This window comes from Solwaraspora sp. WMMB335 (assembly GCF_049179075.1).
Lineage (GTDB): Bacteria > Actinomycetota > Actinomycetes > Mycobacteriales > Micromonosporaceae > Micromonospora_E.
Genome location: NZ_JBMHMF010000001.1, coordinates 4,138,762 through 4,253,428 on the forward strand (window position 1 = coordinate 4,138,762; position 114,667 = coordinate 4,253,428).

106 protein-coding genes, 1 tRNA gene and 1 pseudogene (2 of these 108 running past the window's edge) are annotated in these 114,667 nt (G+C 70.2%); 55 read left to right on the forward strand and 53 right to left on the reverse strand.

Annotation, left to right across the window (positions count from 1 at the left end):
- The 3 genes and pseudogenes from ACN27F_RS17750 to ACN27F_RS17760 all read right to left on the reverse strand — a co-directional run.
- Positions 1-8,351: pseudogene (locus ACN27F_RS17750) on the reverse strand (toxin glutamine deamidase domain-containing protein); its annotated part reaches 58 nt to the left of the window's first position; the annotation flags it as partial.
- A gap of 140 nt (positions 8,352-8,491) precedes the next feature.
- Entirely contained in the window at positions 8,492-8,833 is a 342-nt protein-coding gene (locus ACN27F_RS17755; protein ID WP_421434740.1) for a hypothetical protein, read from the reverse strand.
- Entirely contained in the window at positions 8,830-9,222 is a 393-nt protein-coding gene (locus ACN27F_RS17760) for a YbaB/EbfC family nucleoid-associated protein (protein ID WP_421434741.1), read from the reverse strand. Before ACN27F_RS17760 ends, ACN27F_RS17755 begins: the two co-directional genes overlap by 4 nt.
- A gap of 135 nt (positions 9,223-9,357) precedes the next feature.
- Between ACN27F_RS17760 and mycP the strand changes: the two genes are divergently transcribed.
- Entirely contained in the window at positions 9,358-10,704 is a 1,347-nt protein-coding gene (mycP, locus tag ACN27F_RS17765) for a type VII secretion-associated serine protease mycosin (protein WP_421434743.1), read from the forward strand.
- 33 nt (positions 10,705-10,737) lie between these two features.
- Here the strand turns inward: mycP and ACN27F_RS17770 are convergent, their stop codons facing one another.
- The 3 genes from ACN27F_RS17770 to eccB all read right to left on the reverse strand — a co-directional run bounded on the left by ACN27F_RS17770 (position 10,738) and on the right by eccB (position 12,992).
- Entirely contained in the window at positions 10,738-11,022 is a 285-nt protein-coding gene (locus ACN27F_RS17770; RefSeq protein ID WP_421434745.1) for a WXG100 family type VII secretion target, read from the reverse strand.
- A gap of 15 nt (positions 11,023-11,037) precedes the next feature.
- Complete coding sequence (locus ACN27F_RS17775; protein WP_421440276.1) at positions 11,038-11,361, reverse strand: WXG100 family type VII secretion target; 324 nt, start codon at positions 11,359-11,361, stop codon at positions 11,038-11,040.
- Between the two features lie 215 nt (positions 11,362-11,576).
- Entirely contained in the window at positions 11,577-12,992 is a 1,416-nt protein-coding gene (gene eccB / locus ACN27F_RS17780; protein WP_421434746.1) for a type VII secretion protein EccB, read from the reverse strand.
- 130 nt (positions 12,993-13,122) lie between these two features.
- On the opposite strand from eccB, the gene ACN27F_RS17785 reads away from it, so the two are divergent.
- Positions 13,123-13,857 (forward strand): SUKH-3 domain-containing protein, encoded by a 735-nt coding sequence (locus ACN27F_RS17785; protein WP_421434748.1) that lies wholly within the window; start codon positions 13,123-13,125, stop codon positions 13,855-13,857.
- A 63-nt stretch (positions 13,858-13,920) separates the two neighbouring features.
- Here the strand turns inward: ACN27F_RS17785 and eccD are convergent, their stop codons facing one another.
- Positions 13,921-15,309 carry a type VII secretion integral membrane protein EccD gene (eccD, locus tag ACN27F_RS17790; protein ID WP_421434750.1) on the reverse strand — a complete coding sequence of 463 codons (1,389 nt, stop codon included), beginning with the start codon at positions 15,307-15,309 and terminating at the stop codon, positions 13,921-13,923.
- A gap of 163 nt (positions 15,310-15,472) precedes the next feature.
- Here eccD and eccCa point away from each other — a divergent pair, with 163 nt between their 5' ends.
- The 5 genes from eccCa (at position 15,473) to ACN27F_RS17815 (ending at position 23,807) form a co-directional block, all read left to right on the forward strand.
- The gene (eccCa, locus tag ACN27F_RS17795) at positions 15,473-19,426 is read left to right on the forward strand and encodes a type VII secretion protein EccCa (RefSeq protein WP_421440278.1); all 3,954 of its coding nucleotides are present in this window, start codon (positions 15,473-15,475) and stop codon (positions 19,424-19,426) included.
- Positions 19,427-19,535: 109 nt separating this feature from the next.
- Positions 19,536-20,120, forward strand: coding sequence for a hypothetical protein (locus tag ACN27F_RS17800; protein WP_421434752.1), 585 nt, complete (start codon positions 19,536-19,538; stop codon positions 20,118-20,120).
- Between the two features lie 32 nt (positions 20,121-20,152).
- Entirely contained in the window at positions 20,153-21,892 is a 1,740-nt protein-coding gene (locus ACN27F_RS17805; protein ID WP_421434754.1) for a hypothetical protein, read from the forward strand.
- A gap of 132 nt (positions 21,893-22,024) precedes the next feature.
- A complete protein-coding gene (locus ACN27F_RS17810) occupies positions 22,025-23,317 on the forward strand; it encodes a S8 family serine peptidase (RefSeq protein ID WP_421434756.1) in 1,293 nt (430 codons plus the stop codon).
- A gap of 31 nt (positions 23,318-23,348) precedes the next feature.
- On the forward strand, positions 23,349-23,807 hold the full coding sequence (locus ACN27F_RS17815; RefSeq protein ID WP_421434758.1) for a hypothetical protein: 459 nt from the start codon (positions 23,349-23,351) through the stop codon (positions 23,805-23,807).
- A gap of 4 nt (positions 23,808-23,811) precedes the next feature.
- Here ACN27F_RS17815 and ACN27F_RS17820 read toward each other — a convergent pair whose 3' ends face one another.
- From ACN27F_RS17820 to ACN27F_RS17830, 3 genes are read right to left on the reverse strand one after another with little or no spacing between them, the layout of a single operon-like run.
- Complete coding sequence (locus ACN27F_RS17820; RefSeq protein ID WP_421434759.1) at positions 23,812-25,131, reverse strand: SseB family protein; 1,320 nt, start codon at positions 25,129-25,131, stop codon at positions 23,812-23,814.
- A complete protein-coding gene (locus tag ACN27F_RS17825; RefSeq protein ID WP_421434760.1) occupies positions 25,128-25,637 on the reverse strand; it encodes an SUKH-3 domain-containing protein in 510 nt (169 codons plus the stop codon). Before ACN27F_RS17825 ends, ACN27F_RS17820 begins: the two co-directional genes overlap by 4 nt.
- Positions 25,634-26,038 (reverse strand): YwqJ-related putative deaminase, encoded by a 405-nt coding sequence (locus ACN27F_RS17830; RefSeq protein WP_421434762.1) that lies wholly within the window; start codon positions 26,036-26,038, stop codon positions 25,634-25,636. The genes ACN27F_RS17825 and ACN27F_RS17830 overlap by 4 nt, the downstream gene beginning before the upstream one ends.
- A 111-nt stretch (positions 26,039-26,149) precedes the next feature.
- On the opposite strand from ACN27F_RS17830, the gene ACN27F_RS17835 reads away from it, so the two are divergent.
- The 3 genes from ACN27F_RS17835 to ACN27F_RS17845 are packed head-to-tail and all read left to right on the forward strand — an operon-like array spanning position 26,150 to position 30,079.
- Positions 26,150-27,832, forward strand: coding sequence for a right-handed parallel beta-helix repeat-containing protein (locus tag ACN27F_RS17835; RefSeq protein WP_421434764.1), 1,683 nt, complete (start codon positions 26,150-26,152; stop codon positions 27,830-27,832).
- The gene (eccE, locus tag ACN27F_RS17840; protein WP_421434766.1) at positions 27,829-29,370 is read left to right on the forward strand and encodes a type VII secretion protein EccE; all 1,542 of its coding nucleotides are present in this window, start codon (positions 27,829-27,831) and stop codon (positions 29,368-29,370) included. The genes ACN27F_RS17835 and eccE overlap by 4 nt, the downstream gene beginning before the upstream one ends.
- Positions 29,371-29,389: 19 nt before the next feature.
- Positions 29,390-30,079, forward strand: coding sequence for a hypothetical protein (locus ACN27F_RS17845; RefSeq protein WP_421434768.1), 690 nt, complete (start codon positions 29,390-29,392; stop codon positions 30,077-30,079).
- A gap of 29 nt (positions 30,080-30,108) precedes the next feature.
- On the opposite strand, the gene ACN27F_RS17850 is transcribed toward ACN27F_RS17845, so the two are convergent.
- Positions 30,109-31,395, reverse strand: a complete 1,287-nt coding sequence (locus tag ACN27F_RS17850) for an erythromycin esterase family protein (RefSeq protein ID WP_421434770.1) — start codon at positions 31,393-31,395, stop codon at positions 30,109-30,111.
- A 105-nt stretch (positions 31,396-31,500) separates the two neighbouring features.
- Between ACN27F_RS17850 and ACN27F_RS17855 the strand changes: the two genes are divergently transcribed.
- Positions 31,501-32,703, forward strand: a complete 1,203-nt coding sequence (locus ACN27F_RS17855) for a hypothetical protein (RefSeq protein ID WP_421434772.1) — start codon at positions 31,501-31,503, stop codon at positions 32,701-32,703.
- A 7-nt stretch (positions 32,704-32,710) separates the two neighbouring features.
- Here the strand turns inward: ACN27F_RS17855 and ACN27F_RS17860 are convergent, their stop codons facing one another.
- Positions 32,711-33,532: a CPBP family intramembrane glutamic endopeptidase gene (locus ACN27F_RS17860; RefSeq protein WP_421440280.1), complete on the reverse strand. Its 822-nt coding sequence runs from the start codon at positions 33,530-33,532 to the stop codon at positions 32,711-32,713.
- 187 nt (positions 33,533-33,719) lie between these two features.
- Here ACN27F_RS17860 and ACN27F_RS17865 point away from each other — a divergent pair, with 187 nt between their 5' ends.
- Positions 33,720-34,835: a globin domain-containing protein gene (locus ACN27F_RS17865; RefSeq protein WP_421434774.1), complete on the forward strand. Its 1,116-nt coding sequence runs from the start codon at positions 33,720-33,722 to the stop codon at positions 34,833-34,835.
- Here ACN27F_RS17865 and ACN27F_RS17870 read toward each other — a convergent pair.
- A complete protein-coding gene (locus tag ACN27F_RS17870) occupies positions 34,811-36,406 on the reverse strand; it encodes a peptide deformylase (RefSeq protein ID WP_421434776.1) in 1,596 nt (531 codons plus the stop codon). The genes ACN27F_RS17865 and ACN27F_RS17870 overlap by 25 nt on opposite strands.
- Before the next feature lie 357 nt (positions 36,407-36,763).
- Here ACN27F_RS17870 and ACN27F_RS17875 point away from each other — a divergent pair, with 357 nt between their 5' ends.
- Positions 36,764-37,582 (forward strand): hypothetical protein, encoded by an 819-nt coding sequence (locus tag ACN27F_RS17875; protein WP_421440282.1) that lies wholly within the window; start codon positions 36,764-36,766, stop codon positions 37,580-37,582.
- A gap of 98 nt (positions 37,583-37,680) precedes the next feature.
- On the opposite strand, the gene ACN27F_RS17880 is transcribed toward ACN27F_RS17875, so the two are convergent.
- From ACN27F_RS17880 to ACN27F_RS17890, 3 genes are all read right to left on the reverse strand, one after another.
- The gene (locus ACN27F_RS17880) at positions 37,681-38,223 is read right to left on the reverse strand and encodes a YbhB/YbcL family Raf kinase inhibitor-like protein (RefSeq protein ID WP_421434778.1); all 543 of its coding nucleotides are present in this window, start codon (positions 38,221-38,223) and stop codon (positions 37,681-37,683) included.
- Between the two features lie 86 nt (positions 38,224-38,309).
- Positions 38,310-40,535 (reverse strand): MMPL family transporter, encoded by a 2,226-nt coding sequence (locus ACN27F_RS17885; RefSeq protein WP_421434780.1) that lies wholly within the window; start codon positions 40,533-40,535, stop codon positions 38,310-38,312.
- Between the two features lie 53 nt (positions 40,536-40,588).
- Positions 40,589-41,182, reverse strand: a complete 594-nt coding sequence (locus ACN27F_RS17890) for a TetR/AcrR family transcriptional regulator (protein ID WP_421434782.1) — start codon at positions 41,180-41,182, stop codon at positions 40,589-40,591.
- A gap of 339 nt (positions 41,183-41,521) precedes the next feature.
- Between ACN27F_RS17890 and ACN27F_RS17895 the strand changes: the two genes are divergently transcribed.
- Positions 41,522-41,863 (forward strand): hypothetical protein, encoded by a 342-nt coding sequence (locus ACN27F_RS17895; RefSeq protein ID WP_421434784.1) that lies wholly within the window; start codon positions 41,522-41,524, stop codon positions 41,861-41,863.
- Positions 41,864-41,881: 18 nt separating this feature from the next.
- Here ACN27F_RS17895 and ACN27F_RS17900 read toward each other — a convergent pair whose 3' ends face one another.
- From ACN27F_RS17900 to ACN27F_RS17920, 5 genes are all read right to left on the reverse strand, one after another.
- On the reverse strand, positions 41,882-42,718 hold the full coding sequence (locus tag ACN27F_RS17900) for a G5 domain-containing protein (protein ID WP_421434785.1): 837 nt from the start codon (positions 42,716-42,718) through the stop codon (positions 41,882-41,884).
- A 293-nt stretch (positions 42,719-43,011) separates the two neighbouring features.
- Positions 43,012-43,239, reverse strand: coding sequence for a hypothetical protein (locus ACN27F_RS17905; protein WP_421434787.1), 228 nt, complete (start codon positions 43,237-43,239; stop codon positions 43,012-43,014).
- 13 nt (positions 43,240-43,252) lie between these two features.
- Positions 43,253-43,390, reverse strand: coding sequence for a hypothetical protein (locus ACN27F_RS17910; RefSeq protein ID WP_421434789.1), 138 nt, complete (start codon positions 43,388-43,390; stop codon positions 43,253-43,255).
- Positions 43,391-43,438: 48 nt separating this feature from the next.
- The gene (locus ACN27F_RS17915; protein WP_421434791.1) at positions 43,439-43,666 is read right to left on the reverse strand and encodes a hypothetical protein; all 228 of its coding nucleotides are present in this window, start codon (positions 43,664-43,666) and stop codon (positions 43,439-43,441) included.
- Positions 43,663-43,893, reverse strand: coding sequence for a hypothetical protein (locus tag ACN27F_RS17920; RefSeq protein WP_421434794.1), 231 nt, complete (start codon positions 43,891-43,893; stop codon positions 43,663-43,665). Before ACN27F_RS17920 ends, ACN27F_RS17915 begins: the two co-directional genes overlap by 4 nt.
- Positions 43,894-44,299: 406 nt before the next feature.
- On the opposite strand from ACN27F_RS17920, the gene cutA reads away from it, so the two are divergent.
- A complete protein-coding gene (gene cutA, locus ACN27F_RS17925; protein WP_421434796.1) occupies positions 44,300-44,635 on the forward strand; it encodes a divalent-cation tolerance protein CutA in 336 nt (111 codons plus the stop codon).
- A gap of 28 nt (positions 44,636-44,663) precedes the next feature.
- Here the strand turns inward: cutA and ACN27F_RS17930 are convergent, their stop codons facing one another.
- The 3 genes from ACN27F_RS17930 to ACN27F_RS17940 form a co-directional block, all read right to left on the reverse strand.
- Positions 44,664-45,866 (reverse strand): helix-turn-helix domain-containing protein, encoded by a 1,203-nt coding sequence (locus ACN27F_RS17930; RefSeq protein ID WP_421434798.1) that lies wholly within the window; start codon positions 45,864-45,866, stop codon positions 44,664-44,666.
- 272 nt (positions 45,867-46,138) lie between these two features.
- Entirely contained in the window at positions 46,139-47,053 is a 915-nt protein-coding gene (locus ACN27F_RS17935; protein WP_421434800.1) for a hypothetical protein, read from the reverse strand.
- A 22-nt stretch (positions 47,054-47,075) separates the two neighbouring features.
- Complete coding sequence (locus ACN27F_RS17940) at positions 47,076-47,237, reverse strand: hypothetical protein (RefSeq protein WP_421434803.1); 162 nt, start codon at positions 47,235-47,237, stop codon at positions 47,076-47,078.
- An 831-nt stretch (positions 47,238-48,068) separates the two neighbouring features.
- Here ACN27F_RS17940 and ACN27F_RS17945 point away from each other — a divergent pair.
- The 5 genes from ACN27F_RS17945 to ACN27F_RS17965 are packed head-to-tail and all read left to right on the forward strand — an operon-like array spanning position 48,069 to position 53,758.
- Complete coding sequence (locus tag ACN27F_RS17945; RefSeq protein ID WP_421434804.1) at positions 48,069-49,940, forward strand: hypothetical protein; 1,872 nt, start codon at positions 48,069-48,071, stop codon at positions 49,938-49,940.
- Between the two features lie 9 nt (positions 49,941-49,949).
- A complete protein-coding gene (locus ACN27F_RS17950) occupies positions 49,950-50,582 on the forward strand; it encodes a hypothetical protein (protein WP_421434806.1) in 633 nt (210 codons plus the stop codon).
- 54 nt (positions 50,583-50,636) lie between these two features.
- The gene (locus tag ACN27F_RS17955) at positions 50,637-51,332 is read left to right on the forward strand and encodes a vWA domain-containing protein (protein ID WP_421434808.1); all 696 of its coding nucleotides are present in this window, start codon (positions 50,637-50,639) and stop codon (positions 51,330-51,332) included.
- A gap of 24 nt (positions 51,333-51,356) precedes the next feature.
- A complete protein-coding gene (locus tag ACN27F_RS17960; RefSeq protein ID WP_421434810.1) occupies positions 51,357-52,475 on the forward strand; it encodes a protein phosphatase 2C domain-containing protein in 1,119 nt (372 codons plus the stop codon).
- Positions 52,469-53,758 carry a protein kinase domain-containing protein gene (locus tag ACN27F_RS17965; RefSeq protein ID WP_421434813.1) on the forward strand — a complete coding sequence of 430 codons (1,290 nt, stop codon included), beginning with the start codon at positions 52,469-52,471 and terminating at the stop codon, positions 53,756-53,758. Before ACN27F_RS17960 ends, ACN27F_RS17965 begins: the two co-directional genes overlap by 7 nt.
- Positions 53,759-53,776: 18 nt before the next feature.
- On the opposite strand, the gene ACN27F_RS17970 is transcribed toward ACN27F_RS17965, so the two are convergent.
- Complete coding sequence (locus ACN27F_RS17970; protein ID WP_421434816.1) at positions 53,777-54,130, reverse strand: hypothetical protein; 354 nt, start codon at positions 54,128-54,130, stop codon at positions 53,777-53,779.
- Between the two features lie 177 nt (positions 54,131-54,307).
- Here ACN27F_RS17970 and ACN27F_RS17975 point away from each other — a divergent pair, with 177 nt between their 5' ends.
- Complete coding sequence (locus tag ACN27F_RS17975) at positions 54,308-55,432, forward strand: methyltransferase domain-containing protein (RefSeq protein WP_421434818.1); 1,125 nt, start codon at positions 54,308-54,310, stop codon at positions 55,430-55,432.
- A gap of 357 nt (positions 55,433-55,789) precedes the next feature.
- Positions 55,790-56,536 (forward strand): VOC family protein, encoded by a 747-nt coding sequence (locus ACN27F_RS17980; protein WP_421434821.1) that lies wholly within the window; start codon positions 55,790-55,792, stop codon positions 56,534-56,536.
- 93 nt (positions 56,537-56,629) lie between these two features.
- Here ACN27F_RS17980 and ACN27F_RS17985 read toward each other — a convergent pair whose 3' ends face one another.
- Complete coding sequence (locus ACN27F_RS17985) at positions 56,630-57,508, reverse strand: SDR family oxidoreductase (RefSeq protein WP_421434823.1); 879 nt, start codon at positions 57,506-57,508, stop codon at positions 56,630-56,632.
- A 109-nt stretch (positions 57,509-57,617) separates the two neighbouring features.
- On the opposite strand from ACN27F_RS17985, the gene ACN27F_RS17990 reads away from it, so the two are divergent.
- On the forward strand, positions 57,618-58,190 hold the full coding sequence (locus ACN27F_RS17990; RefSeq protein WP_421434824.1) for a TetR/AcrR family transcriptional regulator: 573 nt from the start codon (positions 57,618-57,620) through the stop codon (positions 58,188-58,190).
- 72 nt (positions 58,191-58,262) lie between these two features.
- Here the strand turns inward: ACN27F_RS17990 and ACN27F_RS17995 are convergent.
- Positions 58,263-58,349 (reverse strand) — tRNA-Ser (locus ACN27F_RS17995).
- 180 nt (positions 58,350-58,529) lie between these two features.
- On the opposite strand from ACN27F_RS17995, the gene ACN27F_RS18000 reads away from it, so the two are divergent.
- Positions 58,530-59,513, forward strand: coding sequence for an NAD(P)H-quinone oxidoreductase (locus ACN27F_RS18000; protein WP_421434826.1), 984 nt, complete (start codon positions 58,530-58,532; stop codon positions 59,511-59,513).
- A gap of 21 nt (positions 59,514-59,534) precedes the next feature.
- Here ACN27F_RS18000 and soxR read toward each other — a convergent pair whose 3' ends face one another.
- Positions 59,535-59,981, reverse strand: coding sequence for a redox-sensitive transcriptional activator SoxR (soxR, locus tag ACN27F_RS18005; protein ID WP_421434827.1), 447 nt, complete (start codon positions 59,979-59,981; stop codon positions 59,535-59,537).
- Between the two features lie 47 nt (positions 59,982-60,028).
- Between soxR and ACN27F_RS18010 the strand changes: the two genes are divergently transcribed.
- Both ACN27F_RS18010 and ACN27F_RS18015 read left to right on the forward strand, forming a co-directional pair.
- Positions 60,029-60,835 carry a transketolase gene (locus ACN27F_RS18010; RefSeq protein ID WP_421434830.1) on the forward strand — a complete coding sequence of 269 codons (807 nt, stop codon included), beginning with the start codon at positions 60,029-60,031 and terminating at the stop codon, positions 60,833-60,835.
- Entirely contained in the window at positions 60,828-61,745 is a 918-nt protein-coding gene (locus ACN27F_RS18015) for a transketolase family protein (protein WP_421434832.1), read from the forward strand. The genes ACN27F_RS18010 and ACN27F_RS18015 overlap by 8 nt, the downstream gene beginning before the upstream one ends.
- An 85-nt stretch (positions 61,746-61,830) precedes the next feature.
- Here ACN27F_RS18015 and ACN27F_RS18020 read toward each other — a convergent pair whose 3' ends face one another.
- Positions 61,831-62,517, reverse strand: a complete 687-nt coding sequence (locus ACN27F_RS18020; RefSeq protein WP_421434833.1) for a glycosyltransferase family 2 protein — start codon at positions 62,515-62,517, stop codon at positions 61,831-61,833.
- A gap of 135 nt (positions 62,518-62,652) precedes the next feature.
- Here ACN27F_RS18020 and ACN27F_RS18025 point away from each other — a divergent pair, with 135 nt between their 5' ends.
- Entirely contained in the window at positions 62,653-64,683 is a 2,031-nt protein-coding gene (locus ACN27F_RS18025) for a hypothetical protein (RefSeq protein WP_421434835.1), read from the forward strand.
- Between the two features lie 217 nt (positions 64,684-64,900).
- Here ACN27F_RS18025 and ACN27F_RS18030 read toward each other — a convergent pair whose 3' ends face one another.
- The 4 genes from ACN27F_RS18030 to ACN27F_RS18045 form a co-directional block, all read right to left on the reverse strand.
- Positions 64,901-65,305, reverse strand: a complete 405-nt coding sequence (locus ACN27F_RS18030; RefSeq protein ID WP_421434837.1) for a hypothetical protein — start codon at positions 65,303-65,305, stop codon at positions 64,901-64,903.
- Positions 65,306-65,408: 103 nt separating this feature from the next.
- A complete protein-coding gene (locus tag ACN27F_RS18035; RefSeq protein WP_421434839.1) occupies positions 65,409-66,614 on the reverse strand; it encodes a thiolase family protein in 1,206 nt (401 codons plus the stop codon).
- 189 nt (positions 66,615-66,803) lie between these two features.
- Positions 66,804-67,742 carry a rhomboid family intramembrane serine protease gene (locus tag ACN27F_RS18040; RefSeq protein ID WP_421434841.1) on the reverse strand — a complete coding sequence of 313 codons (939 nt, stop codon included), beginning with the start codon at positions 67,740-67,742 and terminating at the stop codon, positions 66,804-66,806.
- 177 nt (positions 67,743-67,919) lie between these two features.
- Positions 67,920-68,450 carry a peptidylprolyl isomerase gene (locus ACN27F_RS18045; RefSeq protein WP_421434843.1) on the reverse strand — a complete coding sequence of 177 codons (531 nt, stop codon included), beginning with the start codon at positions 68,448-68,450 and terminating at the stop codon, positions 67,920-67,922.
- Between the two features lie 195 nt (positions 68,451-68,645).
- Here ACN27F_RS18045 and ACN27F_RS18050 point away from each other — a divergent pair, with 195 nt between their 5' ends.
- On the forward strand, positions 68,646-69,182 hold the full coding sequence (locus ACN27F_RS18050; protein ID WP_421434845.1) for a hypothetical protein: 537 nt from the start codon (positions 68,646-68,648) through the stop codon (positions 69,180-69,182).
- Between the two features lie 63 nt (positions 69,183-69,245).
- Here ACN27F_RS18050 and ACN27F_RS18055 read toward each other — a convergent pair whose 3' ends face one another.
- Complete coding sequence (locus ACN27F_RS18055; RefSeq protein ID WP_421434847.1) at positions 69,246-70,397, reverse strand: magnesium and cobalt transport protein CorA; 1,152 nt, start codon at positions 70,395-70,397, stop codon at positions 69,246-69,248.
- Positions 70,398-70,546: 149 nt separating this feature from the next.
- Positions 70,547-71,644 carry a PLP-dependent aminotransferase family protein gene (locus ACN27F_RS18060; protein ID WP_421434849.1) on the reverse strand — a complete coding sequence of 366 codons (1,098 nt, stop codon included), beginning with the start codon at positions 71,642-71,644 and terminating at the stop codon, positions 70,547-70,549.
- A 171-nt stretch (positions 71,645-71,815) separates the two neighbouring features.
- On the opposite strand from ACN27F_RS18060, the gene ACN27F_RS18065 reads away from it, so the two are divergent.
- The 5 genes from ACN27F_RS18065 (at position 71,816) to ACN27F_RS18085 (ending at position 75,613) form a co-directional block, all read left to right on the forward strand.
- Complete coding sequence (locus ACN27F_RS18065) at positions 71,816-72,274, forward strand: NUDIX domain-containing protein (protein WP_421434851.1); 459 nt, start codon at positions 71,816-71,818, stop codon at positions 72,272-72,274.
- Positions 72,271-73,044 carry a hypothetical protein gene (locus ACN27F_RS18070; RefSeq protein ID WP_421434852.1) on the forward strand — a complete coding sequence of 258 codons (774 nt, stop codon included), beginning with the start codon at positions 72,271-72,273 and terminating at the stop codon, positions 73,042-73,044. Before ACN27F_RS18065 ends, ACN27F_RS18070 begins: the two co-directional genes overlap by 4 nt.
- A gap of 76 nt (positions 73,045-73,120) precedes the next feature.
- Positions 73,121-73,852, forward strand: coding sequence for a sugar phosphate nucleotidyltransferase (locus ACN27F_RS18075; RefSeq protein WP_421434854.1), 732 nt, complete (start codon positions 73,121-73,123; stop codon positions 73,850-73,852).
- The gene (locus tag ACN27F_RS18080; protein WP_421434856.1) at positions 73,840-74,907 is read left to right on the forward strand and encodes an iron-containing alcohol dehydrogenase family protein; all 1,068 of its coding nucleotides are present in this window, start codon (positions 73,840-73,842) and stop codon (positions 74,905-74,907) included. Before ACN27F_RS18075 ends, ACN27F_RS18080 begins: the two co-directional genes overlap by 13 nt.
- The gene (locus tag ACN27F_RS18085; protein WP_421434859.1) at positions 74,882-75,613 is read left to right on the forward strand and encodes a CDP-alcohol phosphatidyltransferase family protein; all 732 of its coding nucleotides are present in this window, start codon (positions 74,882-74,884) and stop codon (positions 75,611-75,613) included. Before ACN27F_RS18080 ends, ACN27F_RS18085 begins: the two co-directional genes overlap by 26 nt.
- A 121-nt stretch (positions 75,614-75,734) precedes the next feature.
- On the opposite strand, the gene ACN27F_RS18090 is transcribed toward ACN27F_RS18085, so the two are convergent.
- A complete protein-coding gene (locus tag ACN27F_RS18090) occupies positions 75,735-76,943 on the reverse strand; it encodes a glycosyltransferase family 4 protein (protein WP_421434862.1) in 1,209 nt (402 codons plus the stop codon).
- A 48-nt stretch (positions 76,944-76,991) separates the two neighbouring features.
- Here ACN27F_RS18090 and ACN27F_RS18095 point away from each other — a divergent pair, with 48 nt between their 5' ends.
- The 4 genes from ACN27F_RS18095 (at position 76,992) to ACN27F_RS18110 (ending at position 81,925) form a co-directional block, all read left to right on the forward strand.
- A complete protein-coding gene (locus ACN27F_RS18095; protein WP_421434863.1) occupies positions 76,992-77,882 on the forward strand; it encodes an Fpg/Nei family DNA glycosylase in 891 nt (296 codons plus the stop codon).
- Positions 77,883-78,204: 322 nt separating this feature from the next.
- The gene (locus ACN27F_RS18100) at positions 78,205-79,719 is read left to right on the forward strand and encodes a sugar transferase (protein ID WP_421434865.1); all 1,515 of its coding nucleotides are present in this window, start codon (positions 78,205-78,207) and stop codon (positions 79,717-79,719) included.
- Between the two features lie 152 nt (positions 79,720-79,871).
- Positions 79,872-81,173 (forward strand): sensor histidine kinase, encoded by a 1,302-nt coding sequence (locus ACN27F_RS18105; RefSeq protein ID WP_421434867.1) that lies wholly within the window; start codon positions 79,872-79,874, stop codon positions 81,171-81,173.
- On the forward strand, positions 81,170-81,925 hold the full coding sequence (locus ACN27F_RS18110; protein ID WP_421434869.1) for a LytR/AlgR family response regulator transcription factor: 756 nt from the start codon (positions 81,170-81,172) through the stop codon (positions 81,923-81,925). The genes ACN27F_RS18105 and ACN27F_RS18110 overlap by 4 nt, the downstream gene beginning before the upstream one ends.
- Positions 81,926-81,977: 52 nt before the next feature.
- Here the strand turns inward: ACN27F_RS18110 and ACN27F_RS18115 are convergent, their stop codons facing one another.
- Complete coding sequence (locus tag ACN27F_RS18115; protein WP_421434871.1) at positions 81,978-82,379, reverse strand: hypothetical protein; 402 nt, start codon at positions 82,377-82,379, stop codon at positions 81,978-81,980.
- 143 nt (positions 82,380-82,522) lie between these two features.
- Between ACN27F_RS18115 and ACN27F_RS18120 the strand changes: the two genes are divergently transcribed.
- The 3 genes from ACN27F_RS18120 (at position 82,523) to ACN27F_RS18130 (ending at position 84,969) form a co-directional block, all read left to right on the forward strand.
- Positions 82,523-83,875: an ABC transporter substrate-binding protein gene (locus tag ACN27F_RS18120; protein ID WP_421440284.1), complete on the forward strand. Its 1,353-nt coding sequence runs from the start codon at positions 82,523-82,525 to the stop codon at positions 83,873-83,875.
- Positions 83,876-84,024: 149 nt separating this feature from the next.
- On the forward strand, positions 84,025-84,618 hold the full coding sequence (locus ACN27F_RS18125) for a hypothetical protein (protein ID WP_421434874.1): 594 nt from the start codon (positions 84,025-84,027) through the stop codon (positions 84,616-84,618).
- A 102-nt stretch (positions 84,619-84,720) separates the two neighbouring features.
- Complete coding sequence (locus ACN27F_RS18130) at positions 84,721-84,969, forward strand: hypothetical protein (protein ID WP_421434877.1); 249 nt, start codon at positions 84,721-84,723, stop codon at positions 84,967-84,969.
- A gap of 133 nt (positions 84,970-85,102) precedes the next feature.
- Here the strand turns inward: ACN27F_RS18130 and ACN27F_RS18135 are convergent, their stop codons facing one another.
- Together ACN27F_RS18135 and ACN27F_RS18140 are read right to left on the reverse strand one after the other, a co-directional pair.
- Complete coding sequence (locus ACN27F_RS18135) at positions 85,103-85,312, reverse strand: BldC family transcriptional regulator (protein WP_007073996.1); 210 nt, start codon at positions 85,310-85,312, stop codon at positions 85,103-85,105.
- Positions 85,313-85,601: 289 nt separating this feature from the next.
- Positions 85,602-86,441, reverse strand: a complete 840-nt coding sequence (locus ACN27F_RS18140) for a hypothetical protein (protein ID WP_421434879.1) — start codon at positions 86,439-86,441, stop codon at positions 85,602-85,604.
- 180 nt (positions 86,442-86,621) lie between these two features.
- On the opposite strand from ACN27F_RS18140, the gene ACN27F_RS18145 reads away from it, so the two are divergent.
- Positions 86,622-87,737: a Leu/Phe/Val dehydrogenase gene (locus ACN27F_RS18145; RefSeq protein ID WP_421434881.1), complete on the forward strand. Its 1,116-nt coding sequence runs from the start codon at positions 86,622-86,624 to the stop codon at positions 87,735-87,737.
- A gap of 220 nt (positions 87,738-87,957) precedes the next feature.
- Positions 87,958-88,179 carry a DUF3073 domain-containing protein gene (locus ACN27F_RS18150; protein WP_421434883.1) on the forward strand — a complete coding sequence of 74 codons (222 nt, stop codon included), beginning with the start codon at positions 87,958-87,960 and terminating at the stop codon, positions 88,177-88,179.
- A gap of 183 nt (positions 88,180-88,362) precedes the next feature.
- Here ACN27F_RS18150 and amcA read toward each other — a convergent pair whose 3' ends face one another.
- The 5 genes from amcA to ACN27F_RS18175 all read right to left on the reverse strand — a co-directional run bounded on the left by amcA (position 88,363) and on the right by ACN27F_RS18175 (position 93,329).
- Positions 88,363-88,638, reverse strand: a complete 276-nt coding sequence (amcA, locus tag ACN27F_RS18155) for a multiple cyclophane-containing RiPP AmcA (protein ID WP_421434886.1) — start codon at positions 88,636-88,638, stop codon at positions 88,363-88,365.
- On the reverse strand, positions 88,607-89,710 hold the full coding sequence (gene amcB, locus ACN27F_RS18160) for a cyclophane-forming radical SAM peptide maturase AmcB (protein WP_421440286.1): 1,104 nt from the start codon (positions 89,708-89,710) through the stop codon (positions 88,607-88,609). Before amcB ends, amcA begins: the two co-directional genes overlap by 32 nt.
- Positions 89,711-89,913: 203 nt before the next feature.
- Positions 89,914-91,083 (reverse strand): phosphoribosylformylglycinamidine cyclo-ligase, encoded by a 1,170-nt coding sequence (purM, locus tag ACN27F_RS18165; protein WP_421434888.1) that lies wholly within the window; start codon positions 91,081-91,083, stop codon positions 89,914-89,916.
- Positions 91,084-91,189: 106 nt separating this feature from the next.
- Positions 91,190-92,779 (reverse strand): amidophosphoribosyltransferase, encoded by a 1,590-nt coding sequence (purF, locus tag ACN27F_RS18170; protein ID WP_421434890.1) that lies wholly within the window; start codon positions 92,777-92,779, stop codon positions 91,190-91,192.
- Positions 92,780-92,966: 187 nt separating this feature from the next.
- The gene (locus ACN27F_RS18175) at positions 92,967-93,329 is read right to left on the reverse strand and encodes a sterol carrier family protein (protein ID WP_421434892.1); all 363 of its coding nucleotides are present in this window, start codon (positions 93,327-93,329) and stop codon (positions 92,967-92,969) included.
- A 281-nt stretch (positions 93,330-93,610) separates the two neighbouring features.
- On the opposite strand from ACN27F_RS18175, the gene ACN27F_RS18180 reads away from it, so the two are divergent.
- Positions 93,611-95,851, forward strand: a complete 2,241-nt coding sequence (locus tag ACN27F_RS18180) for a carboxypeptidase regulatory-like domain-containing protein (protein ID WP_421434895.1) — start codon at positions 93,611-93,613, stop codon at positions 95,849-95,851.
- Positions 95,852-95,934: 83 nt separating this feature from the next.
- Here the strand turns inward: ACN27F_RS18180 and purL are convergent, their stop codons facing one another.
- The 3 genes from purL to purS form a co-directional block, all read right to left on the reverse strand.
- Positions 95,935-98,595, reverse strand: a complete 2,661-nt coding sequence (gene purL / locus ACN27F_RS18185; RefSeq protein WP_421440288.1) for a phosphoribosylformylglycinamidine synthase subunit PurL — start codon at positions 98,593-98,595, stop codon at positions 95,935-95,937.
- Positions 98,596-98,675: 80 nt separating this feature from the next.
- Positions 98,676-99,359 carry a phosphoribosylformylglycinamidine synthase subunit PurQ gene (purQ, locus tag ACN27F_RS18190; RefSeq protein ID WP_421434897.1) on the reverse strand — a complete coding sequence of 228 codons (684 nt, stop codon included), beginning with the start codon at positions 99,357-99,359 and terminating at the stop codon, positions 98,676-98,678.
- The gene (purS, locus tag ACN27F_RS18195; RefSeq protein WP_421434899.1) at positions 99,356-99,619 is read right to left on the reverse strand and encodes a phosphoribosylformylglycinamidine synthase subunit PurS; all 264 of its coding nucleotides are present in this window, start codon (positions 99,617-99,619) and stop codon (positions 99,356-99,358) included. The genes purQ and purS overlap by 4 nt, the downstream gene beginning before the upstream one ends.
- Before the next feature lie 406 nt (positions 99,620-100,025).
- Here purS and ACN27F_RS18200 point away from each other — a divergent pair, with 406 nt between their 5' ends.
- Together ACN27F_RS18200 and ACN27F_RS18205 are read left to right on the forward strand one after the other, a co-directional pair.
- The gene (locus ACN27F_RS18200) at positions 100,026-100,700 is read left to right on the forward strand and encodes a S1 family peptidase (RefSeq protein ID WP_421434902.1); all 675 of its coding nucleotides are present in this window, start codon (positions 100,026-100,028) and stop codon (positions 100,698-100,700) included.
- 119 nt (positions 100,701-100,819) lie between these two features.
- Positions 100,820-101,239, forward strand: coding sequence for a YbjQ family protein (locus ACN27F_RS18205; protein ID WP_421434903.1), 420 nt, complete (start codon positions 100,820-100,822; stop codon positions 101,237-101,239).
- Between the two features lie 121 nt (positions 101,240-101,360).
- Here the strand turns inward: ACN27F_RS18205 and purB are convergent, their stop codons facing one another.
- Entirely contained in the window at positions 101,361-102,794 is a 1,434-nt protein-coding gene (gene purB / locus ACN27F_RS18210; RefSeq protein WP_421434905.1) for an adenylosuccinate lyase, read from the reverse strand.
- A gap of 270 nt (positions 102,795-103,064) precedes the next feature.
- On the opposite strand from purB, the gene ACN27F_RS18215 reads away from it, so the two are divergent.
- Positions 103,065-103,733 (forward strand): IPT/TIG domain-containing protein, encoded by a 669-nt coding sequence (locus ACN27F_RS18215; protein ID WP_421434907.1) that lies wholly within the window; start codon positions 103,065-103,067, stop codon positions 103,731-103,733.
- On the opposite strand, the gene ACN27F_RS18220 is transcribed toward ACN27F_RS18215, so the two are convergent.
- The gene (locus tag ACN27F_RS18220) at positions 103,717-105,009 is read right to left on the reverse strand and encodes an acetyl-CoA C-acetyltransferase (RefSeq protein WP_421434909.1); all 1,293 of its coding nucleotides are present in this window, start codon (positions 105,007-105,009) and stop codon (positions 103,717-103,719) included. The two genes, ACN27F_RS18215 and ACN27F_RS18220, sit on opposite strands and share 17 nt — an antisense overlap.
- 50 nt (positions 105,010-105,059) lie before the next feature.
- Between ACN27F_RS18220 and ACN27F_RS18225 the strand changes: the two genes are divergently transcribed.
- The 4 genes from ACN27F_RS18225 (at position 105,060) to ACN27F_RS18240 (ending at position 109,796) form a co-directional block, all read left to right on the forward strand.
- Positions 105,060-106,469: a 3-oxoacyl-ACP reductase gene (locus tag ACN27F_RS18225; RefSeq protein WP_421434911.1), complete on the forward strand. Its 1,410-nt coding sequence runs from the start codon at positions 105,060-105,062 to the stop codon at positions 106,467-106,469.
- Between the two features lie 53 nt (positions 106,470-106,522).
- On the forward strand, positions 106,523-107,476 hold the full coding sequence (locus ACN27F_RS18230) for a MaoC family dehydratase (RefSeq protein WP_421434912.1): 954 nt from the start codon (positions 106,523-106,525) through the stop codon (positions 107,474-107,476).
- Positions 107,477-107,628: 152 nt separating this feature from the next.
- Positions 107,629-108,081, forward strand: a complete 453-nt coding sequence (locus ACN27F_RS18235; RefSeq protein WP_421434914.1) for an SCP2 sterol-binding domain-containing protein — start codon at positions 107,629-107,631, stop codon at positions 108,079-108,081.
- A gap of 140 nt (positions 108,082-108,221) precedes the next feature.
- Entirely contained in the window at positions 108,222-109,796 is a 1,575-nt protein-coding gene (locus ACN27F_RS18240) for an AMP-binding protein (RefSeq protein WP_421434916.1), read from the forward strand.
- A gap of 34 nt (positions 109,797-109,830) precedes the next feature.
- On the opposite strand, the gene ACN27F_RS18245 is transcribed toward ACN27F_RS18240, so the two are convergent.
- Together ACN27F_RS18245 and purD are read right to left on the reverse strand one after the other, a co-directional pair.
- The gene (locus ACN27F_RS18245) at positions 109,831-110,103 is read right to left on the reverse strand and encodes a DUF2795 domain-containing protein (protein WP_421434919.1); all 273 of its coding nucleotides are present in this window, start codon (positions 110,101-110,103) and stop codon (positions 109,831-109,833) included.
- A gap of 125 nt (positions 110,104-110,228) precedes the next feature.
- Positions 110,229-111,473 carry a phosphoribosylamine--glycine ligase gene (gene purD / locus ACN27F_RS18250; protein WP_421434921.1) on the reverse strand — a complete coding sequence of 415 codons (1,245 nt, stop codon included), beginning with the start codon at positions 111,471-111,473 and terminating at the stop codon, positions 110,229-110,231.
- Positions 111,474-111,702: 229 nt separating this feature from the next.
- On the opposite strand from purD, the gene ACN27F_RS18255 reads away from it, so the two are divergent.
- The 5 genes from ACN27F_RS18255 to ACN27F_RS18275 are packed head-to-tail and all read left to right on the forward strand — an operon-like array spanning position 111,703 to position 113,480.
- The gene (locus ACN27F_RS18255; RefSeq protein WP_421434923.1) at positions 111,703-112,023 is read left to right on the forward strand and encodes a hypothetical protein; all 321 of its coding nucleotides are present in this window, start codon (positions 111,703-111,705) and stop codon (positions 112,021-112,023) included.
- On the forward strand, positions 111,996-112,322 hold the full coding sequence (locus ACN27F_RS18260; protein ID WP_421434925.1) for a hypothetical protein: 327 nt from the start codon (positions 111,996-111,998) through the stop codon (positions 112,320-112,322). Before ACN27F_RS18255 ends, ACN27F_RS18260 begins: the two co-directional genes overlap by 28 nt.
- A gap of 25 nt (positions 112,323-112,347) precedes the next feature.
- Complete coding sequence (locus ACN27F_RS18265) at positions 112,348-112,800, forward strand: NUDIX domain-containing protein (protein ID WP_421434926.1); 453 nt, start codon at positions 112,348-112,350, stop codon at positions 112,798-112,800.
- Position 112,801: 1 nt separating this feature from the next.
- Positions 112,802-113,071: a DUF433 domain-containing protein gene (locus ACN27F_RS18270; protein ID WP_421434928.1), complete on the forward strand. Its 270-nt coding sequence runs from the start codon at positions 112,802-112,804 to the stop codon at positions 113,069-113,071.
- Between the two features lie 43 nt (positions 113,072-113,114).
- The gene (locus tag ACN27F_RS18275) at positions 113,115-113,480 is read left to right on the forward strand and encodes a hypothetical protein (protein WP_421434931.1); all 366 of its coding nucleotides are present in this window, start codon (positions 113,115-113,117) and stop codon (positions 113,478-113,480) included.
- Positions 113,481-113,490: 10 nt separating this feature from the next.
- Here the strand turns inward: ACN27F_RS18275 and ACN27F_RS18280 are convergent, their stop codons facing one another.
- Both ACN27F_RS18280 and ACN27F_RS18285 read right to left on the reverse strand, forming a co-directional pair.
- Positions 113,491-114,297 carry a DNA-processing protein DprA gene (locus tag ACN27F_RS18280; protein WP_421434932.1) on the reverse strand — a complete coding sequence of 269 codons (807 nt, stop codon included), beginning with the start codon at positions 114,295-114,297 and terminating at the stop codon, positions 113,491-113,493.
- Between the two features lie 18 nt (positions 114,298-114,315).
- On the reverse strand, positions 114,316-114,667 hold the 3' portion of the coding sequence (locus tag ACN27F_RS18285) for a DUF433 domain-containing protein (RefSeq protein ID WP_421434934.1). 302 nt of this gene lie beyond the right edge of the window; only the last 352 of its 654 coding nucleotides appear in the window; its start codon lies beyond the right edge, outside the window; the stop codon is at positions 114,316-114,318.

Here is a 114,667-nt window from a genome sequence, read left to right on the forward strand (position 1 = left end):
CCGTCCGCGACCGCGTTGCCGTCGGCGTCCACCTGCACCTGGCCGGACGGCGTGCCGATGCCCCCGGGAGTCGACTCGGTGGCGGCCAGCCAGTCGGCGACGACCAGCGCCGCGCTGCCCGGACCCGCCGCCGCCACCCGCGCCTGCAGATCCGCGTACTGCCGGGCCACCGCCACCGCCCGCCGCGCCGGATCACCCGGCGTCCCCTCCGCCGGCCCCGACCACTGACCACCCAGCCACGCCTCGGCCCGGTCGACGCCGTGCTGCTCGCCCGTCTGCCGGTCGATCGTGCCGTCGGGCAGGGCGTCCGGCCAACGCGGCAACGACACCATCGGCCGACCAAGAAAACTCGACAACCCCGCCAACGAACAATCCATACAATTATTACCCCGACCAACAACACCCGGCCCACCATCATTCACCAACCCACCAAACGGATGCGACGACGGATCCGCACCCACCACAAAACCATCACCCGACCACAACACCAACTCAAGATCAGCCTGAAAACCCACATCCTCCAACAGCCCCAAATTCAACGGACCCACCGGACGCGGACCCGACAACACCCCATCCCCGGCTACTCCACCACCGGCCACACCCGCCGACCCGACACCCGACCCTGCCGACGCGCCGCCACGTACTCCTGGATGATCACCGACGGTGGCATGCTCCGGTGCGCCGTCACCACCCCGTCCCGCTCGATCACCCAGCTCCCCTGCCCCAGTCCCATCCCCTGGATGCGCTCCGCCTCCGACAGGATCTCCCTCGCCACCCAGCCGTACTCGAACTCGTGCAGCGCTATCCGGTTCGGCGTGCCGACCAGCCGCTGGATCAACTCCTGCGCTTCGTCCCGAGTCACCGCTGGTCCCTCCCGGTGCTGCCGCCGGTGCGTCCATCGACCACAACGCGTGCGTGGCCGCCACGTAATCGGCCGGCGGGTACGGCGACGTCGTGCCGTACTGCGGGTCCCACCACACCGGCCCGTCCGCACCGTACGGGTAAACGATCAAGAAGGCGTGCGAACCCGCCGCCTGCACCTCGCCGTTGGCGTCGAGATTGAGTCGGGTGCCGGTCTGGTCGAGGCTCAGCCAGTCGGCGACGACCAGCGCCGCGCTGCCCGGACCCGCCGCCGCCACCCGCGCCTGCAGATCCGCGTACTGCCGGGCCACCGCCACCGCCCGCCGCGCCGGATCACCCGGCGTCCCCTCCGCCGGCCCCGACCACTGACCACCCAACCACGCCTCGGCCCGCGCGACCCCGTCGAGCTCACCGGTCAGCAGGTCGACGGCGCCATCGGCGGTCCGGTCCGGCCAACGCGGCAACGACACCATCGGCCGACCAAGAAAACTCGACAACCCCGCCAACGAACAATCCATACAATTATTACCCCGACCAACAACACCCGGCCCACCATCATTCACCAACCCACCAAACGGATGCGACGACGGATCCGCACCCACCACAAAACCATCACCCGACCACAACACCAACTCAAGATCAGCCTGAAAACCCACATCCTCCAACAGCCCCAAATTCAACGGACCCACCGGACGCGGACCCGACAACACCCCATCCCCGGCTACTCCACCACCGGCCACACCCGCCGACCCGACACCCGACCCTGCCGACGCGCCGCCACGTACTCCTCGACTATCACCGGTGCCGGCAGGCTCGGCTGGGCCGTCACCACGCCCGTCAGGTCCACGATGAAGCTCCCCTGACCAAGCTGCATCCCGTCGTGCCGTTCCTGGGCCGACAGGTCCTCCTGGGCCAGCCAGCCGAACTCGAACCGGTACATCTCGATCGGGTTGCTCGTGCCCAGTAGCCGGCTGATCAGCGCCCGGGCCTCGTCCTCGGTCATTGCCTGGCCCCTTCTGGTCGACGCCGCTCGGCGTTGCCCGGTCCGGCAGGGTCATCGACCACATACCGCGGCTGCCCTGCACGTAGCTGGCCGGCGGCCGCTGCCAGGTCCTGCCTACCTGAGGATCCCACCACACCGGTCCGTCCGCGCCGGGCGGATACACGACGACGAAGGCGTGGGCACCGGCGGCGATGGTACGTCCGTCGGCGTCGGTCACCGGTTCCCCGGTGACCGGATTCGATTTCATCCACTCGGCAACGACCAGCGCCGCCGCACCAGGCCCGGCGCGGCTGATCCGCTCATGCAGATCCGTGTACGCGGCAGCGACCAGCGGGGCGCGCTGGTCCGGCGGTCCTGGCAGGTCCGGCGGTGTCCCAGTCCAGTCGCCACCGATCCAGGCGGCTGCCCTCGCCGCCCCGCCGGCCTCACCCGACTCCCGGTCGATCCGCCCGTCCGGCAACTGATCCGGCCACCGTGGCAGCGACACCTCGGGCTCGCCGAGAAAGCTGGACAACGCCGCCAGCGAGCAGTCCAGGCAGTTGTTGCCGCGACCTGGCCGCCCAGGCCCGCCGTCGTTGACCAACCCACCGTACGGGTGGGTTGCCGGATCGGCACCGACGACGACGCCGTCCCCCGAACGCAGATTCGACTCCACCGCCGTCCGATAGGCCTGGTCCTCCAGCGGAGCCAGCTTGGTCGGTCCCACTTCGCGGGTCTGCCGCAGTGGCGGCCGCCCGCCGATCAGGCGTGATTCGCCTGCTGGCAGATCCGCGTCAGGTCCGCCTCGCTCGGCAGCGGCACCGTCGTGAAGTGGTGGGTCGCCGCCTCCGCCGTGGCCCGATCGACCAACCGGGTCTGCCGCAGGTCCGGTGTCGAGTACAGGAACGTGGCCGCCACGTCCGGCCGGTAGGTCCACCGCCGGGTCGGCCGGTCCCAGATCACCGCCCGCACCGGGCCACGCTCTCGCGCCAGGGCTATCACGTTGGCCGGTGGGCCGCTCAGCTCGCCGGGCGGATACATCAGGTAGTAGGTGAATGTCATATGCGGCCGGGACCTCTCCTCGTGCTACCCGCTCGGCAAGCCCTGGCAGGTCCGACTGGTCGAGCCCTCGTCGAGCGGCGACGTCCGCGAAGGTGATTCGTTGCTCACCAAGCCATGCGGCGTAGCCTAGCGCGATGTCGCGACGATCCGGGTCAGCGATCCACTCGGCGAATCCACTGGTGTCAGGATCGCCGAAGCGTGCCGCGATCCGTTCGATCCCGTTGGGCAGCCGCGACGCCATGCCGTTCGCTTTGTTGACCGCCAGGACATCCAGCAAGGCATGGACGCGTTCCTCGGTCGAGAAGGCCGGGTCGCGCATCACCTCGTACGCGTGATGGGTCTGCTTTCCGACCGCCCAGCTCCGCCCGGTCGGAAACTGCAGTTCGAACGTCCGGCCCTGCGGCGCGACAAGAGTGCAGTTCAAGCCGTAGAACCTGTTTCCGGGACGCCACGACTGTTTGACCGCTTGGACGTCGTACCCGCGAGCCGCCAATCCGTCCAGGGTCTCCAGCACCACCTGGCCGTACGCGGACTCCGGCGACCGCAGCGAGAACCGGACCAGGTCGTTGACCCCGGCGAGCGTCGCCGCCATGTCGCGGCCCACCGGCTCGAACTGGACCTTGAACTTGCGGGCCAGCGACTCCGCGGACTTGATCCGATCGGCGAGTCCGACCGTGGTCGGGGCGTCCAGGTCGCCCGGTCCCAGTCGGGTGGTCACCTCGGCGCTGACCGAGGCGAGGTCGGCGTGGATGCCATCGGCGTCGGAGACCGCCACGGTAAGCGCATCCTGCACGAGCCGGGCGTCGCGCTCGGACAAGCTGTCCAGATATGGAGCCGACCCGGGCCCGGTCAGTGTTCCTGGTTCGCCTGCTGGCAGATCCGTGCCAGGTCCGCCTCGCTCGGCAGCGGCACCGTCGTGAAGTGGGGGGTCGCCGACTCCGCCGTCGCCCGATCGGTCCGGTCGACGGTGTGCCGTTCCGGGTTCGCGTACAGGATCGACGCCGCCACGTCCGGGCGGAAGTCCCACCGATCCGTCCGGCGGTCCCAGATCACCGCCTCGGTCGGGCCGCTGCTGCGGGCGAGCGCGATCACGTTCACCGGCGGTCGAGTCCGGTCTTGCGTCCGGTACAGGAAATAGTAGTCGAACGTCAGGGTCGGCATCTGCGTTTCCTATCGAATCCAGGTCGAAGCCGGGTAGGTCGGACGGGTCCAATCCTCGCGCGGTCAGCTCCTGTCGGAAGCTACGGCTCGCGTCGGCGGCCAGCCAGGTGGCGTAGTCACGCCGCAGACCCGACTGGTCGGACCTGCCGATCCAGGTGGCGAAGCTGGTGTCCTTCGGCGGACCGTACCGCTCGGTCAGCACGTCCATGCCGCCCGGCATCCGACCGGCGATGCCGTTGGCCTTGTTCACCGCGAGAATGTCGAGGAAGGCGTGCATCCGCTCGGCCGGGGTCCGCGCCGGGTCGCGCATCACCTCGTACGGGCCGTGCGTCTGCTTGCCGATCGTCCAGCTGGTCTCGGTCGGGAACTGCAGCTCGTACGTCCGCCCGTCCGGCGACACCAGTGTGCAGTTCAACCCGAAGAACCGGTTGCCGGGGTGCCAGAAGCTCTTGACGTCGACCACCTGATGGCCGCTCGCGGCCAACGCGTCGAGCATGCCGGTGGCCGCTCGGCCGTACGCGTCGGTCTCCGGCCCACGGACCGAGAACCGCACGATGTCGTTGATCTCGCCCAGCGCCTCCGGCAGGGTGTAGCCCTTCGGCTCGAACTCGGTGCTGAACTTGCGGGCCAACGACTCGTCGCCCTTGACACGGTCCTCGGTGCCCAGCGGGGTCATCGTGTCGGTGCCGACCAGGCCGAGCTCGGCGGTGAGCCGGTCGCCGATGTCGCCGAGCTCGGCCAGGATCGCGTCGGCGTCGACCCGGGCCGCCGCCAGTTCGGCCTGCAGCGTGGCGCGCTCCTGGTCGGACAGTGCATCCAGGTACGCCGGATCGGTGGAATCCGGTTGACCGGTGGAATCCGGTTGACCGATGGGATCCGGCTGGCCGGTCGCGTCCGCCGGACCGGTCACGTCGGTGGTGTCGGTCGCCCCGGGGCCAGGGTCGGCGGCCGGCACCGGGTTGCCGTCGGCGTCGAGGACGATCGACCAGACCCCGTCGACATCGCTGCCGTAGATCGGTCCGGTGTCGGAGACGGTGCGGCTCTGCGCGTCGATCCAGATGACCTGGCCCTCGTGGTTGACCGCGTTCCAGGTGTGCGCCCCACCGCCGGCCTGCGCCGTCCAACTGGTGATGATCAGGGCGGCGGAGCCGGGGCCGGCTCGACGCAGCTGTTCGGCGACCGCCTCCAGACCGGCCGGGCCGCGCCCCTGCGGCGTGAAGCCCGCGCCCAGCCACTGCTCCTGCCGGCGGGTGCTGGCCGGCTCGGCCGCCAGCGACGGGTCCGTCGCAGCGGCGACCTGCGGGTCGCCGTACCAGGTGGCGAGCACGGACAATCCGACGTCGGCACAGTTCGTGGCGCGGCCGGGATTGGCCGGACCACCGTCGTTGACCAGTTCCGGCCATCGGCCGCCGCGCGGATCGGGGTGCACCGCCGGGCGGCCGTCCGGCCCTTGAGGTACGGCGTCGGACAGTGCCTGCTGGTCGGCGGCGTCCGGCGGCACCAGCCCCTGCCCGTCGCCGGTCGGCCGGGTGGCCGGCAGCGGACGCCCGTCGCCGAGCGCACCGGAATCCGGGGGCGCCACCGGGCCGGGCAGCCGCTCGGTGTCGACGACCGCAGTGACACCCAGCTTGTCGAGCATCGGAGCGCAGGATCGGCACGGTGGGCGGTAGTCGCCGCGTTCGTACATCACGTCCTGATCGAGGGCACGCCGGAACTGATGAGTGACGATCTTCGCACCCTGCAGTCCGGCTCGGGCGTACGCCTCGAAGTCACCCGGCCGGCCCGCCTCGTGCCACCGCTGTTCGAGCTGGTGGACCACATCGGACAGCAGGGCCACCTCCGCGCACCGGCCGTGCCCGCTGCCCGTGTGCTTGACCTCCTGCTTGACCTCGTTCAGCACCGATTCCACGAGCGGATGCGGTCGGGGCTCGGCGGCCGGGTCGGTGCTCTGGTCCGCGGTCATGCTGGTGTGGGTGGTGAGCTGCCCGTCGCTGGTCATCAGGGCGCCGACCACACCGGGCCGCTTGCCCATCGAGATCCGCTCACCCGCAGCGGACTGCTGGTGCCGGGTCACCCCGGCCTGTACGGCGTCCGCCAGCGTCCGCGACGCCTCGATGAGCGCCTGCTCGGCCTGCGGGCCGGCGGGGTCGCCGTCGAACTGGGCCGGCGCCAGTTGCCAACTGTGCGTCCCGGCGGCGGTGGGTCCGGCCGACCGCTGCAGGGTGTCCGGGTCCACCTGCGGAGGGCCGACCGGTGCCGGTTGGCTGGGAGCCTGCGCACGCGGGGCGGTCGGCTCGCCGGTGCTCGCCGACGGCGGTACGACAACGGGCGGACCGCTGACGGCGTCAGCGGGAGCACGCTGCACGGGTGGGGCGGCAGCGCCGGCTGGTTGCGCCTGCACCGGTCGCGTCGCCGTCGTACTCGGCGGGGCTGCGGTCGACGGCGGGGCTGCGGTCGGCTGCTGGGCGACAGCCGGGCCGAAGGACACCGAGCCGGCGGACGGCCCGGTCGGTGCGGCTCGCGGCCCGGCCGGAGCTGACGGAACGGACGATCCGGCCGGAGCTGACGGAGCTGACGGAGCTGACGGAGCGCCGACGCTGGGGGTCGTCGCTGTGGGTAACGGCGAGGCAGTCGGCGCATGCGGTCGCGTACCAGTCTGTTGCCCGACCTGCCCGACCTGCTGGCCCGAGGCGGCTGCCGGCTGCGTCGAGCCGGTAGCGGCCGGTGCGCTCTGGCCGGTCGGCGCGCTCGCGCCGGCGGCGGGCATGCCCGCGTTGCCGGCTGTCGGTGCGGTGGTAGGCGGGCCGGCTGTCGGTGCGGTGGTAGGTGCGCCGGGGGTGGCGCCCCCGTGGGCGATGGCGACATCAGGCGACTGCGCCGGACCAGGCATGGCGTCCGGGCGTACCGGTGCCGCCCCGGCAGCGTCGCCGGCGGTATTCACGTCGGCAGCAGGTGGTGGTGGTGGTCCGACGGTGCCGGGCCTGCCATCATCCGCTACGGCCGGTGGCGGATCGGACGCGGCCAGGCCGGCATCGGCCGACACCGTCGGGCGGTCCGCATCGGGTGTCGGGCCACCGGCGAGAGCATGGTCAGGGCCACCGGATGGATTGCCGGCTGTGGCCGGCGCGGATCCGGATTCCGACGGCGGTGCCAGCGGTATCGAACCTGCGCCGGTGCCGGTGCCGGTGCCCATGCCGGCCCCCGTACCGAGGGTATCGAGGCCGACGCTGCCCAGATCGACATCCGTCAGCGGTGGCGTACCGCCCAGACTCGGCGTGCCCAAACCGGCCGATCCGGCTCCGGCCCAGCCCATCACCCGGTCGGTGACGTTCGCCATGCCGTGACCGGCGGAGCCGGCAGCCACGGTCGCACCGCCACGGCCGGCACCACTGGTGAACCCGCCGAGGACGCCCTGCAGGCCGGGGTTCGACCACTGTCCGTTCACCGCCAGGTTGGCCGTCACGCTCGCCGCCGGTGAGATGACGGCGTTCTGCATGCCGGCGGCGATCGACTGTCCACCCCAGCGGACCACGCCAGCGCCACGGAAGTTCAGCGCCGGTGGGCGGAACGCCGCCGGAACCCGGGGCGTGATGCTGTTGCGGACGAACCGGTTGCCGGCCACGCCGAGCATTCCGCCGAACGCACCGCCGGCCCCGGCGGTGAGGGTGCGCCGGCCGTCCCACTCGGAGCGGGTGCCGCGGTCCATCTGGTACGCCTGCGCCCCGACGTCGATGATCAGCTCCTCGCCGATCTCCTGGGCCAGCTCGATCCCGACCCTGGTGCCGATCTGCCGCAGGTTGAGTCGGGCAGCATGGCTGCCGGCGATCCGGGCCGCGTTGGCCAGTGCCGCCCGCATCCCCGCCCTGGTCAGGATCTGCCGGCCGAGCTGGGCCAGCAGGCGGCGGAAGGCGACGGTCACCGCCTGGCGCCCGGCGGTGAGGATTCCCGGGATGGCTCCGGTGGAGACTCCGCCGAGCCAGGCCATCAGCAGCGCGACGAAGACCGCGATGACGGTGATGACGACCGCGATCAGGACGGTCAGTTTGGCGTACTCGATCTCCATCGCGGCGCTGTCACAGCCGGCCGCGAAGGCGTCCGCCGCCTGCTGGAGAACCGGCAGGCCGGTGTTGGGGCCGACGCCGACCTGCTGCCAGAACGCGGCGAACTGCTCACCTGCGGCCCCGCCCCAGCTCTCGATGACCCGCAGCGCGGCCGGGTCCGCCTCGGCGAGCGCGGTCCGGACGACCTCGGCGAGTTCCCGCCACGAACCGGCGAGCTCCCGCATCTGGTCCTCGTCGCCGCTCGGCCACGCCTCACCGGCGCTGACCCAGCAGATCGCGTCCCAGACCCAGGCGTACTCGCCGAACGACTCCCTCGGGTTGGGTATTCCCACGCCGCAGGCCTTCTGTCACTGCCGGAGAGGCACTATTCGCCGCCGGTGAAGGTGTCGGCGACGGCGGCGTCGTCGGCCACCGTGGCGTCGACGGCGTCGACGATCCGTGCGCCGACGTCAGCGAAGGCGGCCACCACGTCGTCGCCCGCGTCCAGGGTGACCTGGGCCGGGGCTTCTTCGCCGCCGTCGAGATAGTGCTCGTTGAAGGTCCGGCCGGCCTCGTCGTCGCCCCACGGGGTCGCGGCGTTCAGGCCACGGATCGTGTCGGCGACCCTGGCCCACTCGCCGACGAGGCGCTCGGCGGCGGCGCCGAGTGTCGTGCCGGCGGGCCGCGCCATGTCGGGGTCGAGAAAGGTGTCCTTCGGGTCGGTCACCTGTGATCACCTCCGGGCAGATCGGCGTCCAGTTGGCGGAAGACCCCTTCGAGATCGAAGTCCATGTGGGCCTGGAACTGCTCATCCGGCACCAGTGGCCGGCACAGCTCCGCTACCTGCGCCAGGGCCTTGGCGGTTGCGGCACGGATCGTCTCGGTGATCGTCTCGGAGAGTTCCTTGGCGTTCGGCCTACGGTAGATCCGGGGATCGAGCTCCACCCTGGTCACCTGGCCCCGTGGACCGACGGTCACGGTGACCAGGCCGTCGGCGGAGGTGACGGTGGCCGAGACGGCCCGCAGCTGCTGCTGCAACTCGCCGACACCGGAGCGCATCCGGTCGAACTGCGCCATCAGCTCGTCGGCCCGGGCACGTAGCGCCTGCACGTCCACGATGTCCTCCCCGCCGCCGGCCGTCCGGAGCCTCTTCTGACGATACTGAATGTGTGCCAGCAGGACGAGGCCAAGTTCACCTGCTGGCTCGCTACCATTGCGAGCCGATCGTGCGGAGTGGGCAGGAGGCCAGCGGTGCGCGCATCGACCCGGCGGAAGGGCTCAGCAAGTCGTCGCCGTTTCCTGCTGCCGGCCCTCGCCGTGGCGATCTCGCTACCTGCCGCGCCGGCGGCACCGGCCGGTGCCGCGCCCGGCAGCTGCCGCAGCCCGGCTGCCTCCGGCTCGGTCGTCACCGAGATGTCCTGGCATCAGCGGTGGCTCTCGCCCGCCCGGATCTGGCCGTTGAGCACCGGCGCCGGCGTCCGGGTGGCGGTGATCGACTCCGGTGTCGACAGCGACCATCCGCAGCTGTCCGGCCGGGTGGCACCCGGCGTTGACATCCTGGGGATCGAGGCGGACGGGACCGTCGACTGCGTGTCGCACGGGACCGCGGTGGCGAGCATCATCGCTGCCGGCCGGCGCCAGGGGGTCGGCTTCCACGGCATCGCTCCCGGCGTGACCATCGTGCCGATCCGGGTCACCGAACGGGTGGCGACCGACGCCGACGAGGCCGGTGTCGTCGGAACCCGCCTGGCCGAAGCCATCCGGCTGGCGGTGGACGACGGAGCCGCCGTGATCAACTTTTCGGTCGTCCACCATCGCGCGGACGAGGAGGTACGGAAAGCGGTCCAGTACGCCAGCGACGCCGACGTGGTGCTGGTCGCGTCGGTCGGCAACGATCACCGTGGCGGTGACGGCCCCGACCCGACGCCGTACCCGGCGGCTTTCGAGGGGGTCATCGGTGTCGGTGCGATCGACGCGAACGGTCAGCGCTGGTCCGGCTCGCAGATCGGCGGGTACGTCGACCTGGTGGCTCCCGGAGGCGCCGTTGTCGCCGCCACCCGGGTCGCCGGGCACACGCACTGGGACGGCACGAGCTTCGCGGCACCGATGGTGAGCGCCGCGGCGGCGTTGCTGCGGGCCGCCGAACCGGAGCTGTCCGCGCCCGAGGTCGCTCGCCGGTTGATCGCCACCGCCGACCCGGCAGCCGGCAGCCGGGCCAGCGGATACGGCCATGGCGTGGTGAACCCCTACCGGGCGGTGACCGAACGGCTCACCAGTGCCGGTCCGCTGGCCGTACCGGCGTTGCCGGAGATAGCCGAGGACCCGGCGGCGCTGGCCCGTGCCGCCCGCTGGCGGGCGTCGAGCCGGGCCGCGATCGGGATCGCCGGCGGCACGGCGGTCCTGATCGGAGTCGTCGTCGCCCTGGTGGTGATGGTGCCGAGGGGACGCCGACGACGGTGGCGGCCGATGCGGCGGGCCACCGGCGCGGCGACCACGGCCCCGCACGGCGCGGCCACCGGCGGCACGTCCACAGGCGCCGGTCCGGCGGACGATCCGGCGGACCGGTTCTTCCTGGTGCCGCCGTCGGCACCGCGGTGACCGCGGCCGGTCGGCCGGCCGCGGTCACCGCGGTCACTCGAACTTCGCCTGGTTGGCGGCTTCGCGGGCCTGCATCCGGGCAGCCGACTCGCGTAGCGCGGTCTCGATCCGGGTCAGCAGATCCTTCAGGTCGTTCGCGGCCGACTCCCACTCGGCCTGCCTGGTCAGGTAGGCGCTCTGGGCGTCGCCCTCCCAGGTGGCCACCAGCGGCTGGATCCCGGTCTTCAGGCCATCGAGTTCGGCCATCATGTTCTTCGCGGCCGTACCACAGTTGTCGGCGGCACCGTTGAGCGCGGCAAAATTGTAGCGAATGTCCATCGGAGATCCCTTCGGTCAGAGCTTGAGCGCAGCGGTGATCTGGCCGGCACTCGCTCCCGCCGAATCCATTTCCGATTTGATCTCCTCGTCGCTCACCTCGTAGTCCTTACCGGCCGAGCCGACCGCCTCGGCGATCGATCGCAGGGCCACGTTCAGCCGAGCCATGTCCTCGTCGAACTGCTGGCGTACCTGCTGGAACGAACCGGCGCCGGCGCCCTTCCACTGATCGTAAAGGGGGGCGAGCTGATCCATCAGGCTGTTCAGGTTGCCGGTCAACCGATCCGCGACGCCATCGACGTCCTTCTCGGTCTGTACCATCAGCCCGGTATTGGTATTCATCCCGGTCATGGCGTTGATTCACCCCGTCCTCTGTCGCGACGTCCCGCCGCTCGGCGGGTGGTGGCATGGTGCGCCGACGCACCACCTGTCCATGAAACGGTAGTAGGCCCCGTCCAGTGGCGCCAGGTCGAAGCCGGCCAGTCGACTGATGGTGAGCGATCTGCCCCCGAGACGTCCATCGTGGGCAGCCGCTGATCAGCTCTCACGTCGCTCGATCAGGCCGGCTGTTTGGCCGCTGCCGGGTCCAGCGCCGGGCCGCTCGGCAGCCGTACCACCAGACCGGCCGGCATCCGGACCGGCTCGACCTGTGGGTAGCCCAGCATGCCGGCGACGGCGCGATCCGCGATCGGGTACCGGATCCCCAGGTCGGTGACCAGATTGAGGGTGCCGGCCGGGGCGTCCGGGCTCGACATCGCCTCGACCAGTACGCCGGAGCCAGGCTCGATCACCACCTGGTCGGCAAGCGGTACGCCGTCGACGGTGCGGGCGGCCGTGCCGATCGCGGCGCCATCCGCCTGCACCTGAGCGTCGAGCAGCAGTCGCGGCTGGTACTCGCCGGGGGTGTAGCTGGCACAGACCGCCGCCTGTCCGCCGGAGAGCGACAGGATGTCCGGCCGCTGCCGGGGTGCCGAGAGCTGTCCCGCTGACGGCTGCTCCGCCCGTGGCGCACCGACCACGGTCGCCGCGTCCACCGGCACGGGCTCGGCCGGCCCGCCGTCGTACGCCGCCGCGCTGCGCGGATCGGCGAGCAGGACCTCGACCTGCAGCTCCGTCATCGGCACCAGTCGGTCGCGTTCGGCCAGATAGTACTGCCGGCTACCGCTGCGGTCCTGCACCAGGTAGACGCGGCCGACGACACCGTCCGGCAGCGCCGCCGACGGCTCACCCCGGCCGTCCACCGGACGGCTGCCGATCGTTTCGCCGGCCGGTAACGCGTTGAGCCAGGCCCCGCCGACCGGCACCACCGGCTCCGAACGCATCGTCAGACCCTCCAGGACGATCGACTCGTCGCTGATCTCGTAACGCCGGTCGTGCCAGACCAGGTGCAGTGTCCCGGTCGCCGAATCGCGGACCAGCAGGGCGCCGTCGCCCGGTGTCCGGCCGCCGGCCGGCGACTGCCCGACGGTCAGCACCGTCGACGTCGTCGGCTCACCCGCCGGATCGCGCAGCGTCCGCGAGCAGAGGGTCCAGACGCCGGCGCGCATCCGCTTCGCCTCCGGCAGTGAATCCGGGGCCGCCGGGATGCCGATCCGGGTGCCGCGTGCGGTGCCCAGCAGCGAGTTGCGCGACACGCTCACCGTCGGCGCGAACGACTCCAACGCCAGCAGCGCCGAGGAGTAGTTGGTGACCGGGTGCAGGTGGCCCTCGCGGTACAGGTACCGCGTGCCGGTCTCCTTCTCCAGGATGACCGATGCCCCGTCGCGCCAGCCGGTAGCGCCGCCCGGCACGATGAAGCCGAAGATCCCGACGGCGCCGAGGCAGAGAATGGCGACCATGAAGCCGCCGACGCCCGCGCCGCCAAGGCGACGGAACGGGGCCGCCGGCGGATCGGCGTCCCGGACCACCAACGCCGAGGTCATCCGCTGCATGAAGAACTGGTACGACTGGACCTGGTCGCGCCGCGACGGCATGCCCGGCATCCTACCGGCCGGCCAGGCCCACACGCCGGATCACGCGGTCTCCTGCATACCATGGGCTCCGGACGTCACGACGCGTCACGATGCGTCGCGCGGCGTCGCTCGGTCTGCGGAAGGATCGTCGATGATCGATCGGGACGAGGCGCTGGCGATGGCCCGGGGCTGGGCCGGTGAGCACGGCACCGCCCCGGATGTCGGTCTGCACGAGTTCGACCAGGGTTACGTGGCCTGGCCGATCGGGTCGACACCCGGTACGGCGGCAACGGCGGGCGCGCCGGGCAGCAGCGGTCCGCCGCGCATCGTGATCGACCGGCAGACCGGTGAGATGACGCAGTGGCCACCGCTTCCCGTGGCGGTGATCGCGCAGCGGTACGCGACCGAGCGCGCCGCCGACCGCCGGTTCCCGCCGGACGTACGGCACGTGCTGGAGACAGCCGGGTGGTTCCCGGGCCGCGATGTCACCCCGATGATCGACCGGTGGCGGGCCGACTGGGCCGCCGAGCTCGACGGCCTGGTCATGACACCGGCGGCGCGGACCGCCCTCACCGAGTTCGGCGGGCTGACGTTCCCACAGTTCGGGGCCGACGGCGAAGCGGACGCCGGCTTCCCGACCTTCGTCCATCCGGTACGCGGCGGACTGGTCACCGAGGAAGCACGGGTCTTCATCGACGAATACGACCACCAGGTCTTCCCGCTGGGCGGCAACTCGGACGGGCCGTCCGAGTTGGTCATCGACGCCGACCAGCGGGTGTTCATGCTGCACTGGGCGGGCTACCTGTTCGTGGCCGCCGGGATCGACGCCGCGCTGACCGCACTGATCCGGGGTGGGCCGTTCCCGCCGGCCCGTCCTGGCGGCTGATGGCGACCGACCGGCTGATGTCCGGCCGACCGACGGCGGAAAAGGCGTCGGCCCGCCGCCGGGTCAGCCGTTGATCGCCCGCATGAAGCCGAAGAGGCCGAGCACCGCACAGGACACCGGCACCACGGCCAACTGGACCGCCACGTCCAGGCCGTCGCCGAAGCGGGCCAGCCGCGGCGACGGCGGTCGCCTGCTGTATGCCAGCCCGGCCGCGACGGCCAGCGCGGCGGCCAGCGCCAACGCCGGCAGCAGGACCGCCAGCCACGCTCCGGCACCGGACCGCGCGGCCGCGACCAGCACCAGCGAACCGACGCCGGCGAGTCCGGCCAGCAGCAGCGGAACCCGGTGCCGGACGGTCAGCACCAGCCGGGCACGCAGCAGGAACCCGGTAGACACCACGCCGGCCAGCAGCACCGCGCCGACGGTGCCGGACAGACACAACGCCGCCACCGCCGCGACGGTGACCGCGGCGGCGCCGAGGATCAGCCCGGTCAGCATCTCGTCCGCCCGGGCGGTCGCCCGGTAGATCTCCGCCCGGTCGGGCTGTGGCTCGTCCCGGACAAGGTCCTCGGCGGTGCGCGGCAACGCCGGCATGGGCAGCTTGCCCGACCGGACCGCGAGCAGCGGCATCGCCGGCAGCAGCAGGGTGACCAGGGCGGCCACCACCGCAGCTGCCCGCGGGGCGTCCACCGGCCCGATCGCGAGCAGCGCGCCCAGCGCTCCGGCGGCCCCGGCGAAGATGGCCGCGACGAACACCCGGCTGGCGTCGCCGACGGCGAGCATGCCGAGCACCCCGGCCAGCGCCAGTGCCGCCGAGCCGACCAGCAGGTGCGGGGCGCCCATCGAGGTGACGCCCGCGCCGCCGGCCAGCAGCAGCGCGCCGCCGGTGAACGCGTACGGCAGCGCCACCGCGGCGAGCACGGCGCCGGCCAACGAGTCCGCCAGCGCCCGGGAGAAGACCATCCCGGCGACGACGAGTACCGCTGCGGTGGCCAGTACGACGACCCCGGCCGGCGGCATGCCGCCGGCCGCGGCGGTGACCGCGACCAGTCCGAGCATCAGCAGCGCGACAGCGGTCAGTAGGCCGGTCAGCCGGGTGGCACCGGGCGTCCAGCTCAGACCACGCCGGGCGGCGCCGGCCGCGACCGCCTCCATCAGGTCGTCGTAGGCCAGTTCGGGCCACTGTGTCCGGCGCGGCACCAGGTGCAGGATCTCGCCGTCGCGGATGTGCTGGGCGGCCAGGGTACGGGCCAGGTCGAGGGTCGAGCCGTCGGTTCGCCGCAGCGCCCAGCCGCCGTCGGCCGTACCGTCGGACGGGTCCTCCTCGGCGTGACGCAGCACCGCCGGCAGCAGCCCGACCAGCGGCAGATGCTCCGGCAAGGCCAGGTCGATCCGCCGGGTGGGCGCCACGACGGCGATCCGGGCGAGTCCGGTTCCGGCCTGAGTGACCACTGCTGGCTCCTCATCGACGTCACGGGGCGACCAGCGCAGGCGGTGACGCCGCGGGCTGTCCTGACTCGAGAAGGCTACCTACCATGTGCCCGTGCTGTCGGCGCCACCGCCACTGGCACAGATGGCGGTGGCCACGGCGGGTGACGGCGGGGAGGATCGTTTCGTGGGCACGGTGGTGGTACGACGGCCGGCACGGCAACCTGAACCGGAATACCCGTCCGGCGAGGTCCTGCTCGATGCCCCGCCCGAGGTGCCGCCCCCGGGCGGCCGGTCCTGGGGCCAGCTGATGATGCTGCTGCCGATGCTGGCCGGCTCGGTGGCCATGGCGCTGATGTTCGCCGGCCGGGGCGGCACCACGCTGAGCTACGTCACCGGTGGGTTGTTCGGGCTCTCCGCGATCGGCATGCTCGCCTCGCAACTGTCCAACCAGGCCGGCGGGCCGAGCAAGCAGGAGATGGCGCAGCGCCGGCGCGAGTACATGGGCCATCTGTCCCGCCAGCGCCGCCGGGTGCTCAAGACCGTACGCCGCCAGCGCGAAGCCGCGTTCTACCGGCACCCGGACCCACCGGCGCTCTGGTCGGTCCCGGTCGGTCCCCGGCTGTGGGAGCGTCGACGCGGCGACCCGGACTTCGCCACCGTACGGGTGGGTCTGGGGCCGCAGGAGCTGGCGACGCCGCTGGTGCCGCCGCCAGCGACCGACCTGGAAAAGCTCGAACCGATGTGCGCCCTGGCGCTGCGTCGCTTCCTGACCACGTACGCCCGGGTGCCGGACCTGCCGGTCGACATGGCGCTCACGGGTTTCGCCCGGGTGCATCTGCGCGGCGAGCCGGAGGCCATTCGCGCGCTGGCCCGGGCGGTGGTCGCGCAGGCGACCGCGTTCCACGCGCCCGATGACCTGCTGGTCGCGGTCTGCGCGGCGCCGCCACGCCGGGCGCACTGGGACTGGACGAAGTGGCTCCCGCACGCGCTGCATCCGGCCAAGACCGACGCGATGGGCGCGATGCGCCTGGTGGCACCGACGGTCACCGGGTTGGAGGCGATGCTGGACGACGTGCTGACCAACCGGCCGCGGTTCAACCTGTCCGGCACCGGTTCGCCGGTGCCGGGCCCGCATCTGCTGGTGGTGCTCGACGGCGGCGATCCGGCCGGTTCCGACCACCTGATGACCGAGGGCGGCGTCGAGGGGGTCACCATCCTGGACCTGTCCGAGCCGCCGCCACGGGTGCTGGACCGGGCCCGCCTGGTGCTGGAGATCGGTGCGGACCGGTCGATGACCAGTGTGACCCTGGACGGCCGGGCCGAGATCGGCACGGCCGACGGCAGCACGGTCGCCGAGGTCGAGGCACTGGCCATGCAGATGGCGCCGTTGCGGCTGTCGGCGGCCTCGCGCGGCGAGCAGCCGTTGAGTGTCGAGCAGGACCTGGCCGACCTGCTCAACCTCGGGGACCCGTACGAGTTCGACGCGGACCGGGCCTGGTCACCGCGACCGAACCGGGACCGGCTGCGGGTGCCGCTCGGGCTGACCCCGGACGGTACGCCGGTCGAACTGGACCTCAAGGAGTCGGCGCAGGACGGGATGGGCCCGCACGGCCTGCTGATCGGCGCCACCGGCTCGGGCAAGTCGGAACTGCTGCGAACCCTGGTGCTGGCGCTGGCGGCCACCCACTCGTCGGAGACGTTGAACTTCGTACTGATCGACTTCAAGGGCGGTGCGACCTTCACCAAGCTCGACAAGCTGCCGCACACCAGTGCGGTGATCACCAACCTCTCCGACGAGCTGCCGTTGGTCGACCGGATGACCGACGCGATCAACGGCGAGCTGGTCCGCCGGCAGGAGTTGCTGCGCTCCGCCGGCAACTACGCGTCGCAACGCGACTACGAGAAGGCCCGGGCGGCCGGGGCGCCGCTGGAGCCGCTGCCCAGCCTGCTGATCATCTGTGACGAGTTCTCCGAGCTGTTGACCGCCAAACCCGACTTCATCGACATGTTCGTGCAGATCGGACGGGTGGGACGATCGCTCAGCGTCCACCTGCTGCTCGCCTCGCAGCGACTGGAGGAGGGCCGGCTGCGCGGACTCGACACCCACCTGTCGTACCGGATCGGGCTTCGAACCTTCTCGGCGATGGAGAGCCGGGTGGTGCTCGGCGCCACCGACGCGTACGAGCTGCCCCGCTCACCCGGGCACGGATACCTGCGCTTCGGCACCGAGCCGCTGGTGCGGTTCCGGGCCGCGTACGTGTCCGGGACCTACCGCAGCAAGACCGCCGAGGCCGTCGCGGCCGGTGACGGCGACGAACGGGTCCAGGAATACACCACCCAGTACGTGGCACCTCGGCTGGCCACCCAGGCGCGGCCGGTCGCCCCGGAGCCGACCGACGCGGTCGGCGAGAGCCTGCTGGACATTCTCGTCAGCCGGCTGACCGGGCGCGGCAAGCCGGCGCATCAGGTATGGCTGCCGCCGCTGGGTGACCCGATGACACTGGACCAGTTGCTCTCCCCGCTGGCCGCCGACCCGCAACGCGGGCTGACCGCCGCCAACCCGGCGTTGCATGGCGAGTTGCGCGCCGCGGTCGGCGTCATCGACAAGCCGTTCGAGCAGCGCCGCGACGTGCTCTGGCTGGAGTTGGCCGGTTCCGCCGGACACGCGGTGGTGGTGGGTGGCCCGCAGAGCGGCAAGAGCACGCTGCTGCGCACCGTCGTCTGCGCCCTGGCCCTGACCCACACCCCACGGGAGGTGCAGATCTACTGCCTCGACCTGGGCAGCGGGGCGCTCACCACGCTGCGCGACCTGCCGCACGTGGGCGGGGTGGCCACCCGGCTGGATTCCGGCCAGGTCCGCCGTACCATCGCCGAACTGCAACTGCTGATGACCCAGCGGGAACGTCGGTTCGCCGAACGCGGCATCGACTCGATGGGCACCTACCGGCGGGAACGCCGCCACGGTGGGCACACCGACGATCCGTTCGGGGACGTGTTCCTGGTCGTCGACGGCTGGTCGACCATCCGCGCCGAGTTCGAGGACCTGGAACCGGCGATCAACGACATGGCCAACCGGGGCCTGTCCTTCGGGGTGCACCTGGTGGTCACCGCCGCCCGCTGGATGGATCTGCGCCCGGCCGTGCGGGACGTCTTCGGCACCCGGCTGGAGCTGCGGCTGGCCGACGCCAGCGACTCCAACCTGAACCGCCGGGCGGCGATGAACGTGCCGGAGAAGGTGCCCGGCCGGGGCATCACCCCGGACGGTATGCAGTTCCTGGCGGCGCTGCCCCGGGCCGACAGCGAGGCCGACGCCGGGACCCTCGCCGACGGTGGCCGGCGGTTCGTGACCGACGTCGCGGCGGCCTGGCCGGGCCCGGGAGCGCCACCGGTCCGGCTGCTACCCGCTGTGGTGCCGTACGAGAGCATCCCGGACACCGGCCGGCCCGGCCTGCCGATCGGCATCGCCGAGGTCGACCTGCAGCCGGTGCATCTCGACTTCGCCGCCGACCCGCACTTCCTCCTGTTCGGCGACGGCGAGTCGGGCAAGAGCTCCTTCCTGCGCGCGTTGGCGCGCGGCGTCGTGGATCGGCACGATCTGACCCAGGCCCGGCTGATCATCGTCGATTACCGGCGCAGCCTGCTCGGCGACGTCACCTCCGAGCACCTGATCGGTTACGGCTCCTCGGCGCAGGTCACCCAGGGCATCCTCACCGAGGTGGTGAACGTGATGCGCGACCGGCTGCCGCCCGCGGACGTCACCCCGGAGCAGTTGCGCGCCCGCAGCTGGTGGAAAGGTCCCGACCTGTACGTCCTGGTCGACGACTACGATCTGGTCGCCGGTGGCAGCAGCAACCCGCTGCTGCCGCTGCTGGAGTTCCTGCCGCAGGCCCGCGACATCGGGCTGCACCTGGTGGTCGTCCGGCGCAGCGGCGGCGCCAGCCGGGCGCTGTACGAGCCGTTGCTGATGCGGCTGCGCGAGCTGGGTACGCCCGGCCTGGTGATGTCCGGCAACCGGGACGAGGGCGTGCTGCTCGGCAACGTACGGCCGGGTCCGTTGCCACCTGGCCGGGGTTGGTTGGTGACCCGCCGGGAAGGCACCAGGTTGGTCCAGTTGCTGCATCTTCCGTCGCAGGCGTGACTCTCGGTTCACAATGGTTGCGGGAACGCGATAGTTTTACAGATGCTGATGGGTGCGTGGACGGTCCGTGCGCCACCCTCCGGCGCCGGGACAGGATCGGGGTGACGGCATGGCGGACGAGTGGCTGGCCAACGAAACCATCGACGTCGACATCCAGCAACTCGACGACTTCGCGACCTGCGTGATGGACGAGCTCCGGCTCAACTTCCAGCCGAGCCTGGAGAACGGCATCATGCACATGCTGCGCATCCCGGTGCCGTTCGGCGGCTCCGGCCTGTCCGAGGGCAAGTTCTTCCAGGGCCGGCACGACGAGAACCGCAAGGCGGCCGCCCAGCTGATCGCCGAGGTGTCCCAGGGCCTGAGCGCGCTGGCGGTGGCCGCGCAGTCGATCTCCGCGGAGTATCTCAGCGGCGACGCGCTGGCCCAGGCCGACAACATGGACATCTTCCACGCCTTCACCGCGGTCGACGGTCAGGAGACCCTGCAGGACATGTGGCAGGACCCGGAGAACCAGGTCGAGGATCCCGGCGCGGCGCTCGCGCCGGAGTCGGCGTACGCACCGGAGTCCACGTCGGTCGAGACATCGCTGTACGAGGCGGAGACCGTCGGCGAAGGCGACGGCGCCTACCGGATCGGTGGTGACGACGAGGACATGCACGACACGGAGTTGGACGGGCCGCCGATCGAGCATTGAGTCGCGGTCGGGACAGCTAGCGAGGAGCGGGGATGTCGGACAACTACTACGGCTGGCAGCCGATCTCGATCCCGGTCTCGATCCCGGGCAACGACTACGTCACCTACGACCCGTCCGATCCGAACCAGCAGTACACCCCGACAGACTGGGTATATCCGCAGACCAACATCGAGAAGATGTGGGGTTGGATCCAGAACGAGAGCGACGAACGGGTGCTCGCCGTCGCCGAGATGTGGCGGCGGATCGGCGTACTGCTGGAGACCACCCGCACCAACCTGCAGCGGTACGCTGACGGGCTGGCGGCCAAGTGGCAGTCGCCCGCCGGTGAGTACTTCCTGCGGCGGGTGGGTGCCACGCTCTACTCGCTCGACGAGTGGCGGGACGCGGCCGACAGCAACTACCGCGGGCTGGAGCAGTTGGCCGGCAAGATCGAGAGCACCCAGGAAAGCTTCCGGACGTTGCGGGAGCGCTATCTCGCCGAGGTGGAGAACCCGGGCAGCAGGGATCCGGACGGACTGCAAGCGGTGGACGTCATCGATTGGGTTCCGGGCATCACCGGCAACAACGGCACCAAGACCCGCGACGACATCATGCGCGAGTTCCACCAGGAGGCGGTGGACACGCTCAAGCCGCTGGCCGACATGTACATCGACGTCTACATCAGCCACATCACCCGGGGCAGCACCTTCAAGGGCCCGACCGACGCGGTGCCGTCCAACACGGATGGCGTCGTACCCATCGGCGCGGGCGCACCGCCGGCACCGCCACCACCCGGCGCACCGCCGGGAGCTCCGCCGGGGCTTCCGCCCCGACCCGGCGTACCCGGTCTGGACGGCCCGCCCACGCCCGCGCCACCGGCGAGGCCGGACGGCGCCGGTCAGCCCGCACCGCCACCACCGGTGCCAGACGGGCTCAGCCTCGCCGGCGGGACAGCCACCGCGCCACCGCCCGCTGCGCCACCGGCTACCAGTACGCCGTCCGGTGGCGCCGGGCCGGCACCCGCCCCGCCCCCGTCAGTCGTCGCGCCGGGCAGGTCGCCCGCCGGACCGCGACCCGGCAGTCCGGGCGTCAACCGCCCGGGTTCGCCGTTCGCTCCCGGCACCAACCGGCCGAACCCGGCCACCCGCCCGGCCGGGCCGCCGCGCCCGGCACTGCCCGGAGCGGGCGCCCCGCCGCCGGCCAACACGCCGGCCAAGCGGAGTCCCGCGCCCAAGCGTCCGACGCTGCCGGGCAGCGTCGGTCCAGGCGGATCGGGCCCGCGTCCGCCGGCCGGTGGTGCCCGGCCGACTCCGCGAGGCACTCCGCCGGCCGCGCCACAGCTTCCCGGCAGCACCGGCAGCCGGGCGGGCCGGCCGGCGGGCACCGGTCCGCAGCGGCCGGCCGGGCCACCGCCCCGTCTCGGTGGCCCGGCGGGTGCCACCGGCCGGCGCCCCGCCACCGGCACGCCCCGCCCGACCGGTCCGACCGCGCCCGGAAATTCCGGCAAGGTGGCACCAACCGGGCCGCAGCTTCCGGGCCGGAGCGCACCGGCGCAGCGCGGCGCGGCACCTGCCACCGGCCCTGGGCCCACCATCGGCGGCCGGCGTGGTCCCGGTCCCGCGCCAGCCGCCCCACGCCCCGCCCGCAAGGCCGAGGATCAAGCCGACAACTGGGAGTATGGCAACGGCGACGACGAGTTGTGGGAGGTCGGTCCGGCCCCGGCCGGCACCATCGAGGCACCGCCCGAGCAACGTCCACAGGAGCACGGCAGGACGCTGGGCAACCAACAGTGACCGCGAACAGGTCGGCGAACCGGGACCAGGACCGTACGGTCGGTTACCCGGCTCGCCGGTCGACTCGGCGTATCATCCGGTCACAGCACGGAGACTCCTGGTAACCGCTCGGACGAAAGGTGTGCCCGGACCATGCGCGCCAGCCGGCAGATGACGGCCGTCTCAGCGGTCATCGCGGCCGGTTTCTGCTGGTCGCTCGTGCTGTCTGCCGGCCCGGCCCAGGCCGATGAGGTACGAGACCGATCCTGGCATGTGCCGGCACTGCGCCTCGACGAGGTCCATCGGATCGGCCAGGGCGACGGCATCACCGTCGCGGTGGTCGACACCGGCGTCGATGCCAGCCACCCGGACCTGCGCGGCAACGTACTACCCGGAGCCGACCTGTTCGACAGCGACAGTAACGGTCACATCGACCGCCGCGCGCACGGCACCGGGATGGCATCGTTGATCGCCGGCCACGGTCACGGTGAAGGGAACCGTGCCGGTGTGCTCGGTGTAGCGCCGAAGGCCAAGATCCTGCCGGTCTCCGTGGCCAGTCCGCGCTCCGAGATCATCCGGCCGGAGACCATCGCCCTGGCGATCGACTGGGCCGTCGACAACGGCGCGGACATCGTCAACGTCTCGCTGACCGGATCGTCGCACTACACCCTTGAGGACGCTGTCAAGCGCGCCTACCAGCGAGGCGTCGTCGTCGTTGCCAGCGTAGGCAACCGGAGCGAGATACTGATCGGCCAGCCGGCGCGCAGTGAGTGGACGATAGCGGTCACCGGCAGCGACCGCGACAACGGCGTGAGTCCACAGGCGTTACAGGCCGAGGAGACCCACCTGGCGGCGCCCGGAGTCGAACTCGTCCAAGCCGCGCCGGGCGCTGGGTACCAGATGGCGACCGGGGCGAGTGGCGCGACCGCGTTGGTGTCCGGCGCGATGGCACTGATCATGGAGCGCTATCCCGACGCCGACCAGAGTGAACTGTTTCAACGGCTGGTCGGGACCTCGGTGGACGCCGGCGAGCCCGGCAAGGACCTCGACTACGGCTGGGGCGTCCTCGACGTCCACGCCGCGCTGACCGAACAGCCGGACGACCGGGCCAGCCCTCGGCCGACCGCGTCGCAGCCGGCGGACGGATTCGCCCAGCCGCCGCTGGGACCGGGCCGGGAGGACGATTTCGGCACCGACGAGCTTGTCGGGATGGTCCTGTTCTTCGCGATTCTCGGCGCCCTTGTCACCGGCGTGGTGCTGCTGATCCGTACGCTACGGCGAAGATCGAGCCGGAGCAGACCGGTGACGGTCGGCCGGTTCGGCAGCGCGGACGGACCGGTCGGGCCTGGTCGGCCGGGCGGGCTCAGCCGGTCGGCAACGCCGCCGGTCCCGCCGGCGGCGGCCGGTGGCGCAGACGACTCGATCTGGCGCCCGCCTGATCGCTGAGACAAGCCCGGCCGGCGAGAGGAACGACGCCATGGCACGGTCGACGGCCGATCCCGCAGCTGCCGGATCTCCGACGCGCCGCCGCCCGGTCGCGGTGGTCACGGCAGTCCTGCTGATGCTGCCGGCGGCGCTGCTCTGGCTGGTCGGCGGCATCGCCTTCGTGTCCGCGATCGCCCGGCTGCAGGGCGACGCCATGTTCCTGTTCTGGCTGCTGGCCGTCGCGGTGGCCGGACTCTGTCTGCTGGTCACCCTGATGACCGCTGCCGGGATGTGGATCGCGTGGCAGGGCGGCCCGGGTGTGCTGCGCGTTCCGGCCGGCCTCACCTTCGGGCTGCTGCTGGCCGCGCTGGCCGTCCTGGTCCTGCTGGACAAGGTGGCGTACGAGCCGACGATGCTCACGCCGATGGTGGTCGGCGGGCTCGCCGGGACGGCGCTGCTGCTGCTCGCCACGCCGCCCGCCCGCCGCTGGCTCGACCACCGCCCACGGTGATCCGTCAGCCCGGGTTCGGGTCACCACCATCCGGCGGCGGCAGCCAGCGGCGGCTTTCCGCGTCGAAACACGCCAGCAGCTCGTCGCCGCCGTCGGCGTGCAGCACCCGTAACTCGGCGCGGTCGGGCACCGCCAACGAGCGCTGTCGGGCGGGGGCGACCAGCCACTCCGCCGGGGTGTCCGGGCTGGGACTCCAGCGCACCACCGGCACCCATTCGTCGCCCTCGGAGTACGGCGACGCCGGCCCGAGCAGGCCCAGCCGATCGTACAGTCGGTCTGGGGTGTCCCGGCCGGGTCCGTACCAGCGGTGCACCACACCGGCCACCCGGTCGTAACCGTCCGTCACGTAGGCCTGCAGGTACCGGTGCGGGACGAGGACCTGCATCCGCACCGGGACGTCAGGGTCAGGTCCGTCATCGTCGCGCCGAGGCTCCCCGCCGGGGTCCAAGGGCATCGCGGTGGTGGCCATGCCCGTACCGGCCACGTCTGCGGCCGTATCCACGTCTGCGGCCGTATTCACGGCGAGTGCCTGATCCTCGGCGAGTGCCTGGCGCAGGCCGGCCAGCCACTGTCCAACCTCGCGTACCGAGGAGCCGGGCAGGCTCACCGCCTGGGTCGTGCCCGGATCGACGGCGAGTTGCCAGTCCGGATCCGGCCAGTTGGCGACAAGTCGCGGACTGCGCACGGCCGCGAGATACGGGTGGTGGCCGAGGACCTCACGCAGCAGCGCGGGCGAGGTGAAGACCGGCACGGCCGGTCGCCCGTGCTCGTCCGGTACGCACCACCACCGGAAATCCGGGTCGGACAGATCGGTGGCGGGTCCGCCGTCCGGATGCAGCGGTACGGTGAACTCCACCCGTAGCAGCGCCGACATCAACGCGTCCGGATCCGAGCCGGCGATGGCCGACCGCAACTGTTCGGCTGTCTCGGCACCGACGGGTGGCGGCAGCGCCCGTTTCAAGTCGGCGATGGTGAACCGGGCCGCGATGGGCAGTCCTGGGTTCACCGCCAGCCACCAGGTGTCCTCCGGGACCCCTGATACCACCTCGGACACGTCGGCGGTCACGTACGCGACGGGCTGGTCCGGCAGCGCTGCGGCGATGGCCTGCGGTGAGGTGAACGCAAGGACGTGCGTCTGCCCGTCGGAATCGGCGGTGGGCCAGGCGAACGGCTCGCGGCCGGCGGCGGTCCCGGCGCCCACCGGCAGCAGCAGCGGTCCGCTGCGCAGCGCCGCCAGATAGCTCGCCGGGTCGGTGGCGGCGACCAGGCCAGCCTCGGCGGGCGTCACCGGCTGCCAGCCGTCGCCGGGCGTCTCGTCGGTCACCAGGTGCCGTCCAGGTCGACCCGCGCCGGCCGCAGCCCGAGCACCAGCGCGGTGATCGCCTCCGGGGCGGCTGGGCCGAGATACCAGTCGCCGCCGTGATCGAGGACGAACACCCTGCCCAGCGCGTCGATGGCGAGGATGCCGGGGCCGTCGGTCGTCACGCCCAGCGGGCTCAGCGGCTGCCGCAGCGCCGCGCCGAGTCCGCCGAGGGTGGCGACGGTGTGCACGGCGCGCATCGGGTCGAGGTGGAACGTGCTCGGCGCGATCTGCTCACCGCTGCCCGGCGGCTCCACCCGCAGCCCGCCGTACTCGGCGTAGGCGTCGAACGCGGGCCCGACGACATGGTGTTGCCGGCCGTCGGGTGCGACGTGCCCGGCGACACGCAGCGCCCAGTCCCGGGCCCGCCCGTCGTCGCGGCGCCCGGCATGCCAACCGGCGCGCGACAGTACGGCGGCGACAGCCGGCGGGAACCGCTCGACGTCACCCGTCCGACCGCCGCTGATCATCCGATCACCTCGATACCGAACCAGTCGAGCAGGTGCCGGCACGACCGGCAGGGTGAGGCCGCGGTGCCGTGCGCCGGATCGTCCGGCTCCCGGACGAGCGTGAGCCGCAGCTTCGCCCCCCACAGCGCGGCCCGGGCGGCGGTCGTCGAGAGGGGACGGCCGGCCTGTTCCTCCGCCGCGTACAGCCGGTCGGAGAGCAACACTGGTTCGGCGCACCAGCCGAGGAAGCGTTCCCGGTGCTCGACCGGCAGCTCGTGCAGGAGCCGTCGGATCACCGGGTGCAGGTCGGGAGCCAGGTCACCGCGGATCGACGTATGCGCGTGGACGGAACCCTCGACGAGCAGCGCGGCTGCCACCAGCGGCAGGGTCCGCACCTGCAGCGTCTCGTCCGGGCCTGCCATGTGACGATTGTCCACGCTCTCCGGCCGGTGCAACCGTCGGGGGATCCACCGCCTGGTGGCGCTGAGATATCGTCGGATTGCCCTGTCCGTCGCCCGTTCGAAGCCGGAGCCATGACGCGCACCCTTCCGGTCTCCCCGGACCAGCCTGGCGCCTATTCGTCGATCGGTGACGCGCTCGCGGCGGCCCCGGACGGTGCTGTCGTCGCGGTCGGTCCGGGCACCTACTACGAGGCGTTGTTCGTCAACGACCGGCGGGTCACCGTGGTTGCCGCGCAGGGGCCGGACACGGTCACCGTGGACGCCTCGGGCGGTAGCTATCCGACGGTCGCCGCCAACGGCGGTGCGGTCGACCTGCGCGATCTGGTGCTGCGTTCAGGTGACGCGCCGACGATCGCGGTGGACCGGGCTACGTTGACCATGACCGGTTGCCGGCTGCACGCCGGCTTCGGGGCCGGCATCAGCGTCGGTAGCCGGTCGACCTTCTCGCTGACCCGCTGCACCGTACGGGGCGCACGGCACGGACTGGTGGTGGAGGACGCCGACGGGACTGTGGACGGCTGCGAGTTCGTCGACCTCGCCGAGGACGGCATCATCGTCCGGATGGGCGCGACGCCGATCATCCGCGCGAGCACCATCACCGGCTGCGGCGGCCGAGGCGTCTACATCTACCAGTACGGCAAGCCGATATTGGAGACCTGCGAGATATCCCAGACCGCCGGCGCCGGTGTCGCGGTCGTGCACCAGAGCGCACCGGTGCTGCGTCGCTGCCGGATCCGCGACACCCGTGGTCCGGCGGTGTCGTTCGGCCGTGGGTGTGGCGGATCCGTCGAGGAGTGCACCACCGAGAACACCGCCGTGCCGGCGATCGACGTCGCGCCGGGCGCGGACCCGACGATCAGCACGGCCCCGGCCGGCAACCGGGCCGTCTACGGAGCGGCCGCCGCCCAGTCCGCCCGTGGCGGGCAGGATCAGGCCCGCGCCGACGAGTTGCTGGCCGACCTAAACGCGATGGTCGGCCTCGAAAGCGTCAAGGACGAGGTCCGCGCGCTGATCGACGAGATTCAGGTCAACGAGTGGCGACGCGGGGCCGGGCTGCCGGTGAGCGCGGTCAGCCACCATCTGATCTTCGCCGGGGCACCGGGGACCGGTAAGACGACGGTGGCCCGGATCTACGGCGAGTTGCTGGCCGCGCTGGGTGCCCTGCCCGGTGGGCCGTTCCGTGAGGTGTCCCGCCGGGACCTGGTCGGCCAGTACCTCGGGCACACCGCGGAGAAGACCGCAGCGGTGTTCGAGCAGGCCACCGGCGGGGTGCTGTTCATCGACGAGGCGTACACCCTGTCCCGGTCGTTCGGCAGCGGTGGCGACTTCGGCCAGGAAGCGATCGACACTCTGGTGAAGCTGATGGAGGACCACCGGGACGAGATTGCCGTCATCGCCGCCGGCTACACCGGGGAGATGGCGCAGTTCCTGGCCGCCAACCCGGGGCTGGCGTCCCGGTTCGCCAAGACGATCGAGTTCGGCAACTACTCGCCGCAGCAACTGGTGGTGATCATCGAACGGATGGCGGCAGCCGACGAATACCTGCTGGCCCACGGCGTGCCGGACGTACTGCTGCAGCACTTCTCGGTCCTGCCCCGGGACGAGAACTTCGGCAACGCGCGCGAGGCCCGCAAGCTCTTCGAGGGCGTACGCAAGGCGCAGGCGCAGCGGCTACGCCAGTCCGGACAGCGTCCCAGCCTCGACGAGCTGAGAACGGTCACCGAGGCTGACGTACGTACCGCCACGAGTCGATGACCATGGCCTCCGACCAGCAGCCCGCCGCCGACCCCCGCCGGCCCGTGGACTCCCACCCGGCTACCGCACCACCCGGGCAGCAGTCGGCGCAACCGCAGTGGCAGCCGGCGACGCAGCACCCGCTGCCGGCGCAGCGGCCGGCGCCGACGACGGCGCCCCCGCCGGTGCTCGGCGGCGCCGGACCCGCACCTGTCGCCGCAGCTGCAGCCGGTGCCCCGGCTGCAGCTGCGGCGGCGGATCGAGCGGCGGTCGCCGCCGGTCCGGATGCGGTCGGCCAGGCCGGTGCGGCGAGTGGTCGGGCCACCCTGACAAAAGCAGCCGCCGGTGCGGAGGTGGCCGCAGCCGCCGGTGCCCGCCGGATCCGCCCCCGCCGAATCCGGCCGAGCACCGGGCCGTTCACACTCGGTCAGCTCATCTACTGGCAGTTGGCGGCCGCCGCGGTGCTCGCCGCGTACCAGCACGGTCCGCTGGCCGCCCTGGTGACCGCGGCCGTGCTGGTCCCGTTGGTGGCGCCGACCGTGATCCGACTACGCGGACGCTGGCTCCACCAATGGTTGTCGGTATGGCTGCGCTACCGGTCACGCAGCCGCCGGCTGCCAGCAGGCGGCGGCAACCGGGCCGCGGAGCTGCTGCGGTTCGTCGAGCCGAGCGTGACGGTCGGCACGATCGAGATCGGTGGACGCACCGTCGCGGCGGTCAGCCACCGCGGTGGGCTGTGCGCGGTGTTGGAACTCGACCCCGCCGACGGTTCGTTGTTCGTCGGTCCCGCGTCACGCCTTCCGTCACCGGTGAGCCTGCTGCCGTCGCCGGATCCCGGCGCACCGCCGGTCGCCGTCCAACTGCTGGTCCAGGTAGCCGCCGCGCCGCGGGCGAGCACCAACCGCGGGGTGGTGGAGCGGTCGTACCGCGAGCTCACCGGTGGCGACGTGCCGGCGCACCGCCGTGGCTGGCTGGTGATCCAGGTGTTGCGCACCGTGGACGGATACGCCGACACGACGCTACGGCCGGTGCTGGCCTCGGCGGTACGGCGTACCCGGCGTCAGCTGAAGCAGGATCGCGTCGCGGCCCGCACGCTCGGACCGGACGACCTGTTCACCGCCATCGGCTACCTCGCGCAACTGCCGGGTCAGCTCGACACTGGAAACCTGTACGGCACCGCCGCCAATCGGACGGTGGCGCACGAGACCTGGCAGGCGTGGTGGAGCGGCGCGACCCCGCAGATCTGCCGTCGGCTGCTGCGTTGGCCGCAACTGCCCTGGCAGCTCGACGACGTGCTGAGCAGGTTGCCGATGGTCAGCACCGTGGTGTCCATAGCGGTGGCCCGGGAGCCGGGCCATCCGGCGGCGCCGGCGGGCAGCGGTGCGGTGACGGTGTCCGCGGCGGTCCGGCTCACCGCCGGTGACCTGGCTACCGTGACCAACGGAGATCAGGTGCTGACCAACGCGGTACGCGAAAGCGGCGGGCTGACCGAGCGGATCGACGGTGAGCACGTCCACGGCCTGGCCGTCACCCTGCCGCTCGGCGGCCTTCTGCCGTGACCCACCGGAGGATGCCGCGATGACCGGGCCGCTGTCGATGCCGCCGGTCGCCGGCCTGCACACCGCCGAGCCCGACGCGCTGGACGACGTACGGCTGCGAGCGGGCGGCGACGGGCTGGTCGTCGGGCGCAACCGCCAAGGTGGACCGGTCACGGTGCGGATGTTCCGTCCCGAACCGACCCGGATGCTGCTGGTCGGCGGATTGCGCTGCGCCCAGTTGCTGGCGTTGCGAGCGATGGCGCTCGGCGCACGCCTGTTCGTCCAGACCGCCCGCGAGCCGGACTGGCACGGGTTCCTGCACCAGTGCGGGCTGAGTCGGGAAGTCGCCTCGTTCCTTTCACCGGGCGACGAACCGGCGGTAGCGCCGGCACCGGCACAGCCGCAACTGGTGGTGGTCGACACCGGGCCGTCGATGACGCCGGCCGCGGAGGGCGGCGTGCCGTGGCGGACCACCCTGGTGGTACGCAACGATCTGGGCAGTTGGGACCTTGACCCGCTGGTCCGCAGCGATTTGGTGGTGCTGCAGCGGCTGACCACCGCCGAGGCGGCGCTGGCCGCGTCCGCGCTGGGATTCACCGAAGCGCAGAGCTGGCTGTCGCGAATCCATCCGGAAATGGTCGGGTTGGTCAGCCAGGGCCGGCTGCAGTGGGTGCTGCTGCATCCGACGTCGATGGAGACGGCCGTGCTCGGGCCGGTCGGCCGCACCTGAGATCCCGCACGGGTCAGATCCCGGACAGGTCAGATCCCGGACGGAAAGGTCTCCGGTTCCCGCAACTCGACATGCGGGGTACGCAGCGGGCGTACGCCACGGCTGCGGTCGAACCAGCAGAAGGCGTCGTACCGTTCGCCGAGAACTGTCGGCACGTAGTTGCCCCGTCGTTCCCACTGGGGCTGATAGACCACACCGATCGCCCGGTGATCCAGCTCGTCGGTGAGCAGGTGGGAGCGCCTGTCAGGTGGGAAGACGAACAGCGCTTCGGCGGGAGCGGCGGCGGCGAGCACGGATTCCAGGGCACCGGGCCGTGCCGGGGGTACGGACATCAACTGCATCGGTGCGCCCCACGCGGCCCCGGCGACCACGGTGCCCTGGTTGGTCCCGAAGCCGACGAGAAGGACCTGTTCGCGCCCGTACCGCTCGCGGGCGAGCTGCCCGATGTTGATCTCGCCGAGGTCGGTCATGTCGGTCGCCCGTGCGTCACCGACATGGGTGTTGTGCGCCCAGACCACCGCCTTCGCCTCGGCACCGTAGTGGTTGAGGAGCCGATCCAGCGTGTCGTGCATGTGCCGATCGCGCACGTTCCAGGACAGTCGGCCGCCACTGACCAGCGCCCGGTAGTAGCGCTCGGCGCCGGCCACCACCTCGGCGTTCTGCCAGGCGCCGAAGCTGCCCGCGCCGTCTGCGACAGCCTGCTGGCGCAGCCGGATCAGCAGCTCGACCACCTCCGCCTCACACCCCGCCGGCACCAGCCGCAGGGCGGTGGCGTAATCCTGCGGGTCCTCGCCGTACGGTTCGAAGCACTGGTACGCGGCCAGCGCTGACGGCACCTGGTCTGGACGATGTTCGTGCAGGTAGACCAGGATCTCTCGGAGGGATTCCCAGAGCGAGTAGACGTCCAGGCCGTGGAAGCCGACGCGGGCCGCCTCGGTGACCGAGTCGTTGTGCCGGCGCAGCCACCGGCAGAAGTCGACCACCTCGTCGTTCGCCCACATCCAGGTCGGCCATCGCTCGAAGGTGCTCAGCGCGTCGCGCGGGTCCAGCGGCGCGTCGAGACGGCCTCGTACGCTGCGGTCGACCCGGTCGCAGTCGGGCCAGTCGCCTTCGACGGCGACGAAGGAGAACCCGTGTTCGGTGATGAGGCGACGGGTGATGGTCGCTCGCCAGCCGTAGAACTCGTGCGTGCCGTGACTCGCCTCGCCCAGCATCACCACTCGCGCGGTGGCGGCCCGCTCGATCAGCGGGTCGAGATCGTCCGCACCGACCAGGGGATTGGCGAGGGCTGCGACGTCAGCGGCATAGCGGGCCACCTGCCCGGCGTACCCGCTGGTCGTTGCCGCAAACGCCGGACGGGTACGCCTGGTGGCGGTTGTCGGGCGGGTGTCGCTGGCGGGTTCGGGATAGGCTGCCTGAGCATGGGAGAGCAGTCGCCTGCCGCAGAGCCCGGACGTCGGCGTGCCCCACGGGCGCGGTCGCCGAAGGCCGACTTCACCCCGGCAGCCGAGTCGGCGACGGACGAACCGGCGTCGGACAAGCCGGCCACCGCCGGCCGGTCGCCGAGCCGGCGAAACCCGACGCACATCGCCCCGGTGCTGTTCCAGCCGCCGGCCACGATGCCCGTGCCACCGGCACCCGAGGTGCCGAAGCCAAAGACACCAACGCCGGTGACATCGACACCCGGAACATCGACACCCGAGACGGGCGCGTCTGAGCCAGGCGCGCCCGCCGCCAGGGTGACGGCGGCGAAGAAGGCCGCGAAGAAGGCGGCGAAGAAAACGGCACCCGCCAAGAAGACGGCACCGGCCAAGGCGAAGAAGACGGCGGCGAAGAAGACGCCTCCGGAATCAGCCGCACGGGCTGAACCGGTGGCAGCGCTGGAACCGGTGGCAGCGCCGGAACCGCCAGCAGCGCCGGAACCGGTGGCAGCGGTGTCGGCCCAGCCCGACCGGTCCATGACGCCCCGACGCGTGCTGCCGGCGCTGCTGGCGCGGCCGGAGTACGCCCCGGAACTGCTCGCGCTGACCGCCGTCGACCACCTGGGCCCGGCCGCCCAGGACTGGGCGGCCCGGATGCGGGTCGGCTATCCGGCCGCCAGCGACGACGCCCTGGCCCGGCTGGCGGCCCGCCGGTTCGTCCGGCTCGCCGGTGCCGGTGCAGCGGCGTCCACGGCGGCCGGCCTGCTCGGCCCGGTGTTCGAAGTCGCCACTGTCGGCTGGACGCAGGCAGCTCTCGTCCTGCACGTGGCCGCCGCGTACCGCGTCGATCCGACCGACCAGCGGCGGGCGGCGGAACTGCTGGCGCTGACCCTCGTGCATCCAGATATCGAGGTAGCGCAGGCAGCGCTCGGCGCGGCCCGCCAGCCCGCCGGTGCCGGCAGCGACGTACCGCACGGATCCGATCAGCGGGATCCCCTGCTCCGCGCCGCTGACGTGGCCCAGCGCATGGTGCAACTGTTCGCCGGGGCGGCGGGCTCGACCGGAGGTTGGGGGCTGCTGCGTTTGCCGGCCAGACTGTTGCCCGGAGCCCGCGCACTGGTCGCCACGGCCGGTGACACGCTGCTGCTGGAGCGACTGGCTGCCCGCGCGACCACCCACTACCGCACCGTGGCAGCGGGTTGACGCCACCTCACAGCCAGCCGAACCAGTCTCTCGGCAGCAGCGCGTAGCCGACGAAGGCCACGATGTCGAGCAGCGCATGCGCGACGATCAGCGGCATCACCCGTCGGGTCCGCAGGAAGAACAGCGACAGCACCACACCCATGATCACGTTGCCGACGAACGCCCCGAATCCTTGATACAGGTGGTAGGTGCCGCGCAGCAGGCAGCTCGCGGCGACCACCGCGCCGATCCGCCAGCCCAGCTGGCGCAACCGGGTCATCAGGTAGCCGACCACGATCACCTCTTCGAGGATCGCGTTCTGCGCCGCCGCCAGGATCAGCACCGGCACGGTCCACCACAGATCCGGTAACGCGGCGGGGACCACGCTCGCGTTGAGACCGAGCAGCGCGGCAGCCCAGAACAACCCGAGCCCCGGCAGGCCGATCGCGGCGGCCAGCGCCGCACCCCAGCCCAGGTCCCGCAGCGGGGAGCGGGCATCGAGCCCGAGCCGGGCCCGGGCGTTCATGGCATCGCCGCTGAACCCGCCACCACCGTCGGCGTCCGCCTCGTCACGGTTCAACCGCTCGTCACGGTTCAACAGATGGACGGCGAGCAGCACCGGAACCACCGCGAAGAAGATGCCGAGCAGTTGGTACGTAAGGTCGAGCCAGGGCCGGGCCGACTGGGACGGGTTGAGTGTCGCCGTCTGCTGGGACAGCGGACGGTCGGCGGTCAGCCGCGCCACGATCGTGACCAGCGCGTACACGGCCGACTGGCCGAGTGACAGACCGAGAACCAGCAGCACCTCGGCACGCAACAACCGCGGCGCCGGCGATGCCGGTCGGGCCACCGGCGGTGTCGGCGGCGATGGCGGCGATGGCGGTCCAGCGAGATCAACCGTCACCGGACCACTGTGCCGCAGCGGCTGCGCTCGGGCAATGTCGCACAATCTGTGCGGCGATCCGCTACGAAGAGTGCTCACTCTGGGACTCACCGATACGACAGCAGCGACGGCACGGTGACGGAGACGAGTCCAGATGAGCAACCTCGCGCAGTTGTTGAAAGAAAGCTGGGTCCTGGTCGAGGAGGAACACGACCAGGTGGCCGGCTATCTCTACGCCCGGATGTTCCTCTCCGAGCCGAGCCTGCGCCAGCTCTTTCCGGTGCACATGGACGGCCAGCGCCACCGTCTGATCGAGGCCGTCGTCGCCGCCGTCGGGTCGATCGACGATCCGGAGCAGTTCGCCGGCTACCTGCAGTCGCTGGGGCGGGCACATCGCAAGTTCCAGGTGCAGCCCGCGTACTACTCGATCTTCGCCACTTCCTTCGTCGCCGCCCTGCGGACGGTCGCCGGCGACCGCTGGACCATCGAGTACGACCAGGCCTGGGCCGACGCCCTCGACCTGCTCACCACCAACATGATCACCGGTGCGCGCAGCGATCCCGAGCCGGCGTTCTGGCACGCCGAGGTGCTCAGCCACGAACGCCGGGGCCCGGACGTCGCCGTACTGACCTGCCGGCCGCTGCAGTATCCGCTGGAGTACCAGGCTGGGCAGTACGTGAGTGTGGAAGCACCGCGATACGCGCCCCGGTCGTGGCGCACCTATTCGATCGCCAACGCGCCCCGGCCGGACAACGTGCTGGAGTTCCACGTCCGGGCGGCCGTCGGCGGCTGGGTGTCGAGCGCCCTGGTACGCCGGGTACGCCCCGGCGACCTGCTGCGCGTCGCCGCGCCGATGGGCACCATGGTGCTGGACCGCGACTCGCCCCGGGACATCGTCTGCCTGGCCGGCGGGATCGGCTTCGCTCCGGTCAAGGCGCTGATCGACGAACTGACCCGGTTCAACCGCAGCCGCTGGGTGCACGTCTATCTCGGCGGTCGTAGCCGCGACGACCTCTACGACCTGTCGCAGCTCAAGCAGCTCGCCACCGGCTACCCCTGGCTGAACGTGGTGCCGTGCTGCACCGACGACCCGACATGGAGCGGTGAGCACGGCACCGTGCCGGAGGTCCTGGCCCGTTACGGACCCTGGAACGAACACGACTTCTTCGTCTCCGGCTCCGCCGGCATGGTGCGCTCCAGCCTGCGCGCGTTGGCCGGACTCGACGTGCCGGCGGAGCGGATCCGCTACGACAGCTTCGGTGAGGTGTGACCCGACACGGGATTCAGGCCCAGGTAGATCCAGGGGTGGCCGCTCCCGCCGTACTCCTCGACCGGCACCAACGCCGCGCCGGGCGGCATACGGTCCACGTAGAGCCGACCCTCCAGGTGGTCGATCTCATGCGCGACCAGCCGGGCCATCGCCCGGTCGAACGAGGTGATCATCCGCCCGCCGGCCAGCCCGGTGTGCTCCACGTCGATGCGTAGCGGGCGGGGGACGCTACCGCGGACGTCGAAGAACGACAGACATCCTTCGTACTGCTGATCGGTCTCCCGGGCGGCGGCGACGACGCGTGGATTGAGCAGTACGACCGGACCGAGTCCCGGATCGGGCGGCCGGACCACCGCCGCGGCCCACGGGAGTCCGATCTGCGGCGCGGCGAGCCCCAACCCCTTGCTGAACGGATGCAGCTGATCCAACCGGGCCAGGACCGTCCGCAGCCGCGCGATCGTGTCCAACGCGATCGCCTCGTCGGAGGGCAGGTCGAACGGCCGCGCCGGCTGGCGCAGGATCGCGGCCCCGCGCTGCACGATCCCGAGCGCCCGCAACCGCCCGCTGTCGGCTACCGGACCGGTGGCAACGGCCGCGCCGCCGCAACCGGGCGTGCCGGTGTCCTCGGGGTCGCGCGGGCCACGTCGGAAGCGCCACTCCAGCCGGTAGCGGGCGTTGAGCGGTGGCACCTCGGTGGACCACTCCAGCGCGGTACGACCGTCGACGTCCTGGCGGCGCAGCGGGGTACGCAGCGGGGCGTCCTCCGCTGACAGGGAGGTCTCCACCCCCCACACCTGCGGATCGAGGGTGGTGGGAAAATCCAGCCGTACGGTGAGCCGTCGGGTGGGAAGCCGAACGGCACGCTGGAACCACTGCCCCCATTTCTCCTGTCCCACCCGATATGTGTACTCAATCGTGGTCCGCTGCCCGGGATAGAGCGGGAAGCGGCCCTGCGAATTCTCGAACAGCAGCCAGACTTCCTTGGCGGCGTCCCGGTCGTGCTTGGCTCGCCAGAGCATCGGTTCGAGGTGTCCGGTACCGCCGCAGGCGGCGTCCAGGTCCAACTCGGCGAAGGTCAGCGGGTGGTCGTGATGGTGCCGGTTGGAGCGCTGCGGATCGTCGGGGTAGCGGTCCACCGCGATCCGGACCGGATAACGGGTCACCGGCTCGGTGCCGGCGTTGTAGAGCGCACGCCGGATCGCGCAGTGGTAGAAGCCGTCCCGGTAGCTCAGGACGGCCGTCTCCTGCTCGACGATGAGCCCGGTGCCGGGTACCTGCCACTGTTCGGCGACCGCCGCGTCCCGTGCCGGCGTCACGGTCCGGCTGGCGCGCAGGTCGTCGTACTCCTGGAAACGTTGCCAGATCGCACCCCCGGCGCCGAGCACGGCTTCGGCCCGGCGGGCGAAGTCCTCGGTCGGGCGGTGCCTGCGCCCTTCGACGTGGCTGATGTACGACGGGTCGAAGCCCATCCTGGCAGCCAACTGCTTCTTGGTCATCGCCCGGTCCACGCGCCACTGGGCGAGTTCGGCCGCGAAGGTGTCCGCGGCACGGTCGATGGGCGAGCTGGTCATCGCGATTCGTCCCCTCAGGCGGAACTTCAGTCTGCTTTCTGACCGCAACGGCGGACCAGCAATGGCGCGTTGCCGACACATGCCTTGACAAGGCTTGACCGCTTCAGCTCTTCGCACCACACCGGTCACCGAAAGTCACGGTCTGGCTTCCATCGGGCGAGGTTTGTCAGAACCCTGGTTAGGCTAGCCTTAGTGGTCTAGGGTGTTGATTCGTCAGGCACCCCCGGAAGGATCGTCCAGCACAGTGGGAGAGACCGAGGTGACAGCGTTGTGCCAGGAGCAGCACCGGCCGCAGATCCGCCGGTACGCCGCCTCCTACGCAATCGCGACGACTCAGACGAACGGTCACGCATCGTGATCACGGCGATCGGTCACCGCTCATCCGCCGCCACGCCGCTGGCTCCGATCACCGCGACGTTGCGGGCCACCTTCGGCACCGATGAGCTGCCGGGTCTGCACGCCGGCCTGGTGGTGCGCGACGAGGCCGGCTGGCTGCCGGCCACCGCGCTGATCGATGGCGGTGCACTGGCCGGCCTGCTCGCCTCGGCCGCGGGTCGTTGGCAGGCCAAGCGCCACGCCGCCGCCGCGCTGGCCTGGAAGGCGTACAGCTACTGGGTCGCGTTACCGGTCGCGCTCGGCTGGGCATCGGCCCGGCGGGTGCCGCTGCTGCGGGCGAGCGACGTGCTGGTGCGGCTGGACGAGGCCGGCCCGTTGGTCGACATCGGCCTGCGCCGGGGTACGACGGTGGCCGTCCTGCCCAGCGATCCGCTGGCCACGGCCGGGCTGTCGGAGGTGCTGGTCGCACCGGACGAGGCGACGCTGCTCGACCTCATCCGGGTATCGCTGCTCGACCAGCATTTCACCCCGCTCCTGGACACGATTCACCGCCAGGTCAGGCTGAGCCCCCGCACGCTGCTCGGTTCGCTGTCCTCCGGCATCGCGTACGCCGTCCTGCAGGCCGCCGACGCGCTGCCCGGCTCCGCGACCGAGACCATCGGCGAGCTTCTGGCCGCCCTGGGCATCGCCGACCTGATCGAGTTGGTGCCCGACGCGGCGGGTGCGCTGTCCGTCCAGCGCAAGACCTGCTGCCTGGCCTTCACCCTGCCGGAGCCGAAGATCTGCACCGGCTGCTGCATCCGCCCCACCGCCACCACGCCCACCACCGTCCAGCCCTAGCCCAGCCCTAGCCCTCCGGCGATCTTGGACTTGTCGCGGAGTCTTGTCGCTCTTGTTCGTCGATATGCCCAAGATCGTCGGGGGTCTGGGCTGTCGGCTCAGCCGGGGTTCTGGAAGATGCCGGTCAGGGTCGCCCGGGCGAGCGTGTGGAAGGTCAGGTTGAACCCGACGTACGCCGCGCTCGCTTGTGGGCCGACGTCCAGCTTGTCCACGTCAAGGGCGTGCACCGCGAAGATGTACCGGTGCGGCCGGTCCCCCGACGGCGGCGCGGAGCCGTCGTAGCGGGCGTTGCCGAAGTCGTTGCGGACGCTGAACGCGCCCGGCGCCACCTTCTCCGGATCGGCACCGGCGCCCCGCGCCAGCTCGGTGACGGACGCGGGCAGGTTGAGCAGCAGCCAATGCCAGAAGCCGCAGCCGGTGGGCGCATCCGGGTCGTAGCAGGTGACCACGAAGCCCCGGGTCTCGGCCGGGAAGCCCGACCAGGACAGCTGCGGCGACAGGTTCTCGCCGCCGGCGCCCGTGAAGATGTGCGCCGTGGCCAGCGGTTCGCCCTCGGCGACATCGGTGCTGGTGAGGGTGAACGAGCCGACCGGCGGGAGCAGGTCGTACGGGTCGGGTGCGATAGGTCGGTCCAAACTCATGCCTGGCATCCTGCCGCACCCGGCGACACCGTGCAGCGCCCCGCGCCGGCTCACCTTGCGGCGTACCGACGCGGGGCGCTGTCGCATCAGGAACGGTCGGCCCCGGCGCCGACCAGTTCCGCCTCCCGCCGTGCGGCCAGCCGTGCCCGCAGCTGCTCGCCCTCGATGTCCACGTTGGGCATGATCCGACTCAGGAAGCGCGGCAGCCACCAGGCAGCCTTGCCGAGCAACGACATCACCGCCGGCACGATCGTCATCCGCACCACAAAGGCGTCGATCAGCACGCCGATCGCCAGTGCAAAGCCCATCGATTTGATGATCGGATCCTCGATCAGGACGAATCCACCGAAGACCGAGATCATGATCAACGCGGCGGCGATCACCACCCGGGCACCGTGTCCCATCCCGTTGATGGTCGCCTGCACCGCGGTGTCACCGTGGACGAAGTCCTCCCGCATCCGGGAGACCAGGAACACCTCGTAGTCCATCGCCAACCCGAACAGGATGCCGATCAGCAGAATCGGCAGGAAGCTGATCAGCGGTCGTGGAGTGTCCAAACCGACCAGGTCGGCGAACCAGCCCCACTGGAACACCGCGACGGTGATGCCGAACGCGGCCCCGACGGTGAGCAGGAAACCGGCGGCGGCCTTGACCGGCACCAGGATCGAGCGGAACACCAGCATCAGCAGCAGGATCGACAGGCCGACCACCAGCAGCAGGTAGACCGGCAGCGCGTCGGCGAGCTTGTCGGAGACGTCGATCCCGACCGCGGTGATTCCGGTCAGCGAGACCTCGGCGGAAGCGTCGTCGGTGTCAGGCGCCAACCCGAGTACGCCGATCTCGCCCCGGATCCGCTCGACGAGCTCCTCGGTTCCGGGCTCGGTGGGGCCGGTCGCCGGGATGACCGCCAGGATCGCGGTCCGGCCGTCCTGGCTGGGCTGGGGCGGAGCAACCATCAGCACCCCGTCCAGGCCCTGTACGGCACCCGTGACCTGGCCCGCGGCGGCGGTCGTGGCCTCCGCGGAGTCGCCCGCCACCACCATGATCAGCCGACCGTTGAATCCTGGCCCGAAGCCTTCGGTGATCAGGTCGGCGGCGGTCCGCTCGCTGCTGCCGATCGGTGCGGCGCTGGCGTCCTGCAGCGCGATCCGCATATCCGCGGCGGGGATCGCCAGCACACCGAGCCCGGCCACGCCCAGCACGATCACCGGAATCCGCAGCTTCACCATCAGCCGGGCCCAGCGGAAGCCGAAAGTCTCCTGGTTCTCGTGCGTGGTCGGCGCTTCGGCCGGCTCGGTGGCCCGCCGGCGACGGTGCAGCACCCGGCGGCCGGCGTACCCGAGCAGCGCCGGCTGCAGGGTGATGGCGACCAGGACGGCGACGCTCACCGTACCGGCGGCGGCCAGACCCATCACGGTGAGGAACGGGATCCCGACGACGGACAGCCCGGCGAGGGCGATGACGACCGTGGCTCCGGCGAACACCACGGCGGAGCCGGCGGTGGCGACGGCTCGGGCGGCGGCCTCCTCGGGTGCCAGCCCTTCGAGCATGTGCTGGCGGTGCCGGGAGGTGATGAACAGCGAATAGTCGATACCGACGGCCAGGCCGAGCATCAGGGCGAGCACCGGGGCGGTGGAGGTGAGGTTGATGGTGCTGCTCAGCGCGAACAGGCCGGCCATGCCGGCTCCGACGCCGATCAGCGCGTTCAGCATGGTCATGCCGGCGGCGACCAGCGAGCCGAAGGTGATGATCAGCACGACCAGGGCGATCGCGACACCGATACCCTCCTGGGAACCGATGTGCGGCTCGGTGGTCATCACCTCGCCGCCGTGGGCCACTTGGAAGCCCGCGTCGCGGGCCGGGTCACCGACCGCTTCGTACGCTTCCCGCGCCTCGTCGCTGACCTCGTCGTTCGGGTCCGCGAACTGGACGTTGATCAGGGCGTACCGCCCGTCGGGCGACACGCTGCCGGTCTGGAACGGGTCGAGCGCGCCGACCACGTCGGGGATCTCGTTCGCTTCGGCGACCACCTGGAGTACGGCGGCCTGGCCGGCCTCGGTGGTCAGTTGTTCGCCCTCGGGCGCCGCGATCACGATCGTCCCACCGGCACCGCTGGCCTGTGGGAACTGCTCCTGCAGCAGATCCATCGCCTGCTGCGACTCGGTGCCGGGGATACTGAAGTTGCTGGCGGTCGGCCCGCGGAAGGCGAGCGCGGCGACGCCGAGCGCGACCAGGGCAATCAGCCAGATCGATACGACCAGGTGTCGCTTGCGGAAAGCGGTCCGGCCGAGCCGGTAGAGCAAGGTGGCCATGCGGCATCCTCTGCGGTGTCGGGCGTGGCTTTTTCGGTCAGTTGTCGACCCGGTCAGTCGGCGACCGGGTCGGTTGTCGACCCGGTCGGCTGATCGTCGAGAGTCCGGTCGATGATCCGGGCGAGTATCGGACGCAGTTGCGCGTCGCTGAACTCGACCAGCTTGGAAGTGGCGGCGGAGACGCCGGCGAGCACGACCAGGGCGGCGACACAGGCGTGCGGCTGGCCGGATCGGCCGGCGAGCGCGGTCTGCAACCGGTCGACCATCTGTTGCAGGTCCTTGAAGGCCGGCTGGTGCAACACCTGCGGTATCTCGGCGTAGAGGAGCGCGATCTGCGGTCGGAACCGCAGGCACAGATCGACGAAACCGTCGACGGCGGTACGCCGGGCTGCCTCGTCGTCGAGGTCGGCGAGCCGCCGGTCGAGGTCGGCGAGGGCCGCCGTCGCCGGGCCCATCAGCGCGGCGAGGATCGCGTCCTTGCTGTCGAAGTGGTAGAGCAGAGAAGCCTTGGCGCAGCCCACCTCCGCCGCGATGTCCTGCAGCGAGGTGCCCCGGAACCCGACGGCCGCGAACCGCTGGGCCGCCACGTCGAGGATCTGCTCGCGTAGCTCGGCCCGGCCGCCGGCACCCCGGCTGGTCTGCGCCATCTGCTCACCTCCCCGTCGTGCGGTCCTGTCATCCGGCCCGGCCGGCGTCCCGCGACCCAGCCGTCCCGCGACCAAGGATGCCCGAGCCGGACCGCAGAGCCTGACCGATCGGTCAGAAGGTGAGACAGTTCACACGCAGTCGGCAGTCCCGGCATCCCCAGATGCCCGGATCAACCGCGGGCGATTGCGGTTTCCACGAAACTTCCATCGTCGCTTGCCGATCAATGGAAGCCGAGATTCGGCTTGATCCTCTCAGCACCGGTCGGAGCTCGCCGAAAAAATCATGTGCTGCTGGTTGACTGTCTGCCTCACAATCCGGGGTGACCTGAGGAGTGGACAATGGCCGATATCCAGAACAACCTCCAAGACACCGTTCGTCCGCGTACCGGCGATATCACTGAACCGCCACGGGGCCGGCCGCCGGTCGCCCTGCCGGACTGGATGCGCAACCCCGAACCGGCCAAGGTCACGATGGGTCGGCAGGTTACCGCAGCCGTACTGCGTCTGCCCGGCGGACCAATGGTCCGCCGGGCTTGGTGGCGCTGGCAGCGACGGCGGCGACTCCACCGCCGGTTCCCGATCCTCGTTCCGCTGGTCGCCATGCCGCTCGCCTTCATCGCGACCATGGCGCTGCTTTCCTTTGTCTACTGGTTGTTCGCCCGGATCTGGGCAACCCACTAAGGTTTCGCCGGTTGGTTGCTACTCGCAGCCGATCCCGTCGTTGTCATGGTCCAATCCGTAATCGTCCGGTCCGACCACCGTGACCGGCCCCTGGACGTACGCCGGACCGTTGCCGCTGCCGCCGGCACAGTCGACATCGCTGGCGATCGGCACGCAGGCGCCGGTGTAGCTGGGGTGGCACTGTTGAGCCACCTTGGTGCCCACCAGCACGACTTTGGTCACCGGCTGTCGGGTGACCTTCTCGCCGACCAGCCGCTTGGCGGTCTGCACCCCGTCGGTGTAGGTCACCTCGTACGTCAGGGTCTTGACGCCCGCGACACCGGCCGTCTTCACCTTCGTCTGGCCCTTGGCCAGGTTGGGATCGTTGACCCGCTTCTCCTGGAACGGAATCTGCCGCGTCTCGGTCACCGTCCGGGTCTCGATTTTCGGCTGACGGACCGTCGGTGCGGGCGCGGCAGTGCTGGGTCGCGGCGACGGGGCGGCGGTCGGGCTGGCCGAAGGCGAGGCGCTGGCCGAGGGCGTCGGGCTCGCTGCGGCTGAACTGGTCGGTGCGATGGTGGCGAGCTGCGCGGACTTGTCGCCGTCGGCGTCGCGCCCGCTGATCGTGGCGACGCTCTCGCTCGGCTCCGGGTCCGGCGCGACGAGGCTGGCCACCATGGTGCCCCCGCAGCAGAGCAGGACGAAGGTCGCCAGACCAGCGCCGAGATATGCGGCGGCCTTCTGGCCCGGACCGAGCCCGGCGCCAGGCCGGCGACCGGACCCTGGCGGGTGTGGGTGTGGGTGCGGCATCGGGGCATGCCCGATCTCGTACTGATGCGGGTGGGTCGCGTGGTGCGGCGGCTGCTGGTTGGTCACCGGGGAAGTGTGCTGCTGGACATCGACTCACGGCAGTGGTCGAAGGGTGCCAGTCGCCCGCTACCTGATGTATCCGCCCATCCGATCATCCTAAGTCACCCTCCGACCGAGGTCGGTCCAGGTCAGACGCTCCGGCATTGGCAGCCGACCGGAGAGCCAGCCACCGTGGCCCAAACCCGTTGTCGAAGGCTCGTCGCGAACCATGATCGGTCGTCGCGTGGCCTGCTGGACGCGCCAGGCCAGTCGGCACCCGACATCCGCCTGATTTCACTCCGTCCTGATTCGATGGTCGATCATCGCGGGACAGTCCGGTACAGGCCTCGGCGCTGCACGAATATCTCCCGCCTCTCGGTCGCGTCACCGTGCCGGTCAAGTATGTAGCCGGCGAGCCACACCCAACCCTCGTACGTCGGCTTGCTGTCCACCGAGATGACCCGGAACCTGAAGCCTCGGTCGCCGGCGAACTGCACGCTCGCTTCAGGGCCGATCATCAGTACGTCGCCCGGCTCCGGCTCGGGCATGGGGAGCGGCCGACTACCCGCCACGCCGATCCGCCGTCGGGTACGTCGTACGCCCGCAGTCCGGGCACCATCTCGACTTCACTTTGAACGACCACAGCCCGGCGCAGAAGCCGAGCAGCGCCGCCCCGAACACCGCACCGATATCCCACATCGATTCGTCCCTCTCAGAAGATCGACGACTCCGAGCGGTCACGCGTGGTCATTCGTCGAATGCCACGGGCTCACCGCCGTTGGCCTGCCACCGGGCAAGGACCTCGGCGAGGATCCGGCGGGCACCGGCCTCACCGTGCTCGGCCTTCAGGTCCTCGAAGCTCCATCGGAGCGTGCGGCCGATGTCGGCCGCTGCATCGGTCGCGCAATCACGAGTGGCCTCGGCGTCGTCGGCGCTCGGACCCGGCTCACCCGCGCTGTCATCCGCCAAGGTCACAACCCGGCCGGTACGCGGTAGCCGAGCAGCTGGCCGTAGGTCATCAGCGGACGCAGCGTCGGAGTGAGCATCGTCGGCTGCGACGACCAACGGTGCCCGCGGTTGCCGTCCAGCCGCCGGTGCTTGGCCGCCGACCGTTCCTGGTCGAGCCGGGCCAGCCGCTCCGACGCCGCCGACCGCCCGTCCCGCCACCGCAACACCAGTTCACGAACCAACTCGACGATCATCGCTTTCTTCCTTTCGGGTCGTCTTTCGTGCCGTGCAATCGATCAGGTCCACGGCGTCGCCTCGCCGGCACACCCGACGAAGGCACCGCTCGTCCATGGCTCCATCAGCATCCACAGCCGTCCACAGGCAACCTTGCAACTGTCAACGTTCACGGTCTGCCGGTGCATACGTTGAGCTCGTGAGACTCGTCCCGACCCAGCAGGAAGACTGATGCTTCATCCACCTTCGTTCTCCCTCGTACGGTGGCATTCGTTCGCCAAATATCCCCAAGCAAGAGCGGAGTTTCACAAGGACAAACCAATGCTCGCCGTCTCCGTTGCGAGACGCGATAGCAGGGACGTCCGCCGGATACCATCTGCTGTCCGCAGACACCGGATCGGCTGGAGTGGGAGCTAATTTTTGACCATGAGCGACTATCTACAGGTGTCGACCGCAGTCGAGACACGTGATGCCGCGGTAGCCCTAGCCCGATCGGCGGTAGGTGCTCGCCTGGCCGGGAACGCGCAGGTGGTTGGCCCCGTGATCAGCGTCTTCTGGCATCTGGGCAACCAGGGCGAGGGTGAAGAGTGGCAGGTGCTATTCAACACGACGGCCGCCCGGTACGAAGCCTTGGAGCGCCACCTACTCGCGCACCATCCTTGGCAGAACCCGCAGATCACGGCGACTGCGATCGTGGCAGGATCAGCAGCGTTTCTGGAGTGGCTACGATCGTCGACAGGCGAAGCCGCACCGGACAGTTGAGGCCGAAGCTATCTCGACCGAGGCGACGCTACCGGCTCATCTCCGCCGCTCGGCCATGCAGGTCCACGACACACGGGAGAGCCGCGTACGGCTCCAGCCTTGCCATGAACGTGTCGATCCGTTGAGCTGGGCGGATCGATCCGACTCCGGCCGCCAACCGCATTGCCTTGCCCGCCACGGAGCACGCTTGCTCCACCTCGTTGGCGTCCAGGTACGCGTCAGCAAGCCAGGTCAGATAGAGCGCCTTGTCACGGGCATGCGTGTCGTTGTATAGCGCCAAGACCTGCTCCAGCACCGATATCGCGCGCATCGGCCGGTGCAGCACAGACCAGCACCGGCCAGTCATGATGTCGACCTCGACATCGTCCACCCAGTAGGCCCAGTCTGGCTCAGCCCGGTCGCCGGAGGTACTCAGCCACCGCGCGGCTGTATCGAGCTGTCGCTCCGCTTCTGCCGCCTGTCCTTCAAGGGCGTGGCTCCAGGCCCGGCGGCAGTGCAAGAGTGTCAGGACCCGAGGAGTTGTGCTCTCCTTCGCTGTCTCGCACGCCGCGATAGCCAGATTCAAGCCGGACCGGCCGAGCGCGCTCGCCTGGTAGGCAAGAAACGCTTGCGCGTTCCCGGCAAGCGCCGGGTTTTCTGCCTCCTGAGCAGCGGTCAGACTCGCCCGATACAGCCGCTCCGCGTCGCCGTGATGGCCAGCGTCGAACGCGGCCCAACCAGCCAACTGCGCCTGCTCAGCCAGCACCGCCAACAAGCGCCGATGGGTATCCTCGGCGTAACGTCCGTCACGGATAAGCCGATCTGTGGAATCAACCTCGGCGGCGTACATCCGGTAGGTGTCCGCGCCGCCGAGGAAGTCGTCCAGACGACGCAACCGCGCGGTACGCTCCACCAATTTATCCGGAAGGTCTACACCGATCTTCCGGCCGTGATCCACATAGGTATGCGGAAGCGCGGCGGCCAGACCAGCTCCGGCTACGAACTGACGGCGACTGAGAGCCCTTTGAGCGTCAGCTAGTGCTGACAATTCACCGCCGGCTCGGAGCGTAGAGTCGAGGCGCTGGGCAGCCTGTGCTGTTGGGCGCTTGGAACCGTTTTCTAGCTCATGCAGGTAGGACTTGCTGTAGAAGGTCGCCCTGGCAAGCTGACGCAGCGACATATCACGCTCCGTCCGCAGTTGACCCAAGCGACGGGAGAAGCTGGAACCGCCTGACTCTGTCACCTCGACCATCCCTGATTGCCGAAAGGATGAGTGCCGCGTCAGCGAGACTTCGACGCTCGCCTCTGACAACCGTACCGCAAATTGATGATCACATTGTCGCTGCTGGCTGTCGACCGACGCCGTACGTGCTCTCTAATCAGTCGGACGGCACCTGGTACGTAACGGACGGCTCCGCTCGCCGCCCCCCGGCGGCGCAGATCCCGGTGATGGCCTACCGTCACGTCCGAGCCGCAGCCGTGATCACGCCCTTGGCGTTGGCACACGCGGCCTGTGAAGGATGCTCAGGACCCGACGCCCATCAGGTCAGCCAGCGCCGCCAACTCCTGGCTCACTGGCCGACGGCGGCGGGTCAGGATCGTGGTGACGATGTCCCGGGCGTACCGCTGATGCCGCAACCAGGTCGGCGACTCCGCTCCGAGCCCGGACAGAATGCGCGTTGCTTCGACCAGGTCGCCGCGTTCAGTGTTGGCCCAGGCACGGTCGAGTTGGTGGCGATTCCGGTTGTCTGACGTGGCCCGGCCGCTCCCCGGCGGCACCCGTTCCGCCAACGCGAGCGCCGTGGCGGGGTCGCCCGCTACGACCGACATCTCCACCCGCTTCATTTCGACGGTCGCCGGACAGAAGGCACCCATCGTCACCGGCATGCGGAGAGCTACGTCGGCGGGTAGCTGCTCGCCGATCCGGACCGCTGCCGCACCGGCGGCGTCGAGCATTTCTCCGGCGTCGTCGGCGCGACCATCGCGGATCGCGGCGGCCGACCCGCGCAGCATGAGCCAGCCCCACACCGCCAGCCGGGTCGGGTCCGTACGGGAAAAGCGTGGCTCCACTGCGTTCGCCGTGACGACAGCCAACCGCTCTGCCTCGTCGAACCGGCCCTGCCGGAGCAACAGCCAACACATTGTGGTGACAACTGACGCGGCGACCAGTTCGTCTCCGGACTCGTCCGCGACGTCGAGCGCGAGACTCAGCGCATGGTAGGCAAGATCGAAGCGCCGGAGCTGGATCAACGCCGTCCCAGCGATCTGGTACGCCTGAGCGAGCTGCCCAACGCTGGCAGTCCGCTGGTCGCCGGAACTCGCGTCGACAAGGCTGCGGGCGGCACCGATCAGCACCGGCAGCCGGGCCAGCGCGCTGGCGTAATCGTCACCATGGTAGATCCGGTCGATCTCGGCAATCGACGCCTGCAGTTCTCGCACTGTCGGCGGATCTGTCGAGACATCACCGACAGTTGTCCCGCTTCAAGCCACGGGCCGCAGCCAGCGCCCGCCGTAGCAGGCCGACCGCGATCTCGTCGTCATCGGATCCGGCCGCCAACTGCTCCTGCGTGAGTCCCCTGAGTCGACGGAGCCGCCCTACGTTGTCGCCCACCGTCGAACTCATCGCGCCGCCTCCCGAAACCGCGCCCCGGCCGTACGGAATCCGGTACCGCCGCATTGACCGCCGCTACCAACCGTATCGTGACGATGTCGCCGATTTTGCGTGTGCCGGTGGTGGTCCGACGTAACGTCCTCCAGCGTCCGATCAGGATGGACCAGGCAGTACCCGGGAGGCGGTCGGCCGGGCGACGCCGATGTCGAGCAGTGCGGTGTCCTCGCCCTTGCGGAACCAGACGAGCACCATCAGCGCGTGGCGAAAGCAGGTCAGGCGCGGTGCCGGTTCGGGTTCCTCGCATCCGGCTTCGCCGGCTTCATCCGTGTCGCGCTAATCAACACATTCGCGTCGCTAAGATCAACTCACTGGTCGACGCAGCGGCGATGTACGTCATCCTGCGCGTACAACCGATCGAGCGTCGCGGGCATGTCCGTTCAGCCAGTCATCGCCGCCTGTCTGTAGGCATCCACCATGTCACCCATGCCGTTACTGTGTGACGTCTGATGAGCGCCGTATCGGCGCGCCGTACTGCTGCGATGGAAAGGAAGGCTGACGCTGCGCATGATCAACACTGTCCTCAATCGCTTGAGTGCCCGACCGGCTATAGGCGAGCTTTAGGGCCGGCCGGCCAGCTCGCTGGCCTGGCCTATGGTGCTGTTCCTGCGGCCGGCCGCCGCAGTCCGTCATGATACGTTGGACGCTCCGGCGGGTACTAGATGGCCGGACCGAGCCGTCTGTTTATTAAATCGTGGAGCTTGCGTACTGTCGCGCCACGAGCGACCAAGAAGGCTGCACGCGTGACTCCAGAAATTTGGATTCGATCGGCATTCCATGAGATCCTTGGCTGACATCGCCAGCGAGCTGGACAAACTCGCGAAAAAGCCGGCCTGCAGCAATCTCGCCACTACCCTTGATCGCCTGGCGGCCGATTTCCGGGCCGGTGAGATCCAGCGCTGGGCCAACGTGGACATCCTGCGGCAGCTCGATCCGGACGAGGTCGTCGTCGCCAGGTCCGCTGCGGTCGCCCGGCGGCTGGAGGCGCTTGACCACTTTCGGACCCTGGCCTTGTTCCTTCCGCTTCTGTTCACGTGGGGCGGAATATTCTTTGCCGTGCACGCGTACCGAGGCCTGTTGAGCGCACCGCAGGAGGAGCAGGCGAGGTTTCAGGACGCGTCGTTTCTCCAGATGTGGACCCAGGGATTCGGCAATCGGACCTGGGTCACCCTTGACGTCGTTGCGCTCTTCGATCTCATCGCGATTGCCGTGGTCGTGGTCCTTTTCGGGGTTGGCGGATGGCTGCAGCGACGCGCGGACCACGAAAACGACACGGTTCGCCGAGACATCGTCAGGCAGCTGCGCTCGGTCGCCACCGAGGCGGCGCTGGCCGTCAGTGAACAGGCAGACAGCCGGCCGGACCGCCTGTTGGTGGAGCTCAACCAGCTGGCGCCTGCGTTGCAGGAGACCCTGCGAAGCCTGGTCGCCGCGCAGAAGGAACTCGTCGCCTCGGCGGAAGCCGGAAGGGCGAGCTCCACCGCCATGACGAAAGCCACCGGCGGTCTCGCCAAGGCAGCGAAGGGGATCGCCGACGGTGTCGGCGATCTGACAACGAACCTGGCGTCCATCGGCGCGACCGCAGGGAGATTCGACGACACGGCCCGATCCCTGGTCGAGTCGATGAACGATGCCACCGAACAGCTGCCGTTGATCCGCAACCAACTGCACGACCATCTCCAGACCGCCGCGCAGTTCAGCGACCGGGTGGACGTCCTACACAAGCAGCACCTGGAGAGTCTGTCCGCCATCGTTCCGCTCTACGAGCAGACGTTGCAGCATCTCCGGGGAGCGCAGGCGGAGATCGTGGCCACTGTCGCGCACGGAAAGCAGAACGTCGAAGATCTCGTCCGCGCGACCGGAGACATGGCGAACGCGGGGAGCGCGGTCGCCGGGAGCGCCGACGGCCTCCAAGCCCACATCACCTCGATCGCCGCCGCGACCGGCACGTTCGAAACCACCGTGAAGTCGCTCCTCTCCGGCGCCACCACCATGAATAGTCGGTTGCCGGCGCTGCAGCAGGACGTCGTCGACGTACTGGGGGCCGTCAAGAGCGTGGGCGCGAAGCTCGACAGCCTGTACGAACGCCAAGAAGTTCTCGTGCGGGATCTGGGCCACGTCGTCGACGTTCCACTGGCGGCGGCAGCGGCCGCCAAGAAGACTGCCAAGCTTGCCAACGCCACCGAAGCCGCGCTACTCAAGACCCTCACCACGCTGCCGGGGGAGATGGAGAAGCTGGGCGGCGCCGTGATCACCACGTTGGATCGGGAACTCGCCGAACGCCGAGCGACGGCGAATGCCATGAGTGGTGCGTCCGCTGCGGCCGAACAGATGGTGTCGTCGGCTGAACAGGTGATGCGCGGACAACTTGAGCTGGCGAGCCAGACCGTCCGCCGGTTCGAGCAGGAACTCGAAGCCACTGCGGCCACCCTGGCACAGTCGTCACGAGAGGCTGCGGCGACCTTGACGCAGGCAATCGACCGGCTCCGTGAAACACCGCCGCACGTCCTGCCGGACCTGCACCAGGTGCACCGTCAGCTGGCGGAGAACCTCGACGCCAGCCGGCGTCTGGTCGAGGCCCTGTCGAACCCAGGACGCGGGGAAGCACCACCTCGTGGCCGGATCTCGTCGCTGCTGCGCCGACGCTGGCCGATCGGATAGCGGGCCGCTGTGGATCAGCCAGGCATCTCACCGACCGCGCCGAACGCGGCGCGACTTCTCGGCATCGTCGGCTGGGTATTCGCCGACATGCTGTTGGTCCTCGTCGTGGTTTTCCTTGCGACCCAGACCGGCGGAGCCGTAACGCCGAGCGCTGTCGCGACCCCCACCCCCGCAGCAACCCCGAGCGCGTCACCGACGTCGCAGGTTACGAACCGGTCGCCCGAACCGCCCCCCGGTGTCGACAGCGACTTTGTGTGCATGCGGATCGACACCAATCCCGCTCTGCTGACCGGGGCGCCGTCCGCTGCTCGCGACGCCCACCTGGCTGCCATCGAGCGGCAGGTGAAGGAACGGACGTCCCAGCCCGATCTGGCCGGTCGGAAGGCGGGAATTGTTCTGTCGTTCGGCGTGGCCGATTCCCCAGACGAGGGAACCAGGTACGCGGACGCGTTCAACACGGAGATCCTGCCCCGGTTGCCGGCCGTTTTCGGCCGGGCCGACGGAGCGGTCGTGGGGAGCCGCGCTTTCTGGGGTGGTCGGCCGCGCGAAGGTAGGAAGTCCGGCTCTATCGAGGTGAACATTTATCCGATGATCGACGCGACGAACGGTCCCCTGGGCCGTCTCGGCGCGGAGCGCTGTTGACAACGAAGCACCACTTCGCGATCGTCGCGGAGTGGGGAAGGGATCACATTGACCATGATGGACCTGCCCGGTGGGGCGATATCCAGGCGACCGCTGCGCTTCTACTGGGTGCTCGACGTGTCTGGATCGATGGCCGGGGAAAAGATCGACCGGCTCAACTTCGCTATTCGTGAGGCCCTGCCCGCGATGCGGGATTCGGCCGCCGAGAATCCGTACGCCGCGGTCGAGGTCCGCGTGCTGACCTTCAGCACGGGGTGCCAATGGGTGACGCCGGGGCCGGTCCCGGTCGAAGACTTCAATTGGACGGGCGTCCCGGTCAACGGCATCACCGACATGGGCGCGGCGATGAGGGCGATGGCGAAGGAGCTGTCCGTCGGAAACATGCCCGAGCGAGGGCTCCGCCCAGTGGTGGTACTCGTGTCGGACGGGCAGCCGACCGACGATTTCGACAGCGGTTTCGACGCGTTGATGGCGGAGCCGTGGGGCAAGCGCGCTCTGCGGATGGCCATCGCGATCGGCGACGACGCAGACCTTGACCCGCTCCGTAAATTCATCGGGCACCAAGAGGTCGAACCGCTGCAGGCACGTAACTCCCCCGACCTGGTGAAATACATCAGGTATGTCTCGACGACCGTGCTGAAGTCGGCGTCGGCACCAGCGAGCCGGACTGTAACCGTTCCATCCGACGGAACTCCCACTCCGCCGCCTCCGCCGCCCCCTGCTGATCCTGACGCCGACGCTGTCTGGTGAGCGGAGAGCCGGAGGAAGTGTCTAGTGGAGGACGACGCGTTGGGCACACACCGAGTTTCGCGGATCTGGCAGGCAACGAATGTGTCGGTCACCGGAGCAGCGCATCACCGAGGCGACGTCGAGTGCCAGGACGGTAGCATCAGCAAGAGCTGGGACGCGGGGTTGTGGGCGTTGGTGGCGGTTGCTGACGGGCACGGTTCCGAGGCACACTTCCGGAGCCGACGTGGTGCCGAGTTCGCGGTGGCGGCCATGGAAGAGGTGTTCTCCTCCTATCGGGACCTCGAAGAGAAACCGTCTGTCCAGAGGACCATGGCCAGCACGAAAATCGACTGGAGCGAGGCTCCGAACCTTCTCGTCGCGAACTGGTACGCGCGGGTGCGCGGCAATCTGATCGCCGATCCGCCCCGGACACTAGAGTTGGGTCCGGTAGAGGTTCGGCTCGGTCGCTACATCGACCACGTCATCGCGACGCAGGGCCGTGCCGCAGCGCAAAGATTGTACGATCAATTCGCGGCGTTCGAGTCTTACGCCGAGTCGGTTGACTCCAGTGAGACGGAGCCCGCAGGTCCGGACGCGTATGGGCCCAGCCCGCAGGAGTGGGACGCCGAGAGGCTCGGCGACTGGCACTTCCGGGCGTATGGATCGACGGCTCTGGGGGTCCTGATCGGACCAGACGCAATCCACTGGCTGCAGATCGGTGACGGGGCCATGGTGACGATCACCGGCGGAGAGCCGAGCTACCTATGTCCACCGCAGGCGGAGGCGATCGCGAACGCGACGCCGTCGCTCTGCGACGACGATGCGAGATACCGGATCAGCGCGGGTACGGTACCGGTGGTACCAGGAAACGTTCCGTCCGCAGTCATCTTGGTTACCGACGGTGTGCCGAACTCGTTCGAGAACCAAGCGGGATTTTTCCAGTTCTGCGCCGACATCGCCAAGCGAGCCGTGGAAACCGCAGACCTGTCGGCGGACCTGGAGCGCTGGCTGCCAGAGATATCGAGGCAAGGAAGCGGCGATGACATGTCGGTGGCCATGGCGTGGGCGACCGAGCGCCCGATCGAGCGCCATGGACGGCCGTGGGCGACATGGCCCAGCTGGTTCAAAAGTGACAGGCGAGACGAGACCGAGACGACATGCTGAAGCCAGATGACAAACTCGACAGCTCAATGGGGAATACGGTCACCATCGGCAAGCTGCTGGGGACCGGCGGACAGGGTACGGTCCACGAGGCGCGACTGGCCGACGGCAGCCAGGTCGCGGTGAAGTGGTTCCACCCGGCGAGTCAACGGCGGGAGGTGCGGGAGAGCATCACGGCCCTGGTCGAGGAGAAAGCCCCGTCCGCGCACTTCCTGTGGCCCGATGACATCGTCACGAAGGGTCACGAGTTCGGCTACGTGATGCGGCTGCGGCCACCGAGCTTCGTCGGCCTCCCGATGGTGCTGGGCCGCAAGGTCGGCATCCGGTTCAGCGAGCTGGTCCAGGCTGCCAGCCAGACGGTATCGGCGTTCAAGGCGCTCCAGGCCAAGGGTCTGTTCTACTGCGACATCTCGGACGGAAACCTCTTCATCGACCCGAAGACCGGAGAGGTTCTCATCTGCGACAACGACAACGTCGCATCCTCCCGGGCCAAACCACAGGTGCTCGGCACCGCGCGGTTCATGGCGCCCGAGATCGTTCGGCAGGAGAAGAAGCCGTCTGCGTTGACCGACAGCTTCTCAATGGCCGTCCTGTTGTTCCTGTTGCTCATGAACGACCACCCGCTGCAGGGTAAGGCCGAGGCGCAGATTCACGTGTTTGACGAGGCCGCGATGCGACGGATCTACGGCACACACCCGGTGTTCATCTTCGACCCGTCCGACTCATCAAACCGTCCGGTGCCGGGCGTGCACCTCAACGCACCCGTGTTCTGGAAGTTGTACCCCGAAGTCCTCCGCACGGTGTTCGTTCGGGTCTTCACCGAAGGAATCAACGACCCCGGCCGTCGGCCGTCATTCGGTGAATGGCAGTCGGCGCTGACGGCGGTTGCGGATGCGATGGTCGAGTGCGCCTCCTGCAAGGGCCAGAACTTTGTCTGTGTGACGCGTCCCCATGAGATCGTCTGCTGGCGCTGCCGACAACGGTTTCGGTCCCCGGTTCGACTGGTGATCGGGCGCAGCCGCCTGATCGTCTTGAACCGGACCACGAAGCTGTATGCCCATCACCTGACGAAGATCGGTGACCCTGCGGCCGGCGGCCCGGCCTGCGCCGAGGTCACGCAACACCCGACCAAGAGCATTCTCGGCCTGAGGAACACCAGCCGCACCCAGTGGCTCGCACAGGTGCCCGGCAAGGCTCATCAGACGGTCGCGCCCGGGCAGTCGGTCAGCCTCACCCCCGGAACGAAGATCCACTTCGGGGAGGTGGAAGGCACGATCGAGGCGTAGCCCACCTCCACCGAAGGGTTAGACGTCGGCGTGCTGGTGGAAGCTCTCGATCTGGCCGGAAGGCACTCCGCTGTACCGGCACGGCGACCACCGGCAGCGCCACACGCGCGCGCCGCCATCCCAGCAGGTCAGACGAGCGCATATCCCACACTTGACGAAGGATCCCGCTTCGCAGTGTGGGCAACCTGGGAAGCCTTCATCGAGACGCAAAAGCGCGTTGATCACCGCGTTGCCGTATTTCTCCCGACCGGCGCGACGCTGGTCGAGCGCGAAAGCCCATGTCGTATACCAGGCGTCGGACCGCTCTTCAATCCGGAGGCCGTATAGATTCGCGCTGCGTTCGCAGCGGGCAAGCAGCACGTCGGCGTTCATAGGAGTTAGCGTACTCGAAAATAGAGGATCACGTTCTTCTTACCGTCTGTGGACGACTCAAAGGTCTCAGCTGGACGGTGCACCACCTCGACGAAAAGAGATCTGTCACTCGCTGAAGGGGAGGGAACCGGTGGCAAAGCACGGCCAGGACAGCGGCGGTAGCGGAGGCAAGAAGAAGTGATCAAGCAGCACGCTCGCCTGCTCGACGAGTTGGCGGCCGCCGGGCGGCTTTCGGAAGTTTGGCGGCCCCACTTCGAACGGGTCCCGCGTCACGAGTTCGTACCCGAGGTCGCTTGGTTCGGCTGGGACAACCGGGTGATCTCCCGCGCGGACGAGCCGGAGGCATGGCTCGACGCCGCGTACGCAGATGGGCCGATCGTGACGCAGTTCGATGACGGGAAGGTGTTGCCCGGCGGCGCACCCGGGCTGTCGCCGTCAAGTTCCCTGTCTATGCCGAGGATTGTCGCGCGCATGCTGGACGCCGCGATGATCGTCGACGGCATGCGCGTACTGGAGATCGGCACGGGTAGCGGCTGGAGCGCGGCCCTGCTCGCCGACCGACTCGGCGACGCGAACGTAACAAGTATTGAGATCGACGCGACGATCTTGCGGGCGGCGCAACGGGCGTTACGACAGGCGGGCCACGCACCGACCACGGTCGCGGCCGATGGCACCGGGGGTTACGCCGCCCACGCGCCCTATGACCGGGTACTCGCCACCTGTTCCGTGTACCGCGTCCCGCCCGCGTGGATCGCTCAGACGCGGCCGGGCGGATTCATCGTGACGCCGTGGCGTCTCGCGATGCCGAGCGGCCTGCTCGTACGCCTTGAGGTCGACGAAGACGGCACGGCTTCGGGTCCGTTCGTCTGCCCGGCGTGGTTCATGGTGACGCGCAACCAACGCCGGTCAACCGACCAGGTGCCGATGACCGGCCCGGCGCTCGACGGTCGTACCAGCCTCCGGCGAGGCGAGGTCTTCGAGAGCGAGTCGGCTCAGTTCGCTGTCGCCGTGCTCGTGCCGAACTGCGACCAATGGACCGAGAGCGGCGACGCCGGTGTGACCGTACGGCTGGACGATCTCGCCTCGGGCTCATGGGCGGCGGTCGCCTACGGCGACGAGTCCGGCACCGACTTCGCCGTCCGCCAGGGCGGTCCACGACGGCTCTGGGACGAGGTCGAGGCAGCCTACGCCTGGTGGCAGGATGCCGGTCGGCCCGAGTACATCCGGTTCGGCTTGACAGTCGACGGCGCGACACAGCGCCTCTGGATCGACGAGCCGGCAGCCGTTGTCGCCAACTTGTGAAGACGGCGGCAGGGCTCGCACGGACGCGCTTGTCAGCGCCCCGGCCGTACCGAATCCGCCCCGCCGCAACGACCGCCGCTAACCACCGTACCGCCGCTGATCGTCACGCATTCGACGCGGATGCAACTTTACGACAATACCAGGGCTGGCTCACCTACCAACGTACGGAGCGCCCAGCCGCTGATCCCATTCACTACCCTTACTCACCAGAAAGATCCACGACCGGCGAGTATAGGCATCACTGTCCACTGTCTCTATGGTGAAGAGTCTTCGTATTCGTTGGCTACCTGCGGCCAGGCTGACCGTCGACGTCGATTCCGGTGGCGGGTCGGCGCAGGGGTCGGCAGGATCATGGGCATGAGCACCGAACCGGACCGGCAGGCTGTCGGCTCACTGCGGGCCGTGGCGATCGACGCACCGGACATCGACCGCCTGGCCACCTTCTACGAACAGCTCGCCGGCTGGCGGCGCCGCACCACGGACGACGATGACGACGACTGGATCACCCTCGTCACCGACGACGGCTGGCGGATCGGGCTGCAACAGGCCGTCGACCACGTGCCGCCGCGCTGGCCCGGCCAGGACCGGCCGCAGCAGGCCCACCTCGACTTCCAGGTGTCGGACATCGACGCGGCAGCGGAACGCGCCCAGCAGCTCGGCGCCTGCCTGCTGCGCCGCGACGAACGGTGGCACACCCTCGCCGATCCCGCCGGGCACCCGTTCTGCCTGTGTTCGAAAGCCGACGAGCCGCAGACCGCCCTGGCGGGCGTCATGCTCGACTGCCCCGACGCCAAGGCGCTGAGCCACTTCTACATGGAGTTGCTCGGCAAACCGGTGACGTACGAGGCGGACGGGATCGCCATGATCGGCGAGGAGGGCGCGCAGCCCGTCCTGTTCCAGCAGGTCGAGCAATACGCCGCGCCACGCTGGCCGGATCCGGCGTACCCGCAGCAGATTCACCTCGACGTGCAGGTCCAGGACGTGGACGCGGCCGAACGGGCCGCCCTCGACATCGGCGCCACCCGACTCGACGGTGCCGGCCCCGACTGGCGCGTCTACGCCGACCCGGCCGGCCACCCGTTCTGCCTCGTCTGGGCGTCCTGACCAGGCGAAACGATCACAACGCAGCCAGTCCCGCCCCGGCCGTCATGCCGTGATTGTGTCCCCGGCTACCGCCAGCGCTCCGACATGGTCCGCTCAGGCGAAGTAGTGGCCCTTGTCCAGGTCCTCGATCAGCCCTGGCTGGACCGGTCGCCAGTCGAGCAGCGCGCCGGTTAGCGCGCCGGACGCCGGCTGGTCGACCGCGAGAATCGGGCCGAGGAACCCGAACTCCTCGGCCGGCCGGGACGCCACCGGCAGGTTCAGGTGGCGGCCGATCGTCTCGGCGACGTCGCGTACTCGCACGCCCTCGTCGCCGATCGCGTGCAGCACCGACCCGGCCGGGGCCCGCTCCACCGCCAGACGGAACAGGTGCGCGGTGTCGCGTACGTGCACCGCCGGCCAGCGGCTCGATCCGTCACCGACATAGCCGGCGACCCCGGTGCGGCGAGCGGTGTCGACCAGCGCGGCGATGAAGCCGGGATCGCCCTCGCCGTGCACCGTGCGGGGCAGCCGTACGACGGCCGCGCGCACGCCGTGGGTCGCCGTACGCAGGGCGGTCCGGGCGTTCTCGAACCGTTCGGCCAGCAGGCCGCCGACGTCGGGCTCGTCGCGCTCGGTCGCCACCCGCCCCGGGACGACCGGCGTCCCGGAGGCGATGACGAACGGCTTGCCGGAGCCGTCGAGCGCGGCCCCCATCGCTTCGATGGCCTGGGCGTCGACCCGCAGTGATGCCTCGAACCGGCTGAAGTCGTGGATGAACGCGAGGTGGATGACGCCGTCGGAGTCGGCCGCACCGGAGCGCAGCGAGTCCAGGTCGTCAAGGTCGCCACGCAGCGCCTTGGCGCCCATCGCGTCGATGGCGGCGGCCGAGGAGTCCGACCGGGCGAGCCCGACGACCTCGTGGCCCGCGCTGATGAGTTCCGGAACGACGGCCGAGCCGATCCAGCCGGACGCGCCGGTGACGAATACCCGCATGGGTGCCTCCTGAGTTCGGTGACGTCACCACCCGGAACCGAGTGATGGGACTTGGTCTCATCACTCTAGCAGATGATGAGACCAAGTCCCATCACGTAGACTCATCGGCATGGGCCGGTGGCAGCCGAACGCACGCGAGCGCCTGCAGGGTGCGGCGCTCGAACTGTTCCTCCAGCGCGGCTACGAGAACACCACCGCAGCGGAGATCGCCGAACGGGCCGGGCTGGCCAAGAGCACGTTCTTCCGGCACTTCGCCGACAAGCGGGAGGCGCTGTTCGGCGGGCAGGACGTACTCAACCGCATGTTCGTCGACGCGATCACCGGCGCGCCCGAATCGGCGACACCGATCGAGGCGCTCCGCGCGGCCCTGCTGGCGGCGGCGACCTTCTTCGGTCCGGAACGGCGGGCGTGGGCACAGCGCCGCCACACCGTCGTCGAGGCCAACAGCGAGTTGCGGGAACGTGAGCTGCTCAAGCTCGCCGGCCTCACCGCGGCGATCGCCGGCGCGCTGCGCGAACGCGGTCTGGCCGACCCGACCGCGAGCCTGGCCGCCGAGTTCGGCGGCCTCGCCTTCCGCAACACGTTCGCCCGCTGGATCGACCCGGCGAACCATCTGGACTTCGCCGACGTCGCGCGCCAGGAGCTGGACGGGTTGCGAGCCGCGACCGCCGCTCTGATCTAGCGCCGGCGGCCCCTGGTCAGCCCTTCCGACCAGGGCTCACGCCGGTCAGGGTGCGCTTGCGCGAATCGGGAGCGGAGGGCGTGGGATTCGAACCCACGAGGACGTTGCCGCCCTACCGGTTTTCAAGACCAGCGCCATCGGCCACTAGGCGAGCCCTCCTGGTGCGACGGAGCCCGCAACGTCGGCCTCCGCACCGCTGCGCCTAGTGTGCCACGGGCGGTCAGGACCCGCCCGCGCCGTGGGTTAACGCGGCAGTAGCCGACCCCCGTCGCGTGGCGGCGGTCTCCTTGGCCGGGGTTGACCCGGCGCGAACGGCGGTGACCCGGTAAGACTTATCCCATGTACGCGATCACCGTGCCGCAGCCCGGCGGACCCGAAGCCCTGATCTGGGACGAAGTGCCCGACCCGACGCCCGGCCCGGACGAGGTGGTCGTCGACGTCGCCGCCACCGCCGTCAACCGGGCTGACCTGCTGCAGCGGCAGGGCAACTACGCGCCACCGCCGGGTGCTGCGCCGTACCCGGGTCTGGAATGCTCCGGAGTGATCAGCGAGGTCGGCGCGAACGTCACCGCCCACCGGGTCGGCGACGAGGTGTGCGCGCTGCTGTCCGGCGGCGGGTACGCCGAGCGAGTCGTCGTACCGGCTGGTCAGCTGCTGCCGGTGCCGGCCGGGGTGAGCCTGGCCGACGCCGCCGCGCTGCCCGAGGTGGCCTGCACGGTCTGGTCGAACGTGGTCAAGCTTGCCGGCCTGCGCTCCGGCGAGACCTTCCTGGTGCACGGCGGCGGCAGCGGCATCGGTACCTTCGCCGTCCAGCTCGGCGCGGCGCTCGGCGCCGTGGTCATCACCACGGCCCGGGCGGCGAAGCACGAACAGCTGCGCGCGCTCGGCGCGCACCACACGATCGACTACCCGGCCGAGGATTTCGTGACGCGGTGCCGGGAGCTGGTCGACGACGGCCATGACGGTGTGGACGTGATCCTGGACATCGTCGGTGCCGCCTACCTGGCCCGCAACGTCGACGCGCTCGCCACCGGCGGCAGGTTGGCGATCATCGGGATGCTGGGCGGGCGCAAGGCGGAGCTGAACATCGGCGTGCTGCTGGCCAAGCGCGGCACGATCTTCGCCACCGCGCTGCGGTCACGGCCGCTCGCCGAGAAGGCCGAGATCGTACGCCGGGTGCACGACCAGGTCTGGCCGCTGGTCGGTTCGGGGGCGATCCGTCCGGTGGTCGACCGCCGGCTGCCGCTGGCCGAGGCGGCACAGGCACACCGCATCGTCGAGAGCAGCGACCACCTCGGCAAGGTCCTGCTCGTCACCGGCTAGCCGCCCGGCCCGCCGGTGCGGTCATACCGGCTTGCCGTCGAGCAGGATCCGCGGGCCGGGACCGCCGGTGGCGAGCCGGTCACCAGGGTTGCTCAGCGTGCAGTTCTGCAGCGACAGGCAGCCACAGCCGATGCAGCCGGTCAGCTCGTCGCGGAGCCGGGTCAGCAACGCGATCTGGTCGTCGAGCCGGGCCCGCCAGCGGCGGGACAGCCGTGCCCAGTCGGCCTTGTTCGGGGTACGCGAGGCGGGCAGCTCGTCCAACGCCATCCGGATTTCCTCCAGCGGCACCCCGATCTGCTGCGCGATCCGGATGAACGCGACCCGGCGCAGCTCGGCGCGCTCGTACCGACGCTGGTTTCCGCCGGTGCGCCCGGCCCGGATCAACCCGAGCTGCTCGTAGTAGCGCAGCGCCGACGATGCCACCCCGGAACGTGCGGACAGTTCGCCGATGGTCAACGCATCCTGCATCACACCGCCCTTGAGTTCAAGTTAACTTGAAGTTGCACGCTATCGGCATGACCGCACCCACCGCCACCGGCCCGGCCCGATCCGGCCCGACCCCGACCGGGTACCGGGCGTTGGCTCCGCTGCTGCGCCGGCTGACCGGGGACGAGAAGCACGAATCAAGTACCTACTCGACCTTGGACGTGCTCTGGGTCCTGTACGACCGGATCCTGCGGGTCGATCCGCAGGCGGTCGACGCGATCGACCGGGACCGGTTCGTACTGTCCAAAGGGCATGGACCAGCCGCGTTCTACGCCGTACTCGCCGCCAAGGGCTTCTTCCCCGACAGCTGGCTCGACGACCTCGCCGGACCGGACAGCCCGCTCGGCCACCATCCGGACCGGCTGCTGGTGCCGGGCGTGGAGATCGGTTCCGGCTCGCTCGGACACGGCCTCGGACTCGGCGTGGGCATGCTGCTCGGGCTGTGCGCCCAAGGGCTGACGCCCAGCTCCGGCCGCCCGGCTGGCACCGGCACCGGCACGGGTGCGGGGACGGGTGCCCGGGTGTACGTCCTGGTCGGCGACGCCGAACTCGACGAGGGCGCCAACCACGAGGCGATCGCGTACGCGGGCAGCCGCCAGCTCGGCGACCTGACCGTGATCGTCGTCGACAACGACTCGGCCACCCACGGTTGGCCGGGCGGGGTGGCGAGCCGGTTCACCGTCAACGGCTGGACGTCGGCGACGGTGGCCGGCCGAGACCATGATGCGCTGGCCGTCGCGCTGGCCGGGCACGACGGCAACCACCCGCATGTCGTGGTCGCCAGGATGCCCGCCAAGTACGTCACGACCGCCCCACCGGGAGCTGACGATGCGTGACGCGTTCACCCGGGTGGCCACCGCGCTGCTCGACGACGATCCCCGTACCGCGTTGGTGCTCGCCGACATCTCCGCCGACGCGTTCGCGCCGGCCGCCCGGCGCCACCCGGACCGGGTGCTCAACGTCGGCATCCGCGAACAGCTGATGATCGGCGTGGCCGGCGGACTGGCGTTGACCGGGCTGCGCCCGATCGCCCACTCCTACGCGCCGTTCCTGGTAGACCGGGCGTACGAACAGATCAAGCTGGACCTCGATCACCAGGGCATTGGGGCGGTGCTGGTCAGCATCGGCGCCTCGTACGACGCGGCGGCGGAGGGGCGCACCCACCAGTCCCCCGGCGACGTCGCCCTGATCGACACCACCGGGCGGTGGACGGTGCACGTACCGGGTCATCCGGACGAGGTGGGACCGCTGCTGCGGGCGGCGGCAACGCACGACGAGGCGGTCTATCTGCGGCTCGGCGCCCGCGGCAACGCCGATGCTCACATTGGCCGAGCGTCGGGCCGGCTGGTGACGGTGCGTCGGGGCAGCGGGGGAGCCCCGGTCGTCGTCGCGGTCGGCCCGATGCTCGATCCGGTGCTGGCGGCGGTGACCGGGCTGGACGTGACGGTCACGTACACGAACACGCCCCGGCCGCTGGACACCACCGGCCTGCGCGCCGCCGTCACCGATCATGATGCACCGGACGTGGTGCTGGTCGAGCCGTATCTGGCCGGCACGTCGAGCCATCTGGTCGCCGAGGCGCTGGCCGCCCGGCCGTACCGGCTGCTGTCACTCGGCGTGGGTCGCGACGACCTGCACCGGTACGGCAGCCCGGCGGATCACGATCGCTGGCACGGTCTGGACCCGGTGGGCCTACGCCGCTCGATCACCCAATTCACCCGATTCACCCCGACGATCTTGGCCTAATCGCGCGACAATCTCGACATATCTTCTCGATAAGTCCAAGATCGTCGGGAAGGGGCGGCAGGGGCGGACGGGAAGGGGCGGGGTGTCAGGGGCGGCGGGTACGTTCGCGGCCCAGAATCCACAGCGCCTCGACGCCGTCGCGCCACGTGATCTTCTTGCCTTCCTCCCGGCCCCGCGCGCGGTAGGAGATCGGCACCTCGTACGGGCGAATCTTGCGTCGCAGCAGCTTGCCGGTCACCTCCGCCTCCATGCCGAACCCCCGCGACCGGATGTTCAGCGAGCGGTACAGCGACAGCGGCAACAACTTGAAACAGGTTTCCAGGTCACCGATATACGAATTGAACAGCACGTTCGCCGCAGTGGTGACCGCCTTGTTACCCATCACGTACCAAAAGCTGTACGCGCTGTGACTGCCAAAGGTGCGATTGCCGTAGACCACGGTCGCCCGCCCGTCCAACACCGGGTCGAGCAACTTGGGGATGTCCTGCGGGTCGTATTCCAGATCCGCGTCGAGTATGACCATGTAATCGCCCTCGGCGGCGTCGACCGCCGTACGGATCGCCGCGCCCTTGCCGGCGTTGCGCGGATGGGTGATCACCCGAAGCCGCACGTCGTCGGTGCGTCCCAGGATCTCACCGGTGCCGTCCCGGCTGCCGTCGTCGACGACGACGAGCTCGATCTCGCACGGGTAGTCCACGGCGAGCGCCTGCTTGAGGGCGTCCCCGACGCGTTCCTCCTCGTTGTAGACCGGCATGAGGATCGACAGCTTCACGGTGGTCTCCGAACGCAAATGACGGCAGTCGCCCTAGACTAGCCTGATCAGCTCAGTATCACGCGGCCGGCGACACACCACGCGTCGACGGGTGCCATCGGCAATCGTGTCCGGTGATGGTGTTTACTTCCGGCCATGCCAGCGGGCTGGATTCTCGTCCTCATTGCACCGCCGTTGTTCCTTGGTCTGACCGGTTATGTGCTGCGGTCCGGGTCCCGGGCCGTGGCTGGCACCGCCGCACCACGCCGGCTGGCGTTGGTCAGGGCCGCCGTGCTGACCGGCGGGTTCGCGGTGCTGGTGGTGGAAGTGCTCGGCGTCGCCGAGGTGTTGACCGGCTGGGCGGTCGGTGCGGCCTGGCTGGCCGCGCTGGCCGTGATCGCCGCACTGGTCGGGCGGCGGTGGCGGCGGGACCACCAACCGGACGTACGCCGGCGTCAGGTCGTTGCCGCGTCGCTGGCCCGGGTCCGCACGGCATGGTCGACGGCGCCGTGGCCCGAACGGCTGCTCGCCGGTTCGATCGGTGGGATGCTGCTGATCGAACTGGTGGTGGCGTTGCTCGCGGAGCCGAACAACTACGATTCGCAGACCTACCACCTACCGAGGATCGAACGCTGGGCGGCACAGGGCAGCCTGGAGTTCTGGCCGACGATCATCCATCGACAGGTGACAATTCCACCGGGTGCCGAGTACCTACTGCTGCACCTGCGCCTGCTCACCGGCACCGACACGTTGTACAACCTCGTACAGTGGTGCGCCGGGATCGGTTGCCTGCTGGTCGTCACCCGAATCGTCGCGCAGTTGGGCGGCGGTCGCCGGGCCCAACTGATCGCTGCCTTCGCCGTCGCCACCACCCCGATGGTGGTGTTGCAGTCGACCAGTACCCAGACCGACCTGGTGGTCGCGGCGTGGGCCGGCTGTGTCGCCACGCTCGCGCTGGACGGCCTGCACCGGCCGGCACGCGCAGGTGCGGTCCTCGCGCTGGGTGCCGCCACCGGGCTCACCGCGCTCACCAAGACCAGCGGCCTGCTCGGTGCCGGCCCGATGCTGGCGCTGTGGGGACTCGGGCAACTACATCTGTCCGGGCACCTGCGCCTGTCCGGATGGCTGCGTCGGCCGACGGCGGTGCTGCGTACGGGTGCGGCGTCCCTGGTCGTCCTGACGGTGGCGGCGGCGCTGGTCGGACCGTACCTGGCCCGGGTGTCCGCGGAGTTCGGCCACCCGCTCGGCCCGCCCCAGTTGCGCGAGTCGATTCCGATGCAGCGCCACGACCCGGCCGCTGTGCTGGTCAACGGGCTGCGGGTGGGCCATACCGCGCTGGACACCCCGTTCGCGCCACTGCGGGCCGGCACCGCGACGGCGATCACGGCGATGGCCACGGCGGTCGGCGTCGATCCGCAGGATCCCGAGATCACGTTCATCCGTACCGAGTTTCCGGTACCGGCCTGGTACCCGGACGAGGACCGGGTGGCGTTCCCGCTGGCCGGCGGGCTGGCCCTGGTGGCCGGAGCACTCGCGCTCGTCCGGCCACGGTTGGTGGCCCCGGCCGCGCCCGGTGCGGCGCGGGCGTACACGGCAGCGGTCGCGGCCTCCCTGCTGCTCTACTCCGCGATGATCAAGTGGCAGCCGTGGGGAAACCGGCTGTTGCTGTTCAGCCTGGTGCTGGCCACCCCGTTGGCCGGGCTCTGGCTCGATTCGATGTTCCGCCGACGAGCTGCGGCGCGCCGGTCGGTGGCGGTGTTCGCGGCCGTGACGGTCCTGGCCACCTCCGCTCTGGCCGGCGTGCTCGCGGTCTCCTACGGTTTCCCGCGCCGGCTGGTCGGCACGGGATCGGTGTTCACCACCGACCCGTGGGAGACCCGGTTCCTGCGCCGGCCACACTGGGCGGCGGAGTTCCGGTGGGCGGCGGGCGAGGTACGCCGTACCGGTGCCCACCGGGTAGGTCTGGTGCAGCAGCACAACAACTGGGAGTACCCCTGGTGGCTGTTGCTGCCGGACACCGAGATCGTGCAACTGCGGTCGATACTGCCGCACCGGCCGCCCGCCGATCCGGCATCGGTCGATGTCATCGTGTGCACCGGCCGCCGGGACCACTGCGACGAGTTGGTCCCGGACGGCTGGCAGGTGCGATACCGGGAGTATGTGGCCTTTGCCGCCCCGCAGGCGTGACACCGCACGGCGGTGGTGGACGGTAATCTCGGCACCATGGGCGACAAGGACGAGCTACCAGGGCCGAGGCGGCGCCGCCCTCCGGTCTGCCCGAAGTGTCTCGGCGCCGGAAAGGCCTTCACATTTGCCCTGATCAGTGGCCGGACTCGGGAGGTCTGGCTAAAGTGTTCGGCTTGTTCCGGCTCGATTCAGTCGACCGTCACCGGGCCGTGACGGATCAGGCGGCTGCGCCGCTGCGCGCGTCGAGCGGACGGGCCAGGAAGGCGTAGCTCAGCAGCGCCTCGACGTGGTTCGCGTGTTCGGCGTCGCCGGCCTTGATGGTGAACCGCTCCCGGACGTCGTCGATCGCGGTGACGGCGAGTTCGACTGTCGCGGTACGGGGGTCGGTGGTCCAGGTCGCATGGGCGAGGTGACGCAGCTCGCTGTTGAGATGCAGCCGCAGGCGGCGCCACAGCAGCGTCTCCTGGGTCACCACCAAGCGGCGTTTGGTCAGCATCAGCAGGTACTCGCCGTGCATCGGCTGTTCGGGACGCTGGCACCGGGCGACGAGGACGGTGCGTTCGTCAGGGGAGACACACCGGCGAAGCACCGGCATGTGCCGACTGGTCGTCGGAATGGGCACGCCGCTCTCGGCGGCTGCAGGCAAGAACGTGCGGGAGAAGACGTCCATGTCGTGTTAACGACAGGTCAACGTTCCATGACTCGGGGTGACGGTCAAATTTCAGCTACAGAATTTCTACGATGGTGGCGTTGGCCATCCCGCCGCCTTCGCACATCGTCTGCAGCCCGTAGCGGATCCGGTTGGCGCGCATGTGATGCAGCATCGTCGTCATGATCCGGGCACCGCTGGCCCCGAGCGGATGACCGAGCGCGATCGCCCCGCCCCGCGGATTGAGCCGGGCCGGATCGGCACCCGTCTCGATGAGCCAGGCAAGCGGTACCGGGGCGAATGCCTCATTAACCTCATAAACCCCTATCTCATCGAGGCTCAATCCGGACCGGCGCAACACCTTGGCGGTGGCCGGGATGGGCGCGGTCAGCATCATCACTGGGTCGTCACCGGTGACCACCGCGCTGTGTACCCGGGCCAGTGGCCGCAAGCCGTGCGCCCGCGCCCACTCGCTGGTCGTGACGGCGAGAGCGGCGGCACCGTCGGATATCTGCGAGGCGGAGCCCGCGGTCACCACCCCGTCCACCCGAAACGGGGTAGCCAATTCGGCGAGCTTGGCCAGTGAGGTGTCCCGGCGGATCCCCTCGTCGGCGTCGACCTTGTCCGCGGCCGCGCCGGCGGCGTGGTCGGCACCAGGAGTACCGGGCAGCGGAACCGGCGTGATCTCCGGGGCGAATTCGCCCGCGTCCTGTGCCGTCGCCGCGCGCTCGTGGCTGGCGAGTGCGAACTCGTCGAGCGCGGTACGCGACAGACTCCACCGAGCCGCGATCAACTCGGCGCCGACCCCTTGACTGAACGGGACCGGCTCGTCCGGCTCGCACCCGTCGACATCCCGGTAGCGGTCGCGGACCTGGTCACCGAACGGGCGCCCGGTGCCCGTGCTGACGCCCATCGGGACCCGGGTCATCGACTCGACGCCCCCGGCTACCACCAGATCGGCCTGCCCGGAGATGACCGACGCCGCCGCGAAGTGCAGTGCCTGCTGACTGGAACCGCACTGCCGGTCGATGGTGGTGCCCGGCACGGATTCCGGCCACCCGGCGGCGAGCGCCGCGTTGCGGCCGATGTTCCAGCTCTGATCGCCGAACTGGAACACGCAGCCCCAGATCACGTCGTCCACGTCGGCAGGGTCCAGGCCGGTACGCTCGGCAAGCGATCGTAGTACGTGGCTGGACAGCTCGACCGGATGCACCGACGCCAGTGCACCCTTGCGCCGCCCGATCGGAGTCCGCACCGCGCCGACGATGACCGCGTCCCTCATGCCCGCTCCCCCAGCAGCTAGCCGCTACTCCTCGGTAACTTGATTGTCGAATCGTACGCCTCTGCCGGGCGGCTGGCATCCTTGAGGTGAGCTGGGTGCCGCACCGGCAGACGTCGCCGAGGCGCTGCGTACGCTCCGCACGACGCGGCACCGATCCGATGCAGGCTGATCGGGCAGGGCACGGACCGATCAGCCGCCGGCCTGTGCCAGCGCGATCCGGGCGACCGTCAGCAGGATCAGGAACAGCAGTACGGCACCGCAGCCGACCGCCTGCACCACGGTCCGGTTGGTCCGCGGCGCGTAGGCCAGGATCACACCGATCAGCGCCCCGGCCACCAAACCGCCGAGGTGCCCGGCGATCGACAGACTGGACACGGTGAAGGTGAGGACCAGGTTGATCACCAGGATGCCGACCACCGCCGAGGTGTCCCGCTTCAGCCGGCGCAGCACGATGAAGAAGGCGGCGAACAGACCGAAGACCGCGGTGGACGCGCCGGCCGACAGCGCGTTGGGGTCGACCAGGTACGCCGCCACGTTGCCGCCCAGTCCGGCGATCAGATACAGCGCGAGGAACCGGGCCGGCCCGAGCACCGCTTCCAGGTTGCGGCCGAGCACCCACAGCGCCCACATGTTGAACAGCAGGTGCAGCAGGCCGTAGTGGATGAACATCGCGGTGACGAGGCGGTAGACGCCACCACCGTCGATGCCGACGAGGACCTCTCCGTACGCCGGAAGCGCACCGGCCAGCACGTCGCCGTTGGGCCGTACGGTCACGTCCGGCCCGATCACGCCGCCGAAGGCGTGCAGCCAGCCCGCGCCGGAGAACAGCCCCGCGCCGAGTAACGCACCGCCGGACATCGCCAGACCGACGACCGCCACCAGGGCGTTCAGGCCGATCAGCACCTTGGTGACGTAGCCCGCCTGGCCGGCGGCACTGCCACCGAAGGCAGTGCGCGCCGACCGCTGAGTGCGCCGCCCCTCGGCGACGCACTCGGGGCACTGGTGTCCGACCGCCGCGTCCCGCATGCAGTCGGGGCAGATCGACCGCTCGCACCGGGCGCACCGGACCCAGGTTTCCCGTGACGTGTGTCGGTAGCAGACCGGCACGGTCGGGGCTGGATCACTCATCGCGCCGCCTCACTGCGCCGCCGCGTACCGGCGGTCGACGGCTCCACCGGCCGGCGGTCGTCCCGGTGCGTCCTCATGAGCGCCAAGGTTACCCCGGCCGCAGACCGACCACTGCTCGTGATCATTCCGGTGCCGGTCGCCCGGTCGGCCCGCCGCCGGTCGGTGTGCCAGGGACCGTCAGCCGCCGACCCGCTCGATGTCCACCCGACTGATCACGACGTCACTGAGCGGGCGGTCCGCCGGGTTGGTGGGCGTGCTGGCGATCGAGTCCACCACCTTGGCCGAGTCCTGGTCCGCGACCTGCCCGAAGATGGTGTGCCGGTTGTTCAGGTGCGGAGTCGGGCCGACCGTGATGAAGAACTGTGAGCCGTTGGTGCCCGGCCCGGCGTTCGCCATCGCCAGCAGGTACGGACGGTCGAACCGCAGCTCCGGGTGGAACTCGTCGGCGAAGGTGTACCCCGGGCCGCCACGGCCGGTGCCGGTCGGGTCACCCATCTGGATCATGAATCCGCTGATCACGCGGTGCGAGATGGTGCCGTCGTAGTACGGCCCACTGCCCGCCTGACCGGTCCGGGGATCGGTGTATTCGCGGGTTCCCTGGGCCAGCTCGATGAAGTTGCGGACCGTCTTCGGTGCGTGGTTGGCGAACAGCTCCAACCGGACCGGTCCGTGATTGGTGTGCAAGGTGGCGTAGACAGCCTCAGCCACGGGTACTCCTCAGTTGTTGGTCAGTTCCATGCGGATCCTCCCATGTGCCCGATCCGGTAGCACGGAGGCATCCGAAGGTGGAGGATGACGACGTAACGACAGCACAGGAGGTAGGCAGCGGTGTTGAGAATCTCCAGACGCGCCAAACGGCGGGACCTCGTCAGGACGGAGCTCGGCGAGAGTCTTGATCATTTCATGCAGGCGGCGACCCACGCGGCTGGGGGTGTCGGCGCGTCCGTCGGGCCGCGGGTCCACGCGGCCCGCGATGCCGTGGCACCCACCGCTGCCCGGGTCCGCACGTCCGCCGCTGACGGAATGTCGCGGACGATGGCCACCCTGGCTCCGCTCGCGGTGGCGGCCGCCGACGGTGCCCGGCAGGCCGGCCGGGCGACGAGAAGCGCCAAGGGTAGGACCATGAAGGCGGCGAAGCCGGCCCGGATGAAAGCGATGAAGGCCAAGGCCAAGAAGACCACGTTCACCCCGTCGGGTGGCAAGGGCAGCGGTCGGCGCTGGCCACTGGTCGTCGGGGTGCTCGCGGCCGGGGCGGCGATCGGCACCCTGGTCGTACGGCGTCGCCGCGCCGCGCAGTGGGAGGAGTACGACCCCGGCCAGGCGCTGGATTCGATGCGCGCCGCAGCGACCGCGACCCACGAGTCGGATGCGCCCGAGGCCACCGAACCGAGTGGCACACCGGCCGCCAAGGCGACCGACAAGGCGACGGGCCAGCCCTAACGCCAGTCCCGAGCGGTCCCGGACAGATCGAGCGGGTCGGCACGCGCCGGCCCGCTCAACGGGTCAGAGCCAGCCGTTGCGGCGAAACGAGCGGTACAGCACGAGCGAGATGCCGAGCATCAACGCGAGAACGATCGGGTAGCCGAACGTCCAGTCGGTCTCCGGCATGAACTCGAAGTTCATCCCGTAGATGCCGGCCAGCGCGGTCCACACCGCCGCGATACCCGCCCACGCGGCGATCTTGCGCATGTCGTTGTTCTGCGCGACCGTCACTTGCGCCAACCGGGCCTGCAGGATCGAGTTGAGCAGGTCGTCGTACCCGTTGATCTGCTCGACCACCCGACTCAGGTGATCCTGCACGTCGCGGAAGTAGCGCCGGATCTCGACCGGCACGTCTTCGTTGATCTCCGCGGTGAGGGTCATCATCGGCCGTTGCAGCGGGGCGACCGTACGTTTGAATTCCACCAGCTCGCGCTTGAGCTGATAGATCTCGTGGACCTTGTCGTTGGCCTCGGGCGAGAACACGTCCGCCTCGACGGTGTCCAGGTCGGCCTCCACCCGGTCGGTGACCTCCAGATACAGGTCCACCACGCGGTCGGTCACCGCGTACGCCACCGCCCACGGCCCCTGCACCATCAGGTCCCGGTTACGTTCCAGGTCGGCGCGCACCGGGGAGAGCCGGCAGGCGTCACCGTGCCGCACGCTGATCACGAAGGCGTGCCCGATGAAGAGCATCACCTGGCCGGTTTCCACCACCTCCGAGTCGCCGGTCAGCTTCTCGTGGTCGACGTACCGGGCGGTCCGGAGCACCAGGAAGTTGACCTCGCCGAACTGTTCCAGCTTGGGCCGCTGCTCCGCCTTGACCGCGTCCTCCACGGCGAGCTCGTGCAGCCCGTACGTGTCGGCGATGCCGGCCATCTCGGCCAGGCTGGGCTCGTGCAGCCCGAGCCAGACAAACGCGTTGCGCTCCCGGCGGGCGGTGGCCAGCGCCTCCGGGTGTTGCCAGGAGCCGGGCTGGCGGATGCCCTCGATGTACAGCGCGCAGTCGACGATGCCGCTGCGTGGCGGCTCGGGTGCCGGCTGCGGCGCGGGCGGGGGATCGGCCGAGTTGAGCATCCGGCTGACCGCACGTACCGGGGCGGTCCAGGCCCGGGACAGGGCCCGGCCGCTACCACCGTCCGGCCACCGCTGCTGCCCGCGATCCTGCTCCGCCATCGCAGTCTCCTTCCGCCACCTGCCAAGCACAGCAAACCACCGGGCGGCACGTCGCCGGGCGGGCTTGCGCGCCGTCGGTCGCAGGTGCCGGCCGACAGGTGTCGGCCGCCGCGTGGTGCCCCTCCTCTCACACCCAGACCGGGCCCGGACTACGCGGCGCGCACCGCGTCGATCGCCGCGGCCAGCCGACGGACGCCCTCGTCGATCTGGTCCACCGTCACCGCCGAGTACGCCAGCCGCAGCGCGTGCTGACCGCCGTCGAGCAGGAAGTCACTGCCCTTGACGACCGCCACGCCGCGCTGCGCGGCGGCCGGCAGCAGCGCGTCGACCGCCACGTCGTCCGGCAACTCGACCCAGAGGAAGTAGCCACCGTCCGGCTCGGTGAAACGTACGCCCGGAATGTGCGCGCGCAACGACTGCGCCAGGACCCGGGCCCGCTGCGCCAACGCGGTACGTACCGTGGCGATGGAGCGTTCCAGATCACCGGAGACACAGAACTGGTGCACGATCGCCTGCGCGACCATGCCGGGCGAAATGTACAGGTTGGTGGCCCGGGCGGCGATCTCCTTGATCAGCCCGGCCCCGCCGACCAGATAGCCGACCCGCACACCCGGGCAGACCGTCTTGGTGAAGCTGGAGGCGTGCACCACGACGCCGGTGGTGTCCAGCGAGAGCATCGACGGCAGTGCCTCGCCCCGGAACCGGATGTCGGCGTACGGGTCGTCCTCGAAGATGGTGAACCCGAACTCGGCCGCCAACTCCAGCAGGGCCTGCCGCCGGGCCAGCGACAGGGTCACGCCGGCCGGGTTCTGGTAGTTCGGGATGACGTGCGCCAGCCGGGGCCGGACGCCCGACTCCAGCAGCTTGCGCAGCTCGTCGGTGTCCAGCCCGTCCGGCGTGACGGTCACCGGATGCACCTCTGCGCCGAGCGTGCGCAGGTTGAGCAGCGTCCGGTCGTACGTCGGGCGTTCCACCACCACCGCGTCGCCCGGCCTGACCAGGTGGTCGAAGAGAAACGCGTCGGCCTGCAGCGAGCCGTTGGTGACCAGCACCCGCTCCGCCGCGACACCGTGCTTGTCGGCGATCCAGCGGCGCAGCGGCGGGTAGCCGACGGAGGTGCCGTAGGCGGTGACTCCGGCCGGGTCGGCGTCGAAGGCGCGGACCGCCGCGGCCTTGAGCCCGTCGATGTCGACGATGTCCAGCGAAGGCGCCCCACGGGCGAAGGAGATCAACTGCTCGGCGCTCATGGTTGTCCAGCGTACGGCGTGCGAGCGCCGGTGCCCGGGGCGGAGTGCGGCAGAACACCCGCTGCCGGACACCCGCTGCGGACGCCCGCTGCCGCCGAGGGGACCCGCACCCTGCCGGACGGACCGGTCCGACCTGGTTCTTTCCCCGTTACGCTCGCTACTGTCACAGGCGTGTCCCGCCACCCCCCTCAACCGCTGCGGTGCGTAGCGGCCCTGATCGTCGACGACGACGGCCGGATCTTCTTCCAGCGGCGTTCGCCGCAGCGCCGGCTGTTCCCGAACACCTGGGACATCGCTGGTGGGCACGTCGAGCCAGGCGAAACTCTGATCGAGGCGCTGTACCGGGAGGTGCGGGAGGAGACCGGGTGGACGGTCTCGCACATCCTCGCCGAAGTTGGTGACTACACGTACACAGGCGACGACGGGATCGCCCGGCTGGAGACCGACTACCTGGTCCGGGTGGACGGCGATCTGACCCGCCCCCAGCTCGAAGCCGGCAAGCACACCGAGTTCCGCTGGTTGGGTGCCGACGAGCTCGCCGTCCTCGACGAGTCCCGCGAGGTCAACGACGGGCTGATCCGCCGGATCGCGGACAACGGCTTCGCCGTGCTGCGCGCCCTGGGCCTGTGAGCACCACCACGGACCAGCTGTGGCTGCCCGGCCACCGGTGCGCGGCGCTGATCGCGCCGGCGATCGACCGGGTCTTCCGGGCGGCCATGTCGGCCGGAACCGACGCCGGGGCCGAGCTGCGGCAGCGGTACGGCGGTCCGGCGGCGATCGGATTCCTGGTCGACCTGCGTACCCGGCTGGCCGCCCCGGGTGGCACGGTCGACGCGGCCGGGTTCGCGGCCGTCACCCGGTACCAGGAGCCGGCCAGCTGCCAGCGGATGCTGGACAAGCAGGTCGCGTACGGGATGGTGGTGCGTCATCCGGACGGTGCGTTGCGGGCCACCGAACGCGGCGGCGCGTTCCTCACCGAGCTGTACGCCCTGCACGCCGCGGTGACCGCGACCATCTGGGGTGGCGAACCCGCCGCCCGGCTCGCCCGGCTGGTCGACCTCACCGGCCGTCTGCTGGCCGAGGCACGCGCCGACGGGCAGCAGCAGCCGTCGCCGAGCGCCTTCGGCGCGCTCGCCCCGCCGTACGAGCCGGAAGGCACTCCGGCCGGCGTACTGCTGCTCAACCGGCTGGAGGTGCTGCGCCACCACCGCGCGGACGCGCACGCCGCCGCCTGGGCCGCGGCCGGGCACACCGCGCGCAGCATCGTCGGCCTGCCGCCCGGCCCGCAGCGACTGGCCATCGAGCAGGAGACCGACCGCCGGGCCGCCGGGCCGTACCAGGCGCTGGATCCGGACCAGCGCGTGACCCTGCTCGCCGACCTGGCTGCCTTGCCCGGTTGAGCCGCTATCCTCCACCGATTACCCTGACCCACCCCCCACTTGCCCTGACCCACCCCTCACTGTAAGGAACGCCCTGATGATCGGTCTCGTACTCGCCGCCGGAGCGGGACGGCGACTCCGCCCGTACACCGACACCCTGCCCAAGACACTGGTGCCGGTCGACGGACCGACCACGATTCTGGACATCGGGTTGGGCAACCTGGCCGCCGCCGGGCTGACCGACGTGGTGGTCGTCGTCGGCTACGCCGCCGACGCGGTCCGCAGCCGGCAGGCCGATCTGGAGGACCGGCACGGCGTCAAGCTCACCCTGGTGCCCAACGACCGCGCCGAGGAGTGGAACAACGCGTACTCGCTGTGGCTGGCCCGCGACCATTTCGCCGCCGGAGCGCTGCTGGTCAACGGGGACACCGTGCACCCGGCGAGCGTCGAGCAGACGCTGCTGGCACGCCGGGGACCGGGCGTCCTGCTCGCCGTCGACACCGTCAAGAAGCTCGCCGACGAGGAGATGAAGGTCGTCTTCGACGGTGCCGGCCGGCTCACCCGGATCACCAAGCTGATGGACCCGGCGGACGCGCACGGCGAGTACATCGGTGCCACTCTGATCGAGGCGTCCGCTGCGGCCGGGCTCGCCGATGCGCTGGAAGCCACCTGGCGGCGTGATCCCGGCCGGTACTACGAGGACGGTTACCAGGAGTACGCGGAGCGTGGCGGCGAGGTACGGGGCGCGCCGATCGGCGACGTCCCCTGGGTCGAGGTGGACAACCACGACGACCTGGCCAAGGCCCGGGAGATCGCATGCCGCTACTAGCCCGTACCGTGCACACCCCGCTCGCCATCGACGTCCGCCGCGGTGCCGTCGCCGGCCTGGGCACGCTGCTGGCCGACCGACGGATCTCCCGTGGCGGTGAGGTCGCCGTCGTGGTCGGACCTGGCCAGGGCGAGCGGATCGCCGAGCTGATCGCCCCCGGACTCGGCCGCGCCGACCTGTTCACCGTCGCCGGCGGCACCCTGGATTCCGCCCACGAGCTGGGCGAGAAGCTGCGGCGACGCTCGTACGACGCGGTGGTCGGCATCGGCGGCGGGAAGACCATCGACACCGCCAAGTACGCCGCCTCGCGGTACGCACTCCCGATGGTGAGCGTGGCGACCAGCCTGGCCAACGACGGGATCGCGTCTCCGGTGGCCTCGCTGGACCACGACGGCGGGCGGGGCTCGTACGGCGTACACATCCCGATCGCGATCGTCGTCGACCTGGACTTCGTCGAGGACGGTCCGGACCGGCAGACCCGGGCCGGCATCGGTGACGCGCTGAGCAACCTCAGTGCGGTCGCGGACTGGGAACTGGCGCATGCCGTACGCGGCGAACCGATCGACGGGCTGGCCGTCACGCTCGCCCGTACCGGGGCTGAGGCGCTGCTCAACCATCCGGGCGGGGTGGGCGACGACGCGTTTCTGACCACGCTTGCCGAGGCACTCATCCTCGGCGGGATCGCGATGGCGGTGTGCGGTTCGAGCCGGCCGGCCAGCGGCGGCTGTCACGAGATCTCGCACGCCCTCGACCTGCTGTTCCCCGGTGCCGGTTCGCACGGCGAGCAGGTGGGACTGGGTGCGTTGTACTGCACCTACCTGCGGGGTGACCTGCCCCGGTTCCGGCAACTGGCGACGGCGCTGCACCGGCACGGGCTGCCGACCCGCCCGGCCGACCTGGGGCTGACCGACGACGACTTCGTCGCGGCGGTCGTACACGCTCCGCACACCCGGCCGGACCGCTACACGATTCTCGAGCATCTGCATCTCGATGCAGACGCCGTCCAGGGGCGGCTGGCAGAATACCTCGGTGCCTTTAGCATCCCCTCAAGGTGAACATACGGTTGCCACGCCGCATCTGGACGACTTCTATCGAGCGAACAGAGGGGGCGGACTGTTCAGCGAAGCGGTCAGTCAACGGCTCGGTGCCGTCTTCGCGCTCGCCGGTGCCCGAGCCGGGCTGGCCCCGACCGTGCTGACCGTGGCGAACCTGGCGCTGGGTCTGGCCGCCTCGACCACGGTGATCGCCACGGCCGGCGCGACGGCGGACGGGTCGGCGCCGGCCTGGCTGATCGGACTGGTCGCGCTGGTCGGCTGGCAGTTGGCGTACGCCCTGGACTGTGCCGACGGACAGTTGGCCCGGGTCACCGGCCAGGCCAGTCCGGCCGGTGCCCGGGTGGACGTGCTGTGCGACGTGGCTGCCCAGATCGCCCTGGTGACCGCCTTGTCGGCGGTGGCACTGGCGCAGCGGCCGGCAACTCCGATCTGGCTGATCGCCGCGTTCGCCGGAACCTGGATGGTGAACCTGGTGACGTCGGTGATGCAGGCCGGCCCGAACGCGGCCAGCATGCTGAAATCGACGTCGGTACCGGTGCGGCTGGTGAAACTGGTCCGCGACTACGGCGCGGTGGTCTTCATCGCCGGCGTCGTGCTCGCCGCCGTACCCGCCGCCGCGTTCTGGCTGATCGCCGCGTTCACACTGGTCAACGGCGGATTTCTGGCCGCGAGCATCGCTTTCTCCGCCCGCGCCGCGCTGCACTGAGCCGGCCACGGTACGCCGACCCGAGCGAGAAACCGGCAGCAGTCGACGCCAGGTCGGCCCGGCCAGTCTCCGCTTGGGCACCAACCGTCGCACTGAGCGAACAGGGCGCCAGTGGTGGTCTTCAGCGCCGGGTGAGTGCCGCATAGATGTCGAGATGTTGCTTCATCACCACGTCGGGGTGGAACGTCTGCTCGTAGCGCGTGCGGGCGGCGCCGGCCAGTGCGGCGGCGTTGGCCAGCGCCGACGGCAGCGCCGCCGCGAGCGCCGCCGGTTCGGGCGCCACCACCCAGCCGGCCGGGTGCACGGCACCCGCCTGCCCGCCGGCACCGGGGCGCACGGCGCCCGCGTCGAGCCCGATCAGGTACGGGATGCCGCCGAGGGCGGTGCCGAGCACCGCACGGCCGCTGGCCAGGGCCTCGATCACCACGGTGGGCAGCACGTCGTGCCAGGTGGAAACGGCCAGCACCACGGCGGTGGCCCGCAGCGCGTCACGCACCCCGGCCCGGTCCAACGGGCCGAGGAAGTCGATGTCGGCGCGCCCGGCGGCAGCCTGCTCGACCAGCGGACGCAACTCACCGTCGCCGCCGATGCGCAACGTGCCGAGTGCGCCGTCGGGATGCCGCCGCCAGGCGTCGAGCAACAGCTCGATGCCTTTTTCCGGAGTGAGCCGGCCGAGGAAGAGGAAGCCGTCGCCGATCGGCGACGGCGGGCCCGGGTCGGCAATGGCGTTGGGCTTGACCACGATCCGCTCCGCCGGGATGCCGTACCCGCGCAGGTGCTCGGCGACGGCCGAGGTGAGCGCGATGAACCGGTCCACCGAGCGCCAGGTGGACCGGTGCACGGCGAGGGTCGCGGCCATCACCGCGCTCTGCGCCCGGGATCCCCGGTAGCAACGGTGGCGCACTCCCGGCAGGCCGATCGCCCTGCCCCGGCAGTCGGTGCAGATCCGGCCGTCACGGAAATACAGCCCGGCCGAGCAGACCTGCCGGTAGTTGTGCACGGTGTGCACCACCGGCACGCCGTGCCGGTGCGCGGTCCGGATCGCCCACGGTGAGATCAGCGGATACGGGTTGTGCAGGTGCAGCACGTCCGGGCGATGCTCGGCGAGCAGCCGATCCAGGTCGCGCTGGGCCGTCGGGGCGTAGCTCGGGGAGATCGGCAGCAGCGCCTTGCCGGTCGCCGGCATCGCCGGAATCTCGTCCGAGCTGCGCAGGAAGGGAACCACCTCGACGCCTGCGGCGGCGAGCTGGGTGATCTCGCTGTCGACGACGACGTTCTCCCCGGACGGCTGCGCCTCCCGGTAGCGGTTGTGCGCCACCACCACTTTCATCCCGGTCGCCCCTCCTCCCCGGCCCGGTCAAACGCTACCGTTTGAGCTGTGCCCGAGCTGCCCGAGGTACAGGCGCTCGCGGGCTACCTGCGCGAACGCGCGGTAGGCCGCCGGGTGCAGCGCGTCGAGGTGTCGGCGATCAACGCCATGAAGACGTACGACCCGTCGCCGGCCGCCCTCGCCGGGCTGCCGGTGACCGAAGCCGGCCGGCACGGCAAGTTCCTGGACGTGACGTTCGACGGTGGCCGGGAGGACGGTCCGGCCGGCGGCTCCGGCCTGCACCTGGTGGTGCACCTGGCCCGAGCCGGCTGGCTGCACTACCGCAACAGCTTCTCCTCGGCCGCGCCACTCAGGCCGGGCAAGGGGCCGATAGCGCTACGGGTACGCCTGGACGACGGGTCCGGGTTCGACCTCACCGAGGCCGGCACCCAAAAGAAGCTGGCCGCCTATCTGGTGACCGATCCGATGCTGGTGCCGGGCGTGGCACGGCTCGGTCCTGATGCGCTCGCGGTGGATCCGGCGACCTTCGCACAGCGGCTACGCGGCCGGCGCGGCCAGGTCAAAGGCGTGCTGACCGACCAGGAGACGTTGGCCGGGATCGGCAACGCCTACTCGGACGAGATCCTGCACGCCGCTCGGCTGTCCCCGTTCGCGCTGACCAACCGGCTCGGTGACGAGCAGATCGCGAGCTTGTACGCGGCGATGCGGGAGGTACTCACCGACGCGGTGACCCGGTCGCGCGGTCAGCGGGCGGCGGAGCTCAAGGGCGAGAAGCGTTCCGGGCTGAAGGTCCATGCGCGCACCGGGCTGCCTTGCCCGGTATGTGGGGACATTGTGCGGGAAGTCTCTTTTGCAGACTCGAGTCTGCAGTACTGTCCCATCTGCCAGACCGGGGGCAGGCCACTCGCTGACCGACGGTTGTCCCGGCTTGTGCGTTAGGTGACGAAATCGGCGATCGAGCGACGAATGTCCCGCGCAACCACTTTCTGCACCACTACGGAGACTTCCCCGATGACGATCCATCGGTATAGTGGCCCGGTCCCAAAGCTTCAACACCACCGGATCTGCCGGCCCTCGCCGTTTTGGCGGGAGGCGTAGAGTCTTTCGGGTTACCGTCCGTGTACGGGTGCCGTGGGAGACTCTGCTGGTGGGCGAGCCAAGCCTTCACGGAGAGTGGGCGGCACGTGTCACGCGGGAGGACGTGGGTGAGGTGACGACAAGCCTCCAGCGCCCGGTAACCAACACCAGCCGGAGCAACAGGGTGCGCCACGTCGACAGCTTCGAGATCCAACCACCCGCACCGTCGCCGCCGACCAACGGCGTACCCCGGTCGGCCTGGGCCAGGGCCAGCCGTCGTGCGTCCCGCTGGCACCGCCCGTACACCGCGATCCTGCTCGTCGGCGACTTCGCCGCCGCGGTGCTGGCCAGCTTCGTCTCGATCTCCCTGTTCGAGAAGGCGACGTCCGGCTTCTCGGACGCCGACGTGGACGCCACCTGGTTCCACACGGTGACCTACCTGCTGCTGCCGCTGGGCTGGGTGGTGGTGCTCTGGGGCACCGGTGCGTACGACCGACGCTATCTGGGGTTGGGTACCGACGAGTTCAAGCGGGTCATCCGGGGCGCGGTGACCGTGGCCGCGAGCGTGTCGTTCCTCGCCTTCGCCACCAAGACCGACCTGTCCCGACTATCGGTTGCCACTGCACTACTCGGTGCAATGGCGTTCATTCTGTTGTTCCGCTTCCTCGCCCGCTACGCGCTGCACCTGTTGCGTCGCAAGATCGGGCAGGCCGCGCACCGGATGGTGCTGGTCGGCACCCTCCCGGAGACCCTCGAAGTGTTCACGGTGGTCACCCGTAGCCCGGCCGCCGGGCTGATCCCGATCGCCATCCACCTCACCGACGGGTACGCGGCGGCCCGGGGCATCGAGACCCCGGTGCCGGTCTACGCCGGGCGCAACGTGCTCGCTCTGGTCCGGGAGGTCGGCGCGGACACCATCGCGGTGTGCGGCTCGGCCAGCTCCGAGCCGGGTGAGCTGCGTCGGCTGGCCTGGCAACTGGAGGGCAGCGGCGTCGATCTCGTCGTCGCCCCGCAGTTGACCGACATCGCCGGCCCGCGGGTGCACATCCGCCCGATCGAGGGTCTGCCCCTGCTACACGTCGAGGAACCCACCCTGTCCGGGCTGGGCTGGCTGGCCAAGAACCTGCTCGACCGGATCGCCGCCGGCCTGGGCCTGATCGCGCTGGCGCCGTTGTTCCTGGCGGTGGCGATCGCGATCCGGTTGTCCGATGCTGGGCCGGTCTTCTTCCGGCAGTCCCGGGTCGGGCACGAGGGCAAGGTGTTCCGGGTCTGGAAGTTCCGGACCATGTACGTCGACGCCGAGGAACGGCTCGCTTCGTTGGTCGACCAGAACGAGACCGACGGGATGCTGTTCAAGATCCGCAACGATCCTCGGGTCTTCCCGGTCGGCCGGTTCCTGCGGGCCAGCTCGATCGACGAACTACCCCAGCTGATCAACGTACTGAAGGGTGAAATGTCCCTGGTCGGGCCGCGACCGCTGCCCGCCGACGACGGCGACTTCCTCGGTGACGTCCGACGGCGGTTGCTGGTCCGCCCCGGGATGACCGGCCTGTGGCAGGTCTCCGGCCGCTCCGACCTGTCCTGGGACGAGGCCGTCCGGCTCGACCTCTACTACGTCGACAACTGGTCGCTCACCTACGACCTCAGCATTCTCTGGCGCACCGTCGGCGTGGTGCTGGCCCGTAAGGGCGCGTACTGAGGACCGGTTCCGGGCGTACTGAGGATCGGTTCTGCGCGTACTGAGGACCCGGACGGCGAACACCGACCGTTCGCCCGACGGCGACCGACCGTTGACCGACCGGTGCCGGCCATCCGCTTGGCAGTGCGTCCGGGACCGGACAAGATCTGCCTGTGGGTGCAAACCTATCCGCATCGCTCGCGGTCCTGGCCCTGGTGACCGCCCTGGCCGCCGCGGTCTACGCGGTCGTCCGGCTACGCGCCCGCCGGGGCATCGCCACCGCCACCCAGCGGGCCACCTACCAGGTGCTGCACACCGCCGAACTGGCCGCCGAGCCGCTGCGCAACGGCCTCGATCCGGCTGGTGCGGCGAGAGCGGTCCGGCACCTGCGTACGCTGGTCGGCGCGCCCGGGGCGGCCCTGGCCGACCACGGCGAACTCCTCGCCTACGACGGACGGGGCAGTCACCACGGCGAACAGTTCGCCGCCGCGACCGGACGGGCCCTCGACGCCGAACGCTCACTGGTGCTGACCGCCCGCGACCTGCCCTGTGACCGGCCGGACTGCCTGGTACGCGGTGCTGTCGTCGCGCCGTTGACCGGACCGGACGGCTACGCCAGCGTGGCACTGATCGCCGTGGTGGACGACGATCCGGCGCCCGGCCTGGTGCAGGCCACTCTGGAGACCGCCCGCTGGGCCGGCAACCAGCTCGCCCTGGCCGAGCTGGATTCGTCCCGCGAACGGCTCGCCAGGGCCGAGGTGCGCGCGTTGCGGGCGCAGATCAGCCCACATTTCATCTACAACGCGCTGACCGCGATCGCGTCGTTCGTCCGCACCGACCCGGAGCGGGCCCGGGACCTGATTCTCGAGTTCGCCGAGTTCACCCGCTACTCCTTCCGGGCGCACGGTGAGTTCACCACCCTCGCCGAGGAACTGCGCTCCATCGATCGATATCTGACCATCGAGCGGGCCCGGTTCGGCGAACGGCTACAGGTGCGGCTGCAGATCGCCCCGGAGGTGCTCGCGGTCCATCTGCCCTTCCTCTGCCTGCAACCGCTGGTGGAAAACGCGGTACGGCACGGGCTGTCACGCAAGCCCGGACTCGGTACGGTCAGCATCGAGGCCCGCGATGCCGGCACGGAGTGCCACATCACCGTGGAGGACGACGGAGTGGGCATGGATCCGGCCGTCCTGGTCGACGGGGCCTCCGGCGGCGCGCCGTCCGGGCCGACAGCCGGTCGGCCGACAGCCGGCGACGCCGGGCGTGGGCGGCGCAGCGCCGATCCGGTGGACGACGCCGGCCAACACGTCGGCCTGTCCAACGTCGATGAGCGGCTCCGGTCGGTCTTCGGCGACCAGTTCGGCCTGGTGGTGGAGACCGCGGTGGGTGCGGGTACGAAGGTGAGCATGCGGGTGCCGAAGTTCCACCCCGACGTAGCGCCCGGCGCCACCGGACGCTGGGAGGTGGTGTCGTGACCCCGTTCCTGCGGGTGCTCGCGGTGGACGACGAACCGCCCGCCCTGGACGAACTGGCCTACCTGCTGCGCGCCGATCCCCGGGTGGCCCGACTGCACACCGCAGCCGACGCGACCGAGGCACTGCGGGTGCTGCGCGACACCGACGTCGACGTGGTCTTCCTGGACATCCGGATGCCCGGACTGGACGGCATGGAACTGGCCCGGGTGCTGCGACGCTTCGCCCGCCCGCCCGCGATCGTCTTCGTCACCGCCTACGACGACGCGGCGGTCGACGCGTTCGATCTCGGCGTGACCGACTACGTACGCAAGCCGGTACGGGCCGAACGGCTCGCCGAATCCGTACGCCGCGTGTCGACCGCCCGGGTGGTGCCGGCTCATCCGGCCGCCCCGGCCCACAGCGAGGAGGATCCGGCGATCCCGGTCGAGCTGGCCGGTACCACCCGGATGCTGCCGCGCTCTGCGGTGCGCTGGGTGGAGGCGCAGGGCGACTACGCCCGGCTGCACACCGCCGAGGGGTCGCACCTGGTTCGGGTCCCACTGGCGACCCTCGGCGAACGATGGGCGGATGCCGGGTTCGTCCGAATCCACCGGTCTTTCCTGGTCCAACTGCGGTTGATCACCGAGTTGCGGTTGGCCAACTCCGGCTATGTGGTCGTCATCGACGGAACCGAGTTGCCGGTTTCCCGGCGGCACACCCGCGAACTCAAGGACAAGCTGGTCCGTGCCGCGAAGCACGACTGGAGCAAGTGAGCGAGCAGCGCCGCGAGCTGGCCGGGCGCCGACCGGCGGACGCACGCCGCGTTCATGCCGCGCGGCGCCGACGCAGCGTGGCCACCGCCGATCCGGTGAGGGTGAGCAGGCACTCCGGCAGCTGCCCGTCGGCCAGTGCGGCACCGAACAGCGCCTCCCCGGTCGAGTTGTCCGAGTTGGCGTAGGCGCTGACGAACCTGGCCACCCAGCGGGTGTCGTAGCCGGCCTCGTCGATGCCGGGGAAGTCGAGGGTCCATCCCCCCGCCGGCACGTCGTCACCGACCAGGGCGGCGGCAAGGCACCAGGCCACGCCGTACGCACCAGCGACCCCACTGCGATCGACGACGGCGTCGAAGGCACCCACCACGCTTTCGTTGTCGCCGGCCAGGGCGGAGCGCAGGATCTGCGCAGCGTCGTCGAACGCCTCGGCGGACCCATCGCGTCGCTCGGTCATGAGCGGAAGGGTATGCGCCACGGTCAAGCAGCAGCCAGTGAAACCCGCCGCTACAGCGAAGCTGACCAGGCCACCGACGTCGCGTTTGAGCCGCTGAGACGCTAAGGTGCCCTGCGGACCATCGGCCGATGGAGGACGTCCCCATGCTCGTGTCACGTGGCTCACGCGGCGCCGTTGTGGCGATCTGCGCAACCCTGCTGGTCACCGTCGGCGGCTGTGGCGGCTCGACGACCACCGACGACGAGACAGCGGTCACCGCCGTCCGGCTCTACGGCACCGACGGCAACATGAGCAACTCGTTCGGGGCCGAGTTCGCCGAGCAGGCCGGCCTGCTGTCGGGCATGAAGGGAACCAGTCCGCTCACCCCGCTGTCCGACGACTTCGTCGACCGGCTGCGCACCGTCGACCCGCAGCTCAACGACTTCCTGTACGCCGGCGAGGCGTACGACGCGGTGGTCATCAGCGCGCTGGCCGCGCAGCTGGCCGGCAGCACCGATCCGGCCGACATCGCCGCGCAGATCAACGGCGTGACGACCGGAGGCGAGCAGTGCGACACGGTCAGCTTCTGCCTCGAACTCGCCCGCGACGGCGAAGACATCGAGTACCGGGGCGTGTCGCTGAAACGGGGCGGCTTCACCGACGCCGGAGAGCCCTCCACGGCCAGCTACGCGACCTTGCACTTCGGCGCGAACGGGCAGATCAACAGCGGCAAGACCGAGTTCGTCGGGGCCGGTGACGAGTCGACCACGACGACCGCCGCCCCGCCGCCGGCGAAACCGCAGGGCGGCGGCTCCGGACGCACCGGTGCGCCGCTGAAACTCGGCGGTCTGCTGCCCCGTACCGGTGATCTGGCGCTGGCGTACCCGCCGCTGGCGGCCGGTACGGCATTGGCGGTCGAGGAGATCAACGAGGCCGGCGGGGTGCTGGACGACCCGGTGGAATGGTTCGACGGCGACGACGGCACCAACCCGGACGTGGCCCGCGACACGGTCGCCCGGCACGTCGAAGAGGGCGTCCATGTGATCATCGGTGCGGGTGCCTCCGGGATCTCCCGGGAGGTGCTGCCGGACGTGGTGCGGGCCGGGCTGATCCTCTTCTCGCCGTGCAACACCGATGCCGGGCTCAGCAGCATCGACGACAGCGGACTGTACTTCCGTACCGCACCGTCGGACCTGCTGCAGGGCCGGGCGTTGGCTGATGTGATCATGCGGGACGGGCCGCAGCGGATCGCGGTGGTGGCCCGTAAGGACTCCTACGGCGAAGGCCTGCAGGAAAACGTCCGGTCGGAGCTGTCCCGGGCCGGAATCGGGCCGGACCGGATCAAGCTGCTCACCTATGAGCCGCCGGCCGGTGCGGACGCGCCACCGGTCGACTTCGCCAGCGGCGCCCAGGAGATCAAGACGTTCGGCGCGGACGCGATCCTGATCATCGGATTCGGCGAATCCGCCGATGTGATCAAGGCCCTGGCCACCGCCGGGCTGCCGATCGACGAGTAGCCGCCCACGGCCGGATCGGTGCTGGTCGCTGGCACGTTCTCGGGATCACACGACGGTCCCCGGTGCGTACCGTTGCTCCTGTCGCAACCCGACGAGAGCAGGACGGGTTGCCCGGACACCGCCAGGACCGATCCGCGAAAGAGGCCAACATGAGTGAGTACGTCGACCCGGGGTTGGACGAGGAAGTCATCCCGGCCGAAGAGGGTCTGGGTAGCGACGGCGACCCGGGACACGACGACGCCGGCTACGAACCGTACGGCAGCGGCCCGTATGCGGTCGTTCAGCACAACGTCGACGGTTCCACCGATGTGGTGCTCGACCGCGACGGTGACGGCCTGGCCGACGCGGTGCTGCACGACGCCGACAGTGACGGGATCGCCGAGGTCGCCTTCGTCGACGGCGATCGTGATGGCCAGCTGGACAGCATGCTGCGCGACTTCGACGGTGACGGCACCGTCGACGAGATCAGCGTGGACAGCAATGGCGACGGGTGGTTCGACGTCGCGTCGACCGACACCGACGGCGACGGCCTGATCGACCAGGTGGTCGCCGACACCGACCACGATGGTCGGGCGGACACCTGGACCCGGGACACCGACTTCGACGGCCGGGCCGACGAGGTGCGGGTCGACGTGACCGGGGACGGAGCGGCCGACCAGGTGATGCGTGACAGCGACCACGACGGGGTACTGGACCAGGTGACCTACCTCAACCCGGAGGTCAACCCGTACGCCGCACGGTGAGGTCGGACGCCGGGCGGTGAGCCCGGCTCGGGTCGCGGCCCGGCGGATGGGACCCTACTGTCGACATCCGCACGGTTGTGCGCCAGGCATGGAGGGGCAGGGATGAGCGAAACACAGGAATCGGTCGAAACGCGGGGGGACGACCGCGTCGACCTACTCAAGGCGGACACCAACAACGACGGGCAGACCGACGTCTGGGTGGTGGACACCGACGGTGACGGCAAGGCCGACATGTACCAGTTCGATACGGATGGTGATGGCCGAGTCGACATCACCATGGTCGATCTCGACGAGGACGGCACCCCGGACGAGGTTGTCGACGGCGACGGCGGACACCCGCCGGCCAGCTGATCCGGCGGCGGCCGACGCCGGCACAGCTGGATCCGCTGGCGGTGGGTGGAATCGGAAAGGGCGGTGATCCCGGTCGGACCGGGATCACCGCCCTTACGCGTAGCCGATGTCAGCCCATCTGGAGAGAGGCTTGTCAATCACCCTGGCGCTGCTGGGGAATCTGCCCCTGCAACAGGGCACGTACTTCCGACTCCCGGTAGCGGCGGTGGCCGCCCAACGTCCGAATGGCGCTAAGCTTGCCGGCCTTCGCCCACCGGGTCACGGTTTTCGGGTCGACTCGGAACATCGACGCCACCTCGGCCGGTGTGAGCAACGGCTCTGGTTCGTGCGTACGCGATGCCATCAGTCACTCCTCCACAGTGCTATAGACATCGGCCGGGGTCCCGCCGGCCGACGCGTCTCCCATGGTCCGGCTAGTCCCCGATGTCCGACATGGGCCGAACGGCCGAACGTCCTTGGATGGACGGATGAGCAATGACCGATTTTTGTACTTATTTTATACCAGAACATATCTTAATCGGACTCTTGATCACCGGTCGTGAACGCCTGATTACGAATTCTCTTCAGGATTCATGCCAGATGACACAGTATTTACGACCCGTTTTGTCCCGATGCAATACCATTCATGATTACTAATTGCAGCGTTCCAGCAACTGCACGGCGCGCCAGCGGGCGACAAGCTTCTCGTACGCCTCGCCGGCGTCGTCGGCGTCGCCCCGAGACAACGCGGCGAGCCCGGCTGCCACCAATCCGGGCGAGTCGTCGTCGGTCAGCGAGTCGTCCGGTAGCAGCCGCACCAACCCGCCGTAGTCGAGTTCGACTACGGAGCGTGGGTGGAACTCCTCCAGCCACCGCGCGCTCTCCTCGACCGCCTCGGTGATCGGCGCATCGCCCACCGACTTACGTAGGACGGACAAACCTCGCGACGCCCGGCGCCGAGCCTTGGAAATCTCGGTGCGGTAGCGCAACGCCCGCCGCGACGCGGCGGTGACCAGCTCCCGTTCGGCCAGGTCCACGAAGACGAACCAGCGCAGCGGCACCCCCCAGGTGGCGACCTGCTCGTGCAACCGCGGCACGCCCTGCTCCAGCACCCGTGCGCCGCTACGCCAGTCGTCGACCACCGCCCGCGCCTGCCCGGCCAGAATCGGCGGGACGAAGGCGTCGGCGAGCACCGAAGGCACTCCGTCCCGGGCGCTCAACGCTGCTTCCGCCACGCGCACCCGCAGATTCCACGGACAGACCAGCAGCGTGTCGTCGGACTCCAGGACATAGGCTTCGTCCGGCAGATCCGGCAGGCGGGTCCAGCCGGCGCCCAACGCCTCGATGACCGCGGTGCGCTGTCGGCCCGGCCCCTCCAAGGGGCCGACGGCACGACCTTCCCGGACGTACCGGCGCCAGTAGATCTGCCGCTCGCGGTCGAACGCGGCGAGCGGCTCGTAGACCCGCAGATAGGAAGCGAAGAGGGACGGCACGGCGCGATCCTCCCACGAAAACCCGTGACATTGCCTCTGGCAGGGGCAAACGGCCCGCCCGGAGACAAGGGAGAACGTCCGGCGCTACCGGCCGATACTAGGCTCATTCACGCGGGCCCACCGGCCCGGGTCTACCGGACGCACCTCACGAGGGTGCCCCACACCGCCTCAGGAGCAGACATGGGCGTCTTCGCCACCACCAGCGGCTCGGACACCGCCGGGCACGAACAGGTCGTTTTCTGCCAGGACCAGCCGACCGGGCTGAAGGCCATCATCGCCATCTATTCCACCGCGCTGGGACCCGCACTCGGCGGCACCCGGTTCCACCCGTACGCGTCCGAAGCCGACGCACTGCGCGACGTGCTGGAACTGTCCCGTGGCATGGCCTACAAGAACGCCACCGCCGGACTCGACCTCGGCGGCGGCAAGGCGGTCATCTGGGGTGATCCCGAGCAGGTCAAGACAGAGGCACTGCTGCGGGCGTACGGGCGGTTCGTCGAGTCACTCGGCGGGCGTTACTACACCGCCTGCGACGTCGGCACCTACGTACCCGACATGGACATCGTGGCCCGGGAGACCCGCTACGCGACCGGACGCAGCCCGCAGGCCGGCGGGGCCGGCGACTCGTCGATCCTCACCGCCTGGGGCGTCTTCCAGGGGATGCGGGCGGCGGCGGAACACCGGTGGGGTACCACCAGCCTGCGTGACCGGCGGATCGGCATCGCCGGTCTCGGCAAGGTCGGTCGGCAGCTGACCGGTCACCTGATCGACGACGGTGCGTCGGTGGTGGCCACCGACGTCGACGACCGCGCCGTGGACTGGGCCCGGCACAGCTACCCGCAGGTCGATCTGGTCACCGACACCGATGCCCTGATCCGTGGTGATCTCGACATCTACGCACCGTGCGCGCTCGGCGGGACGTTGAACGACGAAACGGTGCCGGTGCTGCGAGCGGCGGTCGTCGCCGGAGCCGCGAACAACCAGCTCGCCCATCCCGGCATCGAGAAGATGCTCGCCGAGCGGGGCATCCTCTACGTGCCGGACTACGTGATCAACGCTGGCGGGGTGATCCAGGTGGCGGACGAGGCCACCGGTGCCACCACCCCGTCGGCCACCGGTCGGTACGGGTTCGACTTCGAGCGGGCCAAGGCACGCACCACCGGCATCTTCGACACGACCGGGCAGATCCTGCGCGCCGCTGAAGAGGAAGGGGTGCCGCCGGCGGTCGCGGCCGACCGGCTGGCCGAACGTCGGATGGCCGAGATCGGCCGGTTACGCACGATCCACCTACGGTGACCGAATCGACGGCGCCGGGTCACGAGCGGCGGGGTATGGGCTCCTTACCCCACCATCGGCTCGCTGCTGACAGGTAATCGATGACTCGCGGGGACGACCCGATGCAACCCGAGGTGCCGAACCTGGGTCTACCCATGTACCGTAAGAGCCACGAGAGATGCCTGACGTCATCGGGGCCCGCCTTCGGGCTGCCCCGAATTCTGTGCGAGGGGGTCGAGCCATGGGGCGCGGCCGTGCTAAGGCCAAGCAGACAAAGGTGGCCAGGGAGCTGAAATATCACTCCCCGAACACCGACCTCGCCGCCTTGCAGCGAGAGCTCGCCGGCAGCGGCAAGTCGGACCGTGATTTCGACGACGAGTACGATCCGTACCTCGACGACGATGACGAGGACGACAAAGCCGACGACGACCGGGGCAACTGGACGTCCTCCTCGCCCCGCTGAGGGTCCGGCTGGAGAGAAGCACGCGGAAGCGACCGCGTGCTGATTCATGTCGACGAGGACTCCGGCCCGGTACGTCTGACGCGCGTCGGAACACCGCTATCCGGTGGTGCGCGGCTCCCATGGTGGAGGCGCACCACCGGATCTTTCAACGCGCGCTACCGCGAGCTCTGTCGTGGGTAGGCGTCAGCGTGGTCGGTTGTTCCAGTTGTAGAACGTCGGGATGTTCTCGAAGTGGTTCCAGGCACACACCGCGCTGTCGGTGCCGGCCGCCTCGTCGCGTTGCCGGCGGGCCAGCTCCGCCTCGGCCAACAGGAGCGCCAGTCCTTGCCGGGCGGCGTGGACGCGATCCGCGACCGGATCCGCTCCGTCCAGGTCCCGTACTGCCGTGGGCGGTCCCGATGCTCCGGTGTCATGCTCGCTGACCCGTTCAGGCTGCAGACCGCTGCTGATCTCGGGCATGGGCCAACACTCCCTCCAGTAGGCTGATCTTGCTGTTACGGCAGTGGTTGGTCTCCGTACCGTCAAAACGCCCGTGTTCGAAGTAGCGGTTCGCAGCATGGCCACCCCCACAGAACCGGAAGTACGGGCAACTGTCGCGGCATGCCTCCACGCCGGCCAGGAACTCGGTGATCCAACTGGCCCGTTGGGGCGCAGCGAGGATCTCGGCCAATCCGGTATCGAGCACGTTCCCACTGCTGAAATCTCCGTACCGGGGGTCGGAGAACCCGGCGAGTTCCGGCGAGAGCAGCACCACCGAGCCGTCGTGCCCGACCGTCGGGATCGGGTCGAGATGGCGTGGGAGCACCAGGTCGGCGGTGCCGTCCAGAACCGCCGCCGTGTACCGCAGTGACCACTCGACCTCCCGCAGATGGATGCGCGGCGCCCGCCGCCAGGCACCGACCAGCTCCGCCCAGAACCCGGAGACCGCCTGGGCCGACCATCTGTTGGACCGCAGATTCACGCCCTCGGTTTCCTCGATGTTGATGCCAAGTACGTCACACCCGAGATCCAGGAAGAAGTCGTACAACTCGGTCGCCAGACCGGGACGTGGGTCGCTGACCACGCACAGGGCCGAGAAGGTGATCCGGTGTCGGCGCAGCGCCTCGATACCACGCATGATCTGGTCGTATGCCGGCCGCCCTCCGCGAGCACGCCGCTCGTCGTTACGTGGCGCGGGACCGTCGACACTGACGCTGACCCGCATCTGGTGCTGGCGGAAGAAGTCACACCAGGTGTCGTCGATCAGCGTCGCGTTGGTCTGCACATGATGCTCGACCCCGGGATCGAACGGGGTCAGCAGGGCGGCCAAATGGTCCTGTCCGGCGGCGAGCGGCTCACCGCCGTGCCAGACCACCGAGAACCGACGCTGGGCCGCCCATCCGTTGACCGCGTCAGCCACCGCCGTGGCGACGGCGAGCGGCATCCGCTGGTTCGCGGCCCGCATCGGCAGGTAGCAGTAGCTGCAGTCAAGGTTGCACAGCGTGGTGGGTTGCATCACCACGTACGTGGGCATCCTGGCCACCCCACGCATCCCCAGCGGAGCCGGTGCAGCCGCAGCGGACCGGTCCTGCCGGGTTTCGTCCCTGGTCATCCTCCCTCCTCCTGCCTGTCCGGATGTCATCTCAGGCTAGGTTGGGAAAGATGCCACGGTGAAGCGCTCTCGGGCGACGCCGGCCCCAGCCGGCATTTGATATGAGGCATGTCACACAGCGCACACGCCGATCGCCGCAGCGATCAGCCCCGAGTGTGGTGACCGACCATCTGTACGGTGCCGGTGCCCTCGATGATGTCGCCGGCCTGCCAGGCTTCGATGCCCCGGCCGGTCAGGCACGCAAGCGCGCGATCGGCGTCCTGCGCGGAGACGATCGCGAACATCCCGACCCCCATGTTGAAGGTCGACTCCATCTCGCCGTCCTCTATCCGGCCCTTCGCCTGCACCAGGTCGAAAATCGGCTGCGGCCGCCAAGTGGCCCGGTTGACCAGCGCGTCGACGTTCTCCGGGAGGATCCGCACCAGGTTGCCGGGGATTCCACCGCCGGTCACGTGGGCGAGTGCCCGCACCTCGCACTCCTCGATCAGTTTCAGGCAGTCCCGCGCGTAGATCTTGGTGGGGGTGAGCAACTCCTCACCCAGCGTCCGCTGCCGGCCGAAGTCGTCGACGACGGTGTCCAGCCGCATCCGCCCGGCACCCAGCAGCACGTGGCGGACCAGTGAGTACCCGTTGGAGTGCAGGCCAGAGGAGCGCATGGCGATGACCACGTCGCCGACCTCGACCCGGTCCCGGCCAAGAATCTCGCTCTCCTCGACCACCCCGACGCCGGTGGCGGAGACGTCGTACTCGTCAGGGCGCAGCACACCCGGATGCTCGGCGGTCTCGCCGCCCAGCAGCGCACACCCGGCGTAGCGGCAGCCGTCGGAGATCCCGGCGCCGATCTCGGCGACCTTGTCCGGCACCACCTCGCCACAGGCGATGTAGTCGAGCAGGAACAGCGGCTCGGCGCCACAGGCGACCAGATCATCGACGACCATGGCGACCAGATCGATGCCAACCGTTTCGTGGATGTCCATCTGCTGAGCGATGACGAGCTTGGTGCCCACCCCGTCGGTCGAGGAGGCCAGGATCGGACGCTGGTACTTCTGGACGTCGAGCCGGAACAATCCGGCGAACCCGCCGATGTCGCCCATCACTTCAGGGCGGGTCGTCTTGCGCACCTTCGACTTGAGCAGCTCCACGGCGCGTTCACCGGCATGGATCGATACACCCGCGTCGGAGTACGTCACCGTACGTTTGCGGGGTCCTCGGCCGGAACCGGCCGTCCACGGCTGCCGGTTGACCGTCCGGGCGCCGGAACCGTCGGCAGTCGGGCCGACATCCGCGCTGCCGCGCTCAGTCACGTGCGTCACGGTTCTCCCCTTTGTGCTTCTCGCGGCCGGGGCCGCGTCGGGTAGCTGTCGAGGATCGCTCGACTCGGGCTGCCGACCGGGACTAGCGTGGCCGGTCCGATCGGTGCTACTGGCGGTGCAGGGCGTCAACGCCGCCGGTGCTGGCAGCGACCGGTTGAACACCCGGGCCGGAACGGTCGACCCCGGCTTGGTGGTAGTCCTGCTCTGCGGTGTCCCCCAGATGGCCGACCCCGCCAGCGACCCGGCGGTCCACACCTTCGAGCACGTGCTTACCAATCAGGTTGCCGGCTGGCAACTCGATCGGGTACTCCCCATCGAAACACGCTCGACACAATCGTGTCTTCGGCTGCTCGGTTGCGGCTATCAACCCGGCAAGCGACACGTAACCCAGGGTATCCGCACCGATCGAACGACGGATACCCTCCGTATCCAGACCGTTAGCCAGTAGTTCGGCCCGGGTAGCGAAGTCGATGCCGTAGAAGCACGGCCAGCTCACCGGTGGCGACGAGATGCGTACGTGCACCTCCAGCGCGCCGGCCTCGCGCAGCATCCGGACGATGGCCCGCTGGGTGTTGCCGCGCACGATCGAGTCGTCGACGACGACCAGGCGTTTGCCGCGTACGTTCTCGCGCAGCGGATTGAGCTTGAGCCGGATGCCGAGTTGGCGCAGGGTCTGCGACGGTTGGATGAAGGTGCGCCCCACGTACGAGTTCTTCATCAGGCCGGCGCCGTAGGTGATGCCGGACTCCGCGGCGTAGCCGATCGCCGCCGGGGTACCCGACTCCGGCACCGGGATCACCAGATCCGCCTCCACCGGGTGCTCACGGGCCAGCCTGCGCCCGATCTGCACCCGGGCCGCGTGCACGTTGCGACCGGCGATCGTGGTGTCCGGGCGGGCGATGTAGACGTACTCGAACAAGCAGCCCTTGGGATCCGGTGGTGCGAACCGGGCCGAACGCAGGCCGTGCTCGTCGATCGCGATCAACTCGCCGGGCTCCACCTCGCGCACCACGGTGGCGCCGACGATGTCCAGCGCGGCCGTCTCGCTCGCCACCACCCAGCCGCGTTCCAGCCGGCCCAGCACCAGCGGCCGGACACCGTGCGGGTCGCGGGCGGCGTACAGGGTGGTCTCGTCCATGAAGACGAAGCTGAACGCGCCCCGCAACGTCGGCAGCACCTCCAGCGCGGCGGCCTCGACCGACAGGTCCGGACGGCTGGCCAGCAGGCTGGTCACCAGGGCGGTGTCCGAGGTCGAGCCGTCCGCTGGCATGCCGCGTTCGGCCGCCTCGCGGGCCAGCTGAGCGGTGTTGACCAGGTTACCGTTGTGGGCCAGCGCGATCGTGGTGCCGGCGTTGTTGGCGCGGATCGTCGGCTGAGCGTTCTCCCAGGTGGAGCCGCCTGTCGTGGAATACCGCGCATGGCCGATGGCCAGATGCCCGCGCAGGCTGGCCAGCGTGGGCTCGTCGAACACCTGCGCCACCAGGCCCATGTCCTTGTAGACCACCACACCGGAGCCGTCGCTGACGGCGATCCCCGCGGCCTCCTGGCCGCGGTGCTGCAACGCGTAGAGACCGAAGTAGCTGAGCTTGGCGACCTCTTCGCCCGGTGCCCACACACCGAACACGCCACACGCGTCCTGCGGACCGGGTCGTTGGGGATCAAGGTCGTGAGTCAACCGGCCGTCGCCTCGAGGCACCTGCCGCTCCCTCGTACTGGTATGCCTGGTCTGCAAGGACTACCCGTCGCGGATCAGTGTACGCGAGGTTCCAGTTGGCCCAGAGTGCTCCTTTTGGCCCGACACCACCCGGTCGGCGTCGCCAGTCGGGCCGTCCACCCGGTCTCCGGCACGCCGCCGCGCTGCCTGGTTGTCGCTGTCCGGCAGGTCAGACATCCCAGACAGGCAGGTACGGCGACAAGTCGGACCGGGGGCCGCTCGCGGTGATCCGCCCGTTCTGTTGTGCAGTACCCCATCCGATTTGTCCGGTTGCCAGCAGCACCCAGGTGACCGGATCCGTCTCCACGACGTTCGGTGGCGTACCTCTGGTGTGTCGCGGCCCGGCTACACACTGAATTGCACCGTAAGGTGGGACACGCACCTCCACCGATCGGCCTGGCGCCCGCCCGGCCAAGCCCGCGAGCAGTGCCCGGACCGCGTCCCGCAACTCGGTGTTCGGCGGAGGAGCACCGGCCGCCAACGCATCCAAGACCGCGACAACGGCGGCGGACTTATCGTGCTTAGAGGACACATAAGGACGATACGACCTACGCTGACGCGGCTTCCTCCCGGCCCTGGGTCGCGCCGATCCGTCCCGGCAAGGCATAGTTGCCGACGGTGTACTCGTCACGGGTGGCCCCGCCCGATATCCGGCGCGGGGATGGATCAAACCGGAAGGCGGTGGACGTGACAACACACCGACGAGCCTGGCTATCGCGGGCCGGTGTTGTCGCAGCACTGGCTGCCGTCACACTGTTCGGCCTCCCCGCCGGTCCGGCCTCAGCCGTTCCTCCTCAGGTAACCATCCGCAGCTTGTCCAGCGGCACCCTCAACTCCGGTCAGCAGGCCACCCTCGAATTCGAGGTACGCAACGCCAACTCCGAAGAGGAGGGCGGCGAGACCTCGGTCAACATTCGGGTTACCACCAGCATCGGTGAGCTGCGGTGCGAAGGCTCCTGCGACTTCACCGACACCATCGAGTTGCAGCAGAGCAAGACTTACTCGGTCCGGCTGGTGGCCGGCGAGGTCGGCACCAACCAGACTCGCAACGGCCGTGTCGAGATTCGGGCCGAGGTAGGCGGCGAGACCGGCAACGCGCAACGGGACATCACCGTCAAGGGGCCGCAGGAGGCGCCACGGGTCAAGGAGGTGGCCGGCAAGGTCACCGACGTGTCGACCGGCGAGCCGATCGAAGGCGCCGTCGTCGCGATGAGCGACTCGCAGAACAACAACTACGACACCACCACCAACGCCAGCGGCAACTACCGGTTCACCTCGTCCACGGACCGTCCGATCGCCCCTGGCGACATCAGGATCGCGGCCGTGGCCGAAGGCTATGACCGCAGCGAGCCGAAACGGATCACCGCGGCGGCCGGGCAGTCGATCACGGTCGACAGGATCACGTTGAAGTCCAACGTCGAGCCGACCCCGTCACCGACCCCGTCGCCCACCACAGAGGCATCCGCCGAACCGACCCCGACCGGCGGGGAAGTCGCCATTCCCTCGGCCCCGGTCGACACGCAGAACCTCGCGAACGAGAGCTCGGGTGGCGGCATGGGCTCCTGGCTCCTGATCATCATGGGTGGCCTGTTGGTCGCCCTCGGCGTCGGCGCTATCGTGCTGCTGCTGGTCCGCCGTAAGGACAATGACGTCGAAGACGACCCGGAATCGGCCGGCGACGACGGTGGTGGCGGTGGCGGTCGTGCGGCAGCACCGGGCAGCCGTGGCATCTACCACGGTCCCGAGGACGACGCGACCCGGGTCGCCATGCCGGAGGGCCCCGTCTCCGACGCGACGATGATCACCCGTCCCGGTCTGTCGGACGCGCCGACGATGCTGCACAACATGGCGCCGATCAAGGATGGCTTCGGCGACCCGTACGGTGCTCCGCCCGGCCAAGGCCCGGCCGCCGGTACTCAGCCCTCCCGCCATGGCGAGCAGCCGCCCGGCTGGGGCGGGCCACCGCCCCAGCAGCCAACCTACGGCAGCGGCTACGGCAACCCTGCCGGAGTACCCCGGTCCGGCGCCTACGGCGGCGACCCATCGTCCGGCGGGCCCTACGGTGCGGCGGCGCCATCCTCGGGCGGACCGGGCGGCTACGGCAACGCGCCGTCCTCGGGTAGCGGCTATGGCAACGCGCCGTCTTCAGGTAGTGGCTACGGCAACGCGCCGTCCTCGGGTAGCGGCTACGGCAACGCACCTTCGTCAGGCGGACCGGGCGGCTACGGCAACGCTTCCGTGCCGGGCCAGTACGGCGCGCCGTCCGGGCGGACGCCGGCCGAGGACCCGGGCAGCTACCGGGGACGGGGCTACGGCAACGACCCCGGCGCGGGCGGAGGCTACTCCGCCGGCGGTTACGGCGGCAGCGGCTACGGCGGCGACAATCCGGCCGGAGGCTACGGCGGTGAGCGCTACGACGAGCCGACCGGCCGCTACGCACCGGACAGTTACGGCGGGGGTGGATCGTCGTACGGCTCGTCGGCGTACGGCGGCGTCGAGCCCAACCGTGGTGACCCGCCACCGCCTCCGCGCGGCCCCGAGCCACCACGGGTCGGATACCCGGGCGGCTCGGCTTACGGTTCGGACAGTGGCGGCGGCTACGGTGGCGCGAGCGGCGGCTACGGCGACAGTCGCGCGCCAGCCCCAGGTGGCGGGTACCAGTCCGGCGGTTACGGTGCCGATCGCGGTGGAGGCGACTACGGGTCTAGCCAGGGTGGGTCGGCTCAGGGCTACGGGCCCGGGTACGGCGGTCAGCCCGGACCGCAGGGATACGGGCCACCAGCCGGCACCGGCTACGACCAGCACGACCAGCGGGACAGCTATCCGCCGCCCGGTGACGGCGGCTACGCAGGCCGGGTCCCGGATCAGCGCGGCGGCTACGACCAGCCGTACGGCCAGCCTGCCTATGGTGGTTCCGGCTACGGCGGCGAACAGCAGTACGGAGAACAGCAGTACGGAGAACAGCCGCCGGCCGGCGACCAGCCGCGGCACGGATCCGCCCCACCGTCCGGACGCGGTGGAGAACGGCGTTCCCTGGACTGGCTCGACGACTGACGCAGACGCGGCACCGCTCAGCGGTGCGGCCAATATGGTGGATGGGGCCGGGAGCTGTCGATCCCGGCCCCATCACCGTATCGTCAGTCAGAACCTTTGGTAGCCGGACGATCCACCGGCTGCGCGCTGTCGGTGTCGTCCGCCGCAGCAGCAGGCGTGTCCGCCGGCTCGGCGGGCTCGCCAGCAGCCTCGCTGGGCTGGTCAGCAGGCTCGGCCGGCTCGGTGACCGCCTCGGCCTCGGCGCTTTCCGGATCGACGTCGACGGTCGCTGCCGCCTCGCCGGTCGGCACGTCCACGGCGACCGAGTCGGCGGCGGGCGCCGGCCCGGTGGCATCCGGGTCGTTCGGCTCGGCCGGCACCGGCCGCGGGCCGACGCCGCTGAACAGCGCCGGCAACGTGCCGGAGTACGCCTCCCGCAACTCGTCCAGCCCGACGGTGAACTGGCCGCGGATCTCCAGCAACCGCGCGCCTGGATCGGTTACGCCGATCATCGTCCACGGCAGTCCGTGCTCGACGCAGAGCGCGGTGAACGCCTTCTCCCGGCCCCGCGGCACCGCGACCACGGCCCGCCCCGCCGACTCGCTGAACAGGAACACGAACGGCATCGACCCGTCGGTGAACTCCGGCGGTAGCGCGATCCGCGCCCCGATCCCGCGGCGCAGGCACGCCTCCACGATGGTCTGGGCCAACCCGCCGTCGGAAAGATCGTGTGCCGAGCTGATGTGACCGACCCGGGCGGCCTCGGCGAGCACCGTGGCGAGTGTCCGTTCCCGGTCCAGATCGACTTTTGGTGGCGTACCGCCGAGGTGCTGGTGGGTGACCCAGGCCCATTCGGAGCCGGACAGTTCAAGGTGTGTCTCGCCGAGCAGCATGATCAGGTCACCGTCGGGGTGCACCGGTGGCAGGAACCCCATCGGGATGCGTTGCGCGACGTCGTCGAGCACGCCGAGCACGCCGACCACCGGAGTGGGATGGATGGCGGCGGCCCCGGTCTGGTTGTAGAAGCTGACGTTGCCGCCGGTCACCGGGATACCCAGCTCGGCGCAGCCGTCGGCGAGGCCGCGGACCGCCTCGGCGAACTGCCACATGACGCTTGGATCTTCGGGCGAACCGAAGTTGAGGCAGTTGGTGACCGCCACCGGGCGGGCGCCGGTGACCGCGACGTTGCGGTAGGACTCGGCGAGGGCGAGCTTCGCCCCGTGGTACGGGTGCAGCCGGGCGAACCGGCCGTTGCCGTCGACCGACAGCGCGACGCCGAGCCCGGTCCGCTCGTCGATCCGGATCACCCCGGCATCCTCGGGCTGGGCGAGCACGGTGTTGCCCAGCACGTACCGGTCGTACTGCTCGGTCACCCAGGTCCGGTCGCACAGATTGGGTGAGGCGACCATGCGTAGCAGGGTTTCCCGCAGCTCGTCCGGTGTGCCCGGCCGGGGCAGCGTCTCGGCCCGGTCCGCCTGCAGCAGGATCAGGTCGGCCGGCTCACGCATCGGGCGGGCGTAGATCGGTCCGTCGTCGGCCAGCGACCCGGGCGGTACGTCGACCACGACGTGGTCGCGCCAGCTGATCACCAGCCGGCCGGGCTGTCCGTCCGGCAGGGCCGGAGTCACTTCCCCGATCGCGGTGGCGAGGACGCCCCATTTGTCGGCGATCGCGAGTACCGCGTCGAGCTTGGCCGGCTCGACGATGAGCAGCATCCGCTCCTGCGACTCGCTGGCCAGGATCTCGTGTGGCTCCATCGACGGCTCACGCAGCGGCACCCGTTCCAGCCAGACCCGCATGCCGGTGCCGGCGGCGGCGGCGGTCTCGGTGAGGGCGCAGGTCAGGCCGGCGCCGCCGAGGTCCTGGATGCCGACCACCAGGCCCGCCTGGTACAACTCCAGGCACGATTCGATGAGCAGCTTCTCGGTGAACGGATCGCCGACCTGCACCGACGGGCGCCGCTGCTGGCTGGCGTCGTCGAAGGTGGCGCTGGCCAGCACCGACACCCCGCCGATGCCGTCGCGGCCGGTCTTGGCGCCGAGCAACACGACGACGTTGCCGGCACCGGCGGCCGCCTTGTTCTGCAGCCGGTCGACCGGAAGCACCCCGAGACAGAGCGCGTTGACCAGCGGGTTGCCCTGGTAGCAGGGGTCGAAGACGACTTCGCCGCCGATGTTGGGCAGGCCGAGGCAGTTGCCGTAGCCGCCGACTCCGGCGACGACGCCGGGCAGCACCCGGGCGGTGTCCGGGTGGTCGGCAGCACCGAAGCGCAGCGGGTCCATCACCGCGACCGGGCGGGCACCCATCGCCAGGATGTCGCGGACGATGCCGCCGACCCCGGTCGCCGCGCCCTGGTACGGCTCGACGAAGCTGGGATGGTTGTGCGACTCGACCTTGAAGGTGACGGCGAGGGTGTCCGACACCCGCACGACCCCGGCGTTCTCCCCGATTCCGGCCAGCATCAGCTCGCTGGCCGGCGCTTTCTCGCTGAACTGACGCAGGTGCACCTTGCTCGACTTGTAGGAGCAGTGCTCGCTCCACATGATCGAGTACATGGCGAGTTCGGACTGGGTGGGCCGGCGACCGAGGATGTGCCGGATTCGCTCGTACTCGTCGTCGCGGAGCCCGAGCTCCGGGTAGGGCTGCAGTTCGTCCCCGGTGCCGGCGGCCCGATCGACGGTGTCCGGCGTGCTGACGTACTGCTCGATCGGCACCAGGTGCTCGGCTGCGTCGCGGGACCCACCGGTCTTGGCGACCGCACCCATGTTCGTGGCCGCGCCTGTCTTCGCGGTCGCGCCGGTGTTCGCGACCGCGCCCGATTGGGCCGCCGTCTGCGATCTGGTGGTCATGCCGGAACTCCCGCAAGGTACTTGAGGACGGAGGTGAAGAAGCCCAGGCCGTCGCGGGACGGCCCGGTCAACTCCTCGACAGCGTGTTCCGGGTGCGGCATCAGCCCGACGACGTTGCCGGCGGCGTTGGCGACACCGGCGATGTCGCGCAGCGAGCCGTTGGGGTTGCCGCCGACGTAGCGGGCCACCACCCGACCGGTCGCCGCCAGCTCGTCGAGGGTGCGTTCGTCCGCCACGTAGCAGCCTTCGCCGCTCTTGAGCGGAATGAGCACCTCTTGCTTGATCGAATAGGTGTTGGTGAACGCGGTGCCGGTGGTCTCGATCCTGACGAGTTGGTCCCGGTTGCGAAAGTGCAGATGCTGGTTGCGGGTGAGCGCGCCGGGCAGCAGGTGCGCCTCGCACAGGATCTGGAAGCCGTTGCAGATGCCGAGTACCGGCAGGCCGGCATGTGCCGCTGGGACGATCGCCTCCATTACAGGGGCAAACCGGGCAATAGCCCCGCAACGGAGATAATCGCCGTACGAGAATCCGCCCGGTAGCACCACCGCGTCCACGCCGTGCAGCTCGGCGTCACCGTGCCAGAGCCGGACCGCCTCGCCGCCGGCCAACCGGATGGCCCGTGCGGCGTCGCCGTCGTCCAGCGAGCCGGGAAAGGTCACCACCCCGATGCGGGCACTCATGCCGGATCGTCCGTCGCTTCGGACTGCTCACTGACATGCACGGAGTAGTCCTCGATCACCGGATTGGCGAGTATCTTGTCCGCGATCTCGCGGGCCCGGTCCAGGTCGGCCTCGCCGCTGAACTCGATCTCGATCCGCCGGCCGATCCGCACCGACGACACGTCACTGACCCCGAGTCGGGGCAGCGCATTGACCACCGCCTGGCCCTGTGGATCGAGAATTTCCGGCTTGAGCATGACGTCGACAACGACGCGAGCCACGTGGCACTCCTGACCGTGTACGCGTTGGGGTGCCGGCCACGAACGGGCCGCGCACGGCTCAGCCTACCTGGTGGCACCGGGTACGACGCACCGTGGTCCACGAGCCGAACCGGTGATCGGGCAACAAATCAGCCACGATCCGGTAACGGGCCTGACCCATTGCCGTGGATACACAGCCGAAAGATCAACGCCTTCCGCACCCGCCGCCACGGCCCAGGACATCACGGCATCGTATGACCTCTATTTGATTCTTGTAGATAGGCAGGTAAGCCCTTACCGTCACTTCTCAACCAGCCGATGTCACCGAACGGACATCTGCTGTGACACTCCGCGCACCGGATACCCCTTCCGGTGGCGGTTCACCGACCCCTACCCCGGGTCGCCCCTCGGAAGGAGCCCCACCCCCATGCGCATTCGCCTGGCCATGGCCGCGGTAGCCACCACCCTCGTGGGTCTGCTGGCCACACCCACCGCCGCAGCCGCCGCCCCGGAGGAAATCATCGGCGGCGGCACCGTCTCCTCGGCCCCGTGGGCCGCAGCCGTGTTCAGCAACGGGTCGTTCACCTGCTCCGGCACGATCATCGCTCCGAACTGGGTGTTGACCGCACGGCACTGCGTGAGCGGCACGATGTCGGTACGGGTCGGCAGTGTCTACCGGTCCTCCGGTGGCGTGACCCGCACGGTCAGCTCCGCGTACGCGCGTTACGACCTCGCGCTGCTCTACTTCAGCAGCTCGATCAGCACGACGTACGTCAGCCTGTCCAGCAGCTACCCGCCGGTCGGCTCGACCAACACCATCTACGGCTGGGGCATGACCTGCTACAGCGGCTGCTCCGCCTCGACCCAGCTGAAGGTGGCCTCGGTCCGGGTGACCAGCACCAGCGTCACCGACGCGTACGGCGGCCGGGCCATCCGCAGCACCCGGATCGACGGCAACGCGTGGCGGGGCGACTCCGGCGGTCCGGAGTTCTACAACGGCCAGCAGGTCGGCGTGGCGTCCACCGCCAACGGGACCACCATCCAGAACTACGGCAGCGTGGCGTACAACCGCGCCTGGATCCAGTCGATCGCCGGCGTCTGACCGGTAGATGGCGCGGACTCCGCGATCGCACGCGGAGTCCGCGCCGCTCCGTTTGGCAGATGGTGCAGGGCGGGCGAATGCCCGTAATCTGGTTAGTTCCCGCCCCTAGCATCGACTGCGTGCTGGTCGTGACGACAAATGATCTTCCCGGTTACGAGATCAAAGCCGTGCTCGGCGAGGTGGTGACGTCGGTCGTCCGGTCGATCAACCCCTTCAAGGAGGGCGTCAAGGCGCTGCGGGGCGGCAAGTCCGACCCGGAAGGCCCAGCGAGTCTCACCAAGTACCGGACCGAGATCATCGGCAAGCTCGGCGAGGCGGCCAAGAAGAAGGGCGCCAACGCGGTGATCGGAATGCGGTTCGACACCCGCCAGGTCGGCAGCACGCACATGGAACTGTGCGCGTACGGCACCGCCGCGGTGGTGTTGCAGATCCGGCCGGACGCGGGGGACGACACCAAGCAGTCGAAGGTCGAGGCGAGCCACGCCGACGCGAGCGCCGGCAACGAAACCGGCGGCTCGGCCGGCTCCGGCAGCAAGTGACCGCCCCGCCACAGCTCCCGCCCAGCCAGCCCCGCCACGGCCCCGGCGATCTTGGGCTTATCGCGAAGAATTGTCCGTTACGCACCTCGACAAGTCCGAGATCGCGCTCGGGTGGCGGGGGTCAGAGGATCGGGGGCGGCTGGTAGGTGGCGGCCTGCGGATGTACGGCGACCACCGCGGCGACCCGGTCGGCGACCGCCTGCACCTGTGCCGGAGCGGCACCGACGAACCCGGCCCGGTCGTCGGCCACGGCCGCGATCTCCTCCCGGCTCAGACCGAGCCGCTCGTCGCCGGCGAGCCGGTCGAACAGGTCGTTGTCGGCCGTGCCCTTCTCGCGCATGTCGAGCGCCACCGCCACCGCGTGTTCCTTGATCACCTCGTGCGCGGTCTCCCGGCCAACGCCGGCCCGCACGGCCGCCACCAGCACCCGGGTGGTCGCCAGGAACGGCAGGTAACGGTCCAGCTCCCGGGCGATCACGGCAGGATAGGCACCGAACTCGTCCAGCACGGTCAGGAACGTCTGGAACAGCCCGTCGGCGGCGAAGAACGCGTCCGGCAGCGCCACCCGGCGCACCACCGAGCAGGAGACGTCGCCCTCGTTCCACTGGTCGCCGGCCAGCTCACCGACCATCGACAGGTAGCCGCGGATCACCACGGCCAGCCCGTTCACCCGTTCGCTGGACCGGGTGTTCATCTTGTGCGGCATCGCGCTCGAACCGACCTGACCGGGCCGGAATCCCTCGGTGACCAGCTCCTGGCCGACCATCAGCCGGATCGTGGTGGCCAGCGACGACGGCGCCGCCGCCACCTGGGCGAGCGCGGAGAGCACGTCCAGGTCCAGCGAGCGGGGATAGACCTGCCCGACGCTGTCGAGCACCCGCTGGAAACCGAGGTGGGCGGCGACCCGGCGCTCCAGCTCGGCGACCTTGCCGGCGTCGCCGTCGAACAGGTCGAGCTGGTCCGCGGCGGTGCCGACCGGGCCTTTGATGCCGCGCAGCGGGTACCGGCCGATCAGGTCGGCCAACCGCTCGTACGCGATGAGCAGTTCCTCGGCCGCCGAGGCGAACCGCTTACCCAGCGTCGTCGCCTGCGCGGCCACGTTGTGCGAACGCCCGGCGATCACCAGATCGCTGTGCTCGACCGCGCGGGTGGCCAGCCGAGCGAGGGTAGCGACCACCCGGTCGCGGATCACTTCCAGCGAGGCGCGGATCTGCACCTGCTCGACGTTCTCGGTGAGATCTCGCGACGTCATTGCCTTGTGGATGTGCTGGTGCCCGGCGAGGGCGCTGAACTCCTCGATCCGGGCCTTGACGTCATGGCGGGTGGCCCGTTCCCGTTCGGCGATCGCTGGCAGGTCGACGCGGTCGAGGACCTGCTCGTACGCCTCGACCACACCGTCGGGCAGCGCCACGCCGAGGTCCCGCTGGGCCCGCAGGACGGCGAGCCACAGCCGCCGCTCCATCCGGATCTTCTCCTCGGGCGACCAGATGGCGGCGAGTTCGGCCGAAGCGTAGCGGCTGGCGAGCACGTTGGGGATCTGCGGGCGCGACGTCACGTACCGCAGTCTGTCACGGCGGCCCGGCCCGAGACGCCGCCGCCAGCGGCGTGCGGCGTGCGGCCGCAGTCTCGTTTCGGCCCTGGACCGGCCACGCCTGACGCAGATATTTGCCCTATGTCAGGTAATTGCGTAACTGCAGGTATTTCTCCTCGTTCAGCCTGTCGGGCTCGGCGTTTCACCGAGCGGTCCACTCTTGATTTCCGCCCGCCGACCGGATCACCGCATCCGTCGTCGGTGCGGCGATGCTGCACTTCGAGACGAGGAAGCGTGCGCACCACCACACGTCGCAACATGATCATGGTCGCCGTCGCCGTAGCTGCCGGCGCGATCGTCGGATCGGTCCCGATCGGTCCGGCCGCCGCCCAACGGGAGGCCCGACGGGCGACCCAGGCCACCGGAGTGGGGTTCGACCTCGCTGGCGGCGGCATCCGCTACCTGGCCGGTGTCGCGCCGATGATCGATACGGTGGACCCCGGTCGCGGGTCGACGGCAGGTGGCACCACGGCGACGGTGACCGGCACCAACTTCCTGCCAGGGCGGACCGGTGTGACGGTGTGCGGCCAGACGATCCCGGCCAGTGCGGTGCCGGTCAGTTCGGCCGGCAACGCGCTCAGCTTCCGTACGCCGCCGTGCGCGACCGGTACCCCGACGATCACCGTGACCACGCCGGCGGGCACCTCCAACCGGGTGGCCTTTCGCTACCACGTCGGCGACGCGCCGCCGGATCTGAGCGGTGGTACCGGATCGCCGGACGACGACGGCGGACCGCCGGACGCGGATGTCGCCGGCGGCGGGCTGCCGACGACGGGGCGACCGGTCGGCACGCTGGCGGCCGGTGGATTGCTGGCGGTCCTGCTCGGTGCCGCGCTGCGGCTGGCGGCCGGGCCCAGAGCGGGCGGCGGCAGGCGTGGGACGTCGGTCAGCGTTCGACGATAGCGGTGACGCCTTGACCGCCGGCCGCGCAGATGGAGATCAGTCCCCGGCCCGAGCCGCGCTCGGCGAGCAGCTTGGCCAGGGTGGCGACGATCCGGCCGCCGGTCGCGGCGAACGGGTGCCCGGCAGCCAGCGAGGAGCCGTTGACGTTGAGCTTGGCCCGGTCGACGGCACCGAGCGGGGTGTCCAGACCGAGCCGGTCACGGCAGAACTCCGGCGATTCCCAGGCCGCCAGAGTGGCCAGCACCTGGGCGGCGAACGCCTCGTGGATCTCGTAGAAGTCGAAGTCCTGCAGGGTCAGCCCGGCCCGGGCAAGCAGCCGGGGCACCGCGTACACCGGAGCCATCAGCAGCCCGTCGTCACCGTGCACGAAGTCGACGGCGGCCACTTCAGACAGGCCGAGACGGGCGAGCACCGGCAGGTTACGGGCGGCCGCCCACTCCTCGCTCGCCAGCAGCACGACGGCCGCGCCGTCGGTGAGCGGAGAGGAGTTGCCGGCGGTCAGGGTGGCCTGATCGGCGTCGGGCCCTCCGGTGCCGAACACCGGCCGCAGCCGGGCCAGTTTCTCCAGGCTCGCGTCCGGCCGCAGGTTCTGGTCGCTGGTCAGCCCGAGGTACGGGGTCATCAGGTCGTCGAAGAACCCCTTTTCGTACGCGGCGGCCAAGCGCAGGTGCGAGGCGAGCGCCAGCTCGTCCTGGGCCTGCCGGTCGATCGCGAACCGGCGGGCGGTGATCGCCGCGTGCTCGCCCATCGACAGCCCGGTACGGGGTTCGGCGTTACGCGGCCTCTCCGGCTTGAAGGCCTGGCCAGGGCGCAGCCGGCTGGCCGCCTTCAGCCGGTCGCCGAGACCACGCGCCGCGCTGACCTTGATCAGGGTGCGGCGCATCTCGTCGTGCACCGCGAGCGGCGCGTCGCTGGTGCTGTCGACACCGCCGGCGATACCTACCTCGATCTGTCCGAGGGCGATCTTGTTGGCGACCAGGATGGCGGCCTCCAGACCAGTGCCGCAGGCCTGTCCGATGTCGTACGCCGGGGTGCGCGGGTTGAGCGTGGAGCCGAGCACGACCTCGCGGGTGAGATTGAAGTCCCGGGCGTGTTTGAGCACCGCGCCGGCGGCCACCTCACCGACCAGCTCGCCGGCCAGCCCGAACCGGGCGATCAGGCCGTCCAGGGCGGCGGTCAACATGTCCTGGTTGGTCGCGTCGGCGTACCGGCTGTTGGCCCGGGCGAACGGGATCCGGTTGCCGCCGACGATCACGACCCGGCGGATGCTGCCCACGCGTTCCCTCCTCGGCTTGCCGCCACCCTACTCGCGAGTAGGATACGCCCATGGGTGACAGGTACGCGAGCTTCGCCAACTCCGGTCCCGGTCGCACCCTGGTCAGGCGGCTCGGCCTGCCCGACCCGCCGCCACTGCGCCGGTACGCCCCAGGCGACCCGTTGGTGTCCGGCCCGGTGCTGCTCGGCGCCGCCCCGGGCGGGCAACTCGCCGGACCCACCCGGCACCTGCTGGTCGACGCCGGTGTCGAGGTGCTCGACCGGCCGGCCGGCCAAGAGCCAGCCGCCCAGGAGCCGGCCGCCGAGAAAGGCTCCGGCTCGTCCCCGCCCCTGGCCGGGCTGGTCTTCGACGCCACCGGTATCGGCGACACCACCGGACTACGCGCCCTGTACGACTTCTTCCACCCGGTCGCCCGAGGATTGGCCCGCTGCGGGCGGGTCGTCGTCCTCGGCACCGCTCCCGAGGCCTGCCCGTCGCCACGGGCGGCCACCGCACAGCGGGCGTTGGAAGGGTTCACCCGCAGCGTCGGCAAGGAGTTCGGCCGGGGCAGCACCGCCCAGCTGGTCTACGTCGACCCGGCCGCGCAGGCCGCCGGCCCGCCCGCGCTGACCGGCCTGGAGTCCACTTTGCGGTTCCTGCTCTCCGGGCGCTCGGCGTACGTGTCCGGCCAGGTCGTCCGGGTCGGCCCGGCACCGGCAGATGCCCGTCCGGCGGACTGGGACCGGCCCCTCGACGGACGGATCGCGCTGGTCACCGGCGCGGCGCAGGGGATCGGCGCGGCGATCGCCCGGGTGCTGGCCCGAGACGGTGCCCGGGTGGTCGCGCTCGATGTACCCGCGGCCGGTGCGGCACTGGCCGGGGTGGCCAACGAGATCGGGGGTACGGCGGTGCAGCTCGACCTCACCGCGCCCGACGCGGCGAACCGGCTCGCCGACCACCTCGCCGGCCGGCACGGACGGGTCGACGTGGTGGTGCACAACGCGGGGATCACCCGGGACAAGACCCTGGGCCGGATGGACCCGGGCCGGTGGGACAGCGTGCTCGACGTCAACCTGTCCAGCCAGGAGCGGATCAACGACGTACTGCTGGACCGCGACCTGCTCCCCGACGGCGGCCGGCTGATCGCTGTCGCGTCGATCGCGGGGATCGGCGGCAACCGCGGACAGACCAACTACGCGACCAGCAAGGCCGGAGTGATCGGGCTGGCGCAGTCGCTGGCTCCGGTGCTGGCGGGCCGGGGCGTGACCGTCAACGCCGTCGCGCCCGGGTTCATCGAGACGCGGATGACCGCCCGGATGCCGCTGGTGCTGCGGGAAGCTGGCCGGCGGATGAACAGCATGGCGCAGGGTGGCCTGCCGGTGGACGTGGCCGAGACCATCGCCTGGTTCGCCTCGCCCGCGTCGGCCGGGGTGACCGGCAACGTGGTCCGCGTCTGCGGGCAGAGCCTGCTGGGCGCTTGACCGGCAGGCCACCCAGCCCGGCAAGGCAACCAGACGGACGTAGCGGAGGCGAGATGGTTGACGAGTACGACCGCGCCAGACCCGTACAGATCGTCGAGTTGGACCAGCCACCACCGACCGGAGCGCTGCTGCGGCGTGCCGCGCTCGGCGCCCTGCCGGGATTACCGGGCCTGGCCGGGCTCGGCGGCGGCGGGCAGCGGGGCGGGGACGAACTGCCCCGGGTCGAGTATCGGCTCAGCGGGCTGCTGGTCAGCCGTGACCACCTCGCCGACTACGACCAGGTCTGCGGATTCCGGCTGGCCGATACGCTGCCCGCGACATATCCACACGTACTCGCGTTCCCGCTGGCGCTGACCCTGCTGTCGGCACCCGACTTCCCGTTCCCGCTGGCCGGGCTGGTGCACGTGGCGAACCAAATCACCAACAGCCGCAGGCTCGACGCGGCCGAGCCACTCGATCTGGCGGTACGCGCGCAGCGGTTGCGCGATCATCCGCGGGGCCGGCAGTTCGACCTGGTCGCCACGGCCAGTGTGGACGACGAGGTGGTGTGGCGTGGAGTGTCGACGTACCTGCGTCGGGAGGGTCCGCGCCGCAGGCCGACGGACCGGACCGCCACCGCAACGCCTGGCACCGCGACACCTGGCACCGCGACACCCGCGCCACCGGGCGGTTCCGCCCGGTGGCGGGTGCCGGTGTCGGTCGGTACGCGGTACGCCCGGATCTCCGGCGACCACAACCCGATCCACACCTCGGCGCTCGGGGCCCGCGTGTTCGGGTACCGCCGGCGGATCGCGCACGGCATGTGGATGAAGGCGCGGTGCCTGGCCGCGCTGCAGGGCCGGCTGCCGGATTCATCCACCGTGGCGGTGGAGTTCAGGGCGCCGATGCTGCTGCCGGCCACGGTGTCGTTCGCCACGGCCCGGACCGGCGCCGGGTGGGAGTTCACGCTACGCCAGGCCCGGACCGACCGGACGCAGCTGACCGGTACGGTCCAGCCGCTCAGCTGACCGCCTGACCGCCTGACCGAGTGGCTGCGCCGGCTGCCGGCACTGGGCGGCAGGGCCGGCCGGCGGGGGCGCCGGCACCCGCCCGGACAAGGCTACTGGCGAGTTAACTTACGGTAGGGTACATACGGCAAAACCGACCTGGAGGGCATGCGATGTCTGAATTTGATCCGGCCATGTTCGCGTCCGCAGACACCACCGAGTTGGCCAAGCTCGTCAAGTCGACTCCGGATGCCAAGATCGCCGAGGTGATGCAGAGCGACCTGCGGGGCAAGGTGCTCGACGAGGTGTTCAACCGGATGCCGGGCCTGTTCCGACCGGAGAAGGCCGGCGCCACCAACGCGGTCGTCCACTGGAACATCACCGGTCGGCCGGACGGCGGCACCGACACCTACGAAATCGTCATCGACAACGGCACCTGCCAGCTCTCCCCCACGGCGGAAGGTGACCCCCGGCTGAGCCTGACCCTCGGCCCGGTCGAGTTCCTCAAGATCGTTTCTGGCAACGGGAACCCGATGATGATGTTCATGAGCGGCAAGCTGAAGGCAAAGGGTGACCTGGGCCTCGCCGCTCAGGTGGCGAGCCTGTTCGACATTCCCAAGCGCTGAGCGCTCAACCGACCAGCGGCAGCACAACTCGGCCGTACCGGAGCGATCCACGGAGCGCTCCGGTACGTGTTCCTTGTTGCACGGACGAATCCCGGCGCGGGTGCGCCAGCACCGGGAAGGTCCGGGTAGCTGGGAGAAGCATGGACCTGCCGTTTCTGTTCATCACACTCGTCCGACGCGGGGTACTCAACCCTGGTCCGCCCGCACGAATCGCCGCACAGCTCGGCGCCCTGCGCCGTTGGGGATTCAGCCTCGCCGGAGAACTGCGCCAGGCCGCCGCCCGGGATCCGGGCCGAATCGCGCTGATCGACGACAGTGACCGTGAGCTCAGCTATCGAGACCTGCTCGATCAGACGGAACGGCTGGCCGCGACGTTGCGGTCCGGGTTCGGCGTGGTCGCCGGTGACCGGATCGGCCTGCTGTGCCGCAACCATCCGACCATGGTGACCGCGATGGTCGCCGCCGGGTTGCTCGGCGCCGACGTCGTACTGCTGCACACCGGTCTGCCCGGTCCGCAACTGGCTGCGGTAGCCGACGAGCAGCGGCTGAAGCTGCTGGTGCACGACCGCGAGTTCGGCGAGCAGGTGGTCACCGTCGGACCGGGGGTGGTCCGGCTGGACGAGATCCGTGCCGCCGAGTTGCTGGCCACCGCGCCGACCGGCCGAATCGCCCCGCCGGCCCGCGACGGGCGGGCCATCGTGCTCACCTCCGGCACCACCGGCGTGCCCAAAGGTGCCCGCCGCCGCACGCCGACCGGCTTCGGCCCGCTCGTGTCGATCATCGACCGGATCCCGTTGCGGGCCCGGGACCGGATCATGATCGCCGCGCCGATCTTCCACACCTGGGGTTACGCCGCCCTGCAGATCGCGTTCGCGCTGCGCGCCACGGTGCTGCTGCACCGCAGGTTCGACCCGGCCGCCGCACTGGCCGGCATCGAACGGCACGGCTGCACCGCACTGTTCGCCGTACCGGTGATGGTGCAACGCCTGGTTCACGACGTGCCGGCACCGCGACACCGCGGGCTGCGGGTGGTGGCCGTCAGCGGATCGGCCCTGGCCGGCGGGCTGGCCACCCGGTTCATGGACCGCTACGGTGACGTGCTCTACAACCTGTACGGCTCGACCGAGGTCTCCTGGGCCGCCATCGCCACGCCTGCGGATCTGCGGCGGGCACCCAACACCGCCGGCCGCCCGCCACACGGCACCCGGCTGATGGTGCTCGCCCCCGACGGCGCACCGGTGCCGGCCGGCCAGGTCGGAGAGATCTTCGTCGGCAACGAGTTGCTGTTCGACGGCTACACCTCCGGCGGCGCAAGGCCGGACGGCGAGCGCCGACACGGTCTGCTCGGCACCGGCGATCTCGGTCACGTCGACACCGACGGTCTGCTGTTCATCGGCGGGCGGACCGACGACATGATCGTCTCCGGCGGTGAGAACATCTTCCCGTCCGACGTGGCCGACCTGTTGACCGGACTGCCGCAGGTCCGCGAGGCGGCGGTGATCGGCCTGCCCGATCCGCAGTACGGCCAGCGGCTCGCCGCCTACCTGGTGCTGCACCCGGACGAGACGTTGGACGTCGAAGCGGTCCGCGAGTACGTCCGCCGCCACCGGGCCCGCTTCTGCGTACCCCGGGATGTGGTGTTCCTGCCTGCCCTGCCACGCACCGCCACCGGCAAGGTGATCACTCGTGAGCTGCCCCGCCCGGCCGGGACCTGAACCCGCCGCACGGTCGTACCCCGTTGGCGTGGCGTCACGGCTCGCGCAGGTGTTGGGCGACCCGTTGGTGATCACGGAAGCGGGCCCGTGCCGCCCGTTGCGCCGGGTCCTGCTCCGGCGCCGGATCGACCGCCGCCGACCGGGCCACCTCGACCCGGTTGGCGTACTCCACCGGCGGGAGCGCCCGCAGCGCCCGCAGCACGCCCGGACTGGCCCCGGCGCGCTCCGCCTCGGCGACGATCAAATCTTTGCCGGCCGGGAAGTCCAGGTCGTTGAGGCTTCCCAGCACCTCCTCGTAGCTGGCCATACCCGGGCGTTACCCGGTACGCGCCCCACTATCCGGCGACCGACCGGTCTCGCCCGGACCGGGTCAGCGCAGGACGAGCGGCCCGCCGCCGCTGTCGCATCTGGCCACCGCCCCGCCCGGTCGGGTCACGGCAGGGCGACCCGGCCGTGTGCGGCGGCCTGTGCGATGTCCCGGCGGAACTGGCCGCCGGCCAGCCCGACCCCGGCCAGCAGGCGGTACGCGGCCTCGCGCGCCTGGCCGAGATCCGCTCCGACACCGGTGGCGCAGAGCACCCGGCCACCTGCCGAGACCAGCTCGCCCGAATCGTCCCGGGCCGTCCCGGCGTGCACGATGCCCGGCTGCTCCGCGCCGGTGATCGCGTCGCCGGTGCGGGCGCCGGCCGGGTAGCCGGCCGATGCGAGCACCACGGTCACCGCGGCCCCGGGCCGCCAGCGCAGCGGCGGATGAGCGGCGAGTGTGCCGGTGGCGGCCGCCCGCAGCAGGCCGGCGAGCGGGGTCTCCAGCAACGCCAGCACCGCCTGGGTCTCCGGGTCGCCGAACCGGGCGTTGAACTCGATCACCCGGGGACCGCCGGCGGTGATCGCCAGCCCGACGTACAGCAGGCCGGCGAACGGGGTGCCGCGCTCACGCAGCTGTGCCAGGGTCGGCTGCACCACCTCCGCCATCACCTGGTCGACCAGGCCAGGTGGGGCCCACGGCAGCGGCGCGTACGCGCCCATGCCGCCGGTGTTCGGGCCGGTGTCGCCGTCGCCGATCCGTTTGAAGTCCTGCGCCGGCAGCAACGGCACCGCCGCGTCACCGTCGGTGACCACGAACAGCGACACCTCCGGGCCGGCCAGGTACTCCTCGACGACGACCTGCTCGCAGGCCTGTGCGTGGACCAGCGCGGCGGCCCGGTCGTCGGTCACCACCACGCCCTTACCGGCGGCCAACCCGTCGTTCTTGACCACGTACGGCGCGCCGAACTCGTCCAGCGCGGCGGCCACCTCGTCCGGCGTACGGCAGGTGACGGCGCGGGCGGTCGGCACCCCGGCGGCAGCCATCACGCCCTTGGCGAAGCTCTTCGAGCCCTCCAACTCGGCGGCGGCGGCGGACGGGCCGAAGCAGGCGATCCCCTTCGCGCGTACCGCGTCGGCGGCCCCGGCCACCAGCGGCGCCTCCGGGCCGATCACCACCAGGTCGGCGCCGACCTCCACGGCCAGGGCGGCGACCGCCTGCGGGTCGGTCGCGGCGACCGGCCGCCGTTGTGCCACCGCCGCGATGCCCGGGTTGCCGGGGGCGGCGATCAGCTGGTCGACAGCGGGATCGGCGGCCAGGCTCAGCGCGAGCGCGTGCTCACGACCGCCGCCGCCGATGAGAAGTACGCGCACGACGCCCGATCCTAGAGCAGGATCAGGCTGCGACCGAGCCGGCCGCCGAGGTCCCCTGTCCAGCGGGAATCCGTCACCTGACCCGCGCGATGCTACTTCCCACAGCTGTCGATGGCGGTGCAACCTACGAAATGGTTGGCGCGGCGGCGCACCACCACCGGTTCCCCGTCGATCATGCTCTGGCTCGACAATGACGCAGCGTCGCGACACCACAGGAGGATGGATCAGGGTGAAGGTGCGGGATTCGGTCACCACAGCCGGCGGGGCCAGGTCGAACGAGGACCGGGTAAGCCACGCGGGTTCGCTGGCCTGGGTGATCGACGGTGCCACCGACCTGTACGACGACTCCGCCCTGCCCGCAGAGCGCGACGGGGTGTGGCTGGTCGACCTGATCGGGGCGCTCCTCGCTGAAGCCGGGACGGACGGCTATCAGGGCAGCGGCGCCGACCTAGCTGGTGGCGAGCACGCGGGTGGTGTCGCCGTCGATGACAGCGGTGGCGTCGCCGATGCGTCGTCGCCGCCATGCAGCAGCGACGCCGGCACACCATGACCTCCGGTGACGTCGAGTCGGTCTTCTCCGGCCACCCGCAACGCCGCCTCGTCCCGCACCGGATCACCGCGGACTGGGCCGGGACCGGCCACATCCTGCTCTGCACGGACGGCTTCGCCCGGCTGGTCACCGACTATCAGCTCTGCCCCGGGTGGTCCGAGGTCGTCGCCGAGGCCCGGGAGCGTGGGCTGGCGTACCTGGAGAAGCTGATCCGGCAGACGGAGAGCGACCCGACCGTCAGCGGTGACCGTTTCAAACGCGCCGACGACGTCGCCGCCGTCCTGATCTGCGCAGGCTGAGGCCGTACGGATGGGAGCATCTGCCGTGTCCGACCGGCCGCCTTACCTCGTCGAACGCAACCCGGGCTACTTCGAGTACCAGTTGCCGATCTCGGTGAAGCTGGTCGTCGACCATCACGATCGGGTGCCGCTGCTGAAGAACGAACGCGACGAGTGGGAGTTGCCCGGCGGCAAACTTGAGGTCGGCGAGTCACCGGAGCAGGGCGTCTGCCGGGAAGTCGCCGAGGAGCTGGGCCTGACAATCACCGGCGTGCAGATCATCGACTCGTGGGTGTACGAGATCACCCCGCTCCGGCACGTCTTCATCGTCAGCTTCGGTGCGGTCTACACCGGTGAAGAGGAGTTGACCTACACCGACGAGCACAAGGAGCTCGGGGTCTTCGGCTACGACGAGGTGCCCGACCTGCACATGCCGGCGCCGTACAAGGCGACGATCGCCCGCTGGCGTGACCTCGTCTCCGGTTCGATATCGAGCTGACATGCCTCCTAGCAGCGCTCGGCGACAGGACATCACGAGGGGTACGCACGACAGGATCTCAATCGACCACCGGATCATGGGTGGGGTGCCCTGCATATCGGGCACGCGTATCCCGGTCGCAACGGTGATCGGGCTCCTGGGTCACGGCTACAGCCTGAGCGAGGTGCTTGAGGAGTACCCGATACTGGCCAAAGACGACATTCTGGCTGGTCTGCGCTTCGCTGCCCATGCGCTCGATCAGCGAGAGCTTCCGCTGCGGCTGACCCCATAGGATCTCCCTCGGCAGGTTGACGCAGCGTCGAAGCGGAGTGCGGGTGTCGGATCCGGGCGGCGCGACCGAGGCGGGTGGCAGCAAGGGCTGGTGGCCGCTCGCCGGAGGCCTCGGGTTTGCCACGCTAGGCCATGCGCTGGCTATCGCCGCGCTGGCGGTCCCGGTCGCGAAACTCGGCCCGTCTGATCCCAACGCGAACCTGGATGCCGGCGACCGGGTCGGCGTTTTCTACGGGGTGTTGTGCACCTACGCCTCCGTACACGTACTCCTGTTGAACGTCGGCCTCGTCTTCGTCTGGTCCGAGCGTGGGGATCGAATGTTCAAGCGAGGGTTGGTCACCGGCTGGGTCGGCGGCTGGGCCTTGATCATCGCCATCGTTGCCACATGGTTCGCGCTCGCGGAGTCGTAGTGCTCTGTGCTCATGCGTGGGCGCGGCCAGGAAGGCCCTCGCTGCCGGTTTCAGGGGGCAGTCGGCTGAGGAGGCCGTCGACGGCTTCGATCAGCTCCGCTGTGCCGAGTACGACGTAGACGCCCGGCTTGGTAGCGAAGGCTTGCGCCCACTGGTTTTCCATGGCATGGCTGGTCAGGATCACCGGCCGGCCGTGCCCGAGGGCAAGGCGTGCCTGGATCCGCGCGCCGCTGGTTTCGCCGGCTTCGACGACGAGGGTCGCTGCCGCGTACCCGCTCATCACCGCGTTGCGCCTCGGAAAGCTCTGCCTGGTGGGAGCGGCGTCGGGCCAGAACTGGCTGATGACCAGGCCGACGTCGGCGATGTGGTCCTGCAGCCACTGGTTCGCAGGCGGATAGTAGTTGCGGATGCCGGTGCCGATGACCGCGACGGTACGGCCACCAGCGTCGAGGGCTGCGGTGTGGGCAGCGGTGTCGATGCCGTGAGCCAACCCACTGGCGACCGTCACTCCCCGGTTGGCCAGCGTCTCGGCTACCGATCGCGTGATGCCGAGTCCGCGCGCTGACGCCTTGCGGCTGCCGATGACGGCTACGGCAGGGTCGTTGGCGCGCAGCTCGCCACGGGTAAACAGCAGCGGAGGCGCCTCCTTGATGCTGCGCAACTGGGCGGGGTAGCTGTCATCGGAGAAGGCGTGTACACCGATCCCGTCCGCCCGCCATCCGGCGATCTCGTCGGCAGAGGCTGCGACCAGCTCCGCACCAGAGCTGGTCGTGGCCGGAAACAGCGCCTCGGGCTGACGCAGCACTCGGTCGGGCATCGCACCTCCCAGATTCAGTCAACGGCTGGACCGGGTGCCGGACTCGTAGGCCAGCGCCCAGGCAACGTCACTCGGGGTCAAGGCGTACATCTCGGCGATGGTCTCGGGGTCGGTGCCTGCCGCGTGCTGTTCGGCAATGGTCTCCGTGCTCACCCCGCCGATGGCGGGCCGGCCGAAGCGGACGTCGGGCCGGACGCGTACCGGCGAATCCGGGTCGGGGTCGGGCCGGTAACTGGCCGCATAGTCGCCGGCCCAGCCCACTCGCCGGTCGAAGGCCGCAGCCGGCGGGGTCAGCGTCAGCCGGTCGTCGGTGGTCGTAACCAGCCACCAGCGCGGCTGCAGGCCGGCGGCGGCCTGGGCATCCCGGACG

Coding starts and splice junctions, on each gene's coding strand:
- ACN27F_RS17770 (WP_421434745.1), bottom strand. CDS start 11,022: ATGGACATTCGCTACAATTTTGCCGCGCTCAACGGTGCCGCCGACAAC.
- ACN27F_RS17775 (WP_421440276.1), bottom strand. CDS start 11,361: ATGAATACCAATACCGGGCTGATGGTACAGACCGAGAAGGACGTCGAT.
- eccB (WP_421434746.1), bottom strand. CDS start 12,992: ATGCCGTCGCGGCGCGACCAGGTCCAGTCGTACCAGTTCTTCATGCAG.
- ACN27F_RS17785 (WP_421434748.1), top strand. CDS start 13,123: ATGATCGATCGGGACGAGGCGCTGGCGATGGCCCGGGGCTGGGCCGGT.
- ACN27F_RS17800 (WP_421434752.1), top strand. CDS start 19,536: ATGGCGGACGAGTGGCTGGCCAACGAAACCATCGACGTCGACATCCAG.
- ACN27F_RS17805 (WP_421434754.1), top strand. CDS start 20,153: ATGTCGGACAACTACTACGGCTGGCAGCCGATCTCGATCCCGGTCTCG.
- ACN27F_RS17810 (WP_421434756.1), top strand. CDS start 22,025: ATGCGCGCCAGCCGGCAGATGACGGCCGTCTCAGCGGTCATCGCGGCC.
- ACN27F_RS17815 (WP_421434758.1), top strand. CDS start 23,349: ATGGCACGGTCGACGGCCGATCCCGCAGCTGCCGGATCTCCGACGCGC.
- ACN27F_RS17825 (WP_421434760.1), bottom strand. CDS start 25,637: ATGATCAGCGGCGGTCGGACGGGTGACGTCGAGCGGTTCCCGCCGGCT.
- ACN27F_RS17830 (WP_421434762.1), bottom strand. CDS start 26,038: ATGGCAGGCCCGGACGAGACGCTGCAGGTGCGGACCCTGCCGCTGGTG.
- ACN27F_RS17835 (WP_421434764.1), top strand. CDS start 26,150: ATGACGCGCACCCTTCCGGTCTCCCCGGACCAGCCTGGCGCCTATTCG.
- eccE (WP_421434766.1), top strand. CDS start 27,829: ATGACCATGGCCTCCGACCAGCAGCCCGCCGCCGACCCCCGCCGGCCC.
- ACN27F_RS17845 (WP_421434768.1), top strand. CDS start 29,390: ATGACCGGGCCGCTGTCGATGCCGCCGGTCGCCGGCCTGCACACCGCC.
- ACN27F_RS17855 (WP_421434772.1), top strand. CDS start 31,501: ATGGGAGAGCAGTCGCCTGCCGCAGAGCCCGGACGTCGGCGTGCCCCA.
- ACN27F_RS17865 (WP_421434774.1), top strand. CDS start 33,720: ATGAGCAACCTCGCGCAGTTGTTGAAAGAAAGCTGGGTCCTGGTCGAG.
- ACN27F_RS17870 (WP_421434776.1), bottom strand. CDS start 36,406: ATGACCAGCTCGCCCATCGACCGTGCCGCGGACACCTTCGCGGCCGAA.
- ACN27F_RS17880 (WP_421434778.1), bottom strand. CDS start 38,223: ATGAGTTTGGACCGACCTATCGCACCCGACCCGTACGACCTGCTCCCG.
- ACN27F_RS17885 (WP_421434780.1), bottom strand. CDS start 40,535: ATGGCCACCTTGCTCTACCGGCTCGGCCGGACCGCTTTCCGCAAGCGA.
- ACN27F_RS17890 (WP_421434782.1), bottom strand. CDS start 41,182: ATGGCGCAGACCAGCCGGGGTGCCGGCGGCCGGGCCGAGCTACGCGAG.
- ACN27F_RS17895 (WP_421434784.1), top strand. CDS start 41,522: ATGGCCGATATCCAGAACAACCTCCAAGACACCGTTCGTCCGCGTACC.
- ACN27F_RS17905 (WP_421434787.1), bottom strand. CDS start 43,239: ATGCCCGAGCCGGAGCCGGGCGACGTACTGATGATCGGCCCTGAAGCG.
- ACN27F_RS17910 (WP_421434789.1), bottom strand. CDS start 43,390: ATGTGGGATATCGGTGCGGTGTTCGGGGCGGCGCTGCTCGGCTTCTGC.
- ACN27F_RS17920 (WP_421434794.1), bottom strand. CDS start 43,893: ATGATCGTCGAGTTGGTTCGTGAACTGGTGTTGCGGTGGCGGGACGGG.
- cutA (WP_421434796.1), top strand. CDS start 44,300: ATGAGCGACTATCTACAGGTGTCGACCGCAGTCGAGACACGTGATGCC.
- ACN27F_RS17930 (WP_421434798.1), bottom strand. CDS start 45,866: ATGGTCGAGGTGACAGAGTCAGGCGGTTCCAGCTTCTCCCGTCGCTTG.
- ACN27F_RS17940 (WP_421434803.1), bottom strand. CDS start 47,237: ATGAGTTCGACGGTGGGCGACAACGTAGGGCGGCTCCGTCGACTCAGG.
- ACN27F_RS17955 (WP_421434808.1), top strand. CDS start 50,637: ATGATGGACCTGCCCGGTGGGGCGATATCCAGGCGACCGCTGCGCTTC.
- ACN27F_RS17965 (WP_421434813.1), top strand. CDS start 52,469: ATGCTGAAGCCAGATGACAAACTCGACAGCTCAATGGGGAATACGGTC.
- ACN27F_RS17970 (WP_421434816.1), bottom strand. CDS start 54,130: ATGAACGCCGACGTGCTGCTTGCCCGCTGCGAACGCAGCGCGAATCTA.
- ACN27F_RS17980 (WP_421434821.1), top strand. CDS start 55,790: ATGAGCACCGAACCGGACCGGCAGGCTGTCGGCTCACTGCGGGCCGTG.
- ACN27F_RS17985 (WP_421434823.1), bottom strand. CDS start 57,508: ATGCGGGTATTCGTCACCGGCGCGTCCGGCTGGATCGGCTCGGCCGTC.
- ACN27F_RS17990 (WP_421434824.1), top strand. CDS start 57,618: ATGGGCCGGTGGCAGCCGAACGCACGCGAGCGCCTGCAGGGTGCGGCG.
- ACN27F_RS18000 (WP_421434826.1), top strand. CDS start 58,530: ATGTACGCGATCACCGTGCCGCAGCCCGGCGGACCCGAAGCCCTGATC.
- soxR (WP_421434827.1), bottom strand. CDS start 59,981: ATGCAGGATGCGTTGACCATCGGCGAACTGTCCGCACGTTCCGGGGTG.
- ACN27F_RS18010 (WP_421434830.1), top strand. CDS start 60,029: ATGACCGCACCCACCGCCACCGGCCCGGCCCGATCCGGCCCGACCCCG.
- ACN27F_RS18015 (WP_421434832.1), top strand. CDS start 60,828: ATGCGTGACGCGTTCACCCGGGTGGCCACCGCGCTGCTCGACGACGAT.
- ACN27F_RS18025 (WP_421434835.1), top strand. CDS start 62,653: ATGCCAGCGGGCTGGATTCTCGTCCTCATTGCACCGCCGTTGTTCCTT.
- ACN27F_RS18035 (WP_421434839.1), bottom strand. CDS start 66,614: ATGAGGGACGCGGTCATCGTCGGCGCGGTGCGGACTCCGATCGGGCGG.
- ACN27F_RS18040 (WP_421434841.1), bottom strand. CDS start 67,742: ATGAGTGATCCAGCCCCGACCGTGCCGGTCTGCTACCGACACACGTCA.
- ACN27F_RS18050 (WP_421434845.1), top strand. CDS start 68,646: ATGCAGGCGGCGACCCACGCGGCTGGGGGTGTCGGCGCGTCCGTCGGG.
- ACN27F_RS18055 (WP_421434847.1), bottom strand. CDS start 70,397: ATGGCGGAGCAGGATCGCGGGCAGCAGCGGTGGCCGGACGGTGGTAGC.
- ACN27F_RS18060 (WP_421434849.1), bottom strand. CDS start 71,644: ATGAGCGCCGAGCAGTTGATCTCCTTCGCCCGTGGGGCGCCTTCGCTG.
- ACN27F_RS18075 (WP_421434854.1), top strand. CDS start 73,121: ATGATCGGTCTCGTACTCGCCGCCGGAGCGGGACGGCGACTCCGCCCG.
- ACN27F_RS18080 (WP_421434856.1), top strand. CDS start 73,840: ATGCCGCTACTAGCCCGTACCGTGCACACCCCGCTCGCCATCGACGTC.
- ACN27F_RS18090 (WP_421434862.1), bottom strand. CDS start 76,943: ATGAAAGTGGTGGTGGCGCACAACCGCTACCGGGAGGCGCAGCCGTCC.
- ACN27F_RS18115 (WP_421434871.1), bottom strand. CDS start 82,379: ATGACCGAGCGACGCGATGGGTCCGCCGAGGCGTTCGACGACGCTGCG.
- ACN27F_RS18120 (WP_421440284.1), top strand. CDS start 82,523: ATGCTCGTGTCACGTGGCTCACGCGGCGCCGTTGTGGCGATCTGCGCA.
- ACN27F_RS18125 (WP_421434874.1), top strand. CDS start 84,025: ATGAGTGAGTACGTCGACCCGGGGTTGGACGAGGAAGTCATCCCGGCC.
- ACN27F_RS18130 (WP_421434877.1), top strand. CDS start 84,721: ATGAGCGAAACACAGGAATCGGTCGAAACGCGGGGGGACGACCGCGTC.
- ACN27F_RS18135 (WP_007073996.1), bottom strand. CDS start 85,312: ATGGCATCGCGTACGCACGAACCAGAGCCGTTGCTCACACCGGCCGAG.
- ACN27F_RS18145 (WP_421434881.1), top strand. CDS start 86,622: ATGGGCGTCTTCGCCACCACCAGCGGCTCGGACACCGCCGGGCACGAA.
- ACN27F_RS18150 (WP_421434883.1), top strand. CDS start 87,958: ATGGGGCGCGGCCGTGCTAAGGCCAAGCAGACAAAGGTGGCCAGGGAG.
- amcA (WP_421434886.1), bottom strand. CDS start 88,638: ATGCCCGAGATCAGCAGCGGTCTGCAGCCTGAACGGGTCAGCGAGCAT.
- amcB (WP_421440286.1), bottom strand. CDS start 89,710: ATGCGTGGGGTGGCCAGGATGCCCACGTACGTGGTGATGCAACCCACC.
- purL (WP_421440288.1), bottom strand. CDS start 98,595: ATGGGTGCGGTCGCCAAGACCGGTGGGTCCCGCGACGCAGCCGAGCAC.
- purQ (WP_421434897.1), bottom strand. CDS start 99,359: ATGAGTGCCCGCATCGGGGTGGTGACCTTTCCCGGCTCGCTGGACGAC.
- ACN27F_RS18200 (WP_421434902.1), top strand. CDS start 100,026: ATGCGCATTCGCCTGGCCATGGCCGCGGTAGCCACCACCCTCGTGGGT.
- ACN27F_RS18225 (WP_421434911.1), top strand. CDS start 105,060: ATGGGTGACAGGTACGCGAGCTTCGCCAACTCCGGTCCCGGTCGCACC.
- ACN27F_RS18230 (WP_421434912.1), top strand. CDS start 106,523: ATGGTTGACGAGTACGACCGCGCCAGACCCGTACAGATCGTCGAGTTG.
- ACN27F_RS18235 (WP_421434914.1), top strand. CDS start 107,629: ATGTCTGAATTTGATCCGGCCATGTTCGCGTCCGCAGACACCACCGAG.
- ACN27F_RS18240 (WP_421434916.1), top strand. CDS start 108,222: ATGGACCTGCCGTTTCTGTTCATCACACTCGTCCGACGCGGGGTACTC.
- ACN27F_RS18245 (WP_421434919.1), bottom strand. CDS start 110,103: ATGGCCAGCTACGAGGAGGTGCTGGGAAGCCTCAACGACCTGGACTTC.
- ACN27F_RS18260 (WP_421434925.1), top strand. CDS start 111,996: ATGCAGCAGCGACGCCGGCACACCATGACCTCCGGTGACGTCGAGTCG.
- ACN27F_RS18270 (WP_421434928.1), top strand. CDS start 112,802: ATGCCTCCTAGCAGCGCTCGGCGACAGGACATCACGAGGGGTACGCAC.
- ACN27F_RS18280 (WP_421434932.1), bottom strand. CDS start 114,297: ATGCCCGACCGAGTGCTGCGTCAGCCCGAGGCGCTGTTTCCGGCCACG.